At 60.5% G+C, this 115343-nt stretch carries 95 protein-coding genes and 12 pseudogenes (2 of these 107 cut by a window edge); 47 read left to right on the forward strand and 60 right to left on the reverse strand.

Annotation, left to right across the window (positions count from 1 at the left end; genetic code table 11):
- Positions 1-154, reverse strand: partial view of an ABC transporter substrate-binding protein gene (locus P6U28_RS24995; RefSeq protein ID WP_407123115.1) — the start only. The gene continues 806 nt to the left of window position 1, outside the view; 154 of the gene's 960 nt are visible here — the first part of the coding sequence; it begins with the start codon at positions 152-154; the stop codon falls past the left edge of the window.
- A gap of 36 nt (positions 155-190) precedes the next feature.
- Here P6U28_RS24995 and P6U28_RS25000 point away from each other — a divergent pair.
- A pseudogene (locus P6U28_RS25000) lies at positions 191-1376 on the forward strand (IS3 family transposase).
- A 179-nt stretch (positions 1377-1555) separates the two neighbouring features.
- On the opposite strand, the gene P6U28_RS25005 reads toward P6U28_RS25000, so the two are convergent.
- The 5 genes from P6U28_RS25005 to P6U28_RS25025 form a co-directional block, all read right to left on the reverse strand.
- The gene (locus P6U28_RS25005) at positions 1556-1948 is read right to left on the reverse strand and encodes a transposase (RefSeq protein ID WP_244607898.1); all 393 of its coding nucleotides are present in this window, start codon (positions 1946-1948) and stop codon (positions 1556-1558) included.
- A 68-nt stretch (positions 1949-2016) separates the two neighbouring features.
- The gene (gene tnpB, locus P6U28_RS25010; protein WP_122401561.1) at positions 2017-2370 is read right to left on the reverse strand and encodes an IS66 family insertion sequence element accessory protein TnpB; all 354 of its coding nucleotides are present in this window, start codon (positions 2368-2370) and stop codon (positions 2017-2019) included.
- Positions 2367-2795, reverse strand: coding sequence for an IS66-like element accessory protein TnpA (tnpA, locus tag P6U28_RS25015; RefSeq protein WP_122401560.1), 429 nt, complete (start codon positions 2793-2795; stop codon positions 2367-2369). Before tnpA ends, tnpB begins: the two co-directional genes overlap by 4 nt.
- A 381-nt stretch (positions 2796-3176) precedes the next feature.
- Positions 3177-3941: a ferritin-like domain-containing protein gene (locus P6U28_RS25020; protein WP_407123116.1), complete on the reverse strand. Its 765-nt coding sequence runs from the start codon at positions 3939-3941 to the stop codon at positions 3177-3179.
- A gap of 474 nt (positions 3942-4415) precedes the next feature.
- The gene (locus tag P6U28_RS25025) at positions 4416-5969 is read right to left on the reverse strand and encodes a winged helix-turn-helix domain-containing tetratricopeptide repeat protein (protein WP_407120143.1); all 1554 of its coding nucleotides are present in this window, start codon (positions 5967-5969) and stop codon (positions 4416-4418) included.
- A gap of 150 nt (positions 5970-6119) precedes the next feature.
- On the opposite strand from P6U28_RS25025, the gene P6U28_RS25030 reads away from it, so the two are divergent.
- The 3 genes from P6U28_RS25030 to P6U28_RS25040 all read left to right on the forward strand — a co-directional run bounded on the left by P6U28_RS25030 (position 6120) and on the right by P6U28_RS25040 (position 7353).
- Positions 6120-6359 carry a DUF1127 domain-containing protein gene (locus tag P6U28_RS25030; protein ID WP_122401558.1) on the forward strand — a complete coding sequence of 80 codons (240 nt, stop codon included), beginning with the start codon at positions 6120-6122 and terminating at the stop codon, positions 6357-6359.
- 447 nt (positions 6360-6806) lie between these two features.
- Positions 6807-7145, forward strand: a complete 339-nt coding sequence (locus P6U28_RS25035) for a hypothetical protein (RefSeq protein WP_122406450.1) — start codon at positions 6807-6809, stop codon at positions 7143-7145.
- Complete coding sequence (locus tag P6U28_RS25040) at positions 7126-7353, forward strand: hypothetical protein (protein WP_122401583.1); 228 nt, start codon at positions 7126-7128, stop codon at positions 7351-7353. Before P6U28_RS25035 ends, P6U28_RS25040 begins: the two co-directional genes overlap by 20 nt.
- Before the next feature lie 166 nt (positions 7354-7519).
- On the opposite strand, the gene P6U28_RS25045 is transcribed toward P6U28_RS25040, so the two are convergent.
- The 5 genes and pseudogenes from P6U28_RS25045 to P6U28_RS25065 all read right to left on the reverse strand — a co-directional run bounded on the left by P6U28_RS25045 (position 7520) and on the right by P6U28_RS25065 (position 12925).
- Positions 7520-7984 (reverse strand): SgcJ/EcaC family oxidoreductase, encoded by a 465-nt coding sequence (locus P6U28_RS25045; protein ID WP_209295739.1) that lies wholly within the window; start codon positions 7982-7984, stop codon positions 7520-7522.
- 1482 nt (positions 7985-9466) lie between these two features.
- Positions 9467-10227: pseudogene (locus P6U28_RS25050) on the reverse strand (IS5 family transposase).
- A gap of 321 nt (positions 10228-10548) precedes the next feature.
- Entirely contained in the window at positions 10549-10935 is a 387-nt protein-coding gene (locus P6U28_RS25055) for an RNA polymerase sigma factor (RefSeq protein WP_407120144.1), read from the reverse strand.
- A 124-nt stretch (positions 10936-11059) separates the two neighbouring features.
- The gene (locus P6U28_RS25060) at positions 11060-11269 is read right to left on the reverse strand and encodes a DUF2892 domain-containing protein (protein WP_122401578.1); all 210 of its coding nucleotides are present in this window, start codon (positions 11267-11269) and stop codon (positions 11060-11062) included.
- Between the two features lie 216 nt (positions 11270-11485).
- A complete protein-coding gene (locus P6U28_RS25065) occupies positions 11486-12925 on the reverse strand; it encodes an IS1182 family transposase (RefSeq protein ID WP_407120145.1) in 1440 nt (479 codons plus the stop codon).
- A gap of 857 nt (positions 12926-13782) precedes the next feature.
- Between P6U28_RS25065 and P6U28_RS25070 the strand changes: the two are divergent.
- Positions 13783-14304: pseudogene (locus P6U28_RS25070) on the forward strand (MFS transporter); the annotation flags it as partial.
- Between the two features lie 891 nt (positions 14305-15195).
- On the opposite strand, the gene P6U28_RS25075 reads toward P6U28_RS25070, so the two are convergent.
- Together P6U28_RS25075 and P6U28_RS25080 are read right to left on the reverse strand one after the other, a co-directional pair.
- The gene (locus P6U28_RS25075) at positions 15196-16338 is read right to left on the reverse strand and encodes a tetratricopeptide repeat protein (protein WP_407120146.1); all 1143 of its coding nucleotides are present in this window, start codon (positions 16336-16338) and stop codon (positions 15196-15198) included.
- A 98-nt stretch (positions 16339-16436) separates the two neighbouring features.
- Positions 16437-16814, reverse strand: coding sequence for a hypothetical protein (locus P6U28_RS25080; protein WP_122401554.1), 378 nt, complete (start codon positions 16812-16814; stop codon positions 16437-16439).
- A gap of 817 nt (positions 16815-17631) precedes the next feature.
- Between P6U28_RS25080 and P6U28_RS25085 the strand changes: the two genes are divergently transcribed.
- The 3 genes from P6U28_RS25085 (at position 17632) to P6U28_RS25095 (ending at position 20195) form a co-directional block, all read left to right on the forward strand.
- Complete coding sequence (locus tag P6U28_RS25085; RefSeq protein WP_407120147.1) at positions 17632-18156, forward strand: hypothetical protein; 525 nt, start codon at positions 17632-17634, stop codon at positions 18154-18156.
- Between the two features lie 62 nt (positions 18157-18218).
- Entirely contained in the window at positions 18219-18719 is a 501-nt protein-coding gene (locus tag P6U28_RS25090; protein ID WP_407120148.1) for a hypothetical protein, read from the forward strand.
- A 138-nt stretch (positions 18720-18857) separates the two neighbouring features.
- Entirely contained in the window at positions 18858-20195 is a 1338-nt protein-coding gene (locus tag P6U28_RS25095; RefSeq protein ID WP_407120149.1) for a tetratricopeptide repeat protein, read from the forward strand.
- A 354-nt stretch (positions 20196-20549) separates the two neighbouring features.
- On the opposite strand, the gene P6U28_RS25100 is transcribed toward P6U28_RS25095, so the two are convergent.
- The 3 genes from P6U28_RS25100 to P6U28_RS25110 all read right to left on the reverse strand — a co-directional run bounded on the left by P6U28_RS25100 (position 20550) and on the right by P6U28_RS25110 (position 21600).
- The gene (locus P6U28_RS25100) at positions 20550-20738 is read right to left on the reverse strand and encodes a hypothetical protein (protein WP_145986990.1); all 189 of its coding nucleotides are present in this window, start codon (positions 20736-20738) and stop codon (positions 20550-20552) included.
- Positions 20735-21085, reverse strand: coding sequence for a hypothetical protein (locus P6U28_RS25105; protein WP_407120150.1), 351 nt, complete (start codon positions 21083-21085; stop codon positions 20735-20737). Before P6U28_RS25105 ends, P6U28_RS25100 begins: the two co-directional genes overlap by 4 nt.
- A 152-nt stretch (positions 21086-21237) precedes the next feature.
- Positions 21238-21600, reverse strand: a complete 363-nt coding sequence (locus P6U28_RS25110; protein WP_407120151.1) for a hypothetical protein — start codon at positions 21598-21600, stop codon at positions 21238-21240.
- 868 nt (positions 21601-22468) lie between these two features.
- Here P6U28_RS25110 and P6U28_RS25115 point away from each other — a divergent pair.
- From P6U28_RS25115 to P6U28_RS25125, 3 genes are all read left to right on the forward strand, one after another.
- Positions 22469-23311: a helix-turn-helix transcriptional regulator gene (locus P6U28_RS25115; protein WP_407120152.1), complete on the forward strand. Its 843-nt coding sequence runs from the start codon at positions 22469-22471 to the stop codon at positions 23309-23311.
- Between the two features lie 158 nt (positions 23312-23469).
- Positions 23470-23946 carry a hypothetical protein gene (locus P6U28_RS25120; protein WP_407120153.1) on the forward strand — a complete coding sequence of 159 codons (477 nt, stop codon included), beginning with the start codon at positions 23470-23472 and terminating at the stop codon, positions 23944-23946.
- 187 nt (positions 23947-24133) lie between these two features.
- Positions 24134-25234, forward strand: a complete 1101-nt coding sequence (locus P6U28_RS25125) for a hypothetical protein (RefSeq protein WP_407120154.1) — start codon at positions 24134-24136, stop codon at positions 25232-25234.
- Between the two features lie 253 nt (positions 25235-25487).
- Here P6U28_RS25125 and P6U28_RS25130 read toward each other — a convergent pair whose 3' ends face one another.
- The 6 genes and pseudogenes from P6U28_RS25130 to P6U28_RS25155 all read right to left on the reverse strand — a co-directional run bounded on the left by P6U28_RS25130 (position 25488) and on the right by P6U28_RS25155 (position 32438).
- A complete protein-coding gene (locus P6U28_RS25130; RefSeq protein WP_407120155.1) occupies positions 25488-26411 on the reverse strand; it encodes an IS630 family transposase in 924 nt (307 codons plus the stop codon).
- A 399-nt stretch (positions 26412-26810) separates the two neighbouring features.
- Positions 26811-27107, reverse strand: coding sequence for a hypothetical protein (locus P6U28_RS25135; RefSeq protein WP_407120156.1), 297 nt, complete (start codon positions 27105-27107; stop codon positions 26811-26813).
- A 149-nt stretch (positions 27108-27256) separates the two neighbouring features.
- Positions 27257-27832 carry an HD domain-containing protein gene (locus P6U28_RS25140; RefSeq protein ID WP_407120157.1) on the reverse strand — a complete coding sequence of 192 codons (576 nt, stop codon included), beginning with the start codon at positions 27830-27832 and terminating at the stop codon, positions 27257-27259.
- 72 nt (positions 27833-27904) lie between these two features.
- Positions 27905-28888: pseudogene (locus P6U28_RS25145) on the reverse strand (NADP-dependent oxidoreductase).
- Positions 28889-29473: 585 nt separating this feature from the next.
- Positions 29474-30819, reverse strand: a pseudogene (locus tag P6U28_RS25150) (IS5 family transposase).
- Between the two features lie 281 nt (positions 30820-31100).
- Complete coding sequence (locus P6U28_RS25155) at positions 31101-32438, reverse strand: adenylate/guanylate cyclase domain-containing protein (RefSeq protein ID WP_407120158.1); 1338 nt, start codon at positions 32436-32438, stop codon at positions 31101-31103.
- A gap of 1284 nt (positions 32439-33722) precedes the next feature.
- Here P6U28_RS25155 and P6U28_RS25160 point away from each other — a divergent pair.
- Both P6U28_RS25160 and P6U28_RS25165 read left to right on the forward strand, forming a co-directional pair.
- The gene (locus tag P6U28_RS25160; RefSeq protein ID WP_407120159.1) at positions 33723-34478 is read left to right on the forward strand and encodes a response regulator; all 756 of its coding nucleotides are present in this window, start codon (positions 33723-33725) and stop codon (positions 34476-34478) included.
- 1 nt (position 34479) lies between these two features.
- Positions 34480-35847, forward strand: a complete 1368-nt coding sequence (locus P6U28_RS25165; protein ID WP_407120160.1) for an ATP-binding protein — start codon at positions 34480-34482, stop codon at positions 35845-35847.
- Positions 35848-36138: 291 nt separating this feature from the next.
- Here the strand turns inward: P6U28_RS25165 and P6U28_RS25170 are convergent, their stop codons facing one another.
- The 9 genes from P6U28_RS25170 to fliD form a co-directional block, all read right to left on the reverse strand.
- Positions 36139-37050: a flagellin gene (locus tag P6U28_RS25170; RefSeq protein WP_407120161.1), complete on the reverse strand. Its 912-nt coding sequence runs from the start codon at positions 37048-37050 to the stop codon at positions 36139-36141.
- Positions 37051-37063: 13 nt separating this feature from the next.
- The gene (gene flgK, locus P6U28_RS25175) at positions 37064-38836 is read right to left on the reverse strand and encodes a flagellar hook-associated protein FlgK (protein WP_407120162.1); all 1773 of its coding nucleotides are present in this window, start codon (positions 38834-38836) and stop codon (positions 37064-37066) included.
- A gap of 18 nt (positions 38837-38854) precedes the next feature.
- Complete coding sequence (locus P6U28_RS25180; protein WP_407120163.1) at positions 38855-39310, reverse strand: flagellar protein FlgN; 456 nt, start codon at positions 39308-39310, stop codon at positions 38855-38857.
- Positions 39311-39312: 2 nt separating this feature from the next.
- The gene (locus P6U28_RS25185; protein ID WP_407120164.1) at positions 39313-39585 is read right to left on the reverse strand and encodes a hypothetical protein; all 273 of its coding nucleotides are present in this window, start codon (positions 39583-39585) and stop codon (positions 39313-39315) included.
- 3 nt (positions 39586-39588) lie between these two features.
- Positions 39589-40854, reverse strand: a complete 1266-nt coding sequence (gene flgE, locus P6U28_RS25190; RefSeq protein WP_407120165.1) for a flagellar hook protein FlgE — start codon at positions 40852-40854, stop codon at positions 39589-39591.
- A gap of 19 nt (positions 40855-40873) precedes the next feature.
- On the reverse strand, positions 40874-41542 hold the full coding sequence (locus P6U28_RS25195) for a flagellar hook assembly protein FlgD (protein WP_407120166.1): 669 nt from the start codon (positions 41540-41542) through the stop codon (positions 40874-40876).
- A gap of 476 nt (positions 41543-42018) precedes the next feature.
- Positions 42019-42291 carry a hypothetical protein gene (locus P6U28_RS25200; protein WP_407120167.1) on the reverse strand — a complete coding sequence of 91 codons (273 nt, stop codon included), beginning with the start codon at positions 42289-42291 and terminating at the stop codon, positions 42019-42021.
- A 167-nt stretch (positions 42292-42458) separates the two neighbouring features.
- Positions 42459-42887: a flagellar export chaperone FliS gene (fliS, locus tag P6U28_RS25205; RefSeq protein ID WP_407120168.1), complete on the reverse strand. Its 429-nt coding sequence runs from the start codon at positions 42885-42887 to the stop codon at positions 42459-42461.
- Positions 42887-44488, reverse strand: coding sequence for a flagellar filament capping protein FliD (gene fliD / locus P6U28_RS25210; protein ID WP_407123117.1), 1602 nt, complete (start codon positions 44486-44488; stop codon positions 42887-42889). The genes fliS and fliD overlap by 1 nt, the downstream gene beginning before the upstream one ends.
- Here fliD and P6U28_RS25215 point away from each other — a divergent pair.
- Entirely contained in the window at positions 44397-44600 is a 204-nt protein-coding gene (locus P6U28_RS25215) for a hypothetical protein (protein WP_210315788.1), read from the forward strand. The genes fliD and P6U28_RS25215 overlap by 92 nt on opposite strands.
- Positions 44601-44644: 44 nt before the next feature.
- On the opposite strand, the gene P6U28_RS25220 is transcribed toward P6U28_RS25215, so the two are convergent.
- Positions 44645-45469, reverse strand: coding sequence for a flagellin (locus P6U28_RS25220; protein ID WP_407120169.1), 825 nt, complete (start codon positions 45467-45469; stop codon positions 44645-44647).
- Positions 45470-45610: 141 nt separating this feature from the next.
- Positions 45611-46309: an RNA polymerase sigma factor gene (locus tag P6U28_RS25225; protein ID WP_407120170.1), complete on the reverse strand. Its 699-nt coding sequence runs from the start codon at positions 46307-46309 to the stop codon at positions 45611-45613.
- Between the two features lie 756 nt (positions 46310-47065).
- On the opposite strand from P6U28_RS25225, the gene P6U28_RS25230 reads away from it, so the two are divergent.
- The 3 genes from P6U28_RS25230 to P6U28_RS25240 are packed head-to-tail and all read left to right on the forward strand — an operon-like array spanning position 47066 to position 51168.
- Positions 47066-49246, forward strand: a complete 2181-nt coding sequence (locus P6U28_RS25230) for a hypothetical protein (protein WP_407120171.1) — start codon at positions 47066-47068, stop codon at positions 49244-49246.
- Positions 49247-49298: 52 nt separating this feature from the next.
- Positions 49299-50618: a hypothetical protein gene (locus P6U28_RS25235; RefSeq protein ID WP_407120172.1), complete on the forward strand. Its 1320-nt coding sequence runs from the start codon at positions 49299-49301 to the stop codon at positions 50616-50618.
- A 13-nt stretch (positions 50619-50631) separates the two neighbouring features.
- Positions 50632-51168 carry a hypothetical protein gene (locus P6U28_RS25240; protein ID WP_407120173.1) on the forward strand — a complete coding sequence of 179 codons (537 nt, stop codon included), beginning with the start codon at positions 50632-50634 and terminating at the stop codon, positions 51166-51168.
- A 395-nt stretch (positions 51169-51563) separates the two neighbouring features.
- Here the strand turns inward: P6U28_RS25240 and bamA are convergent, their stop codons facing one another.
- A complete protein-coding gene (bamA, locus tag P6U28_RS25245) occupies positions 51564-54077 on the reverse strand; it encodes an outer membrane protein assembly factor BamA (RefSeq protein ID WP_407120174.1) in 2514 nt (837 codons plus the stop codon).
- A gap of 279 nt (positions 54078-54356) precedes the next feature.
- Here bamA and P6U28_RS25250 point away from each other — a divergent pair, with 279 nt between their 5' ends.
- The 13 genes and pseudogenes from P6U28_RS25250 to P6U28_RS25310 all read left to right on the forward strand — a co-directional run.
- Positions 54357-54740 (forward strand): hypothetical protein, encoded by a 384-nt coding sequence (locus P6U28_RS25250; RefSeq protein WP_407120175.1) that lies wholly within the window; start codon positions 54357-54359, stop codon positions 54738-54740.
- A 455-nt stretch (positions 54741-55195) separates the two neighbouring features.
- The gene (locus tag P6U28_RS25255) at positions 55196-56194 is read left to right on the forward strand and encodes an IS110 family transposase (RefSeq protein ID WP_122402735.1); all 999 of its coding nucleotides are present in this window, start codon (positions 55196-55198) and stop codon (positions 56192-56194) included.
- 763 nt (positions 56195-56957) lie between these two features.
- A complete protein-coding gene (locus P6U28_RS25260) occupies positions 56958-58487 on the forward strand; it encodes an efflux transporter outer membrane subunit (protein WP_407120176.1) in 1530 nt (509 codons plus the stop codon).
- A complete protein-coding gene (locus P6U28_RS25265) occupies positions 58484-59716 on the forward strand; it encodes an efflux RND transporter periplasmic adaptor subunit (protein WP_407120177.1) in 1233 nt (410 codons plus the stop codon). The genes P6U28_RS25260 and P6U28_RS25265 overlap by 4 nt, the downstream gene beginning before the upstream one ends.
- 1 nt (position 59717) lies before the next feature.
- Positions 59718-61679, forward strand: a complete 1962-nt coding sequence (locus tag P6U28_RS25270) for a MacB family efflux pump subunit (protein WP_407120178.1) — start codon at positions 59718-59720, stop codon at positions 61677-61679.
- 90 nt (positions 61680-61769) lie between these two features.
- The gene (locus P6U28_RS25275) at positions 61770-62483 is read left to right on the forward strand and encodes a response regulator (RefSeq protein WP_407120179.1); all 714 of its coding nucleotides are present in this window, start codon (positions 61770-61772) and stop codon (positions 62481-62483) included.
- Positions 62480-63796, forward strand: a complete 1317-nt coding sequence (locus tag P6U28_RS25280) for an ATP-binding protein (protein WP_407120180.1) — start codon at positions 62480-62482, stop codon at positions 63794-63796. Before P6U28_RS25275 ends, P6U28_RS25280 begins: the two co-directional genes overlap by 4 nt.
- Before the next feature lie 547 nt (positions 63797-64343).
- Positions 64344-65795 (forward strand): type II and III secretion system protein family protein, encoded by a 1452-nt coding sequence (locus tag P6U28_RS25285; protein WP_407120181.1) that lies wholly within the window; start codon positions 64344-64346, stop codon positions 65793-65795.
- 125 nt (positions 65796-65920) lie between these two features.
- Complete coding sequence (locus P6U28_RS25290) at positions 65921-66313, forward strand: hypothetical protein (RefSeq protein WP_407120182.1); 393 nt, start codon at positions 65921-65923, stop codon at positions 66311-66313.
- A gap of 1498 nt (positions 66314-67811) precedes the next feature.
- Entirely contained in the window at positions 67812-68438 is a 627-nt protein-coding gene (locus P6U28_RS25295) for a hypothetical protein (RefSeq protein WP_407120183.1), read from the forward strand.
- Between the two features lie 309 nt (positions 68439-68747).
- A complete protein-coding gene (locus tag P6U28_RS25300; RefSeq protein ID WP_407120184.1) occupies positions 68748-69782 on the forward strand; it encodes an alpha/beta fold hydrolase in 1035 nt (344 codons plus the stop codon).
- A 399-nt stretch (positions 69783-70181) separates the two neighbouring features.
- Positions 70182-70592: pseudogene (locus P6U28_RS25305) on the forward strand (transposase); the annotation flags it as partial.
- A gap of 610 nt (positions 70593-71202) precedes the next feature.
- A pseudogene (locus P6U28_RS25310) lies at positions 71203-71793 on the forward strand (TCP-1/cpn60 chaperonin family protein); the annotation flags it as partial.
- 101 nt (positions 71794-71894) lie between these two features.
- Here the strand turns inward: P6U28_RS25310 and P6U28_RS25315 are convergent.
- The 4 genes and pseudogenes from P6U28_RS25315 to msrB form a co-directional block, all read right to left on the reverse strand.
- Positions 71895-72083: pseudogene (locus P6U28_RS25315) on the reverse strand (transposase); the annotation flags it as partial.
- A complete protein-coding gene (locus tag P6U28_RS25320) occupies positions 72080-73000 on the reverse strand; it encodes a hypothetical protein (protein ID WP_209296262.1) in 921 nt (306 codons plus the stop codon). The gene P6U28_RS25320 and the pseudogene P6U28_RS25315, both read right to left, overlap by 4 nt.
- Before the next feature lie 13 nt (positions 73001-73013).
- Positions 73014-73526 carry a peptide-methionine (S)-S-oxide reductase MsrA gene (gene msrA / locus P6U28_RS25325; RefSeq protein WP_209296261.1) on the reverse strand — a complete coding sequence of 171 codons (513 nt, stop codon included), beginning with the start codon at positions 73524-73526 and terminating at the stop codon, positions 73014-73016.
- A gap of 8 nt (positions 73527-73534) precedes the next feature.
- Positions 73535-73981: a peptide-methionine (R)-S-oxide reductase MsrB gene (gene msrB, locus P6U28_RS25330; RefSeq protein ID WP_209296260.1), complete on the reverse strand. Its 447-nt coding sequence runs from the start codon at positions 73979-73981 to the stop codon at positions 73535-73537.
- 349 nt (positions 73982-74330) lie between these two features.
- Between msrB and P6U28_RS25335 the strand changes: the two are divergent.
- Positions 74331-74602 (forward strand): annotated as a pseudogene (locus P6U28_RS25335) (hypothetical protein).
- A gap of 69 nt (positions 74603-74671) precedes the next feature.
- Here the strand turns inward: P6U28_RS25335 and P6U28_RS25340 are convergent.
- From P6U28_RS25340 to P6U28_RS25350, 3 genes and pseudogenes are all read right to left on the reverse strand, one after another.
- A pseudogene (locus tag P6U28_RS25340) lies at positions 74672-74863 on the reverse strand (transposase); the annotation flags it as partial.
- A 299-nt stretch (positions 74864-75162) separates the two neighbouring features.
- Positions 75163-76494: a group II intron reverse transcriptase/maturase gene (gene ltrA / locus P6U28_RS25345; RefSeq protein ID WP_164937182.1), complete on the reverse strand. Its 1332-nt coding sequence runs from the start codon at positions 76492-76494 to the stop codon at positions 75163-75165.
- Between the two features lie 596 nt (positions 76495-77090).
- The gene (locus tag P6U28_RS25350) at positions 77091-78497 is read right to left on the reverse strand and encodes an MEDS domain-containing protein (protein WP_407120185.1); all 1407 of its coding nucleotides are present in this window, start codon (positions 78495-78497) and stop codon (positions 77091-77093) included.
- A gap of 392 nt (positions 78498-78889) precedes the next feature.
- Between P6U28_RS25350 and P6U28_RS25355 the strand changes: the two genes are divergently transcribed.
- Positions 78890-79258, forward strand: coding sequence for a tyrosine-type recombinase/integrase (locus tag P6U28_RS25355; RefSeq protein WP_407120186.1), 369 nt, complete (start codon positions 78890-78892; stop codon positions 79256-79258).
- A 43-nt stretch (positions 79259-79301) separates the two neighbouring features.
- On the opposite strand, the gene P6U28_RS25360 is transcribed toward P6U28_RS25355, so the two are convergent.
- The 3 genes from P6U28_RS25360 to P6U28_RS25370 form a co-directional block, all read right to left on the reverse strand.
- Positions 79302-79988 (reverse strand): hypothetical protein, encoded by a 687-nt coding sequence (locus tag P6U28_RS25360; RefSeq protein WP_208738573.1) that lies wholly within the window; start codon positions 79986-79988, stop codon positions 79302-79304.
- Between the two features lie 552 nt (positions 79989-80540).
- Positions 80541-81020, reverse strand: coding sequence for a Crp/Fnr family transcriptional regulator (locus tag P6U28_RS25365; protein ID WP_129146119.1), 480 nt, complete (start codon positions 81018-81020; stop codon positions 80541-80543).
- Between the two features lie 362 nt (positions 81021-81382).
- Positions 81383-81910, reverse strand: coding sequence for a hypothetical protein (locus tag P6U28_RS25370; RefSeq protein ID WP_245163261.1), 528 nt, complete (start codon positions 81908-81910; stop codon positions 81383-81385).
- A gap of 142 nt (positions 81911-82052) precedes the next feature.
- On the opposite strand from P6U28_RS25370, the gene P6U28_RS25375 reads away from it, so the two are divergent.
- The 3 genes from P6U28_RS25375 to P6U28_RS25385 are packed head-to-tail and all read left to right on the forward strand — an operon-like array spanning position 82053 to position 88436.
- Positions 82053-83321, forward strand: coding sequence for an NHLP bacteriocin system secretion protein (locus P6U28_RS25375; protein WP_129146099.1), 1269 nt, complete (start codon positions 82053-82055; stop codon positions 83319-83321).
- Positions 83314-85536, forward strand: a complete 2223-nt coding sequence (locus P6U28_RS25380; RefSeq protein WP_245163260.1) for an NHLP family bacteriocin export ABC transporter peptidase/permease/ATPase subunit — start codon at positions 83314-83316, stop codon at positions 85534-85536. Before P6U28_RS25375 ends, P6U28_RS25380 begins: the two co-directional genes overlap by 8 nt.
- Complete coding sequence (locus tag P6U28_RS25385; protein ID WP_129146100.1) at positions 85533-88436, forward strand: NHLP bacteriocin export ABC transporter permease/ATPase subunit; 2904 nt, start codon at positions 85533-85535, stop codon at positions 88434-88436. The genes P6U28_RS25380 and P6U28_RS25385 overlap by 4 nt, the downstream gene beginning before the upstream one ends.
- 230 nt (positions 88437-88666) lie before the next feature.
- Here P6U28_RS25385 and P6U28_RS25390 read toward each other — a convergent pair whose 3' ends face one another.
- From P6U28_RS25390 to P6U28_RS25410, 5 genes are all read right to left on the reverse strand, one after another.
- The gene (locus tag P6U28_RS25390) at positions 88667-88879 is read right to left on the reverse strand and encodes a hypothetical protein (protein WP_129146101.1); all 213 of its coding nucleotides are present in this window, start codon (positions 88877-88879) and stop codon (positions 88667-88669) included.
- 26 nt (positions 88880-88905) lie between these two features.
- Positions 88906-89118 (reverse strand): hypothetical protein, encoded by a 213-nt coding sequence (locus P6U28_RS25395; RefSeq protein ID WP_129146102.1) that lies wholly within the window; start codon positions 89116-89118, stop codon positions 88906-88908.
- Positions 89119-89144: 26 nt separating this feature from the next.
- Positions 89145-89357 (reverse strand): hypothetical protein, encoded by a 213-nt coding sequence (locus tag P6U28_RS25400; protein ID WP_129146102.1) that lies wholly within the window; start codon positions 89355-89357, stop codon positions 89145-89147.
- A 1674-nt stretch (positions 89358-91031) separates the two neighbouring features.
- Positions 91032-91244, reverse strand: coding sequence for a hypothetical protein (locus P6U28_RS25405; RefSeq protein ID WP_129146105.1), 213 nt, complete (start codon positions 91242-91244; stop codon positions 91032-91034).
- 27 nt (positions 91245-91271) lie between these two features.
- A complete protein-coding gene (locus P6U28_RS25410; RefSeq protein WP_129146106.1) occupies positions 91272-91484 on the reverse strand; it encodes a hypothetical protein in 213 nt (70 codons plus the stop codon).
- Between the two features lie 798 nt (positions 91485-92282).
- On the opposite strand from P6U28_RS25410, the pseudogene P6U28_RS25415 reads away from it, so the two are divergent.
- Positions 92283-92426 (forward strand): annotated as a pseudogene (locus P6U28_RS25415) (IS701 family transposase); the annotation flags it as partial.
- A gap of 84 nt (positions 92427-92510) precedes the next feature.
- Here P6U28_RS25415 and P6U28_RS25420 read toward each other — a convergent pair.
- Both P6U28_RS25420 and P6U28_RS25425 read right to left on the reverse strand, forming a co-directional pair.
- Positions 92511-92726 carry a hypothetical protein gene (locus P6U28_RS25420; protein ID WP_209296633.1) on the reverse strand — a complete coding sequence of 72 codons (216 nt, stop codon included), beginning with the start codon at positions 92724-92726 and terminating at the stop codon, positions 92511-92513.
- Positions 92727-93516: 790 nt separating this feature from the next.
- On the reverse strand, positions 93517-93741 hold the full coding sequence (locus P6U28_RS25425; RefSeq protein WP_129146108.1) for a hypothetical protein: 225 nt from the start codon (positions 93739-93741) through the stop codon (positions 93517-93519).
- Positions 93742-94027: 286 nt separating this feature from the next.
- Here P6U28_RS25425 and P6U28_RS25430 point away from each other — a divergent pair, with 286 nt between their 5' ends.
- A complete protein-coding gene (locus tag P6U28_RS25430) occupies positions 94028-94171 on the forward strand; it encodes a hypothetical protein (protein ID WP_164937249.1) in 144 nt (47 codons plus the stop codon).
- 450 nt (positions 94172-94621) lie between these two features.
- A complete protein-coding gene (locus P6U28_RS25435; protein WP_129146109.1) occupies positions 94622-94855 on the forward strand; it encodes a DUF6894 family protein in 234 nt (77 codons plus the stop codon).
- Positions 94856-95214: 359 nt separating this feature from the next.
- Here P6U28_RS25435 and P6U28_RS25440 read toward each other — a convergent pair whose 3' ends face one another.
- Both P6U28_RS25440 and P6U28_RS25445 read right to left on the reverse strand, forming a co-directional pair.
- The gene (locus tag P6U28_RS25440; protein WP_129146110.1) at positions 95215-95628 is read right to left on the reverse strand and encodes a hypothetical protein; all 414 of its coding nucleotides are present in this window, start codon (positions 95626-95628) and stop codon (positions 95215-95217) included.
- Positions 95629-95648: 20 nt separating this feature from the next.
- The gene (locus P6U28_RS25445; protein WP_129146111.1) at positions 95649-96521 is read right to left on the reverse strand and encodes a formylglycine-generating enzyme family protein; all 873 of its coding nucleotides are present in this window, start codon (positions 96519-96521) and stop codon (positions 95649-95651) included.
- A 260-nt stretch (positions 96522-96781) separates the two neighbouring features.
- Between P6U28_RS25445 and P6U28_RS25450 the strand changes: the two genes are divergently transcribed.
- The 3 genes from P6U28_RS25450 (at position 96782) to P6U28_RS25460 (ending at position 100654) form a co-directional block, all read left to right on the forward strand.
- Complete coding sequence (locus tag P6U28_RS25450; protein ID WP_129146112.1) at positions 96782-97690, forward strand: DUF4399 domain-containing protein; 909 nt, start codon at positions 96782-96784, stop codon at positions 97688-97690.
- Positions 97691-97697: 7 nt separating this feature from the next.
- Positions 97698-98972 carry a caspase family protein gene (locus tag P6U28_RS25455; protein ID WP_129146113.1) on the forward strand — a complete coding sequence of 425 codons (1275 nt, stop codon included), beginning with the start codon at positions 97698-97700 and terminating at the stop codon, positions 98970-98972.
- 1484 nt (positions 98973-100456) lie between these two features.
- Entirely contained in the window at positions 100457-100654 is a 198-nt protein-coding gene (locus P6U28_RS25460) for a hypothetical protein (RefSeq protein WP_129146114.1), read from the forward strand.
- A 162-nt stretch (positions 100655-100816) separates the two neighbouring features.
- On the opposite strand, the gene P6U28_RS25465 is transcribed toward P6U28_RS25460, so the two are convergent.
- Entirely contained in the window at positions 100817-101833 is a 1017-nt protein-coding gene (locus tag P6U28_RS25465; RefSeq protein WP_129146115.1) for a patatin-like phospholipase family protein, read from the reverse strand.
- A 353-nt stretch (positions 101834-102186) separates the two neighbouring features.
- Between P6U28_RS25465 and P6U28_RS25470 the strand changes: the two genes are divergently transcribed.
- Positions 102187-102480, forward strand: a complete 294-nt coding sequence (locus P6U28_RS25470; protein ID WP_129146116.1) for a hypothetical protein — start codon at positions 102187-102189, stop codon at positions 102478-102480.
- Positions 102481-102911: 431 nt separating this feature from the next.
- Here P6U28_RS25470 and P6U28_RS25475 read toward each other — a convergent pair whose 3' ends face one another.
- Entirely contained in the window at positions 102912-103055 is a 144-nt protein-coding gene (locus tag P6U28_RS25475) for a hypothetical protein (RefSeq protein ID WP_164937247.1), read from the reverse strand.
- Positions 103056-103566: 511 nt separating this feature from the next.
- Here P6U28_RS25475 and P6U28_RS25480 point away from each other — a divergent pair.
- Positions 103567-103986, forward strand: coding sequence for a CopG family transcriptional regulator (locus P6U28_RS25480; protein WP_129146117.1), 420 nt, complete (start codon positions 103567-103569; stop codon positions 103984-103986).
- A gap of 4 nt (positions 103987-103990) precedes the next feature.
- Complete coding sequence (locus P6U28_RS25485; RefSeq protein ID WP_129146118.1) at positions 103991-105163, forward strand: PHB depolymerase family esterase; 1173 nt, start codon at positions 103991-103993, stop codon at positions 105161-105163.
- A 93-nt stretch (positions 105164-105256) separates the two neighbouring features.
- Here P6U28_RS25485 and P6U28_RS25490 read toward each other — a convergent pair.
- Both P6U28_RS25490 and P6U28_RS25495 read right to left on the reverse strand, forming a co-directional pair.
- A pseudogene (locus P6U28_RS25490) lies at positions 105257-106471 on the reverse strand (IS701 family transposase).
- Between the two features lie 477 nt (positions 106472-106948).
- The gene (locus tag P6U28_RS25495) at positions 106949-107890 is read right to left on the reverse strand and encodes an alpha/beta fold hydrolase (RefSeq protein WP_129146443.1); all 942 of its coding nucleotides are present in this window, start codon (positions 107888-107890) and stop codon (positions 106949-106951) included.
- Between the two features lie 233 nt (positions 107891-108123).
- Here P6U28_RS25495 and P6U28_RS25500 point away from each other — a divergent pair, with 233 nt between their 5' ends.
- The 3 genes from P6U28_RS25500 to P6U28_RS25510 all read left to right on the forward strand — a co-directional run bounded on the left by P6U28_RS25500 (position 108124) and on the right by P6U28_RS25510 (position 111130).
- Positions 108124-108720, forward strand: a complete 597-nt coding sequence (locus P6U28_RS25500) for a phasin family protein (RefSeq protein WP_129146444.1) — start codon at positions 108124-108126, stop codon at positions 108718-108720.
- A 255-nt stretch (positions 108721-108975) separates the two neighbouring features.
- Positions 108976-109350, forward strand: coding sequence for a hypothetical protein (locus tag P6U28_RS25505; protein WP_129146445.1), 375 nt, complete (start codon positions 108976-108978; stop codon positions 109348-109350).
- A 574-nt stretch (positions 109351-109924) separates the two neighbouring features.
- Positions 109925-111130 (forward strand): integrase core domain-containing protein, encoded by a 1206-nt coding sequence (locus tag P6U28_RS25510; RefSeq protein ID WP_122400437.1) that lies wholly within the window; start codon positions 109925-109927, stop codon positions 111128-111130.
- Positions 111131-111924: 794 nt separating this feature from the next.
- Here P6U28_RS25510 and P6U28_RS25515 read toward each other — a convergent pair.
- From P6U28_RS25515 to P6U28_RS25525, 3 genes are all read right to left on the reverse strand, one after another.
- Positions 111925-112827, reverse strand: coding sequence for a terpene synthase family protein (locus tag P6U28_RS25515; protein ID WP_122401287.1), 903 nt, complete (start codon positions 112825-112827; stop codon positions 111925-111927).
- A 22-nt stretch (positions 112828-112849) separates the two neighbouring features.
- The gene (locus P6U28_RS25520) at positions 112850-114373 is read right to left on the reverse strand and encodes a hypothetical protein (protein ID WP_209296019.1); all 1524 of its coding nucleotides are present in this window, start codon (positions 114371-114373) and stop codon (positions 112850-112852) included.
- A gap of 281 nt (positions 114374-114654) precedes the next feature.
- Positions 114655-115343, reverse strand: the 3' portion of a protein-coding gene (locus tag P6U28_RS25525; protein WP_407123118.1) for a polyprenyl synthetase family protein. The gene runs 310 nt beyond the window's last position; only the last 689 of its 999 coding nucleotides appear in the window; its start codon lies off the right edge, out of view; the stop codon is at positions 114655-114657.

A 115343-nucleotide genomic window follows, 5' to 3' on the forward strand; every position in this document is an offset into this window, starting at 1 on the left:
TAAGGCCAAAGTCGCGCAACCCGCCCTTGAACTCGTCTATTGCACGTTGGTTAAGTGAGCCAACAATTCCGACCTTCGGAATGCTCTTAGATTGAGCTAGCGTGGCAGCCGAATAGGCGGCGAAAACTGACCTGCCCCTGCGTATTTCCTCCAGATGGAGTTAGAGTCCGGCCCGAAGAAGGACGGACAGATGAAGCGAGCACGGTTCACGGAAGAGCAGATTATCGCAGTGTTGAAGGAGCATGAGGCTGGGGCAAAGACGGCCGACCTGGCTCGCAAGCACGGGGTCTCGGAAGCAACGATCTACAATTGGAAGGCCAAATTCGGCGGCATGGACGTTTCAGAGGCGAAGCGGCTGAGGGCGCTGGAGGACGAGAACGCGAAGCTGAAGAAGCTTCTAGCCGAGCAGATGCTCGACGCCGCCGCCCTTCGCGAGCTTCTTTCAAAAAAATGGTAGGGCCCGCCGCCAAGCGCGCTGCGGTCGCGCATCTGCAGGCCGTCATGAGCCTGTCGGAGCGGCGGGCCTGTTCGATTGTCGGAGCGGATCGGAAGATGATCCGCTATCGCTCCAGCCGTCCTCCGGACGCGACTCTCCGTGGCCGGCTGCGTGACCTTGCCAACGAGCGGCGGCGTTTCGGCTACCGCCGGCTGTTCGTGCTGCTGCGGCGGGAGGGTGAGCCATGGGGGATCAACCGGATCTACCGGCTTTATCGGGAAGAAGGGCTCACCGTCCGCAAGCGGCGGGCTCGCCGCAAGGCCGTGGGGACCCGTGCCCCGATCCTAGTCGAGGCGATGCCGAACGCGCGCTGGTCGCTGGATTTCGTCCACGACCAATTCGCCAACGGTCGGCGCTTCCGCATCCTCAACATCGTCGACGACGTCACCAAGGAATGTCTGGGCGCCATTCCGGATACGTCGATCTCAGGACGACGCGTCGCTCGCGAACTGACGGCCGTCGTCCAACGACGCGGCAAGCCAGGAATGATCGTGTCCGACCACGGCACCGAGTTCACCTGCAATGCCATGCTCGCCTGGTGCAGGGACGCAGCTATCGACTGGCACTTCATTGCACCGGGAAAGCCGATGCAGAACGGCTTCTCGAGAGTTTCAACGGCCGGATGCGTGACGAGCTGCTCAACGAGACTCTCTTCTTCGATCTCGACCATGCCCGCGCCAAGATCGCCAATTGGGTTGCCGACTACAATCTTCAGCGGCCTCACTCGTCGCTGAAATACATGACCCCCGCGGCTTATGCCGCCCACCTCACCGCAACGGACGATCGGCTACGCAACCCCGACCAGCTCCGCCGATCGTCCGTTGCTCCAACCGCGCCACTTGGCGTACAAAGCTCCGAGACTCTAACCGCTGCCGGATGAAAATTCAGTGGCAGGTCAAAACACTTAAAACGGTGAGAACCTGACGCCGCCTCATTCAAGCCTCGTTGAACGTGTGACGCGTGCCGTCCGTAGCCAATAAAACTGCGAAGATCGACCGAATACAATGAACCCTTATGTCGCAGTGGGGGGTCAAAAGACGTAAGCGCTTAGCCGTGACCCTATTGAGGCTGGCAAAGTGTGCTCGCAGGCTCGAGGATCCGCTCCACCCGCGGCAAATGGGCAGGCAAGCAGCTTCGATTGCGATGACGGTCCTGATCCGATCCAGCACGCGATCGGCCCCTGATGACCGCCGCAGCCTTCTCCTGTGCCGCGTCCAAGACGCCTTGCGCGATCTCCACGTCTTCGAGCGGTAAATGGTATTGATCTGGCCGCAGCTTCTCGGACTTCGCTCCGAACTTCTCTCGGCGTAGTTCGCCGAGAATGACCTCCAACCGGCGCCGCGCTTCTTCCGACGTGGCCAGCGCCGCTTGATGTTCGCTCAATGCTGCCTGCGTTTGCGCTAAAAGCGCCTTCAGGCGTTCATTCTCGTCGCGAAGCGTCGCGCTGCTCATGCGCCATGTCGAGCATATCTGCGCTGCCGGCGCCATGCCAAACTCGGCACAGAGTCATTCTGCCGCACTTATCCAGCGACCTGTGGACGCCGCGCTTCCTCCGGCCGTACCAACCGCCAATCCAGGCCCTCGAACAGCGCGGCAAACATCGCCGGCGATATCCGCATCACGCCGTCCGCAATCTTTGGCCATACGAACTTGCAGCCCTCAAGGCGCTTGTGCACCAGCACCAAGCCCGTTCGATCCCACACCAAAATCTTGATCCGGTCCGCTCGTTTCGACCGGAACACAAAGGCTGCACCGCTGAACGGATCGAGACCAAGCATCTGCTGCACCTTCGCAGCAAGCCCATCATACCCACAGCGGAAGTCGACGGGCCGCGTCGCGATGTAAATCTTCAGCTCGGCGCCGGGGACAATCATCGTGACGCCCGCACCGCGCGGATCACTCGAGATAGCTGCTCCCCATCTATCGCCGCGTCCGTCCGCACGACGACGTCGCCAATCGCAATCTCGAGCTTGACTGTCGGAACGTGACGCTCCTCAAACGGCCCCTCCACAACCAGCGGCGCGAACCGCGGCTGCGGAGCCTCGCTCGACGGCAATTCGCCGCGCTGTCGGAAGCGTCGTCGCCAATCGTAAATCTGCCAGCGCGTCGCCCCGTGCTTGCGCGCCACCTCCGCCACCTGAGCGCCGGGCAGCAGACTTTCGGCGACGATCCGAGCCCGCTCGGCCTCCGAACGCACGCGACGCCCGGACGGTCCCTCAAGCACCTCAAGCCGGCTGACTGCTCCTGACCCAACTGATGAGCTGTCCAAATGGGCGTCCTTTTTGCCGTCCAATCCCATCCCAAACCTCCGCTCAACCCAGAGGCTTCTTCGCACATCTAATCTAACGTCGAACCGAGGGTGCCGGCTTAGCGCTTACCAAAAGACCAAGAACTCAGGTTGAGCAAATCTGGTCCGCTCTGGCTCAAGGGGGGCGGGCCACCGTCGGACCCGGCGAAACTTCGCAGATGGCCAGGAGCGGAAAAGTGGCAAGTTGGCCGCGTTATCGCCTTCCGATCTTGTAGGATCGAACGAAAGCTCCGCGCGATGCTGTCCCTGAAGACGCTCGCGAACCGCAAGAGGCGCGGAGGCACAAGCTGGCAGCCCTTTACGATCTGGGCGCTCGGACTACCACGAGTTCGGCCGGCCGCCCAGCTCGGCCAGCCTGTTCGCTGTGGCGGCCTAGGTGGACTTGAGCACGCCGTTCATTCCGTTCGGATAGAAGCCGCCTTTACTAACGCCTTGCTGCTCGGTCAAATAGACGATGTGCAGCACCTCCTGAGGTGTGCGGCGGAACGCGATGGCGTCGGGGGTAGACGGCACGACGTTGGCTTTGCCGTTCATCCGGATGCCTTGGTCCTTATCCTCTGGCCCATCCACTTTGTCGCGAGCGTCCGAGATCGCGTTGGCCGCATTCCAGGCCTTTTCGCCCATCAAATAAAGCTGCGAGCGCGCCATGCCCATGTGGTACGCCTCGACCGCAAGAATGCCGGCCGCCGCCTGGACGAACTCCTTGCTCTTGATCAGCGGCGCTGCCCCAGCATAGGCGGTCACGCCCACGTCCTCAAACAGCATGCCACCGAGCAGGACGCTCATATCATCGGCAAACGGGTCGAAGTCGGCAGGGAGGCCGGCTGCCTGCGCAGCTGCCTTGAAGCCCGCATCGAAATCGATGGCCGGGCGCGACACCGCCATCCTGCCCAGTGTCTTGCGATAGAAGCGCACATGGGCAAGCTCGTTCTCCGCCAACTCCTCGATGAATTCGCGGATTTCCGGCTTCTGGAACTTGGCTTCGTGTCCGCCGACGACCCGCGCCGCATCTGGACCGGCATCGCTATCGTCGATGCCTCTTCCCATTGTGGCCCGCAGATAGAACTCAGCTTCCATGTATTCCAGATTTAACGCGAACTGAAAAATATCTTCATCCTTCACTTCGGGAGCATGGATTCCAACGCCTGTAGTCTCCTGTTGCTTCCGCTGTGCTTTGTGCTGTGCATAGGCGGCGGGAAGCAGGACCGCTCAGCCCGAGAACCGATATGCCGGCAACGGATTGCCGTCGGGAAATACGCGACCGCTCTACGTTCATGGCGAACCTCCTTTTCATGGTAATTGTGACGCGCTTTCCGGAGCGGCAAGTCGCAATCCGCTGTCGGCCGCTTGGGGGGCGCTTGATGCATCACAAACGGGACGAGCTTGCGTCCGTTCCTACTTAGCGCAGCTTTCGGGACGATCCGCGATGCGGAGTGGTCCGACCTCAGCAACGGTTTAAAATACGAAGAACTCAGGTTGAGCAAATCTGCTCCGCTCTGGCGCAACGAGCGGACTACCGACCGCCGAGTCGCAACGTCGCCGATGGGCCAACTCCGGACTTATGCGCCGCAGAAGGGCCGCTATTTCGATCACCTCGCGCACATTGGTGTGCTACTCGGGTAGCCCCGCCTTGCGAAAACCCTCAATCATCAGCTTCGCATTTTTTGATAGCTGGCTCCGAGCGATCCACGCCGATATTGTGAAAGTAGGGTCGATTTCGAGCATACGGGTCGCCGCCTCACGGGCCTCAGCGTCGCGCCCGAGATGGGCGAAAGCGGATGCGAGGCAGCGGTATGGTCCTGGATAGGAGGGGTTGTTACGCTGCGCTTTCTTTCCGGCACTGACGGCCTCATCAAAGCGACGAAGCTCAACAAGGGCAAATCCCATCCCGGTGAAGACTGTATATTGTTGCGGGTCTAGTGGGCTCATTCGCACGGCACATTCAAAGCTCCGGATCGCTTCTTCTGGCTGCCCTGCAATCTTGTAGACCCAACCTCTGCAGTTCCATGCACGATATGAATTCGGGTTGAGAGAAACCGCCCGATCAGACATCTCGATCTCAGTCTCACAATCTCCGACCAAAAGTGCCGAGATCAACGCAGCATTTGCTAACGTGTCTGGATTATCATCGTCGAGTCTCAATGCCACGCGCGAAAGCCGAACGGCTTCCTTGCGTTCGAATTGGGGGTCGACGGCATAGCCCCTGACCACATTTTCCGCGTGACAAAGAGCTGCCAGACCAGCGGCAGCAGCAAACTTAGGGTCGCGCTTCAAGACGCGCTGGACTAGCCGGAGCGCCTCAGCCAACCCGTCGCGGGTCGATCGGAAGGCTCGCTGTAGAGCTCGAAGATAAAGATCATACGCGGTGAGGTCTTCCGGTCGCCGCCGCTTCGCCAGTGCAATTTCTGCGTGAAACAATTTTGGCTGAATAGCTGAGACAACAGCGAGCGTGACTTCGTCCTGCAATGCGAAAATATCCGTCATGTCACGCTCGAACTTTTCCGCCCAGATGTGTGCGCTCGTAGCCACTTCAATCAACTGACCGGTGATGCGGACTTTGCCCGACGCCTTGCGCACCGCGCCCTGAAGGACATAGCGGACGCCAAGCCTGCGTCCGACTTCCTTGATGTCGACGGCTTTGCCCTTGAAGGTGAAACTCGAATTGCGAGCGACCACGAACAACGATTTGAACCGCGAAAGAGCGGTCGTGATTTCCTCAACCATCCCGTCCGCGAAATACTCCTGCTCGGGATCGCCAGACATGTTCGCGAACGGCAGCACAGCGATGGAGGGCTTGTCGGGAATTGCAGGAGCGCTCTCGGGTGCATCGCCCGGATTTGGACCCGCAGCTTCTCGCGCCTCCTGCACCTTTCCGACGAAGCGGAAGCCCTTGCGTGGTAGTGTTTTGATGAAGCGCTGTTCCTCGCCGGAATCGCCGATTGCGCCCCGGGCGGCATTCAGGCGGGTTGTCAGCGCCGCGTCGGATACGCTGCGCCCATTCCAAATTGCACTGATGAGGTCGTCTTTACTGACAACGCGTTCCCTGTTGCGAATCAGGTAATCAAGCAGGTCAAAAACTTGCGGTGTGATCGACACAGCATCGTTCCCCCGATGCAGTTCACGCCGTTCGGTGTCGAATGTGTACTCCTCAAAAAGATAGTGCAAGCTGCCATTCCCTCTCGAGATCGCCTCTGTAGCACCTCTGGCGCACGAAGAATAAGCCGCCGGTAAGGGAAATGTAAGCCACCGGTTAAGCGCGCCGGCACATCTTGCGGCAACTTCCGCCTAGTGAACAGTCCAGACAGGACGCCCTCAATGAGCACGATCCATGGGACCACTGAGCTGGGGCCGGCAACAGCAAGGCGGCAGGTCTACAGTCCTCTCGAAGCATACTGGAATGCATTTCAGGAGTGGCGCAAACGCCGGAGATTACTAGCCAACTTGTGCGACCTAAGTGACAGGGAGCTTATGGATATCGGTATTACGCGCGGCGAAATCGACTACGTCGCCTCGCACCGAGATTGCGATCCGCGAGGCATCCTATCCGGTGAATGAATGCCGATATCTGTAACGATGGAAGGTCGTATTGTCACAGCTAGAGGCGTCGTGGCGCAGATGCTCACTTCCGATATGGGTCAAAAGCGCCGTTTTGACCAGCGGTCGGGAGCTTCCGGTTTACCCCCGACTCCTGACATCTCGCTGCCACGCATTAACGGAAGCGATGGGCCAGAACCGGAAGTCTCGCACGTAGCGCAACCCCGTTCTTCTGGGAACACACGCACGATCAGCCGGGCACATCCGCCACTCGAAATGCGTGCGCTCGAAGACGGTTTTCGAGCCCAATCGCATTGACCGAATGCGCTATCGACAGTTGCCGACTGCAGGATCGTCGCCGCCCGACTGCAAAACATCCTGCAGCGCAGCTACGGAACAATATTACATCCGCGAGATCCGCGGAACGAAACGGTTCGTCAGTCTTTCTCTGGCCTTTGGGAGGTGCACGTGACTTCTCAGACCATAGAAGGCGCCTGTGCGTTCGCTTGGCGGAACTACTTGCTGCTTCACAACGGCATCAGCGAGAACGATGCTCGGCGTTCCGCCCTCTATCGCTACGTCGTCAATCTTCGTGATACCGGCGAAGATGATTTCGATCTCTTGCAAATAGCGGCGGTCGCTTACTTGAAAAAACTCGACGAATTGCATGACGACCGATCTGCGAGACTCGCGGTAGATCAAATTTTGGCCGAACGTTTAGAATCACGCATTGCACAACCCGTCACTTCGCTTCAGGCAAGTAACACTAAAAGAAGGAGCGAGCAGCATGGCAGACAAATCCGCTAACTCAGAGTTCGCGCGCGAACCACAAAGACGCATCGCCGCAGCGACAGCAATCGGCATGAATGCCTTGAACCCAATCATGCGCTTTCAGGTCTCAATGCTGAGGATGTGGGCCGATAGTATTGAGAGGTTCGCGGGCAATTACAAAAAGGGGTTGGAAGAAACCGCGACCGCCGTAGAGGAACAGTCAGACAAGGAACGCGCCGCGTAAAGCAACGCGAATGGTCACGTGGAGTCCGGCTCGCTCGGCGTGCGTTGCGCGGCGTGCTCCTGAACAGTCGACTCAGGGTCCGAAGCTGACGACGCGCCGGAAGGCGCGACAGGTCGCCTAAGGCGCCAATAGCTGACTTAGCACCGCCTCGCCAACCTGGACGAACTCACTTCGGGGGCGACGGTAACGCTGAGGAATGGTGATCGACAATTAGCCAGCGATCACCGTCCTTGACGTAGGTGAAGCTGTAGCGTGCGGGTAAGCTTTTCGTCTCGCCGTCCCTAACCCAAGAGAAGGTGTAATAACCGGAATTGATAGCCGTGTTGCCGTAGACGCGGATTAGTTGATCGCCAAACTCAACCTTGATGCCGGGCACAGCTTTGGCCACGCCAACGAAATACTCGCGTACCGCTCCCCGGCCTGAACGTATTTTCGGTGCCGCCGTACCCCAGAGCACGGCATCATCCGAATAGAGCGATGATACTTTTTCGGGATCGGCAAGTCCCTGTCCCCACGCTGAAGTCGCCGTTGCTATCTCCGCGTTCGGTTCGGCCAATGCATTGGAAGCAAACGACAATAGCCCGATGTTCAGTGAGATCGCGGCGCCAGCCATTGCTAAAGATGATCGCATGACACTACCTCTCGTTCGAAAGAAATACCGGTTTCTTGAAAAGGATACATCTACGTCAGTGCGCAAAATTTTAGCATCAAAGCTCCCTGCCTTCACGTCTGTTTCGGGCCACAAGGCGACATTCGAAAGGATGAGGGTCTCTAGCTGATGCGGCGTTACTCGTCGAAAGCTACGCCGATCTGACCGTCCTTTCGCCAAACAATATGGCAGCGCCAAGAAGTGCCATCCGAGACTATCGCGAGCACGAGGCTGTCAGGAAACCAAAGCGGGCCTGGAGATATCGCGCACGATGCAATCAACGGCCGATGAGCCGAATACAATTTTGCCGGCCTTGAGAATGCGACGGCGCTGGGAGGACCGGTCCTGCATATCGTCAGCTACTTGACTTTACTTCTGCAATCGCTCCGCTTCACTTCTGCAATCGCTTCCGCGACGCTCTCCAGCTGCGCCGCCGTTCGGAGATAAGTGCGAGCGATGATGGTCAGTTTTTGGCGACGGGCCGCCGTTACCGCGAGTTCAGCCAGTTGTTCTGCCTCGGCAGCCTTGTCGCGGTATCGCTTTGCTTCAGCAATGCATTGATCCGATCGTTCTGCCGAAGCAAGTTCGCCGGTTATTAGGCATACACGACCCGACCTTCTGAGGTGGTAATTGCGCTGCTAGTAAGTGAGGTCGAAAGCAAGGCTGTGATCTTCGGAGGTGTTACGCAGGCGAACCTGCCGCAGGATCTTAAAAACTCGCGCCGATCGTCTTCTGGAGAGGACATTGCGGCTCCTATGATTTTTTTTGAAATGTTTATTAGTTGATTAGAGAGTTAAGCAGTTCAAACAAGGAATGTAACTATATCCTGTGTCGTATCGGAGACCCGCCGCCGCGGGCATTGAAACCTTGACAAGGTCCGGTGCGGGTCAAAGGCTGCCCTCGGTACCTAGCATGACGTTATTCGGCTTACCTCCCCGAAGCGGCCGTCGTGGCGCTCTGAGCTAAGGTCAGTCACAGGCCAAAAGCTGACCTCCTTCAGTCCGACCGCTTAGCTAGCAACGGCCAACCCGAGCGTTTGGACGGCGTGATAGACGCAGCTGACACAACCATGAGAAATCGTTATGCTGCGTACGTTTGAACCAACCGGACGGGTGATTATCATGAAGTCCATTTTGAAGGTTGCCTTAGCACTTATTCTCTTCGGTTCACCGCTGACGGCGTTCGCACAAACACAGCCGCCGGCGACCAAGTCATCGAATGCTCCAAAGGCGAAGGCCAGAATGCATGACGGCTGTCACAGCCGAGCGGCTCAGATGTCAGGGAAACCCTGCCGTTAGGACCACGTTGGGGCCGCCGACGAGCGGCCCCTTTCCTTTCTACTGCCCGGCGAGGTGTGACCGGGAGCGACGGCCGTCTGTGGCGGCTAGCCCTGACGTGCGTCCGCTCTGCCCCGAAGAGCAGACCCAACGGGCAGTTACAGCGAAGGCAGCCTAGGGTTCAGACTCAATTGATCCAATAGGCGACGATGGCGGCGAGGTGCACGGCAGCCAAGAAGTTCCTGGCAAGTTTGTCGTAGCGAGTTGCGACACGCCTGAAATCCTTGAGCCGGCAGAAACAGCGCTCGATAACATTGCGCCCTTTGTAGGCGCGTTTGCTGAAGGTGTGGAGGGTCACCCTGTTGGATTTGTTTGGAATGACGGGCTTTGCGCCGCGATTGGCGATTTCGGCGCGAAAGCCGTCGCCATCGTAGCCTTTGTCCCCAATGAGGGCAGACATGGGCGGCGCGAGTTTCAAAAGGGCCGGCCCTGCGGCAATATCTGCGTCTTGTCCCGGAGTGAGATGAAATGCGCAAGGTCTGCAATCAGGGTCGCTCAGCGCGTGGATTTTCGTGGTCCGCCCACCGCGCGAGCGTCCGATCGCCTGTTCATGCTCCCCCCTTTTCCACCGCTCGCCGAGCGATGCGCCTTGATCGAGGTGGAGTCGATGGACAAGGTCACGCCATCCTTGCCGCAGCGGGCGAGCGCTTCAAAGATCGCCTGCCAATGTCCGCGCTTAGCCCAGCGATTGAAACGATTGTAGATCGTCGTGTAAGGACCATAGTCGGGCGGGCAATCGCGCCAGCGTGCGCCGCACTGAAGCATGTGAATGATACCGCTGATGATGCGTCGATCGTCATCGCGCGCCGGGCCGGTCTGGTTCGTTGGCAGATGCGGCTCGATCTGAGCCCACTGCTTGTCGTTCAGCCAGAACAGCCCTTTGCGCACCGAAGTCCCCCATCCCGAATCAACTTGGTGCGAAGGAATCAGAGATCGCTAATTAGGTACAGACCCTAGGACCAAAAGCAGAAGTGAACGCGATTACAGCGAGGTCAACGACCGGCGTGCCATCGAAAACAGGCCTATAGACCAGCAGACCGGGCATCCTCGAAAGGCTATCAATGATACTAGCCCCAGAGTGACGGAACCTAATACTGCAGGCCAACCTGCGTCTGTCCCGACCCACACCGCCGTCGAGAGAGCTCCAATTCCGACAAGACCTCGGACAAGGTGCTCGGTGAGTGAACTGCTAGCGAACATTTTCACTCCTCAGCGCATCATATATTCACGCACGAGCGCTCGACCGCGATGCAGTCGAGCCTTCACAGTTTCTCGGGTTAGCTCCAGCGATTGCGCTATTTCGCTAATCGTCATTTCGTCCACATCCCGCAAAATGAGCACCTGCCGGTAATGGCTCGGCAGCGACTGGATCGCGGCAGCTATATCGATGCGAAGTTCTGATTCTGGCCTCTTCGAAAGCTGCATGTCATTTTCCAAGGAAGAGACGTCATCGGGAAGACCGATATGCTGCTTTGCCAATCTCAAGCAGGTTCGATGAACTATCTGAAAAAGCCAGAGAGAAAAGGCTCCGGCACGTCGGAGACGACCAATGCGACGGTACACGATCCATAACGTTTCCTGAACCGCGTCTTCCACATCGCTTGTCGTGCGGCAGGTTCTTCGCGCGTACCGGCTGCGACATTTTGAGCAGCGCCAGAATGGCGTCAGCGTCCCCGCCTATTGCCGCTTTCCATCATGCTCGGCGATGAAAAAGGTGTGCTCATGGTTTGGCGCGCAGCTTTCGACCTGCTACTGCGCATGCCGGGCAGTATCCGAAAACGCCTGTAAGCGCGGTCAGGACCCCGACAGCGGCGATCAGGTATCCAACGGGCATACCTTTAAGACCTAGTAGCCCACAAGCGATCATAATTGCCCCAGCCAAGAGCCGGACCCAAATTTCCCAGCCAGCCACGTTCTTCTTATACAGCATAGCAACCTCCTGCCTTTGTAGCGTCCTTTCTGACGCCCCAGAGACTTAGAGGCTTGGAAAATGAGAAACGGTTCGCGGCTCCGAAAAAATAGTCTAAGTCCGGCTGGGGTCAAAGCCGGCGGTCCCCGGGCTGAGTGAAAACGTCTGCAATGGGTCTTGGTCGTGTAAAAACGACCTTACAAGGCGGTCGGTCTAGAGGCCAAAACTGAGCCGACGTCAGGTCAGGATCGCGTCGATCAGCGGCCTGATCCCAAGGATATTTATTACTCGGGTCAGATTGTAGGCCAAAACCGATAGGGCCATCTCACCGGCTACCTTTGGAAGGGTCTTGGTCAGGAAGTGCGTCGCTCCCATGCGTGCCTTCATCGTGCCGAACGGATGCTCGACAGTCTCGCGACGAAGGCGCATAGCGAGCGGGTTCGCATCGAGCCGCTGCTGCACGGCGTCGAGCAGATCCTCGTGCTCCCATCGCGTGATCCGTCGCTCTGACCCGGGCGTGCACTGGGCCTTGATCGAACAGCTCTTACAGGCGTTGGTCCAGTAGCGCCGCAGCATCTTGGCGGCTTCTTCGTTTGTATAGCGATACGGCAATCGCTCCCCGGCCGGACAACGATAGGCGTCTTCCTCAGGCAAATAGACGAAGTCCTGCTTACCGAAGCGTCCGTCTGACTTGGCACCCGAAGTCATCGGCTTGGGCAGAGTTACCGTGATGCCAGCCTCGTGGCAGGCCAGGATCTCCGGGCTGCTGAAGTAGCCGCGATCGGCGACGGCCTCGAGCGTCTCAGTCTTCAGAACAGCCTTCGCCTGCATAGCCATATTGGCAAGTTGTGCCCGATCTGAACCGCTGTTCGTCACCTCATGCGCGATGATCAGGTGATGGTCGGTGTCGACGGCGACCTGGACATTGTAGCCGACAACGCCGGATCCACGGCCACTGGTTGCCATCGAACGGCTGTCCGGGTCGGTCAGTGAGATTTGCTGATCCGTTGAAGCGAGCATCTGCTTCTCGTAGGCGGCAAGCTTGCCCATCTCCTCCTTCAGCTTCGTCAGCTTCTCGGTAAGCCTCGTCACCTTCCCCGCAAGCGCCTCGCTCGGCTCCTGTCGGTCGGCCGTATCAAGTTGGCTCAGATAGCGCGCGACGCTCTCCTCCAACTGGGCCCGCCGCCGCTCCACCTTCGCGCGCGTGAAGTTCCTGTCCCGGTTGTTCACGGCCTTGAACTTGCTCCCGTCAATGGCGACGCTGGACGTCGTGAGAAGGCCCATCCCGCGGCAGAGCTCGACAAACTGCGCACATACCTTGCGCAGCGCCAGGCCATTGTCCTTGCGAAAGTCCGCAATCGTCTTGTGATCGGGAGCGAGCCGACCCAGCAGCCACATCATCTCGACATTGCGCCCGGCCTCCCGTTCCAGCCGCCGGCTCGACTGCACTCGGTTCAGATAGCCGTAAATGTAAAGCTTAAGGAGAACCGAGGGATGGTACGACGGCCGACCGGTCGCCGCCGGCTCCGCACCCGCAAAGCCCATCTCAGCCAAACTGAGCGCATCGACAAATACGTCGATCACGCGAACTGGGTTACTCTCGTCAATGAAGTCATCGAGGCATTCGGGCAACAGCGTCCGCTGCCCACGATCCGCCTCTTCAACGAAGCGCCTCATCGATTCCCCCAAAAGAATCACAGGGAATCATAACAGCCGCTCTTCGTTTTCACACAGCCAGGGTCACGAGCGGTCTTCCATCCGAGCGAACTCAATGTCGGAGTGGGTGCCAACAGCAGACATGCGCCTCTCTAGGCGGGAGTGCGCAGCTACGTTTTCGTTACCTCTTTAGGATGCCCGTATCGGTGTTCCAGCTGCCGTACGTCTGCATCTGCAGCTGGCGTGTTGTATGCCGGTCGAGATCCGCTCCCGTTCTGATCAGAACCAATCGCGCGCTTCCACGCCTTCTTGCATTTGACGCGTCTGTTCCGCTGAGTGTGGTCCCGCTCAATCTCAATAGCGTTGAGCCAGGCTACTCGCGCCAGCTAAGCTCGTATCTCCTGCAGATGAAGAACCTCCCGAGCCGCCTCCTGAGCTTTGCGCTATTGAGAACGAGGTTGTGCCCAGCAGAATTGTCACCGCGGTCGCTAGAAGCTTCATCCTTTTCCTCCGTCCGGAGCCAGCAGAGCTAGAACTGGCTCGCAATTCCTGTCGCCGGCGTGCGAACCAGGCTCCAAGCAGAAACGCAACAAAGAGCGACCGCAAAGGCGCTTTCACTGTCACCTCTCCTGGTGGTCCACCAACCCCATTTTGCGGATCGCGTGGTTGAATGCCAACTCCCGGACATGGTGCTGTTTCAAACTGGGCAACCCCCTTTAGGAATTTGATCCCATTGCATACGGACGGCGGCAAGGGACACCCCGCACTCCTCCGGGCAAGCTCTGTATTCAGTGGTGTCTTTCAAATTGTTCACGTCGCAGCAGGGATTGTCGAACTGGCGACCGTAGTGAGCCTCGTGATTGCGCGCAGCCGGCAAACTGATGCCGTTCTCCAGCGCCTACACCGTGCATAATCTCGGCATCGACATCGCGCATCTGCCGACGATCTATCTCGTCTCCGGCCTGTTCAGCATCGTCACGGGACCGCTCGTCGGCCGCGCCAGCGATGCGTTCGGAAAATACCCGACCTTCGTGTTCGGCTGCGCCATGACCGTCCTCATGGTGCTGATCTACACCCATCTCGGCCACGTCTCGCTCGCGACCGCGATCCTGGTCAACGTGCTGATGTTCGTCGGCATCTTCTCGCGCATGATCCCGTCGCAGGCGCTGATGTCGGTGATTCCCGAGCCGAGCCAGCGCGGCTCGTTCAGCGCGGTCAGCGCCTCGCTCCAGCAACTCTCCGGCGGCCTCGGCTCGGTGCTCGCCGGCGCGATCATCGCGCAGGGCGCGGACGGCGCGCTGCTCCATTTCCGGATCGGCTACGTCGTCGTGACCACGACGATCGTCACGCTGGTGATGATGTATTTCGTGCAGAAGGCGGTGGCGGAGCGGGTGGTGTGAGGGGGCGAGAGGACCGATCTGGTGCCTTAGGACCCACACGGCAGCGACGCGGTGATCGCCGCCTGCCATCGCCAACGATCTGAGGTAGCTCTATTTTGGGGTCCGAACCCCCAAAATGGTGCCCAGGAAAGGATTGGGGATCGATCCGTCAAACTACAGCAAAAACAGGGACTTACCTCTGTGTCAAGTCTGACGCTTGTACCATTGGACTGTGCTCATGTCGACCTTACTCTGAATGCCATCCCACATGCGCTGCTAGGCAACGAGACTGCGCCCGAGAGAGCTTAGAGGCGTCGGGGCTAGGTCAGAAGGCCCAATTCAACCCTTCGTGAATGGTCTCTCGGCGCCGGATTTTTAAGCGCGGCGGGACACGTCGCCGATAACTTCAGGGGGTCGGGACGGCAGCCCTGAACTTGAGGTTGAATCGCATTTGAAACTGAAACGTCGATTCTCGTTGTGCTTCAAAGCCGGTCTCGTCCCGATTCTCGCGCCCCGCAATTCCTGTCTGCGTGATCGGACGGATGCTCGATTTCGCGACATATTGCGTCGCGTACGAACGGGGTCGAGTCAGGGAAAAAGAATCCCGTGTTTGCTGGACAAAGCATTGCATGACTCGCTTGGGTCAAGACTGAACGATAAAAACAATAGAGCTGATTACGAACGCTACCCCTGCAATCATTGCGATTTTTTTGTACGGAACCGTATGCGGCTGAAAGGCACCAAAATCACACTGACAATTACAATAATCAGCGACAGGAGCCGCACAAAGAAAATGAGAATCGCCCCTCCCCCAGCGGCCACTTTCAACGGAAAGCTTCGCGGAGCATAGTAGCGCATATCAGCTGGTTCGCGCGCCGAACGAAAAGCGCGGGCATTGCCCGCGCTTAGAAACTATTCCGCACCGAGGCGGCGCAAACCGAGCCGACTTGTTTCGAGTTCGGGCTTGAGCGCGACCGCCTTCCGGAAATCGCTGATCGCCTCCTGCTTGCGCCCGAGCGCTTCGTACACATGCGCGCGGGTATCAATGACGTTCGCATCGCTCGACGCGAGCTTGTACGCCTCTTCCGCATACGTAAGCGCTTCGCTGTTGCGACCGGCTTTGAACAGCGACCACGCGAGCTCGTTGAGCATGTATGCGCTGCGGTTGCCCATTTTGATCACCACGGCGAAATCCTTCGACGCCGAAGCGTAGTCTTTGCTGCTCGCATAAAGACGGCCGCGCCAGCTATACGCAGCGATTTCGTCCGGTTGATTTTGTACGAACATGTCCGCATCGCTGAGCGCCGAGGAGATGTCTTTGAGCGCCGCATAGGTTCGCGAGCGGTAGTAATATGCGTTGCGTGCCTGCGGCGAGCCGACGGCGTCGTCGAATTGGCTCAACGCTGCGCGATAGTCGCCGGTCGCGAAGTCGAGCCTGCCGCGGGTGAATGCCATGCGCGCGTCTTTCTCGCCGAGCGACGCAGCCTTCTCGAGATCTTGCCTCGCCTTGTCGTACTGCTGTTCGTCGATGTAGAACGACGCGCGCGAACGCCACATACGGCCATCTTTGGGAGCGAGCGCGACCGATTTGTTGTAATCGATGAGCGCCTGCTCCTTATTGCCCCGCATGTACAGAATGCCGGCGCGATTCGAATACGGCACGCCGTCGTTCGGTGAATACCGGATGGCGTTGTCGTAATCGGAAAACGCCGCGTCGTACCGCTTCGTGCGATGGTATGCGATGCCGCGCCAGTTATAGGCAAAGCCCGAAGTGCGATCGAATTCGATCGCGGTGTCGCAGTCCCGAATGGCTTTGTCGTATTCCTCCTTGTTCACGTAATGCCCGCAGCGATAGCCGAAGGCGATCGCTGTGTTCTTTTCGTTTTGGAAGCCACCCTTGAGAATACGCGTGCATCCCTCGATACCTTCGTCCGGCAACAGCCCTTCCTCGATGCCGTATTTGCAGTCGAACCAGTCGTCCGCATGCACGGGCGTGGAGCCGATGCCTGCAGCGAACAGCGCGCCTGCGGCAATCATTATTCCGACAAAGATCATTCTTCCCTCTCTCGGTCCACCCGGCTGAACGTCATCGCACTTTGGGTGCCGTTTGCAAGACGCTTCGGAAAAGCGCTCCTTGCTTTTCAGATCCTGCTTCAACGCTTGAGGGCCCTTTCCGCGGCCTGGCAATCTGAAGCCTGCTTGTCTTTCATCTGCGCAAGGAATTCCTCGCGCTGCTTTCTGGCAACATCAGAGAGCTCACGCATGTCACAGGCCCTGGATACATTCTCCATGTGGGGCAAATCGAGCTGAACCTGCTCGACGAACATCTTCTGATAGTCACACTGCGCCTGGAAATACGTTGGCGAGCAACATTTCATTGCATCGATCTTCGCCTGGGCCTTCTTCACGGCTCGATCGGAGTTCTGGTTATGAATTCGCTGGGCATTTTTCGCATCGACGCACTCGTCCGCAAACACCGGACTTGCCAAGACCATCGCTGCAACAATCGCGCTTCTGATCATCGAGAACATCCGCTGGCTCCTGCAATCAATCTGCTATGGATTCGGGCAAACCTCGATCGAGCACTAGCGACTCAGCGATTTTCACGCATAACCCAAATGGGCCATACTACTGCCGGCAATACCATCTGAGTTCGAAACTTCTGTCTTAGCCGCGTAGCACGAAAACTTAGGCCGTCGCCGGGTCCGATTAGGGATGCCATGATTCGTACAAGCCCTCGTGAGACGTCGCCAGATCCACAATAACACCCCTGCGAACCCACAGGAGGCCGACACGTGCCAAGTATCTCCTCATTTGCACACGCCGTTGAAAATCACTGAAAATGCGCGCAAATGCTCTATTCAAATCTTGGGCAGGTCCGAGTCCATGGCGTTACGTGGCTGGCGCCTTGCGCTGAGAGCAACAGAAAGAGCGCCCTTGCGCCCTTGTAGCTGGCCGCCTTGCGGCTGCGTTCGCGGCCAAGCATCACGGGTTTTCTGAGCGAGGCGCAGACCATCCATTCCCAGGAGCGCGAGCGCCTTCGAACGAAGATGTCGAAGGTCGTAAAGCTGGAGCGGTCATCCTTCCAGCCACTCGGAACGATCGCCCGATGTTCACCAAGGCGGCTCAACCCAAACTCCTCTCTTGAATGCGAGGGCGAAGAATTCAATAGACCGACCGGTTTTCCCGAGGATGACCCATTTGGGTCATGCCGAAAGCTTCGCGTGCGGCAACAACGTCATTGTTCGAACCGGACCGATTCGGAGTGGGATTGCCCAGCCAGAGACGGTCCGATACGGTTAACCACTGACTGGTGACGCGGCTCATCCCCGTCGAAGGACTCGTAAAATGTTCAGGACTCTCATTGCCTTCGGTATTGGCATGCTCCTGACAGCGCCAGCTCATGCCCAGCAAAATCGCGCAAAGCTCGAAGCACCGGGCAAGGTGTCGTTTGGTTCAAGCTACGAGCAAGCGAGCGGCGTCCTCGGAAAAGACGCGGAGCCCTATGAACTCGATCCGCCGCAGCCGGGCATGAAGGCCCTTTCTTGCGATAAGTGCGCGCCTTTGCCAAACGTAGAGGGCTTCACGATGTACTTCCAGGACAGCCGCGGACTCGTTCGGTTGGAGGCGTTCGCGATCGCCGGCGGTTTCAAAACCGTCGACGAATGCCAGAAGGCCGACAAGGACATGATGCCGAAACTCGTCGAGCTGTACGGCAAACCTGAATCGAACGTGAACGCCAAGGAAGGCCCCGAGAATAAGCGAATTGCCTCGTTCAAGTTCGCCGACGGCGCTCTCATCCAGCACATCAGCAACATTTCCAAGCCTGCGCGACCCTGCACCTATACGGTCGTCTACAAGAAGGCGCCCTAGCGGCCTAACGCTAATGCGCCGTGGTTTCTCAGGCGGAAATGGGCAGTTCTGGAGGGGTACCAATGCGATTTTTAGTGTCGGTGTTGTTCGTTGCGACGAGCCTTGGCCCAGCCTTGGCTGGTGATCTCGGGTTTGCCTTCGATAACTTCGAGCAGCAGTTCAAGAAATCTCAGGACCTCGTCAAGATCGATCTAGGCCTCGAAAAGGAGAAATGCCAGGGCGACGGAAAATCTCGGGCCTGTACCTACAAATCCAAAGCCGGGACGACCGTCATCATCGGGACAAAAGGCAGCCAGGTTGAGGATATAGTCGCGATTTTCGAGAAACCTGGCGCGAAAGCAGGCTATGAGTTTCTTACGGTATCAGCTTGGGCAATCGCCTTTGGGAGTGGCGTCTCGGATCCGAATGACTTCGGAGCTCAGTATGAGGCAGCGACCGACAGCTATGTGAAACAGGCAAACAGCGGCGCCCCTCGGATCGAGGTCACGGCGGGAAACTACAAGTGGACGATGTTTCGGGTGGGTCCGAAAAAAGACGAAATGTTTGTCAAAGCGTTGAATTAGTAGGCCGTGTACCCATAAATCCGGCCGAGGGGCAGCCTTTGACTCAAGCAGCCATTTAGTTTGTGATATATTCAACGATTTGCTCGTCGAGCCTTCCGTTGATTTTCCGGCTGCGACATTCTGGCTAGGAAGACCTTGATGAAAGCTCGGATTTTCATGCAGAAAAGACTTTTTTCGGGATTGATTGCTGCAGCGTTACTCTGGACCGCGACGGAAACATTGGCTGAAGACGGCGCGAAATGGCGCTGCACCGGACAACCCGATATTGCACCGGATATCCAAATTGATGGCTGCACTGCCGCAATCCGCTCAGGCCAATACAGCGGCAAGAATCTCGCGTGGGCCTACTTCAACCGCGGCAATGCCTATCAAACCAAAGAGGATTACGACCGCGCCATTGCAGACTACGACCAAGCCATCGCGCTTGCGCCGGACGCGGAAGGTCCCTTTGCCAATCGCGGCATCGTTCATCGAAAGAAGCAGGAATACGACCAAGCCATCGCTGACCTCACTCGAGCCATCGCGCTTGGAGGAAAGGATGGACTCGTCTACTTCAACCGCGCCGAAGCCTACAATGGTACAGGCGATCACGACCGCGCCATCGCAGACCTGGACCGAGCGATCGCTCTCGAGCCAAAAAGTGCTGGCAATTACGTCGGCCGTGGAGTCGCCTATTACAACAAGAAAGATTACGATCGAGCTATTGCCGACTTCAATCGGGCAATCGCTATGGATCCGAAATTTGGCGGCGCCTACTACTTTCGCGCGTCTGCGTTCAATGCCAAAAAAGACTTCGATAGCGCCATCGCTGACTATAGTCAGGTCATCGTCCTGCATCCGAAAAGCACTGACGCTTACAGCGAACGTGGCGATGTCTATTTCGGCAAAGGGGATTATGACCGCGCCATCGCCGATTACGGTCAAGCGATCGGTCTCGACCCGAAGACTGCGAACGTCTACGCCAACCGCAGCAGCGCCTATCGCAAAATGAACGAGCATGGCCTGGCCATGGCTGATCTTAATCAGGCCATCGCCCTCGATCCGAAACCGGCTTACCTCAAGGCGCGCGGCGTTTTTCAGTTCGAGCTAGGTGATTTCAAGGCAAGCGCCACCGATCTACTGCGCGTTCTGGAAACCAACGATAGTGCCTACGTGATGTTGTTCCGCTACCTTGCGCGCGCTCGCGCAGGAGAAGCGGCTGCATCCGAACTGGAAGGCAACGCCCGGCGCTTGAACGATAAGTCATGGCCGTTCCCAGTCATTGAATTGCTGGCGGGCAAAAGATCACCAGAGGCCACGCTGGCGGCTGCTACCAAACAGGAAGAGACCTGCGAAGCAAATTTCTACATTGGCGAGTCCTATATCTTGAGTGCAAAGAAGGAACTTGCACAAAAAGCACTGCGAGCCGCTGCCGACACCTGTCCTAAGAGTTTCGTCGAATTTAATGTCGCCCTTGCGGAGCTGAAGCGGTTTTAGCGGTTCTTCTCCGTATCGTAACTTGAGTCCAACAAATGTTAAAACTCCCTGAGTACGATCAGTACCTCCGGCCGAACTCGCTAGGTCTGCTTCTGATGCTGTGGACGGCTTCTGCAGGGGCACGAGAGTGGCGAGGAGTGGGTGCGTCTTGAGGTTCCCCACGATTCGGAGGAGCCTCGCGGATCACAGCGTTGTCGAAGGGCCTGACCACATAGCCGAACGCGGGCGAGCCCCGCACGGATCACAGCCAACTCTTCCGAGATCAGCGTTTGAGGGTACAGGATCATCATCCACATAACCGCGACAAGAATGCGTACCTCTCCGTGACATCGTTGATGATGTCGTCTGCCGGACTCAATCCCCTGGAGAGCCGGATGGGAGCAGTCCAGGAAAGAACTCGAAGGCACCGACCGCCATGGCGCCCCAGGCAACAACGAAAAAGCCGGTGTGAGCGGACGCAGCGCTCGGCAATACAGGTACGAAGATGCCGATCAGCAGCACGGTGCCTCCTCTGGCCACATTGGATGAAACTGTCTGCTTCATTTTCCCCCTCCCCACGTTACAGAATCAGAGACTGTCCGAAGCGAAAACGGCGGCGGCCGTTCACATCGCTGTTGGCGCTCCCGCTTCATCCCGAAGCTGTCGGCGCAGAGACAGCCGAAAGCGCCTGTTGATGCGTACAGGCTCGCGGTGACACTCGAGACTTCCGTTTTCACGGCGGTGACCAGTTCGCGCCGAGAGACCCGAACGATGACAGTACAAAACAGGTCCTCAGTTCGCCGCTCGCCTTGCGCGCTCTGGATCTCGGTTGCAGCACGCAAGTGCCATTCATAGGTCTTCGCGCCGTGGGCAAGCATCTTGAAGCCGTCCGGCAGACCGAATTCCTGCATCACTCTCTGGATGTGCATCCCGACGAGCGGACTTCGTGAGGCGCCGACACTCGATGCGCAAGGAACAAGCGCCAGTACACCGGCAAGCACTAAAGCAGCGCGGCTCGATTTGCGTGCGGCTGGGCTTGCGGGCGAAGATATCATTTAAGCTCTCACGAGCAGCCCCAACTGAGCGCATCGAGTGACATCAGTCGCAGGTTGACGGAGGGAACGGAACGGCCGACGAGATATCGGCTTGCAATCTTCCGCAAACCGCTCGCGACTTCCCCGAGAGCGCAGTCATCGGCATCCCGTGCCGCGCACAGCGTGTTGACGAAGGCTCGCTCGAAATCATCTCGCGCGAAATCAATCGCGGCGCGCAGGAGAAAGCGGGACGCGCGCCGGGAGAAATGCGGCCCCTCCCGTAGCGCTGCGTACCTCTCGGTCTGAACGAACAGGCGGTCGCGATCGTCTCCGTCGGAGATGTCGGGAGCGACGTAGCCGCAGGTCGGACATTCCTGCAGCCAGACGCTCATGTTGAACCGCTCCATACCGGGAGGGGGCTGATCGATATCCCGGGAGCCGATCTCGTTGGTGCTCAGAAGGACCGATTGCTCCGAGGTCTGCCCGCAGCAGAAACACCGCACGTTGCTTTTGCGGTCGTTTGTCATGGAGCGACCGAGCGCAGGATGACCACAGCCCGGCGGCCTCGGCCCAGGCGCAGCCAGATCACGACAGGAGGAAATTCGAGCCACATGCCATCAAACGACAAAATTCGGACCAGCGACCGCTACCGAACTAGCTTGCGGCCGATGCGGCTGCATGACCCAAACGGGTCAGTCAGCTGGACCGTGCTCCGGAACGTCATGCCTGCGGTTTCGGCGTGCCGACTGCTGCCCCCCGATCACCCATTGCGGTCTGTGGCGGTTCTATAATACCATAAGCTCTACGCCAGCGTTTAAAGGTATTCCGTAGAATTCCGGACCGGCCTTGCACTTTGCCTTGCTCTCGCGAGAATTTCCAAGCTGCCGTTCATACCTTTGGAGGAGGGTGTGAGTCGGCTGACACAGGTCAATTTTGGCCTGCCTGTGCGGGACTGCCGCCACGAAACGGCGGGCGCAGGTTGACGCGGAAGGGGGACCGCTCTTGGGGACAAATGGAGTTGATAACGATCGGTTGTCGAAAGTCATCGATCGACTAGGGGAAGCCGCCATCGATCCCGCCGCGTGGCCCGCCATCATGGACGACATCTGCAGAGCGGTCGGCGCATCAGCGGCCATCCTTCTCCAGAGCGACGTTCGAACGCCAGACGTCCCACGGACGCCATCGATCGATGAGGCCCTTCAGCTGTACTTCAAGCATGATTGGCACCTAAGAGATCCGAGAGCCGCTGGATTTCCGCAAATGATGTCCGGCGAGATCGTCACCGACCACGACGTGCTGACGCCGGAGCAGATCCGTTCCGATCCCATGTATAATGAGGTACTGTATCCGTTCGGGTTTCAATGGTTCGCGGGTGTCGGCTTTTGGGCCGAGTCCGCCGCCTGGGCGCTGACCCTGCAGCGAACGGGTCGCGAGGGTTCTTTCGAGGCGCGTGACAAACGCTTGCTGGCGCGGCTTGCACCGCGACTGACGGAAACGGCTACCCTTGCCACTGCAGTGGGCCGCGTGGCGCTCACGTCCATGACCAACGTGCTGAACCAGGTTCAGCAGCCTGCACTCGTTCTCAACCGCCGGGGAATGGTGCTGAGCACGAACGCGGCGGCGGATGCCGGATTTGACGACGAGATCCGGATCAGCAACCGGCGGCTGGTTGTGCGCGACAAGAGCGCGCTCGCAAAACTTGATCAGCTGGTCGACCTGATCCGGTCTACACCCGACAGCATCGCGTCACCTGCTGTCCCCATTCCGGTTCGGCGGACCGCAAAGCCTCCCGTCGTCATCCGCGTGTTGCCCATCGATGGCGCGGCCCGCAACGTATTTCTGGGGGCACGCGCGATGCTGACGCTCTCTAACTTGCTGCCGCGCCCGGCCCCGGACCCCGGCCTCATCGCCCAAGCGTTGGATCTGACACCGGCGGAATCCCGATTGGCCGCGCTGCTTGCAAGCGGGATGTCAATCGACAGCGTCGCCGAGCGGCTGCGCGTTTCACGCGAGACCGCGCGCAACCACCTGAAGTCGGCGTTCTCGAAGACCGGCACCCACCGGCAATCGGAGCTGATCAGCCTCGTTTCACAGCTGATCTGACTCTGGAAGGCTCGAACCGGGTGCATGCGACCAAATCGAGCTCCGGCTGACCCATTTGGGTCATGCCTGGGAGCTCGCCGGCAACGCAGATTCTCCATGTCAAACTTGCTGATGTCCCGGCCATGTCACGATCTCGCAGAGCGCTTTTGATCTTCCTGATGACGGCTTCGCTGCTGATGGCCTGCCCCGGGTTGAGCCTCGCCGGATCATGGAAGTTCGAATTCGACGCGCGAGACGATCCTTCCCTAACCTATTCGCAAGATGGCAAGATCATCTTCCTCCTCAGCTGCGGTCACGCCTTTGCGTTGCACGCGAAATATCCGGGAACGCCGAAGACCTCCGGCAGCGCATCCATCGAGATTAGCAATGCCAGCACGCGCATGACATTGCGCGGCGAGTTCGAAGAGCCCACCGCGGACAATCAAACCACCTTCGTCCAGTGGGACCTCGGTTTTGCAAGGCAAGATCCTGAGCTCTATGGCAATCGCTGGGACAAGGTGATGTTGCGCCTGCTCGACCTGATAGCAAAGGCAGATCCGCTGACGATCGCGAGCAGACAGCAGCGCTATGGAATCCCGCGGGTCGACGTTCCCGGGTGGCGTCACCCGATCGAAATGTGCGGCAGGGATCAATGAGATGCGCCGAACATCATCCCCGCCCCCTTTGTTGCGCTTTCCAACCCGAAACCGGACCGATGAAGAAATCGCTATTCTCCAGGGCGTTGCTTGCACTCGCTGCAGCCCCCGTCTTCTGCATCGCATCACCGAACACCGACCTCGGCTCACACCGAGCACCAGGCAAAATATCTAGAAAGGATCCGTCATGCAAAATGCTTCATTCCGGCTGCTCCTGTTAGCCGCGGTGATTTTCAATCCCGTTGCCTCGAATGCGGCAGACCGGTGCAGGCAAATAGCGGATCAGCTCGACGCAGAGCTCGAGGCAACGCTCAACCGAAATGCCCGTGAACGCGCAGCTATCGCAGATCTGAAGCGGCCCTATGACGGTTTAGCGAAAAAGCTTAAAGACAAGGAAATTACGGGTGCGGAATACAGTGCTGAATCGGAAAAATGGTCTAAGGCGGAAACATGCATGAATGCCGAGAATGGCATGAAAGAAGCCCAAGCCCATTACATCAGGCAACTAAAATACATCGAGGCGAAATGCGATAAGGGACCGATCTCGGACAACGCTTATGACCTTCGTTCTGAAATAAAGCGGCGGGACAACAAATGCAGCGTAGCCGATATTCAAACTCTCGCAAGCATGAAGACGCAGGTGAACGAAATCATGGCCGATAAAGCCGCAAAGGAAGAACCAGAAACTCCGGCCGTGAAGCAGGTCGACGCCAGCCTCAAACAAAGCGAATTTTGCAATGGAATCCGGGCAGCAAGCACACAAGCCTCTACGTTCTTCAAATCGATCATCGGCGAAAAGAAGAGCATCACGGAAGAGGGATTTGGTTTTCCGGGCACCAAAATGCGGGAGCTTCTGCAAAGGGACGTATACACGACTCCGATCGTTCCAGATTTGGATTTTCTTTCGAGCAAACCGTCCTGTGATGTAACGATAGGCTTCAATCCCGTGCTCGTCCAACGGGTGCCACCCACCTATGGCTGCACTTGGAGCTATGAGAAGATTTCCAGAAGGGATCTGGAGCAAAAAGCGGACCGGCTGTTCAATGTTGTCCGTGGATGTTTCGCCGAGGTCTCAGAGGCGCCTGTGCAAGTATACAGGCATTCGTTCATTGCAGAAAAATCAGCGCAGGTGGAAGGTGGGGCGTATTTTGGAGAGGGAAAGCCGTCAAACATTTCCATCCAAATCAGGAAGTACACCCCGGCAGCAGATTTGGCTTGCGCCATGTATCTGAGCTCCAAGAAAGAGGCTGATAGAGAGGTGTGCATGGAGAAGCACATTCGAAATTAGCGGCTTCCCCATCTCAACCTATTCTCAAAGCAGATCAAGCTCCATGAACAAATTATGTGCTACTCGGCGAGCCGTTACGGGGTGACCGCAACCACAATCGTGATCGCCCTGCTCGGCGTTGGCATCTGCCACGCCGGCTGTCCGAATGACTACGTCAGGCTGGACAGCCGCGCCGAGCAGGCAACGGCCGCTTTCAACAGCGCCCATGCATCGAGCCGCTGTGCTAGAGCGAGAGGGCTAGAGCGAGTTGCGATCAAAGCGAATTGTACCCGCAATGACGGATGTAGTTGGCGCATTCTTCGGGGGTAAAGAGGCTCAGAGAGCGGCCAATGAGATCCCAGAGTGCGTCGACGGTTCGTGCCTGGGCTTGTCGCAACAGTTCTTTGAGTTTGGCGAAGGCCATCTCGATTGGATTGAGATCGGGGCTGTAGGGCGGAAGGAACAGCAGGCGCGCACCGGCACCGGCGATGAGACGCGCGGCCGCTTCATTCTTGTGGCTCGACAAATTGTCGAGGATCACCGTGTCGCCTTCGCGTAGCGCGGGGACGAGGATTTGCTCGACATAGGCGAAGAAGCACTCGGCATTGATCGGCCCGTCGAGCACAAACGGCGCGATCAGCCCCTCGCAGGTCAGGCCGGCAAGGAACGTCGTCGTCTTCCAATGTCCGTGCGGCGCATGGCCCAAGGCGCGTGTGCCGACATTGGCCCAGGCGTAACGACGCGTCATCGCCGTCGTCGTCCAGGTCTCGTCGAGGAAGATGAGCCGACCGCCAAGGCTGGTTTGCGCGCACCGCCACGCTTGTCGGCGCTCAACGACGTCGGGACGATCCTGTTCGCTGGCGTGCACGGTTTTTTTGAAGCTGATGCCCTCACCGGCAAAGAAGCGCGACAGCATCGATTTGTCAGCTTCGACGCCATGCCTGCGAAGCAGTCGCTCGGCGATCGCATCGAGCGTCAGATCGTTCTCTTTGCGCCGAAGTTCCAAGAGCCAGTCCCGATGCGGCCGGTCACCGCCGGTCGGCAAAGCCGCCGTGCGCTGCGTTTCTTCGAACGCCTTCACCCAGCGGATCGCGCTTGCGATCCCGATCCGGAATACCCGGGCCGCCTCGTTCCGCGAAAGACCATCCTCAACGACGGCCTTGATCACCCGAATGCGAAGAGCCTCTCCGTGCGCCATCCCTGCCGGCCTCCTTCCGGCCTCAAGGATGAATCACGGTTCGCTCCCTTTGGGAATCCCTGCGATTCAACTCGACCGTCCGTGCCGAGCAGATGCTGTACCGGTTCGTCGAAGAGTACCAGGTCCAGTGCGTGCTGGATCCGGAGATCGTCGATGGTCAGCTGCGGCGATTAAATAAAGCCCAAGCGGCTCAGGCCATTTCGTGTCGCGAGGGGAGATAAAGCCGCCTGCCGCGTTAGTTCGTTGTACCCCCACAGCGATGCAGGGAGGGGACCGGCTTTCCGTTGGCAACAAAACGGCCGTCGCGAACGGTGTATGCTTCTCCATCGGCTGAACGATTGTAGTCGCTATGAATGTTGCCGCTCGCTTCCATTTCAATAGCATTTTCCCTAAGCTGCTTTAGCTTGGTAAGATAGATCTGTACGACAAGGCGCTGCCGATCGTCAACGTGCGCTTCGACCACGACGTTGATGTCGTCTGGATCATCGTCTCGCCGATTGATGAATTGGCCGTCCTTTTTTCCTCGTAGATGATAACGCGCCCTCGGCCCTTTTCCACGTCGCATTCGCCGATGCCCCAGCGGCCGAGTATGCCCCACTTTTTCGCGACGTCGACAGGTGAAGCTTGCGTGGCTTGAATCAATAACAGGCTCATGGCCAGTGCGAACATCGAAGCCGATGAGATCCGGCAGCTCATCAATCGTTATCTCTGTTCCAAGACAAGCTTAGACTGTTGCGTCGCTGTTTGTGATACGTCTCCACGTCAGCAAACGTTCGCGTCTGGATTGTTTGCGAATTGCTTGCGAGATCCGTGTCGATCGCAGCACGAGCAGCACATGGACCGTTCTATAAAGTTCCGCCTTTTCGAACAATCTTCAAATGGCGCGCGATCGCCTTGAGCAAGTCCGGGTCGGCCTCGCCCCTGTCCGGCTTCGACTCGCGGGCGAGCGCCTGCGCAATCGTATACCGGCCGCTGTCCCTCGCTTCGATCCTGCGACGGTGAAAGGCCACGATGTCGGTGAAAGGATGCTCGAGCTCTTCCGCCATCAGCTCGGCGATCAGCGCCGCGGCGGCGTCCCAGCTCGCCGCCCGTCGCAGCACGTCGAGCAGCAGCAGGCGGGTGTCGAGCGATATGAGGGGACCTTCGCCGAGGTGACCGGCGGCTCTGAGCCGCACGAAGCGCTCGTCTGGGCTCGAGAATTTCTTGATCAGGCCGAGATCGTGAAAGGCCGCGGCGACATAAAGGAGCTCACGGTCGAAGCGCAGATTCCTCTGACGACCCTGTTCAGCAGCGAACAGGTAGACGCGGATCGAGTGACTAAACAGCAGATCGGTGGAATGTTCGCGCAGGATGTCTGTCGCCTCTTTGGCAAGCAAGGAATCGGGAATGACGAGAGCCTGGGCGAGATTTGGGGTTGTCATTGTTTCTTCCTTTCAAGTTAGTTTGGGCTTGGCTGCGCGTTGCGCGCGAACGCAAGGACGAAATGATGCTGATCAACTCGCTCCGACGTCGAGCACGATCTTTCCTTTCGGCTGAGGCCGCACGCGCTCCAGCATCAAATGCGCCTCGCGCGCATCGGCGAGGGGTAAGACTGCCCCCACCTTTGTCCGTAGTTTTCCACCATCGACCAGGCGAGCGATCTCCCTGAGATACTGGTCCGTGACGTTGACCAGAAAGAAGCTGGCGTCGACACCATAGCGCAGCTAGATCCTGATCCGGACGGGACACTGCGGAGACCAGCTTGCCACCGCGACGAAGGACCTGAAACGAGCGGGTTTGGGTTTCGCCGCCGACCAGATCAATAACGGCGTCCGCATCGCGTACTACCTCTTCAAAGCGCTGGGTCCGGTAATCAATGACGGTGTTTGCGCCGAGGTTGCGCACGGCGGAAACATCGTCCGTCGATACGGTTGCGATGGTTTGCAGGCCCGCGTGACGGCCCAGTTGAATGGCATGAGATCCGACATTGCCCGCTGCTCCGTGAATGACCACCGTTTGACCTGCTTTGAGCTGGGCCTGGTCGAACAACGCCTGCCATGCGGTGATGGCAACGACAGAAACGGAGGCGGCTTCAACGTAGGTTAGCGAGGTTGGCTTAGTCGAAACCATCCCTGCGGAAGCGACAGCGTATTGGGCGTAGGCCCCGACAACCTGCGGGTTCGTAACACCGTACACCTGATCTCCCACAGCAAACTCGGCAACGTCAGGGCCCACGGCGACGATTTCACCGGAAAGATCTGAGCCCAAAGTGAGAGGAAGCGGTTGCGGCAAAGCGCTCTTGCCAGCCCTGATCCAGCCATCCCATGGTCCGACCCCAGCGGCTCTGACTTTGACCCCTCGCCAGCGCCTGGCTCGGGCCGTGGAACGGGCTCGAACTTCATGATCTCTGGTGGCCCGAACTCGCGAACGCGCCAAGCCACCATTGTCGAAAGAGTTCGCTCTTCAGTAGCGTCACGAACGATGCTGCTCGGAATCATCTGAAACTCCCGGTGCTTAGCTGGCCATGTCCGTATGTGGCCACGGAGCGCTGCTTTAAACAACAAGCCCGATCCTACGGATCAGGACAGCTGCACGTCGTTTCTTGACAAGATCAGCGCGAGCGGGCACGTCTTATCGGGTGCTATCGAATCGCACCTGACGAAGCGACTTGCAGAACCCAACTCTTAGAAGGTCAGGATCTCTAGGCCCTGTCAGGCTTTCTGTGCCGCGGAGATCTGCCGCAACTACCGTTGTGAGCAGTTGCTGGCCGCGTCGACATAGTAGGGGGCGGGCCGAAACGAGAGTCGTGGGTACGTGCCACGCCGGCACGTGGCGGCTGGGCTATCTCGATCCTGGAGGAAGCTGGCGCCATCCGGAATGCGAGGAGCACGGCTGCATGCAGGACCGCCGCGATCCGCATGCGGGCGACCGCGCCCGCCACATCGCTCGGCGACATTTGCCGCCGGACATCCCGCCAGCCCATGGCGGAGGTGCAGCCCGGAGGGTCCAGCAGAGGCCGACTAGGTCCGGAGGATTCCGGGGGCCCCTCGTCCAACGCGCAAAGCGCCTTAAGGAGTCGTCCGTTAAGAAGCCGATTGCAGCGGTGAGCGGTCGCTGATGGCTGCGATGAGGGTGGCCAGGAAGAGGCACCAAAGAACCCTCAGCCAGGCGAGGATGCGGCGGAAGTTGTGACCGACGGCAGAGAGGATGACGTTGGCGGCATCGCCGGCGCGGCCTTTGAGGTAGCAGCGGCCGAGGTGACCATCGGCCTTCAGGTGTCCGATGACGGGTTCGATGGCGGAGCGGCGGCGCAGCTCGCGCTTGATGATACCGAAGACGCCGCGCTTCTGGCCGGAGATGAAGACACGGCGCGGGTTCTGCGCGTCATGGCCGCGGTATCCCTTGTCGACATAGGCCCGCTCGATCGGACAGCCGGTGAGTGTCTCGGTGCGGTCGATGACGTCCCGCAGGGTGTGACCGTCGTACGGGTTATCGGGTAGCGCCCTGGCGTGCAGCACGAACAGGCCGCCGGGAGCACGGCGGTTGTTGGTGACGATGGAGGCTTTGACACCGAACTCGTAAGGCGCGGCTGCTTTGCCCTTGCCGATGCACTCGACCTCCGGAGCATGGAAGGAATACAGCTTCCAGCCGCGCTGGCGCTGCTGCTGCGAGCGGATCTGCGCGGCCCGGCTGAGCGGCAGGGCGAAGGCGTTCTCGAGCACGGCCTGAGCTTCGATCTTGCGGCGGATATCGCGGATGATCCGGCCCAACCGGCTGCGCAGGATGCGCAACTGCCGCTGATGCCGTTTGAATTGCTTGGCATGGGCGTAGCGGGAAGCCATCATGGCCGCGGTCTTGGCAATGCGAAGATAGGACTGCCGCAGCCTGATCCCGTGCTTCCTCGCCAGACGGTTGAGCCCCTTGATCGCCGCGTGCAGCAGCTTGGCATCGGTCGGGAAGGTGATGGCCTTTGGCTGCACCGTGGTATCGACTGTGACCCGCTTGAGGTCTTGGCCGCGTAACGCGCCGGCCTCGTGCGCCACCCGCAGGCTCTCGGCCAGCAGCAGTTCCAGCTTGTCGCCGAGCCGCTTGCGCCAGTGGCTCAGGTCCGAGCGCTCGTGCGGGAAGGCGTGCTGGAAGAACTCTTCGCCGGTGAAGTACTGGAAATATGGGTCGTGGACCCAGCGCTCGCAGACCCCTCATCGGACAGGCCGTAAATGTGCTTGAGCAGCAGCAGCCCGATCACGAAGCGGGTCGCGATGCCGGGCCGGCCGTTCTCGCTGTAGAGCGGCGCGATCTCGCCGTCGATCCAGTCCCAATCGACCTTGCCAGCGAGCTGAACCAGCTCGTGCTTCATGTTGATGATCTGGTCCAGCCTGGCCCGGAACAGATCGCCCGATCCCGTCGTCCTGTGCTTCTTCGGTCGCATCGCCACCTCCGATGCGGCCACCGAATCATGTCTGGCGATTCGACGGAATCCTGAAAATGAAATTGCAAGGTTCCGATGCCCGAAGCATCAAAACCCTGCAATCCTAAAACACCCCGCAACCACAAATGCGATTCCAGCTCAATCGCTTAGCCGCTCTTCACGGATGACTAAGGATCTCGTCGACGGCGACCGGGGCCTTCAGCCCTTCCGGCGCCCGCAGCGACGGGCGCGGTTTTTTGGCGCCGAATAGGGATGCTTAATCCTTCGACGCCAACCCAGAACTAGCCGGCGGCAGCGAACAGATCCCACTTACCCGGCAGCCCCTTGAGCTCATACGAACCGCGTTGGCTGAACCGCAGTCCCGCACCCGCGACGAGATCGGTCACGACGCGCGAGACCAGAACCTCGTCGGGTCCGGATTGCGACATGACGCGGGCGGCGGCGTGGACCGCGATGCCGCCGATGTCGCTCCCCCGCATTTCGATCTCTCCAGTATGCAGACCGGCCCGCACCGGCAGACCTATCTGCCGGGCAGCATTGCTGAACGTCAAAGCGCAGCGGATCGCGCGGCCCGGCCCGTCGAAGGTCGCGAGCACCCCATCGCCGGTGGTCTTGACCAGGTTGCCCCGGTGACGCTCGATGAGCTGACGAGCGAGCGCATCGTGTTGGTCCAGCCTGTTCTTCCATCGTTGGTCGCCGATCTCGGCGGCTTGCCTCGTCGAGTCGACGATATCCGTGAACATGACAGTGGCGAGGATACGCTCAAGATCGGCGTCGCCTGCTTCGCGATGCCCCGTCACGAACTCCTCGATGTCGCCGACCACCGTCTCGGTGTCGCCAGTCCAGAACGCGTGATCTCCCGCCGGATATTCGATGTACTTCGCGCCCGGGATTCCCGCCGCCATCCGACGACCAAGGGCGACCGGTACCTGCGCGTCGGTCGCTCGATGCAGCACCAGCGTGGGCGTCCGGACACACGGTAGAATGCCGGTCACGTCTATCTGGCGGTTCGAGATGATGTAGGACCTGATGGCGCCCGGGCTGCTCGCCAGCTTCTCGAACTTCGCGATGCGCGCGACAGCCTCCGGATTTGAGGCGTCGCTCGCGAAGACGTTGCCCAGAAAGGCTCCGCTACCCCACCGCTTGACAAGGTTCGCCAGCCTTTCTTCGGCGGCCGACGGGGTCAGATTCGGCGGAAAAAGGTCGGCCACGCGGGCAAGGCCACCGAAAAGAACCAGGTGAGACACACGCTCCGGATAGGTGCTCGCGAACAGAACGCTCATGGAGGCGCCCTCGGAAAATCCGACCAGCGCGGCTCGCCGAGATCCGACCGCGTCCATCACCGCGCGCACGTCGTCAATGCGCTCGTCGAGAGAAGGCACGTCGGCCAGCCTGTCGGAGAGGCCCTGTCCTCTCTTGTCGAAAGTGATGACCCTGGAGAACTTGGCCATCCTGCGGAGAAACTTCGTGTAGCCCGGCAGCTCATGTTGATAGTCGATATGCGAGATGATGCCGGGGACCAGGACTACGTCAACCGGCCCGCTACCCATCACCTGATAGGCGATGCTGAAATCGCCGCTCTGCGTATATTGCGTCTCGGGCAATGCTAGTTCAGCCATGGCCAGCCCCGCTGCTCCGGTCTCGGGAACTATCGAGCATATCGCATTGAAGATCAACGCAGCCGTCGAATGTCGTGGCGCGATCAAGAGAGAGGATGGTCAAAGGGCCGATGGCGGGGACCCCGCGTTCTAGGAATCGGGCCGGAATCCCGCGCTGGTTTGTACGGGATTTGTACGCTCGGTTTGGGCCCAACAAAAAGGCCTCGCCGACGGCGCGCACAAGGCCTTGATCCTACTGGATAATCCTTTGGTAGCGGGGGAGCGCTACCGCCTTTCCCCACACCAACCAAACCTACGATATCTCATCCAATCTTACGCATAGGGCAGTTCGTGACCCTGGGGTAAGCGCAGTTTTATGCTCCTCCAGGGGAATGTTGAAAGATCTCGGGCTACCGGTCGGGTGAAAGCGGCCTTTGTCGTGAAAAATCGTAAGCGAGCGCATTTTGATGCCGCTATCGTATGGTAGGGCGCGCTGTCTCTGGTCAGAATTTCACGCGGGTCGGATTGCAGGTTCAAATCCCGGAGGCGCAACCACCACTACCGACATTCGGTTCAAGTTGCGATCTGACTGAGGGATGCCCTGCCTCCCGAACGCAGTGAACATCTTCTAAGTGATTGATTTTTTTGTTGTCGTGGACATTTCCGTCCCGTTTTGTTCACGGTCGTTTCACCCAATTCATTGCGATTTCGTTGCGGCGTTTCGAGACGAGAACGAAGGCTGCCGGTGGGTTCGCTACCGCCCTCTCCCTTACGGCCGTCCTGACGTAAGCATCGGAAATTTCGACAGCCGAGCTAATTAAGAGACAGCCGCGGGGTGAGAAGAATCAATGGCTTGCTGGTCGTACCACCGGCCTTATCCGGCCGAAGACCGGCATTCGTCGCACGATCCTAGTGCTTCGTTGCACTGCTCTCCTCCTTCATTACTTGCCGTAATGCCGTGGCCTCCTCGACGTCGACGATGATCGCGTCCCCACCTTCGGCCACGTCTTTCGTTGAGGGGGCGGCGCCGCTTGGACCACGCATTTGCGTTGTTGCGGTAGGCCCATATCCAACCCGGCGGCAACCGACAAAGTTGTCACGACCGTCGCCTTGGGGCGGCTCTGCGACGCCGACGTAATCATCACGGGTTCGAAAGGTGTGGATCACGGCACGGTATAGTTAGCCCTCTCAACCAGTCCTTGCCGCTCCACGGCCCGGCATTGCCGGACTGTCGAGATCGCGTCCAGAAACAATCTGAAACAAAAATCTTCGCCATTTGGCCCGAATCTTGGACAAACAAGTCGCATGGCCATTCCCAATCCCAACATCCTTGTCGTCGAGGACGACCGCGAAACCCGGACGTTGATTGCGAAATACCTGCGCAACAACGCCTGCAACGTCACGGCCGTGAGCGACGGGCGCGAGATGTCGCGCGCCATGGCCGACCACCGCGTCGATCTCATCATCCTCGATGTCATGCTGCCCGGCGAAGACGGGCTCAGCCTCTGCCGGAAGGTGCGTTCGGAAGCGCAGACGCCGATCATCATGCTGACAGCGCGCGGCGAGGACGTCGACCGCATCGTCGGCCTCGAGATGGGCGCGGACGACTATCTGCCCAAACCCTTCAACCCGCGCGAGCTGCTCGCCCGCATCAACGCAGTGCTTCGCCGCCAGGCCGCCGCGCAAGCGGCGAGCGCGGTCCAAGGCGCGAGCACGCTTGCCTTCGAAGGCTGGCGCATCGATCTGCGCCTGCGCGAATTGCGTAATCCGGATGGCGCGCGCGTCGCGGTGACCAGCGCCGAGTTCGATCTCCTGCGCACGTTCTGCGAGCGGCCCGGCCGCGTGCTGTCGCGCGACAGCCTGCTCGACCTTACGCAGGGGCGCAACGCCGGCTCGTTCGAACGCTCCATCGACGTGCTGGTCAGCCGAATCCGACGCAAGATCGAGCCAAATCCGCAAGATCCCACCATCATCAAGACGGTGCGCTCCGGTGGTTATCTGTTCACGCCCAGAATCGAAGCGGTGGGCGCGCAGGCGGCCGCGGCGGCCTTGAGCGGCTGACATGCGGCTTTTGGGATTTTTTCATCTCAGAAGCATCAGCGGTCAGATCGCCGCGCTCGTAGTGGTTTCGATCCTCGCGCTGCATCTCATCATTACCGCAGGATTTCTGATCACGCGGCCAGACCGCGCGACGGCGCCGCCCGACAGCGAGCATGAGTTCGTCACTGCTGCGCGCCTCTTGTCCGCGGCAAGCGCCAGCGAACGGCCACGCCTTCTCGCCGACATCGCACGCGCCTTTCCGGAGCTACGGATCGAGCAGATCGCGCCCGGCTCCGCCGCAGCCGTCGGTGGCGTCGAAGCTCCGCACCTGCACGGCATGCACCGCCATCTTGGTGAGGGTTACATGGTCGTTCCACTCGCCCCGGACGGCGGCTCGCCGCGGATCGGCATCCAGCTGCCCGACGGCACGATCATCGCAGGCCACGTCGCACGAGGACGGCCGCCCTGGTTCTGGGGCAATCCCTGGATATCGACCCTGCTGTCTGCCGTGATCAGCGTGACGCTGCTCGGCGTTTGGGCCGCGCATGCGCTGGCGGCGCCGCTATCCTCGTTTGCCAAGGCCGCCGAGGATTTCAGTCTCGATCGGGCGGCCGAGCCGCTGCCCGGGCGTGGACCCGAGGAAATTCGCTCTGTCGCGCGGGCGCTCAACCGCATGCAGGAACGGATCGCGCGGCTGATGTCGGATCGCACGCGGATGCTGGCCGCGATCAGCCACGATCTGCGTACGCCAATCACGCGGCTGCGCCTGCGCGCCGAGTTCATCGAGGACGAGGGTAACCGCAAGCGCATGCTGATCGACCTCGACCAGATGCGCTCAATGCTCGAATCGGTGCTGTCGCTCTTGCGCGACGACCGCAAGATCGAGGCCGTGACGCTAGTCGATATCGCGAGCACGCTCCAGCTCGTCGCCGACCAGTTCGACGACATGGGACATGTCGTGCATTATGACGGGCCAGCTTCCGCGAGCGTCGTCGTACGGGCCGACGATTTGCATCGCGGCGTCACCAACCTCGTCGAGAACGCGGTGCGATTCGGCGCAGAGGTGAAGATCCGTCTCAAGATATCGGACACGAGACTCGTCATCGATGTCGAGGACGACGGTCCCGGCATTTCGGATGCACGCAAGCAGGAGATGCTTGAGCCGTTCGTGCGCGGCGACGATGCGCGCACCATGGACGACTCCACCGGCTTCGGGCTCGGCCTGTCGATCGCACGTGCGATCGCGATCGCCCATGGCGGCGAACTGTCACTGCATGATCGCGAGCCAAAAGGCTTGATCGTTCGGATGCAAATGCCGGTGAAGCAGCGGTCCGTGGCAGCGCCAGTGTGCGATCGACCAGTTCTCGATCGAGAGAGCCTTCTTTCTTGATTGGCCTCCAGCCCGAGCGGGACGGCTTCCACTTTTCGCTTAGATTCTCATTTGCTCATTGAGCATTGGATCTGACTCCCCTGGAAGGGCGTCCGCACGATCCGGTCGAGCCACGGCGCTTCCCTTGGTTACCGAACGACCCCCGGGATTGGATCGAAACCGAGTTCGGCGTTGACACGGCGCTCTGGGAGGCGCGGGTGGAGCACGGCAAATGATCGGGGATGGCCCAGGCGGGCCGGGGGGCAAGGCTCCCGCTCCCCGTTCAGAACGAGGCTTCCACAAGGCCTTGTTTCACTTCAGATAACTTGCAAGATTCAGGCTCAATATCTTCCCGAGAGCAGAATAGGACGCGGTGAGCTGCGACTCGTATGTCGAGATCTCCGCCGTAACGGCGGCGACGTCGACATTGGTGAGGTCGCTCGACAACGTTTCGGCATAGCTCTTGTAATCGGTCTGGTGGGCGCTCGCCGTCTCGATCGAGGACGCCGCGCTGGAAAGCTTGGCCTGCACGGCCGCCGTCTCGTCGAGCGCCGTGCTGGCGAGATCCAGCGCGCTGGAGATGTCCGCGGATGACAGCGAGGTGCTGTTGGCGACGAACTTCAGCACGCGCATCACCTCCTCGAACGCCGAATTGTCCGCGGTGACGCCGTAAGACACGGTGTCATTGGCGGCAACCCGCACCGAGGCGATCTCGCTGTCGCCGTTGTAGTAACTGGTGTCCGCCATGGTCATCGAACCGGTGCCGGACGCAAAGCTCGTGAGATCGACCGGGGCCATGTCCGTCTTGCCGCCAGCGAAGACGTACTGGCCGTCATATTGCGTGTTCATCAGCGAGCCCATCTGCTCCAGCATCTGCTGAGCGGAGCTGATCACCGAATTCACCTCGGTCGAGCTTCCGGTCGAGGCGGCGGTGAGCTGGGAGCGAAGTTGACTAATGATGTCGGTCATCGAACCGACCGCCGAATACATCACCTGCACCTTGCTGTCGGCGAGCGTCGCGGCATCGATATAGGATTGCGCGCGCGTCACCGAAACTTGGAGGTTGACGACATGCTGGGCGTTCGAGCCGTAGCCGCCGAGATCGCTCGAGATGATGCCCGACGATTCCTGAACCTGCTTCTCGGCCATGACCGCCTGCACGCGCAGCGCGTCGGAGATCATCTTGCTCGACTGCGCGAAGGTCGCGACCCGCATCGAAACCACGGCCCGTCTCCTCTTACGTCGATTGCACGGCGGAGAGCAGCGCCGAGTACATGGAGTTGATGGCCTGGATCAGCTCGGACGCTGCCGAATATTTGTTCTGGAGCGTGCTGAGTTTCGCCGATTCCTCGTCGAGGTTGACGCCCGACTGCGACGACAATGATTCGGCGTAGGTCGACTGCGCGGTCTCCTTGGCCGTGTAGTTGGTGGAGGCCTGAGACGACTTGCTCGCGACGTCGGACACGACGGCCGAGGCGTAATCGGCGAGGGAGCCGTTGGTGGCGGCGAGCCCGCCGTTGGAGGAAAATGTCCGGGACTCCGTCAAGGCATCGTAGAAGGCATTGACGATCGTGGCAGATCCCGAGGACAGCACCGTGCTGCCGACCGTCGGGCTCGACGAGGAGTCCAGCGTCGCAAGCTGAAGCTCGTTGGTTCCGGACAGGATCTTGCTGTTGACCGCGATATCCGACGCGCTCGTTCCCGTCACCAGATCGTTGAGACCGAAATACTCCGAAAATCCCTCGCCTGAGCTTCCCACCGAGTTCGTCATCTCGTTGATGGCGACGCCCTTGCCGGAGCCGGTCGCGGTGATCGAGAGATGGCCGTCGGAATCGACAGATGCGGAAAGCCCGGAGATGCCGTTGAGCGCGGTGACGAGATCGCCGACCGTGGAATAGGACGAGAGGTCGAGATCACCGTAGGACACCAGATTACCGCTCTGGTCGGTGGCGGCGATGCGCACCGTGCCGGTGGCAGAGAGCGCCGTGCCGCTGGTGACGGCAGACGTACCGGTCAAGCTGGTCGGCGCCGGCACCGAGGAGGCGCTGTTCGAGACGCCGTTCATGGCCGAGGCGAGCTGCTGGGCGAGTTGGTCGAGCTGGGACTGCGCGTCCGGCAGGGTCTTGTCGCGCAACGTAACGAGCGCGCCGATGTCGCCGCCTGATATCTGGGAGGTGATATCGACGCCGTTCACCGTGATCGGGCTGAATCCGCTCGACGAGCCGGCCGTATACGTCGTCGACGCCGTCACTTTGGCCGCGGCAGTATAGCTGATCGCGTGCGCGGAACTGTCGACCAGCGCCTGGCCGGACGCGGTGTAGATCTGGAGATCGCCGTTCGACGCCGTGAAATAGCTGATGTTCATCTTGGAGGCGACGTCCTGGAGCGCGGTGTTGCGCTGATCCTCCAGGTCCGCGGTCGATTGACCGGCCGCCGCAGTCTGCTTGATCGCGGCGTTGAGATCCGCGATCCGCTCCAGATCCGCATTGACGTCGTCGATCGAGGACGAGATGTCCTGGTCGGCGTCGCCGCGGAGCTTCTGGATCCCGCTCGATGTCTCCCGCAACTGGCTCACGACGTCATCGAGTGCGCTGACGACGCTAGATTGCAGCGAGGCGCTGCTCGGCGTGCTCGCCAGCGACGACAATGCCGATTCCAGCGCGGCGATGCTGTTGGCGAGCGAGGTTCCCGTGGAGCTCCTATCGGTGCTGCTGGTCGAGCCATAGAGCTTTTCGAGCGAGGTCAGATACGTGTTGGTCGTATCGGCCGATCCGAGCTCGGATGTCGCGGAGATCAGCGACTTCAGCAGTAGCTTGTCGACCGTCGAGGTGATACCCGCCACCGTGACACCGGTACCGACGCCGTTGGTGACGCTGCTCGACTGGTTTGCGGTCTTTGTGGTGTAGCCCGTCGTGTCGGCGTTCGAGATGTTCGACGACGTCACGCTGATCTGCACGGACGTGGCCGACAGTCCGCTGAAGGCGATCGATCGTGCGATATTCAGTGACACGGCGGCCCCCTTGAATCGTCATGCGCTGCGGCTGGTGCCGCTGGAGACGGCGCGCGCGGCGACCCGGCCGGAGGCGCCATAGGGCGACACTGCCGCGATCTGCTCGCGGATCGCCTGCATGACAGCCTCGATCCTGCGGCTGCTCGCCTCGATCGCGGCGCGCAGGCGCACCAGATTCTCGTCCATCGCCGCGCGCAACTTCAGGATCCGCTCCATGAGCTGCTCGCGCAGGATCCGATCCGGTACGTTCAGGCTGGTCGTGCCCGCCGCGCACTCGGCAACTGTCCGTTCGAACATCTCCGCCAGGCGGTTCTTCTCGTCGACCTGTTTCAGGCGCGAGGCCGGCAGGCCCTTGGCGAGCTCCGCATTCTCCTCGGCGACCAGCGCGGTCAGAGCATCGATGAGTGCGATCAGCGACTTGATCCGCGTATCGCCGTTTGCGGCGCTCGTTCCCGTGGCTTTGGCTGCTGTCATGGTCATCGCCTTCTTCTAGTTATTCCGTTTGCGCGGCCGGCCTGCGCGTTACGCAGATAAGCGCCGATCGCGGTCTTCCTAACGGTTGCTTGCCTCATCTCGCACTCGACCTCCGCGCATTCGCGCAGCAGGCCACGGCGCGCCGTCTCGACATCGTCGATCAACGCGAGCAACTGCCTGCGGTCGTCGCCCTTGGCCGTCGCGGCCCGCGCCACCAGTCGTTGCAGCCGGCGCAGCAGCGCCTCTCCGGCCACGCTCGCTTTTTCGCCGGGCATCGCTCACCTCATCGCCGAGATCAGGGTGTCGTACATATTGTTGACGGTGGAGATGACCTGGGACGCCGCCGAATAGGCCTGCTGCGCCGAGATCATGCTCGAGAACTGGCTGGCGGTGTCGGTGGTCGAGGACTCCAGCTCGCCGCCGAAGATGGTGCCCGCGCCGTTCTCGCCGGAGGCCTGCAACACGGCATTGCCCGACGTCACGGTCGCCGAATAGATCCCGTCGCTGGAGGCGGCGAGCCCGTTTGGAGCGGCGAAGGTCGCCACCGCGATCTTGTAGATCGCGATGGTCTGGCCGTTGGAATAAGTGGCGTTGACCACGCCGTTATTGCCGATCGCGATGCTGGACAGCTTGCCATAGGACAGGCCATCGGAATCGATACTGGTGACGTTGACGGACGGCGTGGTCTCGCCGGAGGCATATTGCGTGAGGCCGTCAGTCTTGCCGGCAGTGCCGAGATCCAAGGTGACGGTGCTGTCGGTAGCGCCATCAGCCCAGCCTGAGATCGAGACGGTCGCCGGGTCCGGGCTGGTACTGGCGAGCGAGCCGTCGCTGTTGAAAGTGATGTCGACCGTGCCGGAAGCCGTGCCCGTCGCGGTCGTGGTATCCGAGGTCGAGGTCGGGTTGGCGAAGCTCGCACTCCAGGTGTTGGTCCCAGTTTTACTCCAGGTGATCTGCATCGAATTCGCGGCACCAAGCGAATCGTAGACCGTCATCGAGCTGGTATAGGTGTCGCCCGTCGCTGCGTCCGACGGCAGGTTCGCCGCGATCGTGGTCTTGATGGTGGCGCTGCCGCTGGTCGAGGCGACCTGGGTGTTGATCGCTTCGAGGTTGCTCGCCGATTCACTGCCGACGAAGTTGCCGTCGGCGTCGGTGCGCCAACCCTCGAGGTAATAGCCGTTGTTCTGGAGATAGCCGGCATTGTCGGTGGTGAAAGCACCGTTGCGGGTGTAGGCGACGGTGCCGCCCGACTTGGCGTCGGTCACGACAAAGAAGCCCGAGCCCTGAATCCCGACGTCGGTGGCGTTAGAGGTCGCAGCCAGTAGGCCCTGCTGGGTGATGTTCGCGCGGCCTGAGACGGTGACGCCTCCCGAGGCGTAGGAGGTCGCGTTGCTCGAGGCCGTCACGAGTGCATCGAACATCCCGGACGTCGTCTTGTAGGCGGTTGTGTCGGAATTGGCGATGTTGTCGCTGATCATCGACAGGGACTGGCTCTGCGCACTGAGCGCCGAGATCGCCGAGGATAATGCGCCGCTGAGACTCATGATAGAACTCCGAAATTGATCAGGATGTGACGCCGAGGATGTTGGCGGCGCTGACCGCGACGCCGTTCACCGTGAGCGAGGGCGTGGACGTCGAGGTGTCGATGCCGGTCACCGTGCCGGTGACGGTCGTGTAATTGAGGACCGAGTTGCCGGCGGTGTCCGTCGCCGTCACCGAGATGCTGTACTTGCCACCGTCGGAGAGCTGATTGCCGCTAGAGTCCTTGCCGTCCCAGGTGAAGCTGTTGGAGCCGGAGTTGCCGGTGCCGGTGCCGGTGTAGACGACGTTGCCGGAGGAATCGGAGATGCTGATCGAGACGTCCGAAGCCGTCGACGACAGCGAGTAGCCATAGGTCGCCGAACCGTTGCTCAAGGTCGCCGTATCGGACTTCGCCTCGACAGTGTGGCCGATGTAGTTCACCGAGTTCAGCGTCACCAGGCTCGAGAACGAACTCGCGAGCGACGACAAGGTCGAGTTGATCGACTGCTGCGAGGTGAAATTGGCGTAGGAGGTGAGCTGATTGACGAGGTCGGTGGTTGAGGTCGCATCCAGCGGATTCTGGTTCTGCAGCTCGCTGACCAGAATGCTCAGGAAATCGCTGGATGTCAGAGTCGAGTTGGACGACGTGCTCGACGACGACGAGGTCGTGGTGGTCGCAGTCGTTGCAGAACTCACGGCGGAAACGGTCATCGGAGACTCCGGCCTTCTCTTGCTGCCCGCGACCAGTGTCGGCTCGCGGCGCTTGAAATCTGTGTGCTGATGAAACGGGTGGGAGTGCGGATTCAGGCGGCGATTCACGCGTGCGGAAATCGCTTTCGACACGGCAGAATCTGCCGTGTGTGGGCGGGAGTTAGAGGAGCGACGAGGCCGAGATAAGTCGTTGCGGCGACGGAGCTGTGCTCGCTTGCTTGGGTTGCGGCAAAGCCATCGCTCACGATGAGCGTGGAGGCCACCGATGCTTCCACAGCGTCGTGGCCGGCTTGTCCCGGCCATCACGCCTCGCCGCGCAGCACGACGACCGTGGATGCCGGGACAAACCCGGGTATGAGGACGTCTAAAGCGCGAGGAAACTCGGATGAACTATCGTTTGAGCATGATCCTTTCGGAAAGCCGCTGCACGCTTTTCCGGATCATGCTCTGGCAGTCGATGTGACAGAAAGAGCCGCTCAGCTCCCCGCCGTCTCGCCTTCGGTGCGCGGCTCGGCGGCGTCATCTTTCATTCTCGCGGCCGCAGCGACAATGCGGTCGGCGAGGCCTGCTGGCGCGCGTACTGGCGGTGCCGCGAGCGCGCGGCGCAGGGCGCGCGTCTCTTCCAGCAGGGCTTGCGCGGCGGACGATCGCGCCAGCAGCTCCTGGGCGGGCAAACGCCGATCATCGGGCCAGAGCGAGAGATCCTCGCCCAGCCGGTCGATCAGTTCCTCAAATTCAGTGACGTCCATCGCCCGCCGATCCCGCCTCGGTCAGGTCCGTCATAAAGCATTGCAGGCGCCGCGGAAACCCGATTTCAGCGGACTGACGCGCCAAAACCGCCCGCAGCACTACGGGAGGCGACCGGAACGGAGGCCCGGACGATTGCCGGCACTCCGCCGCCGGCGAGCCGGAGCCTTCAGCCCGTGCGGGCCGAATCGGCGGGCCTGGCCTTGCTGCTCCGCAACGTGGCATCGACGAATTCCCACGCCTCCCTCAGCTCGGTCAGCCCGGCAATGATCCGCTGAAAACTCTCGCGGGCCTGCGGCCGGCCGTAAGCCTTGAGGCTCGCCAGGATCAAAGCATTGTAGGTCTGGAACATTCGTTCCGCCACCGCCCCGCCTTTGGCGAAGTCGAGATTGTGGCTCAGCCCACGCAAGATCGCGGTCGCCTTCATCAGGTGCTCGTGCGCCTCCTCAAAGCGCCGTTCCTCCTGAGCGTTCAGCGACTTCTGGAGCAAGGTGATCGTGCCGCCCAGCAGCATCGAGACCGCCTTGAGCGGCGGCACGCTCGTTGCCGTCCCCCGATAGGCCTGATTGGCCATGTACGCCGTCGGATTGTTCATCATTAGTTACTCGAGCTGGAATTGAGCAGGGCCTTGAGATAATTGAGCGTGCTGTTGGCGCTCTCGATCGCCGCCTGGTATTTCGCATATTGTGTCTCAAGCTGCGACTTCAGCGTCGACGCCGCGCTGTTGATGTCCTCGACCCTCTGCTGGAGCTCATCGTCGCGGGTCGTCAGACTGGTAATCTGTGTTTGCAGCGCGCCGGTCGACGACGAGTAGTCCTTCGCGATGTGATAAAGCTGCGTTGCAATGCCCGAGGTCGACGTCACCGCGATCGATTGCGAGGTCGAGGCGCTATAGGTGAAGGCCATGCCGGCGTAGATCGAGCCGGAAGCGCCGATGATCGTGGTGCCGCTGACCGTGAACAGCGAGGAGTCGCCGCCGACCGAGGCCGACGTGAGTTTGCCGTCGGCATCGACCGCCAGATCCAGGGTGAAGGATTGCGGCGACGTTCCGGTGTTGACGACGCTGAGCTGGCTCGACGACGTAGTGGTCTGCGCCGACAGCAGCTTGGTAACGCCGCTCAGGTTCGTGCTCAGGATATCGGACAGCGTGCCGGTATCCAGCTCGAGTTCATTGCTCTCGTTGAAGGACAGGCCGAGATCGGCCATCGTCATGCCGCCCACGGTCGTGTTCAGGGCATTCTGGAGCGCATCCATGATGTTGCGCATGGTTCCGTCGCCGAACAGCACCGCGCTCGAGTCCGCAGTGCCGTCGGTCGTGGTGGCCTGCTGGGCAATCACCTCGTCGCGAAAGGCGTTGTAGTTGGTGACGAACGTCTCCAGCGTCGATTGGATCTGGCTCGTGTCGGTCTCGATACTGATGTTCAGCGTCGCGCCGTCCGGCGTCTCCTGGAGCAGGCTGAAGGTGACGCCGCTCAGGACGTCCGAGATGTCGTTGGTGTTCCGGGTCATCGCGATGCCGTCGAGCGTGAACTCGGCAGCGTGCGCCTCCTGGAGCACGTCGGTAAAGCTTCCCGAACCGTCGGTCACACCGAGCTCGTTCAGGATATTGTCGCCGGACGCGCTCGAATACGTGATGTCGGCGGCATCCTCCGTGCCCGTCAGTACCATTTGGAACGAAGTGCTGGAGACCTGCACGATCGAGGCTTGGACGTTGGTCGTCGAGGTCTGGGCATTGATGGCATCGACGACATCCTGAAGCGACATCGTGCTGGTGATGGTGATGTCGGACGTGCTGCCGCCCTCCAGACCGATGGAAAACACGCCGGAGTAACCGAGTTCGTCGGTCTGACTCGATTGCGAGGCGCCGGAAACCTTTTGTGCCGTGGCCAGCTGACTGATCGTGAGCGTGTGGTCGCCCATCGCGGCCCCGCTCTTGAGTGTCATGGAGAGCGCCGACGAGGCGCTCACGTCGCCGGTGGAACTGATGCTCGCCGCGCGCGTCGCGAATGCGCTGGTGGACAACGAGTTGACGACCGCCGTCGAAAGCGAGGCCAAGCCCGAATACAACGTCTTCAGGTCGCTCTGGAGCGTCTGATAGGCCGAGATCTTGGCTTCATTGTTCGTAATCGTGGTCGTGATCGTGTCCGCCTGCGCAGTCTTCGCGTCCACGGCAGATTGGATCAGCGCCGTCCAATCGATGCTGCTCGAATTGGTGGTCCCACTCGTCGTGACCGATACGCCCGACGAGGTCGTCGTACTTGTGCTGCTGGTGCTCGAACTGACGCTGGCCACTTTGCTCGGTCGTCCCTGACAGAGAGAGCCGGGCCGGCATCATGCCGGCCCGGCAGTTGGCTATCATTTCAGGAGGCTGAGGAGGTACTGCGGCATCTGATTGGCGGCGGCCAGCGCCGACACGGCAGCCTGGGTCTTCACCTCGGCCGAGGACAGCTTGGACTGCTCGGACGCAATATCGACGTCCTTGATCGCGGAGTTCGCCGACTGGAGATTCTGCGTCTGGGTCGAGATCGAATCAGACGAGAAGTTGAACCGCGATTCCTGTGCGCCGATCGAGGCGCGCGCAGCGGAGACGGTGTCGATCGCGGTATCGAGGGCGTCGAGCGCCGATGTCGCACCGGACTGGGTGCTGACGTCGAGCGTCGAGACGGCGAGCGAGGATGCCGTCAGGCTGCTGAGCTTGATGGTGATGGTGTCGGAGCCGTCCGAACCGACCAGTACGGACACGCCGGACGAGAACACGCTGGATCCATCTAGCAGGCTCTGGCTGGAGTAGCGGGTGCCAGTCGCGATCGAGTCGATTTCGGAGTTGAGCTGTGAGAATTCCGATTGGATATAAGCACGGCTGGAGTCGGTCGTGGTACCTGAGGCAGATTCGGAGGCCAGCGACTTCATGCGCGCGAGGATGTCGGAAATGTTCGAGGCGCCGCCGTCGGCGGTCTGCAGGATCGCGGTGGCCTGCGACGCGTTGGTCGCCGCCTGCTGCAGCGTGGTGACGTCCGAGGAGATGCGCGTGGAGATCGCAAGGCCCGCGGCATCGTCGGACGCCGAGGTGATGCGCGAGCCGCTCGACAGCTTCGAGAGCGAGCTGCTCTCCTGCGCGGAGTTGATGTTGAGATAGCGGACCGCGGCGTTAGCGGCGGTATTGGTGTTGATTGCGGGCATTGGAAGCTCCTGTGCTGATGGACATGGCGTGCCGCATCGTTGAAGACGATTGACGACGCAGACCCCAGCCCCGTCCGTTCGCTCAAACGTCGGAGTGCAGGAAGATCAGGCGCGGAAACTTCTGTGAGCCGAATTTTATGGTTAGCGGTCGGTAAACGCAGTGCGGATGTCGCGTTCGTGCTTGCGCAGAAGCTGGCGGAGCTGCTGGCGTCCGCGCTTGAGCAGCGACTCGACGGCTGCGACCGTCGTATCCATGACCTGGGCGATCTCGCCGTTGCTCATGTTCTCGTGGTACGACAGGATCACCGCGATGCGCTGCTGCTCGGGCAGGCGCTGCATCGCGAGCTCCAGGATGCCGTTCAGCTCATTGCGCTCGATCACGCTTGCGGCATCGGGCTGGCCGTCGGCGACCTCGGGCACGGTGTCGACGTTCTCGGTCCGCGGCCTGCGGCGCAGATCGATGCAGCGGTTGGAGATGACACGGTAGAGCCAGGTCGAGAACTTGGCGCGGCCGTGCTGCCAGCGTCCGCGATGACTCCAGATCTTGAGCATGGTGTCCTGCACCACGTCCTCGGCGTCCGCCGCGTTGCCCACGATGCGGAGCGCGATCGCGTAGGCGCGATCGATGTGACGCTCGACTAACGCGCGGAAAGCGACTTCGTCGCCAGCCGCGAGCCTGTCGAGAAGCTCGCTATCCTCGTCAAAGACGATCTCGGCGGCAACCGGTGCGCTCTCCGGCACGAGCGGCACCGACGGCATCACCGGCACGATCGCATCAACGGGCACCGTCGTCGTGATCTCGGCCTCGGCGGGAGCCCAGACATCAGCAGCGTAATTCATCCCGCAACCTCCAACCCGCAATGCCGGGGGCGCACATGCCACACGGCTTCCAAGCGTTGAACGCGGCGCCAAAATAATCCAGGCGAACAATTTTTGTTATTTTTCAAGATGTTATCCGGTATGTTTTGCCGAGCATCGGGCAATAATTGCCGACCGCGCGATCCTCTCGCGCTTGAAACCTGCAATCATCACATCGTCTCGCGCCATGGCGGATCATTCATCCTGAGCAGATGTAGCGGTGAGAAAACGCTGACATTACGCGGCACTAGGTGATCGAACGCGACGCGCGCGTGGCGCATCAAGAAGCGATTGTTTCCGAGTGTGAATGAACGCGAGACGACTTTCGCACCCGGAAATTTTTTCCGAATCACCATTTCCGAACCTAGCGATTTTTTTGAATCTGTCAGTCGCGACGAATGCGTTTTTAAATCGCGCGTGACCTTTTTTCGCGCTTGCGGCGCCTGACTCCACACATGCGTACGTTAATCGTGTGGGTGGACGGGGAGTTACAGCATGAGGATCGCAACGGCCGGCGCAGAGCGCCGCGCGCAAATTGTTTCTGCTTGGTCGTTCGATGTTTTCGATACATTTCTACTACGCGCGTGTGCGACGCCGGATGGTGTATTTGAAAGGACTTACGAGCTATCGGGCATTTCAACAACTTGTCCGAATGTTTCCACGAATTTCGTTCAGCACCGTATCCAGGCCGAATCGCGTGCACGCCGGACCGCGAAGGAGAAGCGCGGCGAATGCGAAGTGCGCATTGACGAGATCTATTCCTATTTTCCGTTCAGGTTGTTCGGCCTTTCACGAAGCGATCTGAATGACCTGGTCGAATCCGAGTTCGCCGCCGAGGTCGAGCTCTGCCGCGCCAACCCCGACATGATCAGGCAATATCTAGACATGAAGCGTGCCGGCCATCGTGTCGGATTCATTTCGGACACCTATTGGGACACCGGCCGGCTGGCGCGCCTGCTGCGCGCTTGCCATCCCGGGCTGGTCTGGGACTTCCTCTATGCGTCCTGCGACCATGGCAGCGGCAAGAGCGACGCCTTGTTCGCCATCTATATATCCGAGCAAGGCATCGACGCAGGCGCCTCCTTCCATGTCGGCGACAATGAGAGGGCCGACATCAAGGGGGCGAAGCGCCACGGCATCCAGCCCCGCTATTACCCCCAGGCGACGGCGCAGCTCGCCTCGAAATTTCAGCGCGAGACGGCATTGTTCGAGCTATTGTGCACGGGCGCACCATCACGGCTCGATCATGCCGCGCAAACGCTGCGGCGCATGGTCGCCGCGCGCAGCGCCGAGAGGGGTCAAGCCTTCCATCTCGGGCTGACCGTGCTCGGCCCGGTGATGACTGCGTTCGACGCATTCGTGACGCGTCGCTGCGTAGAGATTGCAGGTCCCGGCCGGCAGGTCGCGCTCGGCTTTCTCGGCCGTGATGGGTCTCTGTCGCACCGGATCCGGGAGGAACTGCACGGCCCGACATCCGCCTACCTCGAGATCAACCGTCGCGTCAGCCTGATCGCCTCGGCCGACACGATGCAGCCGCTGGTCGAGTTACTCAGCAAGGTGTTCAAGATCGACGCGCCGGCCTTCCGCGACATGGTGAAGATCATGCCGCCGAAGGTGGCGGCCTTCTTCGCCGCCTTTCCCAGTGGCATCGCGTCCGGCGAGGAGCTCGCCGCGGCGCTTCCCGGGCTGATCGATCCGGCCGAGATCGTCGCGCTCGCCGCGGGCTTGCGCGCCCGGCTGCTCGCCTATCTCCGCCACACCATCCCCGGCTTCGACGACTGCACCGATCTCGTGCTGGCCGATCTCGGCTATTCCGGCAGCGTGCAGAAGGCGCTGCGTCGCATCTTCGACCTCGAAGGCATCGGGATCCGTCTCCACGGCGCGTATCTGATGTCGCTCGACGACGGCTTCGACGACCTCGCCGAGGAGGACAGCGCCGAAGGATTCATCTCCGACCTCGTGGTCACCCCTCACGTCAAGCGCATGCTGATCCGCAACGTCGCGCTGTTGGAGCAGATCTGCTGCTCCGCCGACGGCTCGGTGCGCGACTATGACGGCAACCAGGTGCTTCGCGAGATCAATCCACGGCCAGCGGACCAGATCGCGCTCGCCGCCGAGATCCAGGCCGGGGTCCTCGCCTTTGCCGAGAGTGCTGAAGACGTCGCGCTGGACTTCTGCCTTGAGCCCTATGCCGATCCGGCTGTCGCCGCGCGCTGGTGCGTTGCCACACTGACCCGCCTGTTGCTGCTGCCGGATCACGACGAGCTAACATTGCTCGGCGGATTGAAGCACGACGTCAATCTCGGCACGCATGCGCTGGCACCGATGATCGACGGCGATTTCATCCGTCGACAGATCACCGCGCGCGGCCTCTCCGCCGCCTGCACGGCCCTAGCGCCACCGATGTGGCTGGCGGGCAGCTTTGCGCAGCTATCGCCATCCCACGCCTATTTCTATGCGCTGTTCGGCGCCAACCGCCTGCCGGCCGACGTCTTCGAGGAGAGGCCCTGCGGCCAGGTCCAGGTCGGCCTGTTTCGCGGAAATGGCGAAGCGACGTTGGAGACGGTGACGGTTCACCACAACGGCCTCGGCGAGCTGCGCCTGCGCATTCCCCTGTCGCGGAGCATGGCGGTGACCATAATCGCACTGCCGCTGGCGACATTCGCGCCCGATGGCCTTCTTCACGGCGTGACGGTGCAGCAGGGCGACGACGCTCGCGACGCAGCCGAGAGCCAGGACGTTACCGGCCTTGCGGAGGACGGCCTGATCTTCGCCGGTCTGCAGCGGACCGGTAGCCATTATCGCACCGAGACCGAGGACGGCTGCCTCCTGATCCCGGTCGCCCCGATGACGCAGGACATTGCGGTCTACTCCGTGGCGATTACGCCGCTCCGATCCGGCCCCAAAAAGTGCGCCTGATCGCGCTGTCCGGACCGTTGAAGTCCAAGGGGTTGGCACGAGGGGCACGGAATTGACGGACGAGACGCACGCGGATCTTGATCGGCTACTGCGATCCGGCGGCATCCGGCTCGGAGAGGTCCAGCACGGCCGTCTGGCCTGGCTGGTCAGCCGGTACGGTGCACCGACGCTCGATGGCTTCAGCGAGGGGCGGCGCAACGGCGTCATCATCCTTAGGGAGCCGCCAAGCGGCGCGACGGCCGAGCTGTTCTATCGCTCACTAACGCCCGGCTGCGCCGTCGTCATTCCCAGAAGCGAGAACCCCGGCTTCGACTTCCTGAAGTCCAAGCTGACCGAGTTCGGCACTGTCGGCCCCTGCGGCGTGGACGGCCCGCACGAAATGTGGTGGGGCGGCATCGGCTGGTCGAAATTCCTCACCGCCGCCGATTCATCCACTGATCGCCCGCGGATCGTCTCCTGCTACCCGCGCGGCGGCAACGCAACCGCTGCCTTCGCGCTCCGGCATTCGCTCGAGCGGTTTGACCTCGCCTGCCACATCGAGCCGATCGACACCCAGCTCAGGGACCGCATCCTCTGCTTCGAGAAGACTGAGTTCATGATACGGATGTGGACTAAATATCGCGAGCCGCTGCTGTTCGTCGAAGCCGGCGCCGTGGTGCGCGAGGCGCCGCTGCTGCCGTCCTTCCTCGGCTGCGACGTGGCCTTGCACAAGTGGAATCGCTGGGAGATGTCGGCACGCACGCTCTATCTCGGCCGCACCAAGGCGGCGGAGATGATGCTGCGCGCTTGGCAGCAACTCGCCGCGTCCTATCCCGCGATCTGGGAGGGCTATCTGCTCGACCAGGCCTGGAGCCTGACATCCTCGCAAACGCCTCTCGACACCGCCTGGCTGCCACGCTCCTACCACGCGCTGAAGGGCGACCTCGGTGCGATGCGTGCCACGATCCTGCACGACCCGCAAACGACGACGCTGGAGCTCGGTCCCGATCCCGGCTTCGCGAGCATGGTGCGTGTCGCCCGTCGCGCCGGCCGCACCGGCGCCCACGACGCCTTCATGGTGATGACCTCGAAAGCCGAGACCGGCAACAGCATCGCCGTGATCCTGCGCAACGTCTCGGCCAGCGATGCCTGCGCGGTGGCCGCGACCGTGGAGGCCGTGACTGGCGCCTATGCCGCCGATTGCGGCGGGTACAGCCGGCTCGAGCTGTCGCTCTGCGCCTGGCAGGACGACGTCGGTGCCGCGCGCGAGGCCGCCGCGCAGGCGCGCTGCCGCATCCTGGAGATTGCGCCGGGACAGCACATCGCCAACGACTTCTTCGCTGCCCACGCCTCCGACAAAGCGCTCATGACCGCTCGCCACCTCCTCCCCTGACGGACACCTCACGATGCTCAAGACCATCATCCTGCTCACCGACACCGTGCAACAACAGCAGCCGCTGGCCAATCTGCTCCGCGAGCACAATCGCGACCTCTCCTTTTGCTCGGCGCTCCGCGCATCGGATCTCAGCGCGATCGAGCCTGACGTGCTGAACGAAGCACGGCTGATATCCTTTGCGGCCGATGTCGCAGTTCCCGAGAAGCTCCTGCTCCAGCTCGGCTATGGCGCCTACAAGTTCTACGCCGCGCCGGTGCAATATCCGGGCTTGCCATCGGCGCCCGACGAGAGCGACGACGATCCACGCTGCTATTCCGTGATCGCGCAATCGATGATGATCTGGCCGGATTTCAAGAAGGTGGTCGGCCTGGAGACCGTGACGATTCCTGACGGCACCCCTGCTACCGAGCGCGAGCGTATGGTGTTCTCTCGCCTTGCGTACCTGTTCTGGCAGATGTCGGGCATGATCGCCAGCGATGCCACCGATCTCCCCGGCATCATCGAGTCCATCGAAAGCCGGCGTCCGACGTTCGCGATGATGAACTAAGGGCGCGCCAGCGCGGTGCGAGGCTGAGTGGAGCGCCAGGCGGTGCTCCGGCGCCGCGACCGCGATCGTCCGGCGCGCACACGGCAAGGCGGCAGTCGCGCAGCTCCGCATGCCCAATTCTCCGACACTGGCATCGACATCGATGCTGGCGCACCGCCTGCTCATGTGAGCGTGGCGTTCGATGGGGCGATCGGCAAGACCCTCCGCATTACCTGGCCCTAGATCCTCCACGATGACCATCCAGTGGAGGCGGTCATGGCTTGGACTGCCGTCGAACTCTGCCACGCCCAAATGGGCGCGCTTCGCTTTCGCAGGATCTCGTTGGCCTGCCAATGCTTGCGGCTCTCTCCTAGATTGACGTGATCCTCTCTCGACAGGCAGCGGCGGGCGTCCAACTAGAACGAAGTGCCACCCCCAAACCTGAACTCCTGAACCGTGTCGTATTTGCCCTTCGTCAGCGGCACGGCGTAGTCGAAGCGCAGCGGCCCGAACGGTGAGGCCCAGATCAGGCCGACGCCGACGGACGATCGCACCGTACTGCCGTCGTCATATTGCAGTCCGCAGGTTGGGCACGCCTTGGTGTTGACTTCGCCGGTGGCCGACCATGAGGTCGGACCCTGGTAGCCCCAGAGCGATCCGGCATCGGCGTAGACTGCGCCCTTCAGGCCGACCTCTTTGGGCAGGAACCAGAACGGCATCTGCAGCTCCATCGACGCGCCCCAATATTTGGTGCCGCCGAGCGCATCGCCGTTAGAACCGTAGTTATAGTAGGTGATGTCGCGCGGCCCGATGCCGTTGGAGGCAAAGCCTCGCACCAGGTTCGGGCCCATCTGGAAGTGATCCAGCATGCGCAGGTCCTGGTTGCCGAGCTTGCTGAGCAGGCCGCCCTGGAGATGGATCACGCTGACGATTTCGGAGACGAGCGGTGTGTAGTATTTGGTGTCCAGCGCAGTCTTCAGATAGGTTACATCGCCGCCGACCCCCGCAAAATCCTGCCGGAAGTCGACCAGCAGCCCGTCCGTCGGATTCTTGGTATTGTCGAGCGTGTTGAAGTTCAACGTGTAGCCGAGCGCCGAGGTCCAGGTCGCGCCGTCCGCCAGTTCCTTCCGGACTGGCAGGCTCGACTCGCCGTCGCCGTAGCAGCCGTAGCCATAGACGCCCGAGCTCGTGGAATTGGTCGGATCCACGCCGCCCAGGACGTTCTGGATGTAGGCCGGCGTAGGATTGTAGGCCAGCGAGGAGTTGGACGCGTTGTTGTTGCAGTTGTTGTAGGCGCTAGCGAGTGTGATGCTCTGCTGATAGAGCGAATAGCGCAGCTGGAGCGAGAGGTCTTCACGCAAGGCCAGTCCGATCCGGGGAGAGAAGCCGAGCGTGGTCACACCATAGCTCGTATAGCTGTTCGACTTCTGCTGCTTCCAATACGTGTCGATACCGAGCGCCATCCGGTAGTCGAGCAGATAGGGCTCTACAAAGGACAGCGATATTCCGCGCGAGTATTGGCCGTAGCTCACCGAAGCCTTGCCGTAGAGACCGCGGCCGAGCAGGTTGCGCTCTGAAATCGAGACTTCGGCCAGCGCGCCGTCGCTGGTGGAATAGCCGCCGGAGATCGAGAAGTCGCCGGTCGATTTCTCTTCCATGTCGACGACAAGGACCACGCGATCGCTGGAGGAGCCCGGCTCGGTGACGATCTTGACGCTCTTGAAGTAATCGAGGTTCTTCAGCCGGCGTTCGGCACGGTCGACCAACGCACGGTTGTAGGCATCGCCTTCCGAGAGGTCGAATTCGCGGCGGATCACGTAGTCGCGGGTGCGGGTGTTGCCGCGCAGGGTGATGCGCTCGATATAGGTCCGCGGGCCTTCGTCGATATTGAACACGACGGAGACGGTGCGCGCCTCGAAATTGCGGTCACCGCCGGGACGGACCACGGCAAAGGCATAGCCGCGGCGCGAGGCCTCGATTTGCATCTCTTCAGTCGACTTCTCGACCAATTCGACATTGTAGAGCGACCCGGCGCTGACGCGCGAATAGGTGCGGAGCGAGCCTGTGTCGAAATTGGCAATGCTGGAGTGGAAGTCGACGGACCCGATGCGATATTGCGCGCCTTCCTCGATCTTGAAGCTGACGAGAAAGCCCTTCTTCTCCGGATCGTATTCGGTGAGCGCGGCCACGACCTGGACGTCGGCAAAGCCGTTCTTGAGATAGAAGCGGCGGATCAGGTCGCGATCGGCCTCGACGCGATCGGGATCATAGACGTCGTTGTTGCCCAGAAAGCTGAGCAGATTGCTCTCACGGGTCTTGATGACGTCGCGCAATCGCGAGGCCGAGAAGGCGCTGTTGCCGATGAACTCGACGGACTTGACCGGTGTCTTGGCGCCCTCCTCGACCGTGAAAACGAGATCGACGCGGTTGTTCGGCTGCTCGATGATTTCGGGCGTGACGCGCACGTCGTACCGACCCGAACGCCGGTAGATCTCGGCGATGCGCCGCGTGTCGGATTGCACCAGCGCCCGCGAGAAGGTCCCGCGCGGCTTGGACTGGATCTCTGCCGAGAGCTGCTCGTCCTTGATCTTCTTGTTGCCCTCGAAGGCGACACGGCCGATCACGGCATTTTCCACCACCGCGACCAGGAGACGGCCGCCGGACTGACCGATCTTCACGTCCTGGAACAGGCCCGTCCCGATCAACGCCTTGAGTCCGTCATCGACGGCGGCTTGATCGAGGCGGCCGCCCGGTCCGGGCCTGAAATAGGAGCGGATCGTCTCGGCCTCGACGCGGCGATTGCCCTCCACCACGATCGTCTCCACCCCCTGCGCGGCCGCCGGCTGCGGCATCAGCACGACGGGAATTGAACTCGCAATCGATACACCACTCATCGCGACCGCGATCAGCAAGACCCGCAACACCGACATTCCACACCTCAAGAGCACCTCCTGCTCTGAAACGAGACGGCTGTGGCCGCGATGTGGCTTTGAGATTGCTGGATTGTTTCCAGTCGTTGAGATTGATGCGCGGATCAGCCGCGTGAGCGCGTCCATCATGACGACCGCGCGAGCCTCCAGCGGCGAATGACCGGGCATGCAGGTGGCCGATCTGGAACCCCATCAGGCGCGCGCAGCAACATCGCGCAACGCCTGAATTCTTTACAGCCTCCGAAGTCGGTGCGAGAGGCGACGGCATCGAGAACTCGCATGGGGCATTTGCCGATGAACACGCTTGTCGTAACCAGGACGATGTTGGTCGTCCTCCTCTCCTCGACCCTCACCGTCCACGCCGCGACGACTCGCAAACGCGACCAACGACCAGCATCGCACGATGTCGTCTACGAGTATGGTCCGCACGGCCCCAACCGCTCATACCAGTCCGGCCCGCATACGCGCGTCTACGTCAGCAAGCGCTCGTGGCTCGATGGCGGGACCGAAGTGCTTCCGGGGGAGCGCAAATTCACCGATTACGCCTTGCCACCCGGCGCATCGTTCGCGCGCGGAAGCGGCAACCGGTCGCTCGATCGTCAGCCCCTGAATCCGGATTCGGACCTGGGCGGATTTACGCAGCGAATCCCGATCTCCTGGTGATTGGAGACCTTCCCGTCCCCTACTCGCCACAACGCTTGTCAGTTCGCACTGACCAGACACACCTTCGCATCCTCGCGGCGCATTTCGCCCGAGCCTTGCTTGGTCTCGCCGCCCTCATGGCAAGGGGGCGCAGGGAAGAACGGGTGCCGACTGGCACCCGCGGTCCGGTGCGCGAAAGGTAGCGCAAAAGAACCGCACAGCAGCATACAGGTGTAGCCAAACACTCGGCCTTCCCTGCGCGATGGTCGGACGGCTTATGGCGCGCTCTTGTGTCCAGAAAATCTGCCAGAATGTGCGAACGGGCGGTTCTCGCAAAACCGCCCGTCGCTGGATCTGAGCCCGTTCGTGCTCAAAGGCCTTGAGCCTGTCGGGGAGCGAGGGACAGATCCGGTGGTCTTCCTCAACCCGAACAGTTGCATGGGCTTCGAGCCCGAACCGAGCAAGGAAGGGAGTAGATGATGGCACAAAACGACGTCCTTGTCGCTGGCATCGACGTGGCCAAGGACAAGGTGGATGTGTGCATTCGCTCATTGTCACAACGGCAGACGTTCGCGAGCAGCCCAGAAGGTCGGCGAGCGCTGATCCGCTGGCTTCGCAAGCACAAGGTCGGCAAAGCCGCCATGGAGGCTTCCGGTGGTTATGAGCGGGAGTGGGCCAAGGTGCTACGCCAGGATGGTATCGAAGGCTTGGTGGTGGATCCAAAGCGGGTGCGCAACTTCGCCAAATCGGCTGGACAGCTCGCCAAGAACGATCCGATCGATGCGGAGATGATTGCCTGGTTCGCCGAGACCTTCATTGAGGCAAGGGGGCAAGCCTACGATGCGGCACGCGAGAAGCTGGCGCAGATCGTGAGTGCGCGCCAGGCTCTGATTGACGTGCAGACGAGCTTGCGAAACAGGACGGAGCATTCCACTCCTGACGTCGTGCAGAAGATGCAAAATCGCCTGCTGAAGCGGCTCGCCGCCGAAATTGCCAAGCTGGAAGCAGCGATCGCAGCCCTGATCAAGACCACACCGCGTTTTGCCGAACTCGCCGAGATCATCGAGAGCGTACCAGGTCTTGCCGGGGGCACATCCGCCGGACTGATCGGGGCGATGCCGGAACTCGGCCAGATAGGCAACAAAGTGGCCGCGGCCCTGCTGGGTGCTGCGCCTTATGACGACGACAGCGGCAAACGTCGGGGCGTCCGTCATATCCAGGGCGGACGCCGCAAGGTCCGCAACGTCTTCTACATGGCGTCCATGGGAGCCGCGACCCGGCATAACCCCGTGCTCAAGGCCTTTTACGATCGCCTGATCGCCAAAGGCAAGGAGCCGAAGGTTGCGCTCACCGCCTGCATGCGCAAGCTGATCGTGATCCTGAACGTCATGATCGCACGCGGCGAGAAATGGGACGCCGGCCGGTACGAAGTGAGCAACTCCGCTCGGCTTCCGCCGAGCGCTTGCACGCCCTGAAGACCGGCGAGCGGACGGGGTCAAGGCCGGAAGCCGCCGGAGGCGGTGGCGCGCCAGCGCCAGCCTTGAGGCCGGCCGATCGCCGGGCTACTTCAACACAGTTGCTCCCCGCAGCCGAGTTCGTTCTGGCCTCCCTCGCGCTCACGGAATTCACCGGCGCCCGCGCCGGTTGACGCGAGATGCCGCCTCCGCAAGCGATTGACCGTAACAACGACGGCCAGGACCACACGGTTTTGCCGTACGCACGGCCCGCCATTTCGCCCGCAGTATTCCCGACTCCGTCGACGAAGCCGGAAACTTACAGACGAGACGAACCTAGCAGCGCCGTTCGTCCGCGCGCGGCCACGAGCTCACTGGGGACTACCCTCCCTGCCCGCACCTCTCGCTTCCGACGCTGCCGCGTCCACCGCAAGCCCGGCTCGCGATCAAGACGACGACGGGATCGCCCCTCAAGTTGAACTCGGATGGGCGACACATACGTTATTTCCGAATTTCGGTAACGCGGAATATTTTCGCGCTAAAGGGTTGACGCGGCGCGAAACAGGTCGATGTTGTCCCTGACGGCCGCCCCACGCCGGCGCTGAGATGCCGCGCAACATCTGTTTACATTCAGCAACATTCGGGCTGCCGAAAGGCCACGATCTCTAGGCTAGTGGTTCCGGCCTCGTCCTGCCCTCCGAGAGCCGTAAGCGCCGCTGTTTCCGGGGCGAGGCCAAGGATCTCAGCCGATTTGATGCCGTCACACTTGCCCGTCGCAATCCCCGTGCCTTCCCCAAATGAGAATAGTCATCCGACGCCCAAAGCACTGCGCGCCGCCCTGTCGCGCGCCGGATCGGCTTGCGTCGCGGTGATGTTGGTTGCCGCATTGGCTGGCTGCGCCGTCGGGCCGGATTATGCCGGGCTGCCCGGGCTGGCCATGCCGTCGCACTGGAGCGCACAACCAACTTCCCGGCGTCAGTCCGGCACGCTCGATCGCTGGTGGATGCGCCTGCGCGATCCCCTGCTCAACCAGCTGATCGAACAGGCCGTCGAAGCCAACCCCAGTGTTGCCAAAGCCAAGGCGGTCGTGCGCGAGGCGCGCGCAACGGTTCAGCAGACCGGCGCAGGCCTGTTTCCCTCCGTCAGCGGCTCGGCCTCGGTGACCAACAACAAGACCAGCGCGGGCTCCGCCTCGGCCGTCGTCGACACAGCACCCTACACGCTGCACCAGGCGAGCTTCGATTCGAGCTGGGAGCTCGACCTGTTCGGCGGCACGCAACGGAGCATCGAGGCAGCGGTGCGTGGGCAGCAATCGGCAGAGGAGGATCTGCGCGACAGCCTCGTCACGCTGATCGGCGACGTTGCCGCCTATTACGTGGAGGCGCGCGGCTACCAGGCGCGGATCGCGCTGGCGCAGCGAACATCGGTCTCGCAGCGCGACACCGAAAAGCTCACCCGCAGCAAATACGAGGCCGGCAGCGGCAACGCCGTCGATCTCGCCAAGGCGACCGCACAAGCCGCGAGCACGGAGGCGAACGTTCCAACCTACCAGGCGGCGCTTGCGGCCGACATTCACCGGCTCGGCATCTTGCTCGGACAGCCGCCCGACGGCGTCGCTTTGCTGATGGCACAGTCCGCGCCCGTGCCCGCACCGCGCATGCCGTTGCCCACGGGCCTGCCCGCCGATCTCCTCAAGAGTCGCCCCGACGTCGCCAGCGCCGAGCGCAAGCTGGCGCAGGCAACCGCCAAGATCGGCGCGGCTGAAGCGGACCGCTATCCTGCGGTGTCGCTCACCGGCTCGGTCGGCACCTCTGCCCTGGGTGCCGGCGATCTCGCAAAATATTCCAGCGTGAGCTGGTCGGTGGGCCCCTCGGTCACAGTGCCGGTCTTTGATGCGGGCAAGCGCCTAGCGACAGTCAGGATTGCCGAAGCACAACGCGACCAGGCGTTCGCGACGTTCCATTCGACCCTGCTCACCGCGCTCGAAGATGTCGAGAATGCGCTGGTGTCGCTGTCGCAGGAGCGCAATCGCGCGTCCAAGCTGGCCGAGGCAGCGAAGAACTATCGCGAGGCCGCCCGGCTCTCGCGGTCGCTGTTCGAGACCGGTAGCGCGAGCTTCATCGACGTGCTGGACGCCGAACGCTCGCTCTATTCGGCTGAGGATTCGCTGATCCAGAGCAAGGTATCCGCCGCCAAGGACTACATTTCCCTCGCGAAGGCCCTCGGTGGCGGCTGGTCCGATCCGGTCGACATATCGACGCCGATCATCGTGGACACCAATACAGGACCACACTTCCGGGAGACGGTGAGGTGACTGATATCATCACCGCCGAGCGCGTGAAGATTGCCGCCGCGGTGGTTGCCGTCGTGGCAACCGGGATGGTGGCCGCCATGCGCTTTCCGGCGACGTCGAGCAAGGCACAGTCCTATATCACTGCACCGGTCACCGTCAGCGATCTGCGCGAGGAGGTGCTCGCCAGCGGCACGCTCAAGCCGGCACGCCTGACTGCCGTCGGCGCGCAGGTGTCGGGCCGGATCACCGCGCTCAATGTCCGCGTCGGCGACACGGTCAAGGCCGGCGACGTCATCGCCCAGATCGACCCCATCACCAAGCAGAACGATCTGCGCAGTTCGGAAGCTTCGCTCAAGAACTACCGCGCTCAGAAACTCGAGAAGGAAGCCGCGTTGGTACTGGCGGAAGCCAACCTCGCGCGACAGCAGGCGACCCTGGCGCAGCGTGCCACCTCGCGCAGCGACTTCGACAGTGCGGATTCGACGGTGCGGCAGACCCGCGCCCAGATTGCCGCGCTCGAAGCTCTGATCGTGGGAGCCGAAGCCAGCGTCGAGACGGCGCGAGTGAATCTCGACTATACCAGGATCACCGCGCCTATCGACGGCACGGTGCTCGCCACCGTGGTCCAGGAGGGACAGACGGTCAACGCGGTGCAGTCCGCTCCGACCATCGTCGTGCTCGGCCAACTCGAGACCATGACGGTGCGGGCAGAGATCTCCGAGGCCGACATCGTCAAGGTCAGACCGGGCCAGGCGCTCTATTTCACCATCCTCGGCGACCAGGACCATCGCTACGAGGCCAGGCTGGAGCAGATCGAGCCGGCTCCCGAGTCGATCAAGAGCGACGCCAGCTTCTCCTCGACCACCACATCGAGTTCGAGCACGAGTTCGAGTTCGTCGAGCTCCACCAGCACCGCCATCTACTACATCGGTGTTTTCAACGTCCCCAACAAGGATCTTTCGCTGCGGACCTACATGACCGCCGAGGTGCACATCATCACCGGTGACGCCAAGCGCGTGAAGGTCATCCCCGCGCTCGCGCTGATGCGCAAATCCGACGGCCGCAGCACCGTCCGCGTTCTCGATGCGTCGGGTGACGTGCGCGAGCGCGAGGTCAAGACCGGCCTCAATGACCGCACGACGGTCGAGATCAGGTCCGGCCTCGACGAGGGCGACCGGGTCGTCACCGGAGAAGCCAGCGAGCAGACCGCATCGAGCGGCATGCCCGGCGGCTCGCCGGGAGGGCCCTGAGATGGCCGATCCGATCATCGCCCTCGAGAACGTCAGGCGGGAATTTGCGGCCGGTGACACGCGCGTGCTTGCGCTCGACGATTTGTCGTTGAACATCCAGCCCGGCGAGATGGTGGCGATCATCGGCTCGTCCGGATCGGGCAAATCGACGCTGCTCAACATCCTTGGCTGCCTCGACCGCCCGACCTCGGGCACATATCATGTCGCCGGCAAGAACGTCTCCGAACTCGACGCAGACGAACTGGCGGCGCTGCGGCGCGAGCATTTCGGCTTCATTTTCCAGCGCTATCATTTGCTCGGCGACCTGTCCGCCGCCGAGAATGTCGAGATCCCGGCGGTCTATGCCGGAATGAAGACCCGGGAGCGCCGCACGCGCGCAGAGCGGCTGCTCGCAAGACTCGGTGTGGACGACCGGCGCGGCCACCGCCCGAACCAGCTGTCGGGCGGCCAGCAGCAGCGCGTCTCGATCGCACGCGCGCTGATCAACGGCGCCGAAGTCATCCTGGCGGACGAGCCGACCGGCGCGCTCGACCGGCGCAGCGGCGAGGAGGTCCTTAAGATCCTGAAGGAGCTGCACGGCGAGGGACGGACGATCATCATCGTTACCCACGATGCCGATGTCGCCACGCGGGCCGAGCGCACCATCGAACTGCGCGACGGCAGGATCGTTTCCGATCGGCGCACCGAGACCGCAGGCGCATCGGTCCCGGCTGTTGCGGCGTCTCGGGCTTCACGGGACAGCGGCGCCGGCTGGCCCGGCGCGTTGCGGCGCCTGCGGGAAGCCTCGCGGATGGCGTTGGTGGCGATGGCCGCGCACTGGCTGCGCGCCTTCCTGACTATGCTCGGAATCATCATCGGCATCGCCGCAGTGTCCTCCGTGGTTGCGCTCGGCAACGCCTCACAGCGCAAGGTGCTGTCGGACATTTCGAGTCTCGGCACCAACACGATCGAGGTGTTTCCGGGCAAGGATTTTGGCGACGCGCGCGCCGGCAAGATCAAGACGCTCGTACTCGGCGATGCCCGCGCGCTCGGCCAGCAGAGTTTCATTGCCGGAGTCACACCGACGGTCTCGACCAGCACGACGGTGCGCTACCGCGGCAACGAATCGAACGTGCTGGTTAACGGCGTCGGCGAGAGCTATTTCCAGGTCAAGGGCGCCAAACTGGCGAAAGGCCGCCTGTTCGACTCCGCCGCGGTGCGCAACATCGAGCGGCAAGCCGTCATCGACGACAACACCCGCAAGACCTTCTTCGCCAACGACCAGAACTCGGGGATCGGCCGCGTCATCTGGCTCGGCAAGGTGCCCTGCCGCATCGTCGGCGTCATCGCCCAGCAGCAGGGCGGCTTCGGCTCGAACCAGAATCTGTCGGTCTACCTGCCCTACACCACCGTGCAGGCCCAGTTCACGGGCGATCGTTCACTACGCAGCATCCTGCTGCGGATCAGCGACGAGATCTCGACCACGCTGGCGCAGGACGCGGTCACCACGCTGCTGACGCAGCGGCACAACACCAAGGATTTCGTCATCCTCAATACCGACGATATCCGCCGCACCATCACCAGCACGACGCAAACCCTCGCCTTCCTCGTGGCGGCGATCGCGGTGATTTCGCTGGTCGTCGGCGGCATCGGCGTGATGAACATCATGCTGGTGTCTGTCTCGGAGCGAATCAGCGAGATCGGCGCGCGCATGGCGGTCGGCGCCCGGCGCAGCGACATCCTCCAGCAATTCCTGGTCGAGGCGACCCTGATCTCGTCGATCGGCGGCATCGCCGGCATTCTCATTGCAGTCCTGCTCGGCGTCGCCATCAACATCGCGGCGCCGGGATTCCAGGTCACCTATTCGATGTTCTCGATCGGTGCGGCGTTCCTGACCTCGACCGGGATCGGGGTCGCCTTCGGCTTCTTCCCCGCCCGCCGCGCCGCCTTCCTCGACCCCGTAGTGGCATTAAGCCGTGACTGACCGTAGGATTGCACCATGACCGTAGTTCTTCGGACGAGACAATCGTCCGCAAATCGATCAACGATCGGCAACCCCGATGCGATCTCAAACATGACCAGCGACACGCAGAGCATTCTGATCGTCGAGGATGACCGGCAGACCCGCGACCTCATCGCGCGTTATCTGCGCGAGCATTCGTTCGCGGTCCACCTGGTCACGAACGGCAGGGAGATGGACCGGCATCTGTCGCAAAGCCGGGTGGACTTGATCGTGCTCGACCTGATGCTGCCGGGCGAGGACGGTCTGAGCCTCTGCCGCCGCGTGCGCATGGAATCCACGACGCCGATCATCATGCTCACCGCGAAGGGCGAGGATCTCGACCGGATCCTCGGTCTCGAGATGGGGGCGGACGATTATCTGCCGAAACCGTTCAACCCGCGCGAGCTTCTCGCCAGGATCAATGCCGTGCTGCGCCGCCAGGCGAGCGGCCGTGCCGCCGGAGGCGCGGCGACACGCCTGAAGTTCCTGGGCTGGATCATCGATCTTCGTTTGCGGGAGTTGCGCGATCCCGAGGGCGCGCAGGTGCCGCTGACCAGCGCCGAGTTCGATCTGCTGCAAGCTTTCTGCGAACGGGCCGGCCGCGTCCTCACCCGTGACAATCTCCTGAGCATGACGCGCGGCCGGCCCGGCGGCAGCTTTGGCCGCAGCATCGACGTGCTGGTCAGCCGGCTCCGCCGCAAGCTCGATCGCACCCAAGACACGTCCGTGATCAAGACCGTCCGCACCGGCGGCTACATCTTCACGCCGGTGGTGGAGGAAGCATGAGCCGCGCCGCCGACACCGTCGGGCTGTTCAGCTTCAGGCGGATCAGCGGCCAGATCGCGGCCCTTGTGCTGGTGTCGCTGATCCTGATCCACGTCCTGATCGCCGGATATTTTCTGCTCAACCGGCCGAACGTTCTGACGGACAGGCCCGTGGAGCAGCTTGAGCTGATCGCGAGGATCATCGCCAATACGCCGCAGGGAGAGCGGGATCTCGTTCTTGAAAACGTCAGCCGAACCTTTCCGGCGCTGAAGCTGCAGTTAAAGAAGGATGCTTCCGCCTCCACGGCTCCATTGCCAGAGCGGACGCGCCTGCCCACCCCATCCGCTATCGAAGGCCCGGTCGATCTCATTCGTGGTTCCACACCGGAAGACAATCGCCTCTGGTTCTATTTGGCAAATGGCGACGTGCTCGAGGCGACGATCGGGACATTCAAGATGCCTGCCTTCGTCAGCGGCCTCTGGACGAGCACGCTCCTGTTCCTGGTGGCAAGCGTGACGCTGCTCGGCGTCTGGGCAGGACGCGCACTCAGTTTGCCCTTGTCGGCCTTCGCGCGCGCGGCGGAGGACTTCAGCCTGGATCGCTCGTCCGCGCCGTTGCCTGAAAACGGCCCGGAGGAAATCAGATCCGCGGCGAGAGCGCTAAACCGGATGCGCGAACGCGTTACCGCACTGATGAACGACAGAAGTCGAATGCTGGCCGCCATCAGCCACGATCTGCGCACCCCGATTACGCGCCTGCGGCTACGCTCGGAATACATCGAGGATCCAGCACAGCGCACCCAAACCGTACGCGACCTCGATCAGATGCAGTCGATGCTCGAGTCGGTGCTCTCGCTGCTGCGCAGTGAAAGCGCTGCCAGACCGACACTGGTCGACGTTGCCGCGCTGCTCCAGATGGTTTGCGACCAGTTTTCGGATAGCGGCCACGCGGTGCACTATCTTGGTCCGGACAGAGCCGCATTCATCGTCCGGCCGGACGAAATCAATCGCGCGGTCACAAACCTGGTCGAAAACGCCACGCGCTTCGGAACCGAAGTCCGCGTCGAGCTCTTGATCGCCGGAGACCAGATTATCATCGACGTCGTCGACGACGGCCCTGGAATACCCAATGAGAAGAAGGCGGCGATGCTGGAACCCTTCGTGCGAGGAGAAGAAGCCCGCACCATGGACGAAACGGCGGGATTTGGCCTCGGCCTCTCGATCACGCAGGCGATCGTGACCGCGCATGGCGGAACGCTGCTGCTGCTCGACAACGAACCGAGGGGTCTTCGCGTCCGCCTGCTGCTTTCCAATGCGGGCCTTAGCCACGAGTGAAGCAGAAGTGGCCCCCTCTTTCAACTAGCACGACCTCAAACTTCAACTTGGCGGCGAGTGGCGGCGTCAGGTTTAGAGAAGCTCATGATCGTTTCCTCATCGCCCTGCGCCCGGACGCGCGATTTGGCCAGAACGCCGGGCAAAGGCTCTTGCGGGCATCAACCCTGATTCACCGAACGGCTCGACACGCAGCACGCAATCGACGCTCTCCTCGACCAAGTTGACCGCCCCGAGCGCAAGCCGGCCTTCCGACGCTTTCAACGCGGAAACTATGGCAACAGGCGAAGCCTGGCTATGTTGCGTATTGGTACGGAAGCTGATGCGTCAAGCAAAGCCACGCTGGCATTACGAGCCATCGGTTTGATGCCTGCCGCCGGGGGAATGTTGGCGTTCTTTTTCCTCGTATGTCGCTGATTTCAATTTTGTTTCAGTTGAGTTGGAGGCGCCTGACCGCCTGACCTGCAGCGTTCAATCCGCGTTGGTCGTCACGTGCTCCTGCGAGGAACCCGTGACGCCCTCCGAGGATGAGATGTCAAGGATAATCGTTATGCAGGGCGACATCAGACCATCGTTGCGTGCTTCCAGGCACTGGCTTCCAGTTCTCCTCGTTCTGGCGGTTGTTGCCTTTGGACCGTCGTCGGGAGCGAACGCAGCGGACCGCAGATCCGCGAGACAAGGAGACCCGATCGGCCAGTTCGATGCGCGGTTTGTCCCCCTCGGCATAGGTAAATCGATCGTGATCGACCTTCCACGTGATGTAAAGGACGTGCTGGTCGCGGATCCCAAGATAGCAAACGTGGTGCTGCGATCGACACAGCGCGCCTACATCATCGGCGCCGCTGTTGGGCAAACCAACGTCGTGTTCTTTGATACTGTCGGCCAGTCGATCGTCGCCTACGACATCGCCGTCAAGCGCGACCTGAACGGTGTTCGTGCCGCATTGAAGCAGGCGCTTCCCACCGCCAAAATCCAGATCGACGGCGTCGGCGATGGCGTAATCCTGACCGGCACCGTCGCCACACCCCTCGAAGCCCAGCAGGCCAACGATATTGCTACGCGCCTCACGGGAGCGGCCGACAAGGTCGTCAACTCGATCGCGGTTCGGGGCCGCGATCAGGTCATGTTGAAGGTGACGGTCGCCGAGATTTCACGCGAGATCGTAAAGCAGCTTGGCGTGGATCTCAGCACGAGCCTCAGCTCAGGCACATCGATTGTGAGCCTGACGAATTCGAATCCATTCACAGCCTACGGCAAGAATCTTGTCGATGGCAACAGCGTGGCTCTGTCAGCCGGTGGAACGACGGCCACGTTGAGGGCAATGGAGAAGGCGGGTGTCGTACGCACGCTGGCGGAACCTACGCTGACGGCGATATCGGGAGAGGCCGCCACCTTTGTTTCCGGTGGGGAGTTTCCTGTTCCCGCGGGGTATTCTTGCGACCCCACAACCCATGTGTGCACGACCCAAATCAGCTTCAAGAAGTTCGGAATGTCGTTGAGCTTCACGCCGGTCGTGCTGGCTGAAGGCCGCATCAGCTTGCACTTGATGACCGAGGTGTCGGATCTCTCGAACGAGAATTCGATCACCTTGTCCCAGGCGGTGAGCGACAACACGACCAACTCTCTGACGGTTCCCTCCATCAAGACGCGTCGAGCCGAGAGCACGCTCGAGATCCCGTCGGGCGGGTCCATGGCAATCGCCGGCCTGATTCAGGACCAGACAAAGCGAGCCGTGAATGGATTGCCCGGGCTGATGCAGGTGCCGCTGCTGGGCGCGCTCTTCAGGAGTCAGGACTTCGTCAACAACCAGACCGAGCTCGTCGTCCTCGTGACGACTTACCTCGTTCGCGCCGTAAGTCCGAGAGAACTGTCGCGGCCGGATGACGGCTTTGTCGGGCCGAGCGACCCGCAAGCCACTCTCATCGGCAACATCAATCGCCTTTATGGCCGAACAGGATCAACAGGAGCCCGTCGCGGTGATATCGGCTTCATCACCGATTGATGCATTCCCGCCGCGCGCCGGCAACGTTCAGGTAATCTCTGCAACGCCCATAAACATGCTCGCCGATATCCCGCCGTTGTTCGGGCACAGGATGCACCGAGGCTTCACGGATCTGGATTGGCGAAATGCTCTTTGAATTCTTGGTCTTGCGCATGGGCTTTGGTGCGGCCTGCCTCGCCCTCGCCGAAATCAGCCCCGTACGAATGAGAACGCTGCTAATCATTCTCGGCGTCTGGGTGCTGATCAATGTCCTCTTCGTCGTGTTGATGATCTCGCCGCGCAAGCCGCAGAGCGCAGAAGTCGCGAACAGGTCGAGCGAGACTGCGCCCATCGCGGCCGGGATGAACTATGGCCCAAAGGGCATTTCGTTACGCCATGTCGTCATCGCAATCGCGCTTGGCACGTTCTTCTCGTTAACGCCGCCACTGCTCGAAGCTTACGATGCGATCAAGGGGTTCGTCGGCAAGCGCCTGCCTGGGTCGAACAAGAACGCGGATGGTTCCGACCGGAACGCCTAGGCTGGCGAGGTGGGATGCAGGTCATTTTGTTGGACGACGGTTTGGCCAAACCTCTGACTTAACGACGGTCTCTTCTAGCCATAGACATCGACCACGAACTGGACAGCGAAAAAGCGCCGCAGGCCCAACAAGCGCAGTCACCAAAGAGGAATTTCAGACCGCTCTCGTGGATCATGCCTGCTCCAGCATGGCAACTGCCAAGCGCCCGCTTCGTCCAAAGGATAACATGCAGATGGGTGAATAGCGGCTGACAGATTATCCTGGAGTTTACGACCGGATCGAATTGCGGTGTGCATTCGATTGCACGACGTTTCACAGCTCAATTGCGAACGTTGTCACGTAAACCGGCGGTCCGGCTGCCGCGTCCTGCTATTTGCGCGTTTGGTTTCTCCAGACGAAGTGAGCGTAGTATATGGTTGCCGCGGCGACGATCACCCCAACCACGCTCAGTACGATTATCTGTTCTATCTGCATTAGGCACGCATCGGGAATGGGCTGCCGCTTGGCGCGAACCGCATAGCGAGTGCCAGAAGTTCTGCCCGACTTCAGCTCCACTGGGGCTGAACAATGGCGCTTTGGGATCCCGACCACTCCGTCCGGAAAGGTCCTGGTCGGTGGACAAAACCTCTGGCGCGTTAGTGGGTATCACGCAATCGAGTTTCTGAGTGCGGAAATCGGTTGCTGAATATAGCTCGCTCTCGGCTCTCGGCGGCCTTCCGCTCCTTCAGAGTTTTCAGGGCCACTTTGAACCACTCATAGAGTTCACAGCGTGCTCCGGCTCCGAAGGCAAAGGTCACACATTCGAATTGTGTCGGCTGCGTCAGTTTCTCCTCGTTTGGCAGTTCAATATGCGCGCCTGGGCGGAAACCCATGTCCTATCTCATTCGAACGAGTAAGCAGACGCAATAAAGTCGTGTGCGGGGCCGGCCGCGGTGTGGCTTGGTAACTGCCGACGGCATCGTCCGACGGCTCACCGCCAATCCAGACCGGCTTACGCCGAGCAACTATACCCACATCTCAGGATTTCCCATGACGACAATGACGTAGTGACGTGTCGACACTGATCAGGGCCGCATTTTATCGCGCTTGAAGGCGGCCCTTGCTCGCTGCGGCGGCGCGAAGGCCGGGGTACCTTTGGAGGAGGGTGTGAGTCGGCTGGCACACAGGCCATTTTGGCCTGCCTGTGCCAACTGCCGCCATAAAACGGCAATTGCAGGTTTACGCGGAAGGGGGACCGCTCTTGGGGACAAATGGAGTTGATAACGATCGGTTGTCGAACGTCATCGATCGACTAGGGGAAGCCGCCATCGATCCCGCCGCTTGGCCCGCCATCATGGACGACATCTGCAGAGCGGTCGGCGCATCAGCGGCCATCCTTCTCCAGAGCGACGTTCGAACGCCAGACGTCCCACGGACGCAATCGATCGATGAGGCCCTTCAGCTGTACTTCAAGCATGATTGGCACCTAAGAGATCCGAGAGCCGCTGGATTCCCGCAAATGATGTCCGGCGAGATCGTCACCGACCACGACGTGCTGACGCCGGAGCAGATCCGTTCCGATCCCATGTATAATGAGGTACTGTATCCGTTCGGGTTTCAATGGTTCGCGGGTGTCGGCTTTTGGGCCGAGTCCGCCGCCTGGGCGCTGACCCTGCAGCGAACGGGTCGCGTGGGTTCTTTCGAGGCGCGTGACAAACGCTTGCTGGCGCGGCTCGCACCGCGACTGACGGAAACGGCTACCCTTGCCACTGCAGTGGGCCGCGTGGCGCTCACGTCCATGACCAACGTGCTGAACCAGGTTCAGCAGCCTGCACTCGTTCTCAACCGCCGGGGAATGGTGCTGAGCACGAACGCGGCGGCCGATGCCGGATTCGACGACGACATCCGGATCAGCAACCGGCGGCTGATGGTGCGCGACAAGAGCGCGCTCGCGAAACTTGATCAGCTGGTCGACCTGATCCGGTCGACACCCGACAGCCACGCGTTACCTGCTGCACCCATACAGAGTGTTCGTGGTAGACAGCAGCCGGCGAGTGATCTGCACCGCGAAGCTCGACTGCATCGGCGAGCAGGCTGCGAGATGTCGAGCCGAGCAAATGTGTGGCGAGCACGAGTTGAGCTTTAGGCGGGGGATCGTCGCGTCGCTATTTTTCGCGGGACAACATCGAAGGAGAAGCGAACCGACCGCTCATCCTGAGTAGAAGACCCGTCAGGCGACCCAACCGTCCTCTAGGATCGAACGGATTGACTGATTCCGAGAAGATTGTCTTCGCTGTCGGGAAACCAAGCGCCTCGCTCACCGATAACCTTACTGGCGTAAGTCCCGGCAATCTCGGCGATCCAGGTCAATGGTCTTTAGACCGGGCAGATCATATTCCTCGACGTTGGAACTCCGTGCTGCGACAGCCATTGCCCCGCACTGGATGATCCGGTCATGGTGCGCAGCAGTTGGAACGCGATGTTTCTGATGGGCGATGTCTTAAGACAGTCGCTCGGAACCCTGCTGGATAATGCAGGGTATGCGCCGCAAGAGATGACTTGGTATCGCGTGCAGCACCCGGATCTTCAATTACGCCGCTACTTTTCGAATTCTGCGGCAACTAATCCCGTTTTGATTGTGCCTGCGCCCATCAAGCGGCCGTACATCTTCGATCTATTACCACAGGTCAGCGTGATACGGCGGCTCGCCGATGCTGGGTTTGCCGTCTACCTGCACGAATGGCCGGAGGAACAGGCTGCGGACTGGAACCTCGAGACGAGCATAGCTCTGCTGCTTGCGGCGATCGAGAAGCTCTCAAGGGATCACCAACGAGCGCCAGTGGTCATTGGCCATTCGCTTGGCGGGACTCTGGCTGCCATCGCGGCTGCACTTGTACGGCGGCGCGTCGGCAAACTCGTCCTGGTTCAGGCCCCCCTCGCGTTCGGCCAATGCACCGGAGCCTTGCGACCGATCGCGATCGATGCGCAGTTTGAGGTTTTGAGCCGTCGTATTGCGGGTAGTCTGCTGGACTGTGCGAGCGTTGCCGCGGCTCCAGAGGAGTTTTTCGTCGGGCGCTATTGCGATGCTTGGGCCAGCTTGTCCGATTTGGAAGCGCTCGCGCTCCACGGCCGCGTCATTCGCTGGACCCTCGATGAGTTCGCCCCATCGCGCCAACTACTCCAAGACGTGATCGAGTTGCTCTATCGTGAAGACCGGTTCGCACGCAACGACCTGCACCTGCTCGACCGTACTGCCCGCTGCGACGCCCTTGCTGAACTGCCAGTGGCGGCGATCGTCGATCATACGAGTCGTGTCGTCCCGCCCTCGTCCACGCTGCAACAATTGAGCAGCCCAAGGGTATTTGTCTATGAGCCGGAGATCGGAGTGGCGTTGCAGCACGTTGGTGCTCTCGTCGGCCGCCGAGCGCATCGAGAGATCTGGCCGCACGTGATCGAGTGGTTGCGCCAGGGGGGCAATCACAAAACTTGAAATCCCTTCGTGCCAGTGAGCATCTTTCCTCGACCAGCGTTTCTCGCGCGGCCCCCCTACGAGTAAGGCATGGCAATGGGCCAGCTCAATAGCCATAGAAGCAAGCGCCGAGCTAGCCACTATCTTTTTCGAGTAAGCTTCCAGCTTTTCTAATGCGGTGTGCGCTTCTCCGGATCTTGATCAGACCGGCGACCCTTGGCGCACTCCTGCTTCACGACAAGGCTGAGACCCAGCGCCTTGGCGACGGGCAAACCGACCCTTGTCATCGGCGACACCGCCGAACAGGCTGTTGCGAGATGGTAGTGTGCGGGAGGTTCTGCAAAAGCTGAGAGGCTGAAGCGGTCATGGTAAGTCCGGTGATTGCGAAGATCACCGCTCGTAGAGGAGCTTGGACCCGCCATGACCGTGACGAAGATTAGGACGGATGTCTCTGCAGTCAAAGAGTTGTTGAGGTCGGACAAGGAGTTCCTGAAGCCGCTGATCCAGGGTGCGGTGCAGGACATTCTCGAAGCCGAGATGACGGAGACGCTGGGTGCGGAGAAAGGGGAGCGCAGCGAGGGGCGGCTTGGCTATCGCTCCGGCTACTATTCCCGCTCGCTGATCACCCGGGTCGGCAAGATCGAGCCGAAGGTGCCGCAGGACAGGCAGGGACGGTTCTCGACCGAGCTGTTCGAGCGCTACCAGCGCTCGGAGAAGGCGCTGGTAGCGGCCTTGGCCGAGATGTACGTGCAAGGCGTCTCGACCCGGAAGGTGAAGCAGGTCACCGAGGAGCTGGTGGGGCTTGCCGGCACGCGGGACGGTATCGAGGCCGCCGGCGATCTGTTTCGCGCGTTTGGTCTGCGCTGCGTCATTGCTACAGCCCACGACGATCAGCAGACCCGCAACAGGGCCGCGCCCTATGCGCCGCTCGGCTGGCTTGCCAAGCCCTACACGATGGCGTCTTTGGTGGGGCTTGTGCGCGAGGTGCTTTCGACACAGGACTAGCAACGGCCAAGCGATCCCTGGAGGACCGGAGCCAGGAGTTTCCTGAGCGCGTGGCTCTCAAAAGGCTTCTGAAAACGTGCGACAGCCGCCAAGCTCGATCTCAATGATGCCAGCCCTGCGATGCTCAGGCGTTGAAGAGGCCGGTTGCGAGGGGTTCATCGCTACCGGAGTCGGCGCCGAGGCGATCTCGACCGGAACAAGCGCCGGCGTGATCTCACCGCTCAGCTGACCCTGGCGTGCCTGCCGGCGCCAAACCGTGAACAAATTGGGATGAACATCATGTCGGCACGCAACTCAATAACACTTGCCGCAGGCGCCAATCTTCCCGATCCGATGTCACGGTTGCCAGACAAGCCCACGGCCGATGTCGTTACGTTCGAGTGCATGGAGCACGTGATCTTGAGGTCGCGCAGGTAAGCGTTTGGGAGAGACCATCATGACCGCAAAGGAGGTACGATTCTCGACAGAGGCCCGAGACAAAATGCTGCGTGGCGTCGACATTCTGGCCAATGCCGTCAAGGTGACGCTAGGCCCGAAGGGTCGCAACGTTGTGCTTGAAAAGAGCTTCGGTGCGCCTCGCATTACCAAGGACGGCGTAACAGTTGCGAAGAAATAGAGCTCGAGGACAAGTTCGAGAACATGGGAGCACAGATGGTCCGCGAGGTTGCCTCAAGGACCTCCGACCAGGCCGGCGATGGCACAACCACTGCTACCGTTCTGGCACATGCAATTGTCCGTGAAGGCGCCAAGGCAGTCTTAGCGGGCATGAATCCCATGGACCTTAAGTGTGGTATTGATCTCGCGGTCGACGCGGTCGTCGATGAACTAAAAAAGAATACGAAGAAGCTTACGTCAAACGACGAAATCGCGCAGGTCGCGACGATTTCCGCCAATGGTGACAAGCAAATTCGGACGCTTCCTGGCCGATGCAATGAAGAAAGTCGGCAACGAGGGGGTGATCACGGTGGAGGAAGCCAAGTCACTCGAGACCGAGCTGGAGGTCGTCGAAGGCATGCAATTCGACCGCTCGGCTTGCAATATTGGCTCTGACGCATTTTTGGTGCAGCTCCGATTATTCTCACGACTGGAACTATGTGCATCTCAATGTGCCGCTGCCTTTTAGCTGCGGAGGCGTTCCGCCATCGGCTGAACGCTCTTACGATCGCCGGGACCGATCAATCCCGCAACATACAGAGGACACATCCGCTGCCGGGTCTTATGACCCAGTCGGTCCAAGAACGGCATCAGCCAGCGTTCGAGTTCGTCTTCCCATCCCAGCATGGTCAGCCCTCCAAGAGCCGACCACCCATGAATCATTGAAAAATTGATTCGGGAATCCTATAAAACGCGCCAAAATCAACAATCTGCCAAAGTAGTGCTAGTACGCCGTCTCCTACCGCGAAACCGTTCAGGAAAGTATCGCGGCTCCGGTTGAGGAAGGCGATATAGAATGGTCCCGCGCCGCCGGCATTGGCGAAGGAGGCCTCGCCGAGTGCGCCGTCGTCGCGCACCGGGAATATCACGAGCCCGTCTGGATCGGGGGCGTTCGCCACGACCAGATTTGGCGACCCGTCCGGATTGACGGCTGGACGAGCGTCGAAAAGAATATCGACCAGCAGGAACCGGCCGTCGGGCGACAGGACAGCTTGTGTCGCCACCCGATCGGTCTTTGTTGCGGTATTTACTGAAGCCCGCTCCGGGCGCAGCTTCAGCTTGCCGTCCTCGGCAACCGTGTATGACCGGAGGTGGTTGGGGCCGAAGGCATGGAGCACGTATAGAGTTCGACTTTGGGAGCGGTAGGCGAGCGACTTCGCCGTTCCGCCGCGCCCTATTACGGGCTCGCCAGTCGGTTGTCGATCGATCAGTGTCAGCTTGCCGTCTGGACTCTCCCGGAAGCTCGTCACGCTGTTGTCGCCGCCGTTCGTCGTGAACAGCAGAGTGTTGGATTCGGCCAGGATCACGCTGCCAGCGCCCTCGAATGCGTTGGGCGCACTCTTTTGGCCGCTGATCGGCTTGAAGACGCCAGACCCAGCGCCCCCGGTAGGGATACTCTCGAGTAGTTTGAGTTGCCCATCGGCGTTGCGACCGAAGTGCATGATGCGGTTCTGGGTTTCATTGGTCTGCACGTAGACATGACCTACAAGCTCAGAAGCGCGTGCTTCTATTCCGAGAGTCCCGAACAGAAGCAGCACGAGAGGTATAAGGAAGAGCTTCGACGATCGCGGACGGGTCATATAGTTAATCTCCTTAGGCCCGAATTCTGACCGGCAACTTCCACTGGGGCCGGACGAAATGGCAGGTGTAGCCGTTCGGATGCCGTTCCAGGTAATCCTGGTGCTCGGGCTCGGCCTCCCAGAAATCGCCGGCGTGTGAAAGCTCGGTCACAACCTTGCCCGGCCATAGCCCTGACGCCTCGATGTCGGCGATGGTGTCCTTGGCGATGCGGCGCTGCTCCTCGCTCGTGTAAAAAATCGCCGACCTGTAGCTTGTGCCTCGGTCGTTTCCCTGCCGGTTGAGCGTCGTCGGATCGTGGATCTGGAAGAAAAACTCGAGCAGGTCGCGGAAGCTCGTCTGACTCGAGTCGAACGTGATCTCGATCGCTTCCGCGTGCGTGCCATGGTTGCGATATGTGGCGTTCTTGACGTCGCCGCCCGAGTAGCCGACCCGCGTCGAGACGACGCCGGGTAGGCGCCGCACCAGCTGCTGCATTCCCCAGAAGCAACCTCCTGCCAGGATCGCGCGTTCTGTAGTCGCTGCCATCGTCAGACCTACTGCTTTGAGAACAGCTTTGAGTACTTGCCGTATCCTTCGCTCTCCAATTGGTCGCGGTGGATGAACCTCAAGGAGGCCGAATTCATGCAGTACCTCAACCCGCCCTTGTCGCGCGGCCCATCCGGGAAGACGTGGCCAAGATGGCTGTCGCCGTGCTTGGAGCGAACCTCGGTCCGTGTCATGCCGTGCGAGCTGTCAACGTTCTCGACGACATTTGCGGCCTCGAGAGGCCGCGTGAAACTCGGCCATCCCGTCCCGCTGTCGAACTTGTCGAAGGACGCAAAGAGCGGCTCGCCGGAAACCACGTCGACGTAGAGACCGGGCTCCTTGTTGTCCCAGTATTCGTTGGCGAAGGGGCGCTCGGTCCCGTCAGTCTGCGTGACGCGGTACTGCTCGGGAGTCAACTTCGAGACCGCTTCGGGGTTTTTCCTGTAGGTCGGCATTCGCCGTACTCCGTTTTGTTCTGCATTGAAGACCCACTCACAGAAGTCTGCGACAATCGTCTCGGCCTTTCCTTTGGCGCAATCGATACGGGGTCGATCAAAGTCTCATTGACGTCGAAAATCAGCGTGGAGAACCTTTCCACCGTTCGATTGACCTTTCGCGGACTCGAGTTGCTGATGGGTCATTGACTTCGGCAACTCCCGTCAATGCTGTGACGACCCACGGCAAACCGCCAATTCCTTTCTGGAATGCGTTCGATAAATTCCTCGACTACGTCGTCGTGACCCGTGCTAACCGCCCGGAACGAGCAGGCGGGCGGAAGGATTCGTCCCGGCAGGAGTGATCTCTATGCTGATGACGAAGGAGAGATGGCCGGCAATACGGACCCTGCGCAGCTGGGCCATTTTGGCGCTGAGAGACGCCGGTGCCATCCGCCAAATGCGAGGAGCACGCTTGGATGCAGGACCGGGCCGCCCCCTCACGTCCGAGACCGCGCATTCCAGATCGCCCGTGAGGCGCCGCCGCCGCGCGTCTCGCCGGCCGCCGCCGCAGCCGCAGCCGCAATTACTGAGGTCTTAGACTCGATCGGGGACACCTGCCACGATTGTCCACCGGACTAGCCTTGATCTAAAGGAGCCTCAGCTTCGTGTCGCTGGACCGCATAGCGCCCGCTACTTGCCCGGAGCGACTAGGAAGCGGTTGTAGCATGTGGTGTACGGACCAAACATCTCGGGCAGATCACGCGATGGTGCTCCAGAGCGCAAGACCCAGAAGATGCCATTGAGGACACGACGGTCGTTAGCCCGAGGAACGCCACGCGGCTTGTTCGGCAGCATGGGCTTGATTGCAATCCATTCATAATCGGCGAGTTCGTAGCGCATGGTTCGAGCCTCCAGTTTGGAAGCTTAAATTATAGGAGTCTCGCCAGACGCAACGCTTCCAGGCAGGCCCCGGTTGGACGCTTACGGGGTAGAAGCGGACATCAGCCAGCCGACAATCTCCGCTGAAACCATCGAAAATGGTGGAGTCGAGATGTGGCGCGGTGGCTTTAGGCTGCACATATCTGTTGCCGCCCCTTTCGTCTGGCGGTGCCTTAGTGGTGTAGCCGTGACTCCGTTTCCACATCCCGCTCGTCGAACCGGACAGGCAGATCTTCCGCATCCGGCTCTCGGACAAGGCCTCACGCCTTCGCCCACGGCACGTCGCGCCCAAGTGCGGTGAGACGTACGAGCCCGAAGTGCCCGTAAAGGTGCGAGAGTGGATAGGTCCCGCCCTTGCGTCGCCTGACCTTGTGTTTGATGCGCAACCACCGGCGCAACCGCACAGCGGTGTAGTTGTCGATCGCCCGATACGCCTTGGTGACGGTGCCTACATTGAAGTAGTTCGCCCATCCGCGCAGCGTGCGGTTCAACTTCGCCACCAACTCTGTGGTGTCTTGCCACGTCCCCGTTCGGTCCGTCAGCGCATGGATTTGCTCAACCATACGCTTGATGCTTTTCTTCGATGGCCGGTACCCCAGGCGCGCCTGGCCGGTTCTCGCTGAGTACATCCGTCCGAACGAGTATCCCAGGAAGTCGAACTCCTCTTCCGGCACCTTGCAGATTCGTGTCTTGTCCTCGTTGACCGTCAGCTTCAGCTTGCCCATGATCTCGTGCAGTCGCGACAAGGCCTCTTCGGCTTTGCCCCGCCGGCATAGGATCACGAGATCGTCGGCATAGGTCACGATGCGAGTGCCGAGGCTTCGCTCGAGACCGAGCATCTTCCATCCCAGCACAAACCGGCGCATGTACAGGTTAGCCAGCAGTGGCGAGATGGGTGAACCTTGCGGGATGCCGCGCCGGTTGTCCCGGGCTTCGGTCGTGCGTGTCTTCCTTCCTTGATCGTCGGTTTCTTCCACAGGGCATTCCAGCCACATCTTGATCAGATGCAGCACGCGCCGATCCACGATCCGGCGCGCCACCGACTTGAGAAGTTCGGCATGCGGAATGCTCCCGAAGTAGTCCGCGAGGTCGGCGTCGACGACTTCCGGGTGACCACGGAACAGCAGCCCTTCCACCTCGACCACCGCCTGTTGAGCATTTCGCCTAGGACGGTACGCGTACTGTTCGGGTGGAAGGTCGGCTTCGAAGATCGGTTCCAGCACCAGCATCGCTGCCGTCATGCAGACCCGATCGCGCAAGGTTGAGATGCCCAATGGCCTGAGTTTGCCATTGGCCTTCGGGATGTACACTCTTCTGATAGGGTCCGGTCGATACGTCTCCTGCCTGAGCGCAAGCGCCAGTTCGCCAAGCCACCGCTGCACCCCATACGCTTCAATGTCCGCGAAGTCCTGACCATCCACCCCCGGTGCGCCCTTGTTGGAGCGGCATTGGGCATAGGCATGGGCCAAGATGTCTTCCCGGCTGATCTTGTCGTACAGGGCATAAAAGCGGTAGCCGGCTTCTGCCTTCGCTTTCGCGTGCAACGCCGTCTGCAGTTTCTGAACACTCTTCGGAGTTGATAGGTTGCCCAATCCCCAGGTCCCTCACTACGTCTTGCGTTCGTCTTGAACTGAGGTCCCTTCCCTCCCCCGGCGTTACCCGGCTTCAGCGGTATTACGAACCTCTCCGCATCCCCACGGCGCCCGGCCTGTCCCTCGCGGGCGTCCGGTTGATCATCCCTGACCACGTCGTAGGGCCTCCCGTGTTGCGTACGCTTTCCTTGTGTACATGCTGTCGCCACTACCCCGGCGCAGCGGCTGGGCGTACTACTTCGCTCAATCCCCCAGCCGTATCAGCCTTCCCCGAAAGGGTCGTCGGGTCGGCCTGCGCATCGTCCTTTTCGAGGCTTGCTCGGCGTTCACTCGCGTTACGGCCTGCACACTCGCGCTGTCACCAATTCGTGACACGCTAATCGAAGGCTTCAGCCACTTCGTTACCTCCATGACTGCTCCGATTGCTTCCGGCTGGAGCGTTTGCCGGGTGGGACTTGCACCCACTGGAAAGCGCCGCCTTTTCACGGCGCACACCCATTACGGAACTTCAGGCAACAATTCCCTCCGGAACGGCGGGGACTACCGTTCACGACGTGGGGGGCTGCGAAGACGAGTGCAATTTTGCGTTTACAGTCTCACGCCATTGGCAGGGTAAATTGAAGGGCTGTACCCGGGCCGGCCGAACGAGAGGCCCATATTCGTCCCCCATGAGCTTCGACGATCGATCGGCAGATCGATAATCCCATGCCCATGCCACCGGGCTTGGTGGTGTAGAATGCGTCGAACAGGCGGTCAAAACTCTCCGGCTTCAGTCCCGGGCCCGAATCCCGCACGGCGACGAGCACCCCGCCCGACGCATCTTTTCCGGTGCTGATTAGCAACTCTCGCGCCCCTTCACTGACCTCGCTCATCGCTTCGACGGCGTTGATGATCAAGTTGAGGATCACTTGTTGCAGTTGGACTCGATCTCCTTGAATGAGCGGCAAGCCCTCCGCGAGTTGTGTCTGCACCGAGACGCCGTTCTTTAAAATTTCGCCCCGGGTCAAGGCAATGACCTCAAGGATTGCTCCGTTGATCTCCAAGGTATCCTTCAGTGGGGGCGCCTTCTTGATTAGGGCACGGATCCGGCCTATGACGTCGGTGGCTCGGTTGCCTGCCTTGACGGTGTTGCCGAGCGCCTCCCGGGCCCGCTCCAGATTTGGCGGCTGGGCATTTAGCCAGCGCAAGGCAGCTCCGGCATTGGTAACTGTCGCCGCGATTGGCTGCATGACTTCATGGGCAATCGAGGCCGACAGCTCTCCCATCGTTGCGACGCGATTGACGTGCGCGAGCTGCGTCTGCGCCTCACGCAACGCTTCCGACGCTAACATCAGCTGGTTGGTCCGTTCTACGACACGTTGTTCGAGTTCCTCATTGAGCCCCTTGATTTCGGCCTTGGCTCGCTTGAGCGCGGCGGTTTCGACAATGTCCCAATTCCCGTGTCGCCTTGCGAGGACAAACTGGTGTGTACGCACCACATCCAGGATTTCATGAGCTCCGCACGTCGCAAGCGGGTACGTGCACAGCAGGGCGAGGCTCTGATTGCCGATAACCTCGTTGAGACCATCTTCATAGTCGCAAAAGTGTCGCCAGAAGTCCTTCTTTGATAGCCAGGTGGTATCCGCGCTCGCTCTCATGCCGGCGTACCCTTTCGCCGATACGCGAGCAAACTTCTCATACAAAGCGTCTGTCACTCTCTTGCCATCAAACGTCCCGCCCTGGAGAAACCAATCGCTTGCCGACCCAATTTCCATCCTGGAGTCCGCCAGGTGGCGACCCAGGTCAGGCACCGCGGCTTTCAAAGCAGCTGTGGCTTCTTCGATCGTAAAAGGCGCGGCAACAACCCACAGGCAGTACTCCTCCCTTCCCAAACCCGACTTGAAGAATTCGATCAATGTGTCGAGGAGATCCTCTCTCGTCTCATAAAAGAGGCAAAAGTGGGCACCCCAGGCCACCATGTCGCCAACGACGTCGATACCGGCCTTCCGCATCTCTGTTGTCATTGGGGGCACCTCCAATTTCCAACGTTCTTGTTGCGCAGAACCAAAGTTCTACTGCGGCCGCAGCAGCAGTAGCGATTGGCGTTTTGATCATAATGGTGCTCTAGGTCCGAGCGGCCGAGAAGATAAACGGACTTCTTACTAAGAATTTCCTCCTCGGGATCGATAGCTGCCAAAAAAGATTTTTTTGCTGCGGCACGTCAGTGATGCTGACAGCTTATCCATCGTCTGAGACGCATCGTGGACTTTGCCAGGGCGCATTCTCGTCGGCTAAGGTCGTGGGTTGCTCATCGCCGCATCCACCAATGATCGATTAAGGACCGCGGCCGGATCAGTATCAATCCGTGCGAGCGGGGCGGCAGGCTTTATGAGAGTGGTGACCGACTAGAAAAGGTATGGGGCGAGAACGCTATCCAACAAATGATCGAGACCGCGTCTGGTCCGATGCAATGATGTTGGCGCTCTGGACCGGTCAACGCGAGGGTGATCTTCTGAAGCTGAAATGGTCCGATTACGACGGCCAATACATTCGCCTAGTCCAATCCAAAACCATCCGCCACGGCAAGAGGAGCAAAGCCAAGCGCGTCACTATTCCAGTCAGCAGACCGCTCAAGACGTATCTCGACTCAAGCAAGAAGCGAGGCATCTACATCTTGATGAACACCCGCGATCAGCCTTGGACCGAAGACGGATTCCGCTCGTCCTGGGGCAAAGCCTTTGACACCGCCGGCATCAACGAGGATCTAAAGTGTTGCGTCGCGTGATCAAAGCACCGGGCAAGCGCCCGATTTGCATTCGAAGGGCCCATCAAACGTAAAACTTGAACGGCAACTTCGGTTCGCCAGTTTGTGGCGCGCCGAGGATCACATCGCCCACAGCATCTGCAAACCGTATGGTAACCGGTAGCCTGTCGTTGTGGAGACAGGAATTGAAGTTGATCTTTGTTAAACCCATGACGTCCGAAAGCACCTGCTCAAGGGGGCAGGTTCCTTTTTGCACCCGGACAATCAGTGGATTGGGTGTCTCGGGTCCAATGTAGGTGTCGAGACGCGGCACGTATCCAGAAGTCCATAGGAACGCTTCGTTGTCTTGATAGACCAACGCTGTCCCTCGCAGCACAGGATATTTTGCCGGGCGGAACAGCTTTAGGCTATCGCGTCCGTCAGCTATCTGCACCCCAACGACGCTCGTCTCCGGCGGAGCGCTCGCCAAGAAGCCTCTCCATTCTTCATCCTGGAAAGATGACTTAGCATGGATGAACAGTTGCGTTGGTGCTTTGCCTTCGTGCTTGTCTCGATATTCACGAATAACGACTTCCAGAAGCGCTTTAGCGGCTGGCGCATCCAAATGAAATTGCTTCGAATCTGCTCGGAACCACGGCCCCAATGCCCCGCGGAAGACGACGCCTTCGCCACTAGCCAAAAACATTTGTGCCGCGCAGCACGCGAAACCATCATCACCGGTAGGGTCAAGCCTCTTATAAGCCAGGCCCACGTAGCAAACGCCCGGGCGGACGTTCGCAAGCTGCCACTGACCTGCCCCTGCGTATTTCCTCCAGATGGAGTTAGAGTCCGGCCCGAAGAAGGACGGACAGATGAAGCGAGCAAGGTTCACGGAAGAGCAGATTATCGCACTTGGCGTTGCCGGTGACAGGCGAAAATCATTCCGCGACGTGAAGCACTACAAGCGTCGCAAGTGCTGGCTCAGGTGACGCGGAGCGTTCGGCTCCGCTCGTCGGGAATGCATGTAACCCAGCGTCGGCCAACAGCCTCAAGGAAAGGATTTCGTGGCCACGAAGTGTGAACTGGGCCAGGTGCAGCCGCTGACCGCTTGTCGGAATGGCTGTCCCGAGGGTACCCAAGCCATTGAAAAGCTTGGTGGGCGCACCAGGGCTCGAACCTGGGCCCCGCTGATTAAGAGACGTATGATTTCCGAGTAAAATCAATGGCTATTCCGACAATGGCGTCTTGAAACCTGCATTGACCCCCAAGGTTTTGTCCTTGTCGGAATGGCCCGCTTCTCGGCGAAGAGCAGGTCGTCACTTCGTCACTGACTCGCGTGAAGCATCTGCAACTCCGCGATGCGATTGTCGGCGCGACGAAGCCGCCGACAAAGCTCGCGGTTGACGTTCTGCATCACCATCACATACGCGTAGATATCGGCCTTGTAGTACGCGTAAAGTTGTCGAGCCGTGAGCTCGTACAGCAGAGTTTGGCTCTGCGCGACGATGGTCGCTGACCGGTTCTGCATTTCGATAAGCGTCATTTCGCCAAAAAAGTCGCCAGGCCCGAGGCTCGCCATGCGAATTATGCGCCCCGAGCGCCCGATCTTGCTCACCAGGAGCTCGCCGGACTGAACAACGAACATTGAGCGGCCCGGCTCTCCTTCCGCCACGACAGTGTCACCGACGTCGAAGCTGCGCTCGACCAGCATTGAGACCAAGAGATCGCAACTCGCGTCTGAGAGACCACCGAAGAACGGTGTGGCAAGCAAAAACGCTTTCAGATCGGGCGAGCTGACAGCCATTGACAAAATATACTCCCGCGACCAGCGGTGGCAAGCCGCCGAGACGTCGACGCTGCTGCCGCAGGCAGCAGGACGAGCGCGGTGATCCAACCTCGGGAACTTGTCATGATCGGGCATTTGCATCGCAAAGATCTGTCGGGTCACCGCCCTCACCCAGCAACTTCGGGCCGATCGAAAGACAGTCAGGGCCTACATCGCCGGAAGCTTGCCGCCCAGTTTACAAAAAGCACCAAGGTGTTCTCGAGGTGCTCGGCTACTTACTGGTCGACCTGGGCGCGCTTTTCTCCGATCTGCAAGTGGTCCTTCGCGCTCATCTCCGCACGTCGAGATCGCCTACCGCGCGGGCGCTTCCTTCCCCCCGGTCAAAGGCGAGCTCGAATGGAAGCCAATATGCCTGTCGTCGTGTCGATGACGGTTACGGCCTGCTCAATCTTGCCTTGCCCCAACGGATATTTGGAACACCGCTCGGAGATCTGAACTAATCGTTTTCTTTCGCCGGTCAGGATCGTGCTGCTCTTGTCGACGGCAAACTTGACGATGTCCCGCATCGGACTCTTGTCGCCGAAGTCGGTCAGATCCTTCTCCATGGTGATCAGATACTCGTAGCTTGCGAGTTCGTCGGAGATTTGCAGAAGTTCCCGGACAGTCGAGTTGACACACTCGGCGTCGCCGCTGGAAACATCAGGGCGCTTCGCGGTTGCGACAAGGTCGTTCATGAGGTTGGCAAAGAGTGGCTTAAGGCTCTCCGCCTGCCGGAAATCGCTCTCGGACAGGACGCCCGCACCGCACACACCGGGTAAGACCAAGGCAAGCCCCAAGCCGGCGGCCAGCATCTTTCGACGCGCTCGCGCTGGGAACGAAAACAACGTGGTGCCCATCAGCCCGTGCATTTCAGCCGCTCTCCCTGCTCGCCCCTTATTGTTGGACGGTCGATCTTGTGCAAAGATCAGCCATCGTCGACTTCAGTTCACACTTGCTTTGCGTGCAGACATGTCGGCGTCTGAACCGCTCCCAAAGCCGGAGCATAAGAGCATGACCGACCGGCCGCAACGGGCGTTTCGCGCCGCGGCCCTTGACCGGGCTGCGTCTCCCGAGCAGCTCGATCATCTCGTTGTTATCACCAAGCCCGCTGACTGGATTCTGACCCTCGTGCTCTGCATTGCGCTCGGGGCGGCCGTGCTGTGGGGCATCTTCGGGCGCGTGCCCACTCGCGTCTCAGGCGAAGGTATCCTCATTGGCAGTGGCGGTAAGGTCGTCGACGCTGTATCCGCCGCTGCCGGACGGCTGCAGTCGGTCGCAGTTTCGGTCGGCGATCACGTCAAGAAGGACCAACCCATCGCTCAGATCGTTCAGACCGAGATCCAGCAAAAGCACAACGCAGCTACCGAGGTCTTTCATGAACGCGAGCGGGAGCACGCCGATCGGGTATCGAAAGCTGCAAGCGAGCTCGCCGCCAAGAGCCAGAACTTTGCAAAGCTTGAAATCGCCCTGCAACAGGTGATCAAGGCAACGAGCCAACGTATCGAGTATCTCACCGTCGACGTCAAAAACCTGGAGGATTTGCTGGCTAAGGGATACACGACGCGGCGCAATCTGGAAGAGCGACGTCAGGAGCTGACCGATGCGCAACAGCGCCGTACTGACGCCCAGAACGAAATCTTAAAGCTGCGGTCGCAGAAGACGGATCTGGAAACGGAGCGCGGGCGCGAAATTCAGCAGTCCGAGTTTGCGCTCAACGAGGCCCGGCGGCAAATGAATGCCGCCGCCGAACAGCTGAGCCAGAACACCCAGGTGATCAGCCCGATGGACGGGCGGGTTTTGGAAGTGAAGATTTCGTCCGGTTCGGTGCTAGCCGTCGGTACACCGGTTATTGCGATCGAAAGCGAAGGCACCAAGCTCCAAGCCGTCGTCTATGTTTCTGCCGAACGGGGCAAACAGATCAAGCCTGGCATGCAGGTGCAACTGGAGCCGAGCACGGTGAAGCGCGAGGAATTTGGTATGATGCTAGGCCAGGTGGTCAGCATCTCTGATTTCCCGATGACGCCGCAAGGCATGGGTGCGCTGCTGCATAACGAAAGCCTGGTTTCACGCTTCTCGCGCGACGGTGCGCCTTACGCCGCGATGGTTGCACTCGATGAAGATACCTCCACTGCAACCGGATATAGATGGGCCGTTGGCGAGGGGCCGAACATTCATCTCACCAGCGGAACGTTGGCGCGGGCCGAGATCACAACACGCCGCCGGCGCCCGATCGATCTGGTGATACCCCTGCTCAAGCACCTCACGGGAATTGATGGATAAGCCCTCTCCAAACCAGCCAACCAGCGAGCGCGGCCGACCAAAATCTTACGTCAGCCGCATGGCGAGCTGGTTGCCGCAGCAACGCATCCGGCGGACACCCATCCTACTGCAGATGGAAGCCGTCGAATGCGGAGCGGCAGCGCTCGGCATTATCCTCGGCTATCACGGCGCGTGGATCCCGTTGGAGCAGCTTCGTATCGCATGCGGCGTATCGCGCGACGGCAGCAAGGCGAGCAACATCATCAGGGCGGCGCGCCGATACGGGCTGGCGGCGAAGGGCTACAGCGTCGAACCTCCGGCGCTCGCCGAGATTCCAACCCCGTGCATCATTCACTGGAATTTCAACCATTTCGTAGTCCTGGAAGGAATTGACAAGAAGCACGCCTATATAAACGACCCCGCGAGCGGACGTCGGCGGATCGATCTGGTCGAGCTTGACCTCGCCTTCACCGGGGTCGTTCTGGTGTTTGAACGGGACGAAAGGTTCGAGAAAGTTGGCAGCAAACCGAAGGGAATAAACCTGCTCATACGGGAGCTGCGCCACTCAAAGCAGGCGGTGGCCCTGCTAGTTGTGGTCAGCATCGCCGCGGTCCTGCCCAATATTGTTGCCGCGGGATTCTCAAAAATCTTTGTCGATGAAATTTTAATTCAGCACACGCCCAACTGGCTTGTGCCGCTCCTGATCGGCATGGCGCTGACGGCGACCCTGCGGGCCGTCCTGACGATCATACGTCAATCGCTGCTATTGCGGCTGCAGACCAAGCTCGCAGTCGTGATGACCAGCCGTTTTCTCTGGCGCCTCATGATGCTGCCGCTGGAATTCTTCACCCAACGCCACGCGGGCGACATTGCGGGTCGTATTGCAGCCAACGAACAGATCGCCCGTCTGCTTTCAAGCGGCATTGCAGCTAATGCGCTCAGCCTGATGTCGGTGGTCTTGTTCGCCGCAGCCATGGCCGTCTACGACGTCAGCCTGACCGCTCTTTGCGTCGCAATCTCTTTGATAAATGTTCTTCTCCTGCGGCTTGTCGCTTCACGCCGCCAGGAACTGAGCTATCGGCTGGCGCTCGATCAGGGAAAGCTGCTCGGAGCAACCGTGAGCATGGTGCGGACTATCGAAACCATCAAAGCAAGTGGGTTGGAAGACGACGCCTTCGGCCGGTGGGCCGGTCTTCAAGCTAAAAACCTCAACGCCGAACAGAGGATCGGCGCCTCCGCCATCATATTGGACATGGTCCCGACCTTGCTCACGGGTCTCATGATCGCAGCGATTCTTGGTGTCGGAGGCTTGCGGGTCATTCAGGGCTCCCTGACACTGGGAAGCCTCGTAGCCTTCCAATCTCTAGCACTGAGTTTCTCCGAGCCTTTCGTCAACCTCGTGAATTATTTCGGTGGACTGCAAACCATCAAGGGAGCACTCGAACGGCTCGAGGATGTCTACCGATACCCGCTAGCGCCGCAACCACCGACACATTCGAGTGCCCTGCCGCCGAAGCTTACCGGCCGGCTCGAACTTCACAACATCAGCTTCGGCTATTCGGTGCTCGAACCGCCGCTTTTGGCCGATCTTTCGCTGGTGATACCTGCCGGTTCACGCGTGGCACTCGTTGGCATGTCGGGCAGCGGAAAATCAACCCTCGGCAAACTCATCTGCGGACTGTACAAACCCTGGTCGGGCGAGATTCGTTTTGATGGATGTAGGCTGACGGATATCCCTGCGGACATTTTTGCGAACTCCGTCGCCTATGTCGACCAGGACGTCTTTCTGTTCGAGGGAACGGCGCGAGACAATTTGACGCTCTGGGATTCGACAACCGATGAGCGTCACCTCCTGACGGCGGCCAAGGACGCGCTGATTCATCAAGACCTTGCGACGAGACCAGGCAATTATGACTGCCACGTAAACGAGGGCGGCACGAACTTCAGCGGCGGTCAGCGTCAGCGCATCGAAATCGCCCGAGCTCTGGTTTGTAATCCCTCGATCCTTGTCTTGGATGAAGCGACGGCTGCACTTGACCCGATTACGGAAAAATCCATCGACGACAACCTGCGGCGCCGGGGCTGCAGCTGTATCATCATCGCCCACCGCTTGAGCACGATACGCGATTGCGACGAAATCGTCGTGCTTGAACGCGGTCGCATCGTTGAGCGTGGCACGCATGAAGAGCTTCTTGCGCTTCAGGCCTCCTATGCCAAACTGGTGGCGCGCGAATGACGGATCGATTTGTCAGCGAGAATTTCGTTGGGCAACAACGCGAGGCCCCGATCGGTCTGCCGCACCGGACTTCGCTCGATGCGCGTCGCCCAATGCTTCTCAGCGACCATGAACACGTTCTTCAAGTGGCAGCTGGTCACGTCGATTTGTTTGCAGTTCGGCCGACAGGCACGCGCCAGCATTTGTTTCGTGTCGAAAACGGCGGATGCATTCTGGACCTGCACAATGCCTGCGAAACCTCGGGCAGCCGACTGCAAATCATCGCTGTCGGCCCGCCTGGGAATGCAGTTTTGGAGGTGCCGCGCAGCGCAGCGTCATTTGGCTCTGTGTCTAGCTGGATCGCCCAATTGGCGGCGTTCATGGTCCGCTCGGCGGCAAACGAAGCCATCTCCGAGTTGCTGAGCGGCGAGGCGATTGAACTGCACCCAGGCGATCGACGTCGTGGTCCGATGCGGGACCTCGTGTGGGCACACCTCGACACCGGGACCGCAAAGGTCATGGACCTCGGCTCGAGCTTCGCTCCCGGGCAGCCTCCCTTCCCTTTGACCGCCGGGATGTGGGTGGAAGCTGGCGAGCATGGGTGCAAATTGCGTCTCGACCCGAACCCGCCAGATACCCTGGTTCTCTGGCCCGCCATTGACCGATTGCAGATTGCATTCATTTCCCATCTTGAGCGCAGCCTGGCAGAGGGCCTCATTCGAGAGCGGGAACGCCTGGTCCGCCGCGACGAACTCACTGTGTCGCAAACGCTCGACTCGTTTGAGCGGCTCGCCGATGTCGTGGTCAAGAAAGCCGATCGCGCGCAATCCGAATGGGATCCGGCAGACCCGCTGCTTTGCAGTTGCCGGGTTGTCGGAGAAGAACTGGGAATACCGGTTGCACTTTCGCAGCGCGCTCAACCCACAAGACAGGCCTTCAGCGACATTCTGGAGATCGCTCGCACAGCCCAGTTGCGGATCCGCCGTGTGCTTCTGCGCGATGTCTGGTGGACGACCGATGCTGGACCGCTCCTCGGTTGGCACGGAGCCGAACGCAGTCCAGTGGCTCTGGTGCGCAAGCGGGTGAACACTTACACGATGTTCGACCCAAAGAGTGGAACTCGCCGCTTCGTCGATCGCTCCGTTGCCGGTGAGCTCAAGCCAGAGGCCATCACCTTCTATCCGGCGTTGCCGTCCCGCCCGCTCCAATATCGCGATTTGCTTGCCTTCGCGATGCGAGGCGTCTCCGACAGCATCGCGCGCATCGCGTTGGCCGTTATGGTAATCGGCCTACTGTCGCTGATGCCGCCACTGATCACCAATGTCTTGGTGAATTCGGTTATCCCGCGAACCGAGATCGACCAACTCGTTGTTTGTGCGCTTGCGCTGACGGTCACCGCTGTGGCGATCGCCAGCCTACAGGTGATGCAAGGACGGGTCACGTTAAGGCTCGAAGGTCTGCTCGACTACAAGCTTCAGGCCGCGCTGATCGACCGACTGCTCCGCCTACCAACCTCCCTGTTTCGCGAATATACCAGCGGCGATTTGGTCGATCGCGCCATGGGCATCGACGCCACGCGCCGGATCTTCACCGGACGTGTGCTGGGCGGCTTTACGGCCTCGTTCTTTTGTCTCTTCAGCATTGGGCTGATGCTCTACTATGACCTCCGACTGGGCAGCATTGCACTGCTGCTCACTATGGTTAGAGCGGCTGCAATTCTAGCCGCGAGCGCCGTGCGACTCTATTACGAAACCAAGCATTTCAACCTGCAAGGCAAGGCCAGCGGCTTTGTCCTGCAATTGATTGCAGGAGTAGGCAAGCTTCGCGTGGCCGGCGCAACATCGCGCGCGCTGGCGCGCTGGTCGCAACAATTTGCCGTACAGAGGCGGTATTTCATCGCATCGCAGCAAGCGGCCAACGCGCTGAGCACCTTTGACACCGCTTTTCCGATGCTGGCGACGTTGACCATCTTTGCGCTTGCCTCCTACACAAACAGTCATATCCTACTCGACCTCGGCGCATTTCTCGGCTTTCTGGCAGCCTTCGGACAGACAACGGCCGCGATCGGCAGTTGGGCCTCGAGCGTCAGCGAGTCCCTGGTGGCCATTCCTCACCTCAGCCGCCTGAAGCCCGTGATTTCCACTCCTGCCGAGATCTCCGAAGAACGCCGATCGCCCGGGGAACTCTCCGGGGAGATTGAACTTTCCGGCATCGTCTTCCGCTATATGAAGGGCGGGCCGAAGGTCCTGGATGACGTCAGCCTAAGCATTGCGACGGGTGACTACGTCGCGATCGTCGGTCCCTCGGGCAGCGGGAAATCGTCGCTCTTTCGTTTGCTGCTCGGTTTTGAGCGGGCGGAAGCCGGCACGGTGTTTTACGATGGCAAGGCCCTCAACACGCTCGACATCAGCGCCGTGCGCCGGCAGCTTGGCGTAGTGCTGCAAGATACCAAGCTCGCAACCGGAAGCCTTTACGACAACATTTGCGGCGGCGTTGATTTGCCGCTGGAGAAGGCCTGGGAAGCCGCCCGCCTGGCCGCGCTGGATGCCGACATCGCGCAGATGCCGATGGGCATGCATACGCTGGTTGCGGAAGGCGTGACTACGCTATCAGGCGGTCAGCGGCAGCGACTATTGATCGCCCGCGCTCTTGCGCGCTCACCACGGATTCTTCTGTTTGATGAGGCAACCAGCGCACTCGACAACCAAACCCAAAGCATCGTCGGCACCTCGCTGGAACGCTTGAGCATTACGAGGATTGTGATTGCGCATCGCCTCAGCACCGTGCGCAATGCGGATCGTATTGTCATGCTTTTGCGCGGCAAGGTGGTGCAAGCGGGAAGCTACGCGGAGCTCATGAACGAGCCGGGGCCGTTTGCGGATTTTGCCAAGCGGCAGTTGCTCGAATCGGCTCAACGCTAGCCTAACGGCGGCGGAGACGATAATCCGGACGCATCGCTGGGCCGGGTCATTCCCTGTGGATGAGGATCTCTCGGCCGGTGGACACGAGTACGCTCGTTGGGCATCGACACCGTGTCGCGACCTCTTCCCGCAGTTCATTGCGCGAGGATGCTTGTGTCCATGAGAGTTCTCGATTGAAATGAGTCCCGCACACCCCGGAAGCAACCAAGGAGTGTGCGGGTATTAGTGACTTAGCCGATCGAGCTGGTATTCCCCTGCGCGAGCAGCTGGGTGACGGCAGCCGCACCACCGGCACCGAAGACGCTGGAGCCGCCCTGAGCCACACCGACCTGCGTGGCAGAGTTCGTCTGCGCAACGATGTTGTTGGACAGATTGCTCAGGTCGAAGAACCCGCCAGCCACGGCGTCGAGTTCCATGTCGATCAGTTCACACGCTTCAATCATGACTTCCCTCCTCTGGTATCTGTGACTTAGCCGATCGAACTGGTGTTCGACTGAGCGAGCAGCTGCGTGACGGCAGCGGCACCACCGGCACCGAAGACGCTGGAGCCGCCCTGAGCCACACCGACCTGCGTCGCAGTGTTCGCCTGCGCGACGATGTTGTTGGACAGATTGCTCAGGTCGAAGAACCCGCCAGACACGGCGTCGAGTTCCATGTCGATCAGTTCACACGCTTCAATCATGACTTCCCTCCTCTGGTATCTGTGACTTAGCCGATCGAACTGGTGTTCGACTGCGCGAGCAGCTGCGTGACGGCAGCGGCACCACCGGCGCCGAAGACGCTGGAGCCGCCCTGAGCCACACCGACCTGCGTCGCAGTGTTCGCCTGCGCGACGATGTTGTTGGACAGATTGCTCAGGTCGAAGAACCCTCCAGACACGGCGTCGAGTTCCATATCGATCAGTTCACACGCTTCAATCATGACTTCCCTCTTGTTGCTGTGATAGACATCTGGCTCAAAGCAAACCAGCGCCTCACTGCCCGTGTTCTTACCGGAGGATTGTTTTTCTATCTGTGAGAAGAATCACGCACGACCCACAGTTCGCAGTCTGCCTTGGCTTGAGATGCTTCTTGCTATCCGACCATGGAGCTGCGGAAATGGACTACTCGGTCATCGTGCTCTGACTAGCCGCTGGACTTAGCTTGTTAGTCCGCAACAGCTTCGGTTCGCGATTGGCTTCGCAACCCGGCACCACGCGTCCCGGAGTTAGGCCAATCATGCGGTGGAAGAGTCGCGTGACGTTTGATTGCTGAAGCTGCACTCCTCCGACACATCTGTGAGCGGTAGTGGGCTATCACGCAGCTTTGAATGGCGCGTTGGGCTGCTCCACGAATCGCCTGGTGCAGCGTCGCTCCCAGCGAGCACCGGAAGCCGCGGCGAGAAATAACACCACTCATAGGCCGCCTCCCGCACCAGCTCTTTAGACGACACACCACCGAAGTTGACGAGACGAATTTGCCTTGAGTGTCGTACCTGCCATGGCGCGACCATCCGAACCAGTCTCGACACTGGCCGCATGCCTTCATGGGTCTGAGCGATTCACCCCGACGTGAGCCTGACGCACTCGAGAAGCCACCCCTCAGCTAAATCGGGGCATGCCTGAAGGCGGACAGCACCAAACTCCCGAGGTTGGCAATGCTGATTGCGTTATCGCCTTCTCACCCTCAACATTCAGGGCGGCGCATCGGCGATCGCGTCGAGCGCTGCCCGCGGCAGATAGAGTCTTCTTTCAGAACGGAGAGAATTCTCACACGGGCGGTCGCCGGCCATTACCTGGCTATTCGCGACGCGGAAGCCTAAAGCGATGAGTAAAGCAGCTTCCTGCTGAATCGAGCCACTCATGTCCTACCAGCAGCGATCAATCGGATAGGTACAGCGTATTCATGTTCTTCCCGCCGCCGTTGCAGCGCGAGTCCGCGGGCTTCTATGCCGCGCCTCCAGGCCAAGCGTAGTCAGGCTTGGATTCCCAGGCACCCTACCAGCCGAGTACTCACCCGAGTGGCCTTGGGTTATGAAAACTGTCGCGACTTGACGCGTCGGCCCCAACATTCTTCCACAGGATGGCTATGAATCGCCCGTTTTGTCACGTGCGCCACTCGCGTTCAGCACTGGCGGCCGATCGCGTGATTGTTTTGGCCGCACCATCATGCGAAGCTTTCTCCGCTCGTCGCTCGTAGTCGTCGGCGAGAGCCTTGAGCTGGGCGGCAATCGTTCGGTCAGTCATGGTTTTGACAGCGCGGAGCAAGCTCTGTGCTATTTGTCGGTATTCCCTGCCTCGTTGTGAAATCTGGGAAGCCATTAAGCCCTCGCTCGGATCTCTGGCGCCTGGTCTAAAGTGAGAAGCCAGCATAGCCAGTTTCCATCACTCGCCTGGCGAACTCTGTAGCGATTGACGCACTTCTTGGAGCATAAAGGGGTGCGCCACCAATAGTGGCGGACGAGTCCAAACTTGCGGTCACAAACCGCGCATCGTGTGGCTCTGCCAGATCCACCGCTCTCGTTATCAGGGCCGCTTGTGTCCATGAGAGTTCTCGATTGAAATGAGTACCCGCACACCCCCGGAAGCAACCAAGGGAGTGTGCGGGTATTGGTGACTTAGCCTATCGAGCTGGTATTCCCCTGCGCGAGCAGCTGGGTGACGGCAGCGGCACCACCCGCACCGAAGACACTGGAGCCGCCCTGAGCCACGCCAACCTGCGTCGCAGAGTTCGCCTGCGCGACGATGTTGTTGGACAAATTGCTCAGGTCGAAGATCCCTCCAGACACGGCGTCGAGTTCCATATCGATCAGTTCGTACGCTTTAATCATGACGTTCCCTCCTCAGTTATGTTTGACTTAGCCGATTGAGCTGGTGTTCGCCTGGGCAAGCAGCTGCGTGACGGCAGCGGCACCACCGGCACCGAAGACGCTGGAGCCGCCCTGAGCGACACCAACCTGCGTCGCAGTGTTCGCCTGCGCGACGATGTTGTTAGACAAATTGCTAAAATCGAAGAACCCACCAGACACCGCGTCGAGTTCCAGATCGATCAGCTCACACGCTTCCATCATGACTTCCCTCCTCAGGGGTTGCTGTGAACGGCATCTGGCTCAAAGCAAACCAGCGCCTCACTGCTCGTGTTCTTACCGGAGGGTTGTTTTTCTATCTGTGAGAAGAATCACGCACGACTCACAGTGGCCACCGCCGCTGTACTTGCTCGGTTGTGACTGCCGGCGCGGGACATCGATCTATAGAGATCGTTATCCTCTCAGACTGACGTGGACAATTTCTGCGAACCTATCGGACAGGACGAGTCATGTCGTATCGTACATAGCTATCGACGTCGTCAGCTTCGGCGGTCAGGCAATCTGACTTGATACGAACCTGCCCGCAGCGACTGATTGTACGTCCCGCCGTACGGTGTGCCAGCACTCAACTCTGCGAACGCGGTTTGGCGGATCCGATCTTTACTGAGATCTACCGGGTCGCGAGCAGTCGTCCCGCTCTCCGCGCTGTCACAGCTGTCTTGCTCGTTCCGCGCTGCGGCCCAATAGAGGGTTCAATCAAGTTGCTAACAACCGATTCCTTGGGTGTTCACACCCACGGAAAGGTTTTTGGAGAAAGAATGTACGACGATAGCGCGCCGATCTGATCGAACGCCGTGCAGATGTCGACTCGCGAAGCGCTGCCGCGCGGCAACCGCGTGGCCTTAGGACATCAAGGCGGACATTGACTCCGGTGCCAAGCCACCGGTTCTATGAGTTCATGGCCCGACGATACCTTGGCAGATTGTTGGTTGGCGTTCGCAAACGATCTCCGAACCGATTTCTCAATGGTTCATTGGGTGGTCGGCTCTTGGAGGGCTGACCATGTCGGCGTGGAGAGACAAGCTCGAATGCTGGCTAAAGCCATTTCCCGGATCAGCAGGTCATAAGACCTGGCAGGGGATGTGTCGAATTAAGTTGCGGGATTGACCGGCCCTGGTGGCTAAAGGCGTTCAACCGATGGAGGAACACTTTGCAGCGGGCACTGTACAATGATTTAAGTTGTACCCCCACACTCCCGGGAGCAGCCGGGAGTGTGCGGGCATTCAAGACTTAGCCGATCGAGCTGACGTTCGCCTGAGCGAGCAGCTGTGTGAGGTTTGCGTTGCCGCCATTGCCGAAGACGCTGAAGCCGCCGACGGCAACACCGACCTGCGTAGCAATCTGCGGCTGTACGACGATATTGCCGGACAAGTTGCTCACGTCGAATAGCCCTCCACCAGATACGGATTCGAGTTCCATATCGACCAGTTCACGCACTTCATTCATGAATCCCTCCTCAGGGTTGCGGGGTGAACAACATCCAGCTCAAAGCAAGCCAGTGCCTCACTATGCGTGTTGATACTGAAGGATGGTTTTTCTATCTGTGACAGAAATCACGGCTCGCCCCGCGGCAGTCAGCTTTGGCTACGATATGGCCCGCCGGACCCACGCTGTTTGCTCCCACGGCGGTTCCGATTCATATGGCCTGGACTCTCGCATGTCTCAAGCGAATCTGGCTGTCTCAGGCACGACGCGTAAGGATCTAGCGCCGAGCCAAACGCCCATTTTGCGCAACAAGCTGATCGAGCGCGAGTGAGACGGCCGCGAGCTCGCCATAGGGCGAAGCGTTCCACGACATTCCGGGTTCGGTAGAGGTATGGGAAAAAACCAGCCTGGCCTCGCGATTGCTGTTCGGCCGGACGTTGGGCCTAGCCGCCACACCTGATTGCGAGGTCTTTGATCTAAATCGGCGTTGCAGCCACGGTCGACAACAAATGTTGACCCAGCCCTGAGGTGAGACAGCAGCTTCCCGACAAGCTGATCCTCTTGGGCGCTACTGCGAACTGGATCGGCAACTACCGCATGAACCCTGTGCGCGCTTGGGCGGTGACGCGATCGGAATAGACACGAACTGGCGCCTCGCAGAATGAGAAACAGGTACGCTCGTCGGGCATCGACACCGTGTCGATACTCTTCGAGCGCCCTGAGTCACGGCGACCGTATCCATGAGAGTTCTCGATTGAATTCGTAACCGAACACCATCGGGAGCGGGCAAGCAGTGTTCGGGATCCGCCATTTAGTGGATAGCGCTGAAGTTCAGCTGACCGAGCTGCTGCGTGACACTGGCGTTATTGCCGATAGCCACGCCAATCTGCACGGCAATGTTTTGCTCTATGACGATATTGCCGAATTGGCCGATATTGCCGATGTTACCGAAGCTGAAGAGCCCGTGATGTCCATGATGATGCCCGTGATGCCCGCCGCTCACGGTGTCGAGTTCAGTATCGATCAGTTCACGCATTCCACTCATGTTCCCTCCTCAGGGTTTGCAATGAACAACATGTGGCTCGAACCATACGGGAGGTTGACTTTTCGATCTGTGACGGAAATCACGCGGCGGCCACGGCAACGCGCCCATGGGCATCGCGAAGGTAGCCAAGCAAATGGCCGCTGCGTGACTCAGGGGAGGCGGAGGAGGCAATTCTCTCGATGTGAGCGGCGTCACGGAAGAAGCGGGTCGATCTCTTCATGCTCCGGTTCACGGCTGTATTGATTGGGCCCCAAACGAGAGGCAGCGAGGAACACCGATGAACCTGAACCAGTTATTTAGTTCTATCCTCTTCGCCATCGGAGCGCTGTGCTTTGTGGCGTTTATGACCACCCTGAAGCCCCCGCTTTATCACTCAGAGTTGGCGGTGGGTTCGATCTATGGCCGCGGGGTAACGACCTAGACTAGCCGATCAATAAAGAATGCTCGTACGGCCCTCTGTGGGTCAATGGCGGGGCAATTCGGTCCCGCCACCATTCTAGACAGACCTCCCAGCCTCCTCGCTGCATCGCGTTTGCAAGCACTGCAAGATGATGCCGCGCTCCGTTGCAATCTCTGCCGGCATGCGCCCGCTTCCAGCGACGCCGCCCGAGCCAAACCCGACGTACGATCGACGGCTGCCGCGGAGGTTTCGGCCGCTGACAGAGCGGGCACGGCTGACACCAGCCATTGGCCTAACGCCGACGTTGGATCCATACCTTGCCGGTTGATATGTGGCGTGCCCGACCACGGCCCGCGGGGCCACCAAACCGCGCAATGTGCGGGTGATCACGGACAATCTGCTCTGCGGCCTAGTATGACTCCGACATGCAGGGTCGGGCTTGCTGACCCAAATATTGGAAAGGAGGCGTACATGACTCAGGTCTATTTCCATTGCTCGAACACCAAGGGCGTACTGATGGATCGTCGCGGTACGTTCGTATCCGACCTAATCGAAGCGTGTGAGGAGGCTACTCGCAGGGTGCGCTCTCTGGTCGCAGCTGCCAACCTGGAAGATTGGCGTCAGTGGGCTCTGCATGTCAGCGATGAGGCCGGCGACGAGATTTTCGTTCTGCCGTTCGCATTCGTGCTCGGCAATCCGCACTGAGAGAGTGCTATGCTGCCAGAGCTACAATCATTGATACTTCTTCGTCAGGGGGTGAATGCGGTCACGACGGCAACCATCCGGTGTGCCTTCGCCGGAGCGATATTCGCCCAAAGGCACTTCCGTCACAGCCCGGACACGATCTCTAGAACAGCCTGCGGCTCCAACGGCACAATTGGGAAAGACCACGTAAAGCTCTTGCCTCGCGGAATCGTGCACTCCTCTCCAATGGAGTTTGCGGATGAGGCGGAGCGGCCAAGCCAGTCGCGCCCGCAGCGTGTGTTGGCGCGGTCGCCGGTATCATAGTGGTCGCAGACAGTCGCGCAGCGAGCAGCAGCACTTAGGATAGGAATCGTTGCGCTCTAAAGTCGCGTACGATCAGCCGCCTCGATCTCAACCGCTTTGCCGATCAGGAGATTGATCGGAACGTCTTGTCCACTGCCGCAGGTCAGCTGCCCCGAACCTGATGATCCGGATGCGACAATGCGGCATCGATCCTCGTCCATGATCAATACGCCTTCCAGCCGCCTGGAGGACACTTTCAGCTGCAAACGAGCCTGCTTTTGCTCTACGCCATTGACGCTGCACAGGCCGACGTGGCGCAGCGTGATCGTCCCTGAATATTCAGTACCTGGACTCGTAACCGTTTTCCCGAGATTACCCGTTATTTCCCATTCGTGCAGATAGCCGATTTGCCCGCTGGCAGAGTAGGACTGCGCCCGAGCGGCAGGGGCTGCAGCAAACAACACCAGTATTGCTCCGACGATCGCGCGCATCGTTTCCGTCCGCCGCATGATTACGGCAACTCCCGCAGAACGCGAAATCCGTTGGCATAGTAGCGCACGTCAACGTCGTAGCGAAATCGCGCCGAAGATCGGACGTCGCTGGCCTTGCTGAGGAAGTTGCCGCCGCGCAGCACCCGCAGGCGGCAGTCGCCCGACGTCCAGGGCAACGCGTCCTTGGGCGCATTGCGATAGGAATCATTCCAGCAATCCTCGACCCATTCCGCAGCATTGCCAGAAGTGTCGTAGAGCCCAAATCCATTTGGCCGAAAGGAGCCCGTTGGCACGACCTGCTGCTTGATTGGACTTCCGCACCCGTCGCACTGCGCATGACCCGCGCCGGCCTCTTTGCCCCACCAGAATGCCGTTCTGGTCCCCGCGCGCGCGGCATACTCCCACTCCGCTTCGCTGGGCAGACGGTATTTCTGTCCGGTCTTCTGCGACAGCCAGGCGACGTACAGCTTGGTATCTTCCCAGCTGACGTTGATGACTGGACGGTCACCGCGACCCCAGCCGTGATCCTCGGGACGCACTTTGCAGGCGCCAGCATCGGCACACGAGTCCCACTCCGCGAACGTCACCTCGCGGCGCCCGATCGCGAAGGGCTTGCGAATGCTGATCAGGTGCTCAGGCTTCTCATAGGGCGTGTCATTGGATCCCATCACAAAGTCTGCCGGAGGCACAACCACGAGCTCAGGGCAATTATCGCAATCGCGAAACAACTCTCCAGGATCCAGACTGGCGCCCTGTTGTTGAGCCACTCTGGTGTCAGATGGCGCGGATGATTGGTCGCCAGACGGGCCGCTGCTTAGCCCTCGCTGGGCAATTGCCGTAGTACTTGCAAATAGTGCTGTGAGAAAAATCACAGACAAGACGGCGGATTTCATCTTGTGATCTCCGGTCGGCTCGAACGATCAGGAGTATGCACACGTCACATTCTATGCCGCATAGCATGCTTCATTCGGCTGCGACCGGCAAGGCGACAGTCGCCCCGCTCGATTGTGGTTTACATTGGCGAGCAAAGGGATATCGTTTCAGCCCCGTTCTGTTTGCCGGTGGGACGGGCCCATTATCGATAGTTGCAGCTATTTCAGATTCCCGCGGCTCTTGCGGTCCAGATTGTGGTCTATCCATTGGGAAGATTGCGATGATGCAACGTTTGCTCATAGCGGTTCTGGTTCCATTTATCGGCGGCTTGATGCACTGGCACGCCGCACAGGCTCAAGCCCAGACGGGCGGCCCAACGCCCTCGCCGCCCGGGGCGGCCGTCTATTTCATTGGCTTGAAGGACGGCGATACGGTGCCAACCAAGACCACTCTACACTTTGGCCTGCACGGCATGGGCGTTGCCCCGGCAGGTTCGGACCGCGCCAACAGTGGTCACCATCATTTGATCGTCGACTCGCCAACGCCCGCGCTGAATGCTGAAATTCCTAACGACTTCCAGCACCTCCATTTCGGGGCTGGACAGACCGAGGCAGAGATTTCGCTGACCCCCGGTGAGCACACTTTGCAGCTGGTGTTCGCCGACAAGAATCACGTCCCGCATTCGCCGCCGGTGGTCTCCGAGCGGATCAAGGTCAGGGTAGCTGACCAAACCGGCGCCGCGGTGGCGCAAGCACCCCCTGCGGTGGGTGGACGTCGTTCCGCGCCGAAGGACGCGAAGGTCTATTTCATCTATCCAAAGAACGGCTCCTATATTTCTCCGAACCCGGTTATCCGCTTCGGTTTGTTGAACATGGGCGTGGCGCCGGCGGGCTTCGACAAACCCAACACCGGACATCATCATTTGCTCGTGGATGCCGAGTTGCCTCCACTCGACCAACCAATCCCAAACGATTTCAACCACCTGCACTTCGGCGCTGGCCAGACTGAAGCGAAGATCACGCTCCCGATCGGCCAGCACAAGCTGCGCCTTCTGTTCGCCGACTATGCCCACGTGCCGCACGATCCAGCGGTGTTCTCCGATGTCATCAACGTCACCGTGACGGAGAACGGCCAGCCGCCGAAAAAGCGCAAGTACCGCCATCGTCCTTGGCGGAGTTACGGATATTGATGCAACGATGAAACCGCGCCGCCTCTTGATCTACATCCTCTGCCTCGTCATCAGCGCGATGTTCGCCGATGGGGCCGCAGCGGAGCGTCGGGTCGCGCTTGTGGTCGGAATCTCCTCCTATACGAACGCACCGCCGCTGCCCAACACCGGCAACGACTCCAAAGCGATCGCAGCGCTGTTCAAGTCTATCGGTTTCGACGTCGTCATTGCACGCAACGATCTCGGTGTCGTCGACTTCAAGCGTACTGTGCGCGAGTTCCTCATTACTGCAGAGAATGCCGATGTGGCAGTGGTCTATTACGCCGGCCACGGCATCGAGATCGGCGGCGTGAATTATCTGATACCGATGGATGCCAAGCTGAGCCACGACTACGACGTCGACGACGAGGCTATCGCGCTCGATCGCATCATCTGGGCGCTGCAACCGGTACGCCGCCTGCGTTTGATACTGCTCGACGCATGCCGCGACAACCCGTTTGCGGCCAAGTTGCGGTCCGCAAGCCGCTCGCCGACAAGAGGCGGTCTCGCAAAGCTTGATGAAATCAGCGCCGACACCCTGGTGGCTTTCGCGGCGAAGGCAGGCTCGATATCCTATGACGGCGACGGCGTGAACAGCCCCTATGCAACTGCGCTGCTCCGGCACCTTGCCGCGCCCGGTGTCGACATTCGGATCGCGCTTGGCCGCGTGCGCGATGAGGTCATCACCATGACCGGTGGACGGCAGGAGCCGTTCATCTATGGTTCGCTCGGCGGCGCCACTATCGCCCTGGTGCCGCAGTTTGTTACAACAAATGCACCGCCGGTACCGCCGCCCGCTCCGCCGGTCAATCCAGCGCCGCCAAGCGCGCCGCCGGCGGTAAAGGCGGAACTTCCCAGGCAGCCGCCTCCCGCGCAGCCGCCCTCCGAAATTACGGACCCCTGTGTCCGCGACGAAGCGAGGCTGGCACGTCTGCGCGCCACCCCTGTGCCGAACGAGATCATCAACTTCCAACGCGAGGTCGTTTGCACGCGGCTGCGTCCACAGATACAGCGTCTATTTGAGAGTATTGTTAGCACTGGCGCTCTGCCTTCTGATGGAAATGCGGCGCCCCAAGCGGCTGCGAAGCAGCAGGTACGGAATGAGGATGTCCGCTCCGAAGATACCTGCACCCGCGACATGGCGCGGTTGCAGCGCCTGCGCGCTGAACCTACACTTCAGGCGATCACCAATTTCGAGAGGGAATTGAGTTGCGAACGGCTCCGGTCGCAGCTCCGCCGATTGCGCGAGAGCGTCGCTCCTTGATCTCGCCTGGACACTTCACTGTGTGTCGGGACATTTCACGATTGAAGCTCGACACAACAATAGCCATCCGACCGTGACCGGATCGGAACGCTCGCCAGACGCGCTCTAACGAGTGAGCCGAGTGGTTCCACGCGAAGGCACCTGCCAATCCTCAAGTACCGGACAGCATCCGCTCGAGTGCGTCGCTTTGAGATCAGCTGCGTTCGAAGACTTTGGCACCAGGGTAAATTCGCCGGGCGTACGTAACGACCCGCTCCCGGTCCTGAGTCTCAAGGAAAGGTGTTCGGAGCTGGCATGACCCGACGACGAGGTGCCACAGGCCATTAAGTCTTTGAATCACGACGTTCATAGTGTGTTCCCTCGAAGAGCCGCAAACAACTGATAGACGCGACAATCCTACAAGTCGTGGGTCAGGGCCGTGATCATGGTCACATGTTGCAAAAAGCCGCGTGCTTGTTCGCTGCCTTGAGGCGCGATAGCTAAGTCCCAGCGAAAGCCGCTCAGCCGTTGATCGCTGGCGAGCGTTCGAATCCGCTAAAAGATGTACGCGTCGATTTGTGCAGCATAAGCGCTGAGAGTGCCGGCCAAGAGCACCGACCTCATCGCCGTCCTGGTCCTACAAGTCACGAGCCAATTCACTCCTCGAAGTTCCAGTGACGCGCATCACGGTCATTGACCTTGGGATCGGCTATCCCGGGCGTGAGTTGGAAAGCACGCTGCTGAGCCAACCGTCACCATCCATTGAACCTCGGAGGTTAAATGACTCGGATTAGGATTTCCCATAGCTGGCGAACCATTCGCGGCGCCCGTATCCGTATCGTCCACCGGCGTAAGGTTGCGCTTGAGTCGGTTGCAAGCATTCTCCGATCTGCATATCAGGGGATGGCTACGTTCGGCGACGAAAGGCCCACCACAGAGGTGAAGGTGTCGCCGGCATCGTGACGCCATCCTGCTAGCGGGGGCGACGGCAGTTAGGCCGCCTCGGTAGGGCGGCCTCTTTTGTTTCCGTTTGCCGCAGCATTCGGCGGTGGCAGCCGTGAGCAATGCTTCTTTCGATGAGACCGGCGCCCCTTCCCATTCGACGGGCCTTGTTCGCGAGGACGATTGCTCGCCCATATCTGTCTCCAGTGCTGCCCTAACCAGCCCCTTTCGTTGTTGCCTTCGTCGCGACGATCCCCGCAGGACACGAGGGAAGACCAGTTGAACTTCGTCGATTCTATTTCAACAGATCAGGAGACCGCTCGCGATCGTCAGGTAAACTTGCCACAAGACGCCAACAGCCTCGAGCCTGCGGCTCCGATGTCCAGTGTTCTCCACCGGGTCAGCGGGCTATGACCAGTGATAGACCCCACGCGGGCGGCTGCGCGTCTTTGCTGATTGGCACCCTCCGCATCGGTCGCCTCCGCCACGGGCCTTCCACGGCGTCATAGGCTTTGCGTGTACAGAAATCTTGGGAACAGAATGTTCAAACACAGGAGGCCGGAATGAGTTTTCCTTTAGTGGGCTGGGATATTATCGGATGGGATAGCCTCACGCCACAGGGCATTCGGCTAGGCATCGCGACCATCCTTGCGCTGCTAGCGGTGGGCCGCCCCGGACCGTCGATCTTTGAGCTTTTTGCTGGCCTAATCTGCATCCTGGGTGCCGGCCTCATGGTGGCACAGGCGGTCTCGCTTGGTTGACTCGCAGGTCTGCTCGGGACACCCACCGGAATGACGTCACGAATCTTATCAGCGAGCGTTGGTGGTTGCGCCTCCACGATCAAGAACATGGGAGCGTTGTCATGGAGAACCAAATTCCTGGTGACAATTTGGGGTTGCTTGTATTGCCGCACTCTAAACGCGCTACAAGTATCTGCCGTGAATGTCGATGGTCGAACGCACACCGATATGGCAATAATTTGCGGCTAACCACTCCTCAGCGCAGGTACGGCCCACGTCGCGCAGATAGGTGAGAAACTCCCAGTCTGCATTAAACTTGGAGGCGACGCCCAGGTCTTTCATGAACGATTCCGCCTCTATGGCATGAATCAGCATCGTCTTTATCTCGTCGCGCAGCGCGCCTCTGCTGACGAGCTTGTTGGCGAAGGCAATTGCTCGCATCTCGCGCATCAGCGACGAATTGAAGCTAATTTCGTTCAATCGATTTAGTATGTCGCTCGCCGTGCGAGGAATTTCCCCACGCACAATTGGATTGATGTGAATAACAATGACGTCTGTGGATTGGCAACCATAGATCAACGGGAAGATTGCTGGGTTGCCCATGTAGCCGCCATCCCAATAGGCTTCGCCATCGATTTCAATAGCCTGAAAGAGCTGCGGAAGGCACCCGGAAGCGAGAACGGCCGAGACGGTGAGTTCATGGTTCTCAAAGATCTTCACCTTTCCAGTGCGGACGTTTGTCGCACAAAGGAACAGCTTGACGACATTCTCCCTGCGCAGCCGGTCGAAATCGATGGTCTTCTCGAGCACGTCACGCAACGGGTTGTAGTTCAACGGGTTAAACTGATAAGGTGACATCAGTCGTGTCATCATGTCGAAGAACATGAAGGCCGGCGATCCCTCGATCGAACGATTTTGCGACAGACGATCGAAAATGGACGGCTGCAGCGGTCCCCAGGCCGCAGCTTCGCTGATGCGGCGCCAATACTCGGCGAGAGAGAGTTTTGCGCCTTCGCGGCCGCCTATCGTCAGACCGTACGCCATGACCGTGCCGTTCATGGCGCCAGCGCTGGTAGCGCAGATCCCCTCAAACGACATCCGCTCATCTTCAAGCAGGCGATCCAAAACGCCCCAGGTGAAGGCGCCATGCGCACCGCCACCCTGTAAAGCGAGGTTGACCGTCTTGCTTGCCATACCCATCGGCGCTTACCGACCACGTCGTGCGCCACCGCCGCGGCGCCTAGCAGCGTAATGAACTCGCGGCAGTTTCACTGTGCGGTCCCTCCACTTCTTGCGAGTGAGGATATCACACGGCGATACGGCAGGAGACGGCCCGGCGCGAGATTTCGGGCCGGGCTATGACCGCTGTGGGTCTTGGTCGTGTAAAAACGGCCTTACAAGGCCATCGGTCTGAAGGCCCAAACTCAGCCGACGTCAGGCCAGAATCGCGGCGATCACCGGCCTGATCCCAAGACTGGCTCGTCGGCACTTTCAAGGGACATCAGGAATGGAGAGAGATCGATCATAAGACGCAGCGCCTCAACGAGCAGGGCTTGGCACTCTTTGCCGATCGTGAGCTGAAAGACGGGACGCGCGCGGACTCGAAGCAGATACCGCAATTTAGCAAAGGCTTTGTCGATGCAATCTACGCCAAGCTGTTGGTGGTGGAAGACAAGGATGAAGACGGCAACATCGTCAAGCGCGAACGCCGCCGGTTTGCGAACGCGGCGATGACCGCTTGCAGGCGCGCTTGGTTTGTTGGCCAGCGTGCGCAGGAAAAGCTTGTGCCGGCTATCAATCCATTCTCCCGGATGGGCCTGAAGGCGCCCAACCAGCCTGCGCGGTAGACGCCACGGCCACGTGGGACGAACCGGTCGCGTTTCGCGTCGCCGCAAAGAAACTCGGATATAGTTCAGTGGCTACAGCCGCACTGGTCGCCGGGGAATGGTTGCAAAGAGAAGAGCACGTCTTCGGCGCCTTTGAGATTGCGCACTATCGGCCCAAGGAGCGGCCGAATGGCGTAAAGATCGTACATGCAAAAAACGGCGAAGAGGCTTGGTGGCCGCTATTCGATGAAACGGGCGAGCCACTCTCCCCTGAACTGATGGCGGAGCTCGATGAGGTTAAGAGGACGATGGTCTCGGGCCGGTTTTCCGGCGAGATTGCACACCGCAGGGCATCCACTCCCCTGCCCTGGATCACCGAACGTAAGGATCTGCGCTACCTGCGAAGTGTCGTTAAGGACATCATTGTCGAAGCCGGCATCCGAATTGAACTCTCATTCACGTCTTTCCGTCACGGGGGCTTCACGGACGTTCTGCGCGCTCGGCGCGGGCGAGACATCCGGTTTGGCTGTCTGGGCAAATGCGGCCGAAGCCGACATGGCCAGGGCGAACACGAGAGCGCTCGCGATGGACCCCATTTGAATCTCCACTACTGCAGCCGAACTTGCGTTTGCGCCGTGTGTTCCTAACTGCCGCGGTCAGTGTACCCGTCGCATCGATCGATACGAAGGCCGCTACGTCCTGGTCCGCACAGGTTCGAACAATCATCAAATCATGCTGCGCGGCATATACCGCGACTTTTGGCATGACCTTCCCGAACCTCTCCGTTTCTAGTGGCTTGCCTCCCCTCACGTTCGCCTTCTATCTGCCATGGGCGCAAAGAAGCGAGAGGCCGCAGGACCGCGCCGATCCGCACGCGCGCGAGCGGCCCTCGACATCGCACGTCGGGATCCGCCGCCGGGCATCTCCCCTGCCGAGACCGTAGCCGAGATCCGCGATGTCGTCGGGCCGCCCGCAGACGCGTAAGCCACGCAAAAGCGCTCTCCCAGGTATCCCGGCCCGTATGCCGCAATCGCGTGTGTCCCTCTTGACCCCTGAAATTTACCATCCATATACCATCCAATTGGATGGCGATAGGAAGGTGATGCGATGCCGAGCAACGTTTACGAAATGCGACCAAAGCCTCCCGATACGGAAAAAATCACGATCAACCTTGGTTTTATCGATCTCGGTCAGGTCGATTTGATGGTGCAGGAAGGCTTCTACTCGAACCGCACGGATTTCATCCGCACCGCGATCCGCAACCAGCTCGAACGCCATGCCGACGTGGTCAAGCAGTCCACGGCGCGAAAGAGCCTGGACCTCGGCTTGCGAAACTACAGCCGCGAGGATCTCGAGGCGGCGCGGAGGGCGGGCGAGATGCTGCACATCAATGTTCTGGGTCTCGCCACCATCGCGCAGGACGTCACGCCCGAGCTTGCCCGCGCGACGATTGCATCGGTCTCTGTGCTGGGCGCCCTGCATGCCAGTCCGGCGGTCAAGTCCGCACTTGCCGACAGGACGAGGTAAGGTCATGTTGAACCACGACATCATTCGCGAAGCCACACGCCTCACACGCTCGGGCCAACTCGTCGAGGCCACCGCGCTGCTTCAGCGCATGCTTCGGGGCGAGAAAGAGCGGGGCACTACCGCACCGACGACCGGCCACCCCGCCCCTGCTGCAGGAATAGAACCGCCGACCATCGAGGCCAAGGCGAACGCCGCCGAGACGAGGCGTCCGCGTCCGGCGGCCCAGCCGGCAGTGGATATCGCCAAAAACCTTCACGGGCTCGGACTGGGAGGAGCCCTGAGGCGTGCGCCGCCTTCCATGGCGGACATCGTGCCGGACGGCGCCAGGTTCCTCGAAGGCGTCTACGCAAATGCTGCGGGAAGCCGCGCCTACCGGCTCTTCATCCCGAGCGGCTATCATGGCCAGGCCATTCCGCTGGTGATCATGCTCCACGGCTGCACGCAGTCGCCGGAGGATTTCGCCGCCGGCACGCGGATGAACTTCATCGCCGAAGAACAGACCTGCTTCGTCGCCTATCCCGCGCAGCGGGCGGAAGCGAACCAGGCGAAATGCTGGAATTGGTTTCGTCCAGCCGACCAGCAACGCGGCGCAGGCGAGCCCTCGCTCATCGCCGGCATCACCCGCCAGATCATGTGCGACCATTCGGTCGATCCGGAACGCGTCTACGTCGCCGGACTGTCCGCCGGGGCCGCGGCCGCGGCCGTCATGGGATCGACCTACGGCGATTTGTACGCGGCGATCGGCATTCATTCCGGATTGGCCTGCGGAGCAGCCAGCGACCTTCCCTCGGCGCTGATGGCCATGAAGCAAGGCGGCGGACCTGAGGCAATGCCGAGCGGCGGCCCGCCCGTGCCGACAATCGTCTTTCACGGCGATCGCGACACCACGGTGCATTCCAAGAATGGCGCTCGGATCGTCCGACAGTCGCTCGGCGGATTCCGCACGAAGGCCAAAGTGCATCGCGGTCGGGTACCTGGAGGGCATGCCTACACTCGCACGATCCACACCGACGCCGGCGGGCGCGGAATCCTCGAACACTGGGAAATCCACGGAGCCGGACACGCATGGTCGGGAGGTAGCCCCGCCGGATCCTACACCGATCCGGACGGACCGGACGCGACGAGGGAGATGCTGCGTTTTTTTCTTGAACACTCGCTGCAGCAGCGACGAAACTAGCACTACTTTGGCAGATTCTGTTTTCGCCGCTGTTTTTCACGGATTTGCCTTCGGCAATATGGGCAATGCTGAGACGGCGGCCGAAGGATGAGATCAACGATGGCGTGACGTACGGCTGGCATGGTTGGCTGAGGCGGAGGCCCGTAGATTCTTTTTCCGCCCCGCGTATGCGAGGCGACGATGTTGCAGGAAGGCGTAGGCAATCATTGTCATCAGGGCGTGGCGATGAAGACCTTGCCATGATCGCCCTTCGAAGTGATCAAGTCCAAGTTCCTCCTTCAACTGCTGATGCGCCTGCTCACAAATCCACCGTGCCTTGATGGTGGCGGCCAGCGTGCGCAGATCCGTCGCCGCCGGAAGATTGGCCAGATAGTATTTCTTCTCCCCGGACGCACGTTGCTCGCCAATGAGCCAGGCTTCGTCGCCTGGGAGATGCTGCTGACCTTTATCCCATATCCGCTGCGGAGGGCCGTCGGCGGTCCGGACACGGACCGCAGCAAATTGGGCTTTAAGCCGACCTTTCGTCCCGCTACGCCAACTCACGGTTTTCCATTTGGCGCCGGCCAGCATTTGCTCGGCCGCAATTGATAAGATATCGGGCACGTGGTGCTTTCGTGGTTTCCCGCGGGCTTTGGTAATCGGCCAAATGAAACACATCGACCGGATACACTTTCAGGTGCCGCGGGATTCCGACAGCCCAGACCAGCCCGCGCTCTGTTAGCCCTTGTCGAAACGGTGCGCTGAGGCCGTATCCTGCATCCGCCAGCACATATCCAAAGCGCACGTTGGCTGCTATCGCGCGGTCAATCTCGGCCAAAGCAATCTCCGGCTTGGACCGTGGCGTTCGATGTTCGACTGGCACGCGAGCGCGCTTCAAACGAGATCGTCGCTTGTCCAACTGTCAGGCAGAAAGAGACGTAACGCGACCATCACGGGTACTTCGCCGCGCGCAAGCGTCAAAGACACCAGTGTTTGGCAATTTGCCGTTTTACCGAGAGCCGAGGCGTATTGAGCCGCAACACCGACCGAGCGCTCACCCTTCTTGGGAAGTGAGGTGTCATCAATAACCAGCACCGCATCCCTGCCGCCGACAAGTCGGTCCGCCTGGTTGAGCAACTCTGTCTCCAGCGGCGTCGCGTCCCAGACACCGTCCGCAATGAAATGGTGCAACTGGTCGTAGGTGCTGGTGGCAAGGCGTTCCGCCATCGGCTGAACGCTCTTACGATCGCCGGGACCGATCAATCCCGCAACATACAGAGGACACATCCGCTGCCGGGTCTTATGACCCAGTCGGTCCAAGAACGGCATCAGCCAGCGTTCGAGTTCGTCTTCCTATCCCGGCATGGTCAGCCCTCCAAGAGCCGACCACCCATGAATCATTGAAAAATTGATTCGGGAATCCTATAAAACGCGCCAAAATCAACAATCTGCCAAAGTAGTGCTAGGCCGCGTAGTCATAATTCCGGCACGAGCTGTTTCACCTCCGAGGGCTGCGGACCGGTAAGGGTCTTGGCTGTGTGAAAACGCCAACACGGTCAATCGCGATAGGTTATTCGTCTAAGACTGCTTTAGTCGCTCAACGCGCAAGCAGATTAAACTTCGAGGTGGTGCGGGGAAATATCATTCTTCGCCGGAGACGTATCGCGGTCGGGCCTCGCGCAGACCTGCGTGAAGTCGCAACGTGCTGGCGCAGTGTCGGGCGCGGGCGGGTTGTTCGATTACTCTGAGGATCCAAGTGAGTTCAGACGGGATGAGCCGGAGGATAGGCCGGCTAGACAAGCCCTCCTAATATTTCGTCATTGAATTGATGGCCTCGGCAATGGCAGCGGGTTCTGCGTGCGTGACCATATGTCCGGCATTCGGAATTAGGTGAAGATCGGACCGAGGCAGCGCTTGATGTAAATCTCGAGCTTGTTTCTGTTCGATCACCTGGTCCTCTGCTCCATGGAATATTTTTACGCGGGGACCCATAGTCGAATAGTGAGCTTGGAACTGTGTTGCAGTTGGAATGAGGAGTGCGCTTTCCTGCGCAGCCGCCCTCAATTGTGTGGGCCTGAGAACGAGAGACGCTGGAAATTCATTCTTAAATGTCGACGGGACGGATCGGGGCGCGAAAATCTTGCGGAGGGCTCCGGGCAACATGGCCCACGAGATGATCGGCGCGACGGTGTAGCTGACCAAGTCGCCCAAGACCGGTATGGCCGGACCTGACATCAACCACACATCCAATCGGAAGGTCGGGAAGTAGTAGCCGGACGCAAGTACAAGACCGCGGATCGGATAATCCTTCCGCATGCCGAGAGCGATAGCGACCAAGGCGCCCCAAGAATGGCCCAGCACCACGGGATCGCGGATCCCGAGTTGCTCGAGCCCCTTCACCAGCAGAGCTGCTTGAGCAGCTGCGCTCCATACTCGGAGCCGCGGCCGCTGACTGTAGCCAAAGCCCGGGCGGTCGAAGCATACCACGCGATTGCTGCGGGCAAGAAGATCGACCAGCCCACCGATTATGAAGTCCTGGATCATGGATCCATTGCCATGAAGCAGCAAGACGCAAGGAGCCGCGGGATCGCCCCGATCGATATAGTGGAGTACCACGCCGTCGCACTCGAGAAACTTGCCGATAGGCGGATTCCTTCGCTCGGCCAGCTTGGAGAAGCCGATGTTGCCGATGACGAGAAGCGCCAACAACAGGGTCGCGATGAGCAGTACGGTTTCAGCGGTGGTCATGACTGAGCCTTGCGCTAGGACCAACAACATCTGGCCCGGAGCGCGAGCAGACGAGCCAGATCAAGCAATAATTGGAAGTTGAAGTGCTCGTTCCTGCGCGCAATCGCGGAGGATTGATTAAAAGATCGCTCGGCCCGGAACGGTCCAGAATTGCTCACGTTTGCTCGCCAAGGATCGCATGTGACGCAGCGCAAAGCGATCCGCCTCACGAACAAGAACGATGGAGCAACGAAATGACCAATCCACGCCCAGAGGAAAAACCCACCCAAAGCCCTGAGGACACAATCCGCCGCGCCGGCGAGAGGACCGCGGAGCAGACCAGACGGATCGGCTTGGCCACCGCCGAGGCTGGGGAGGAGGTGGCGCAAGCCAGCGGCCATCTCTTGCGGCAAAATACCGAGATGTTGCAAAACGCCTGGCGCTTCGGACTCGACATGGCGGCGGCCATGATGGGCCGCTCGACTGATCAGCTGGGTCGCACGTTCGGTTTGAGCGGCAATGAGGCGCAGCAGGCAGCGGAACGCTCGGTCCGCAATGCCGAAGCAATCATGTATTCTACGACCGCAGTCGCGAAAGGAATGAACGGTGCGTCGCGCGAGTACTTCGATTTCATGCGACAGCAGATCGAGAGGAACATGGATCGCATGAATGAACTCTGGAGTTGCCGCACTCCTCACGATTTGGCCGCTGTGCAAACCGATCTGATGCGTGACACGATCAAGAGTGCGTTGGATACCCACCGCCGGATGGCCGACTTGTCTCTGAAGGTGGCGGACGATGCCGGAAATCATATAACTCAGAGCATCGAACGCATGCGGCAGGCTGCCTAAGGGCGGCTGGTACAATCATGCCACCGGCGCGGCGGACCCTCAGCCTCGCCTGTGCCTGTCCTGGCTCGCGAAAATTCCGGCTTCGCTTCCACAATAATCCACAGTCAGCTCAAGACACTGCTCGAGCATCGATAGGCGAAGAGCCACTTCTTTTTGTTCAAGTTGACCCCCGAGCAGCTGCGGATCGCGCTCGCAGGACAGCAGAACGGTGAGCCCCAGAGGCGGATCGCCGCTGCGTTCAACGTGAGTGCGTCCATGATCTCGGAAGCGCAGCGCGCTCGAGCGGTCGATCAGCGCAAGCGCGCATTAGCGGAATGGCTGGATGCGCAGACCGCTCGCGACAGCAATGGCGACGAGACAGCATGGCACGTGAAGCCTTGCCCCACCCTAATGTTCGTCAACGGCGCCGGCGAACTCGACCAAAAGCATGACCAGGACCTACGCGATACCTGCGTCATGCTTCTCGATCGGGCTGGCTGCGACTTGCTGACGATCTGCGACATCACAGGGCATTCATACCGAAGCGCGCAGACCATCGTGAAGCACTATCGCGCCCGCAATGCGGCTCTCGCCGATTCCGGCATCGACAGGCTTGAATTGCAGGTGCGGACGGAAGGCATGAAGAGCTGAACGCAGACCGATAGGTCTCATTTGGCTGCGCGTTTCAGCGGTGGATGGCCTTCGGCCCTAATTATCCGACTCGTCGCACGGCGTGCGACGTACGACCATTAAAAGCGTCGCACGAGACCCGGCTTGTTCTGTCGCGAAATTAAAAAAAGCCCTTGCGGGCCAATCTCTTAAGGGTGGTGGGCGCACCAGGGCTCGAACCTGGGACCCGCTGATTAGGAGTCAGCTGGTCTTGTCCGCATCAGATCGAACTCGGCGTGGCAGCAAATCGCGAAGTTGGCCGATACGGCGAATCCTTGGAATCCTTGAAAGAGAAGGGATTAAGTGAAGTAACCGATCTTCACTTGGTCGCGCGCTTCCCTTCAGAAGATTTGCTTCTCAGCAAGGATTCGTTTTCCGGTGAAAAAACAAGAGCTGCGCTGCTACCGTTTTGCTACGGGGAGGTTTCGCGCATTGCGCTGCGGCCTTCAACCCAGCTAACCTGCTGATAAGACGGGTGAGCGGCCCGAGACATAGGTGACAGAACGTACCGGGCACATGGGTTACACTTTCCGCTTTTGTTCTGCGGGAGGTGTGGATGCCGTGGAAAGCGAGTTCGGTAATGGAGGAGCGCCTTCGCTTTGTCGCCCGCCTGTTGGACGGGGAAGCCATGACGGATGTCTGCCGGGAGTTCGGCATCTCCCGTAAGACCGGCTACAAGATTTTCGATCGCTACAAGGAACATGGCCTGGAGGCGCTGAGCGACCGCTCCAGGCGGCCGGTTCGCTACGCCAATCAACTGCCGGCCCAGATCGAGACGCTGATTGTCCAGCTCAAGGCCGAGAAGCCGCATTGGGGGGCCCGCAAGATCCGCGAACTCCTGGTGCGACGGCTCGACGGCGATGTCCGGGTGCCGGCCAAAAGCACCATTCATGCGGTGCTCGATCGCCACGGCCTGGTCAGGCGGGGCGGCGGGCCGCGCCATCGCGCGCGCGGCACGTCGCTATCGCAAGGGACTGCCCCGAACGATGTCTGGTGCGCCGACTTCAAAGGCGAGTTCAAGCTTGGCAACAGCCATTACTGCTTCCCGCTGACCGTCAGCGATCATGCCGCGCGCTTCCTGCTGCTGTGCGAGGCGCTCGACTCCACGCGCGAGGAGCCTGCCATGACCGCCTTCGAGCGCCTGTTCCGCGAGCGCGGCCTGCCGCTTGCCATTCGGTCCGACAATGGCGTGCCGTTTGCCAGTCCCAATGCCTTGTTCAATCTTTCCAAGCTCTCGGTATGGTGGCTCCGCCTCGGTATCGCCATCGAGCGCATCAAGCCAGGTCATCCGCAACAAAATGGCCGGCACGAGCGCATGCACCTCACCCTCAAGAAGGAGGCCACCAGGCCGCCTGGCTTCAACAGCCTGCAACAGCAGGAGCGCTTCGATGCCTTCGTGCACGAGTTCAATACCGAGCGCCCCCACGAGGCGCTCGGCATGAAGTGCCCTGCCGAGGTCTACACGGCCTCAGCGCGGGCCTATGCCGGCCTGCCGGAGTTGAGCTATCCCTTCCACGACCGCGACGTCGTCGTCACTGCCTGCGGCCGCCTCTGCCTGCATCGCAAGAGGATCAACATCTCAACCGTCCTGGCTGGCCAGAAGCTCGGCATCAAGGAGGTCGACGAGGGCATCTGGCTCGTCAGCTTCATGCATTACGATCTCGGCTATTTCGATCTCGAACAGAAGACCTTGCAACCTCTCGACAACCCGTTCGGTCCGAGGCCCATCACCGATGTCCCCGCCACGACCACGGCGCCCTGACGGAGACGCGCTCTTGTGCATTCTTGGCATGGAAGGCCACTTGCTTGGCTCCGCTGTCGCGGTCAACCCCCGAAGCCCGAAGGGGCGCGGCACGCGCGGGGTTGACGGCGATAGCGCGAGCCGAGCAAAAATAGCCGTGCCATGAATGCGTCACGCTGAAATGCAGCAGATTGCAGGCCATCTCAATTTGAAGCGAACTTGGAGCAGATGACTTTGAAACCCCGCGACAACCCGATCGGCACGAGGTTGTCACCCATCTCTTAGGTACGTTTCGTTACCCATGTCTCCGGGCCGGACAGGTAATTCATGGTAGCGGGGGAGCGCTACCGCCTTTCCCCACACCAACCAAACCTACGATATCTTATCCCGTCCTTCGCATGAGGCAGTCCGCTAGATCCGCGCTAAGCTCTTATGAATGCATTTGGTGGCGTACTTGGAAACGTGACGAACCTCTGTATCTGACTAAAGCGGCAGAATTCGGGAAAAATCGAACAGTGGCTCATGTTCGTCGACACCTTCGTACAGCCGGCCACAATTGCCGAGACCACTCCGCTGGCTGCGCAGTTTCTATTCGGAAAGCACTGGGCGCCTCCCAGCCTTGACTGACCGTTGCCCTCCGAAGGCAAAGGTCACACGTCCAAATCGTTTCGCCGATCCAGCACCATGTCCAGATAGTCGTCCTTGCGCCGGCTCAGAGCGGTGTTGCTCATGCTCGCTCCGTCCGTCGCCCCGGGCGACGGCGTTGCGTCGGACCGAACCGCGGCAGCGCGCGCACGCCGCCGCCTCCCGCGCGTTCAGGCCGGCGAACGCTGGCCTCGCCCCGCAGAGTCGCTGCGGTAGCGGCTGGCCGAGGTCTGGTAGTACCGCGCGCAGATGGCCGCCATGGCCTCGATCAACGATCCCCAGGGCGCCGGAAAGCGTTCTTCCGCCATCACCCGGTGCAGCATGCGCGTATAGCCGGCCAGTTCGTCGCTGAGGAACTCCACCACAGGCATAGCTGGATAGCGCTGCAGCAGCAGGATCGCCGCGTTGTCGGCCTCGCCAGCTGACGTGTCCTTGTCGCGTCCATGCAGATCGTTCTGCAGGCGCCCTATTGCGGAGATGAGCCGCAGGACCTGGCGAAACGCCGGACGCGCGCGCAAGGTCGCCATGTCCAGCCCCCACAGCAACGACAGGCAACAGAACACGTTGGCGTAGGCTATCGAATCGATGCCGTTATGCAGGTACTCGGCGTAGGACCAGCGTTCCGGCCCTGCCGCCTGCGCGTGTCCGGCGCGGAGCGCCGCGCAGTAGCGCCTGGTATCGGCGAGAAGCTGAGCATAGTCGCGATGATCGTAGGCTAGCGCGGCCAGCGAAGCGCGCAGCACAGCGCAGCCCTCGAATCCGGGGAGCGCGCACGGCTCGCCCTGCCCCAGCGCCTGCTCCACCGCGGCGAGCTGCTCCGGCACGATCAGGCCAAGGTCGTTGCAATCGTCGAGCCAGAACAGCAGCGCCAGTTCGCGATAGAACGCCAAGATCAGTGTTTCGTCGTGCGGATCGCGACCGGTGCGGACGCTTATGTCGCGCAGGCTCGGGCGGATACGCTGCAGAATGTACTGGCCGCCGTTCACCGCTTCTACGGCATGCTCGTCGGCGAACCCGGTCAGGGTACGCCCCCACTCCAGCACCTGATGCAGCGCGCGTTCTGCCTGGATCATGGCGTCGCTCCTACTCTCTCGGTCAGGACGGGCCGCCCCAACGAAGCGCCAGCCACAAGCCGGCGAGTTCGGCCACGCGCACGACCCGAGTGGGGCAATACAGTTCCTTGCCGATCCACAATGGCGTTTTCGGCAATGCATGCGCCGCATGGCGGGCGAGCATCCACTCTAGCGCACGCGCCACCACCTGTGCGATGCGCCGGCGCCCTGGGGTTTTTTCTCTCTCGTCCATCACGCGTAATGCGAACAACGCATAGGCGGTTTCCTCGAATGTGGACGCGCGACCGGCGCCCCAGCCGCCGTCGCCGCGCTGCGCCCGCAGCAGTGCCGCCAGCGCGCGCTCGTCCCGCCACTCGGGCTTGCCTTGCGCCAGCGCAGCGACCGCATGCGCGGTGGGATACAGCCACGAAACGTGCCATTTTTCGTTGTCCCAGAGACCGTGCGGGTTGCGACTGGCCTCGACGTAGGCGCTGGTGCCGGCGGCGGGCTTTCCCAGCAGTCGCAACGCATGCAGGGCGTGGATGTTGGTCGACAGCGAGGCATTGCGCTCGCCGGGGAAGGTGACGAACAGCTCGCCGGTTTCAAAATGGCGCAATGCATCGACCGCCGCGTCGCGGCCTGCAATGTGCAGGACGCACAACGCAATGGCGGTGTCGTCCGCATCAGCTGCGAAATGCAAGGCGGGGCCTAGACCGCGCACGCTCAGGCGGGCGTCGAGCTGTGCGACAATCACGCGGACCGGCTCGGCGAGCCCGGGATGCGCGAACAGTCCGGCCAGATGCAGGGTGTACAGCGACCAGCATGGCTCGAAAACATTGATCGGCCAGACGTTGGGAACGACGCCTTCGACGCCGCTGCGCGTCGCCCGCGATGCCATCCGGAGATACGCATCGGCGCGCCCGGCCTGCGGCGTGCTTCCCCGCGTCATGGCGTGCGCAAGCCACGCGGCAGTGGCCGCAGGACTGATGCCGATGCTGCCATCGTCATCCGGGCATGCGGTCGTCGGCGACGTCCCCCAGGCCTCCCAGGAGTGTAGCAACGGATGGCCGCTCGGCAACATCGCCGCCGCCGCCAGCTTGTCCAGGCACGCTTGCCGCAACGGCAACAGCGCTGGATGGCGCGGAAACGCTACGGTACCCAGCAAGGATGCGGCCTCACCGCAAAGCTGCGGCAGGATCAGCTCCGCGCCGATCGGCGCGTCTTCCGGCACCGCATGCGCGTAGGGATCGGGCTGGCGCTGGAGGAACCGGGTTGCCGCCTGGACTGCATCGGCAGCACCGGGAAGAGGATCGGCACGCTGCAATGCCAGTAACGCTGCCCAGGTGGACGCATGGCGGAACAGCGGGAAGTCCGCGCTTCCCCATCCGCCGTCGGCCTGTTGTTGCGCGATGAGCCACGCGTACGCGTCCTGCCGACCGGTGACGTTGCCGTGGAAGCGCAGCGCCCGCGCCGTGTCGTAGACAGACGGGCCGACGCTGCCACCATCGCTCACTTCGCTCAGCAGGACGCGCAATTCGGAAAGGATCTGTTCGGACAGCACGTTCACGCTGGATGTCCCTTATGCACACCAGTGAAAAGAACCGGGATCGGGCAGACGACGCGGATGTCGCGGCGTCGCATAGGCAGCGCCGGACGGCCGCCCTGCTCCGGCGCGGCGACGGTCCCCGATGCTGGCGCCGGTCCGGCGCGTAGGCTTGCGCGCAGGCCGCCGCGTACGCCGCGGCGGGCAACCGCTGCGATCTGGACCGCGATTTGAACAAAGTGCAGCATGGACCTCTGTCGCCGGTCGATCGCTGCGGCACGGGGGGCGTCTCCACGCGGGCGCGCTCATGCGCATGACGCGTGCTTGGATAGATACGCGTTGGCGCGCTGTAGGAGTTGTGCCAACCGTTCAGCACGCGACCCCAGCGGCGCGATCGCCTCCCCGGCATCGCGCAACAGATCCAGCGCGAAGTGGCGTGCTGCCGGCAGGCCCATGATCGACGCGCAGGTCGGCTTCTGCGCCGCCGCGTCCTTACCGGGGGTCTTGCCCAGCGTCGCGATATCCGCTGTCACGTCGAGAATGTCGTCGATCACCTGCAATGCCAGGCCGAAACAGGCGCTGTAGTGATCGAGCGCACAGTACAGCGCAGCGTGCGCGGCATTCTCTGCGACAGCGCATAGCGCGCCCATGCGAACGGACGCGCGCACTAGCGCTCCGCTCTTCATCTGGTGCATCGCCAAGATCCTGTCCAGCTCGACGTGCTTTCCAACCAGCGACAGGTCCCTGGCCTGCCCGCCTGCGGCACCCTCGGCTGACACCGCCTGCGCCAGTTCGCGCACAAGCGCGATACGGCTCTCGCCCGGCGCGCCGAGGCTCGCCAGGGTCAGGAAGGCGTGCGCCTGCAGCGCATCGCCGACCAGGATCGCAGTAGCTTCGCCGAACTTGACGTGCACGGTCGGAAGGCCGCGGCGAAGCACGTCGTCGTCCATCGCGGGCAGATCGTCGTGGACCAAGGTACAGGCGTGCATCATCT

This window comes from Bradyrhizobium sp. STM 3561 (genome assembly GCF_045571455.1).
GTDB lineage: Bacteria > Pseudomonadota > Alphaproteobacteria > Rhizobiales > Xanthobacteraceae > Bradyrhizobium > Bradyrhizobium vignae.

Bases quoted from the DNA above. Each gene is read 5' to 3' on its own strand.
- P6U28_RS25005 (WP_244607898.1), bottom strand. From the start codon at position 1,948: ATGAGCAGCGCGACGCTTCGCGACGAGAATGAACGCCTGAAGGCGCTT.
- tnpB (WP_122401561.1), bottom strand. From the start codon at position 2,370: ATGATTGTCCCCGGCGCCGAGCTGAAGATTTACATCGCGACGCGGCCC.
- tnpA (WP_122401560.1), bottom strand. From the start codon at position 2,795: ATGGGATTGGACGGCAAAAAGGACGCCCATTTGGACAGCTCATCAGTT.
- P6U28_RS25030 (WP_122401558.1), top strand. From the start codon at position 6,120: ATGAGCACGATCCATGGGACCACTGAGCTGGGGCCGGCAACAGCAAGG.
- P6U28_RS25040 (WP_122401583.1), top strand. From the start codon at position 7,126: ATGGCAGACAAATCCGCTAACTCAGAGTTCGCGCGCGAACCACAAAGA.
- P6U28_RS25045 (WP_209295739.1), bottom strand. From the start codon at position 7,984: ATGCGATCATCTTTAGCAATGGCTGGCGCCGCGATCTCACTGAACATC.
- P6U28_RS25060 (WP_122401578.1), bottom strand. From the start codon at position 11,269: ATGCTGTATAAGAAGAACGTGGCTGGCTGGGAAATTTGGGTCCGGCTC.
- P6U28_RS25065 (WP_407120145.1), bottom strand. From the start codon at position 12,925: ATGAGGCGCTTCGTTGAAGAGGCGGATCGTGGGCAGCGGACGCTGTTG.
- P6U28_RS25075 (WP_407120146.1), bottom strand. From the start codon at position 16,338: ATGATCTTTGTCGGAATAATGATTGCCGCAGGCGCGCTGTTCGCTGCA.
- P6U28_RS25080 (WP_122401554.1), bottom strand. From the start codon at position 16,814: ATGTTCTCGATGATCAGAAGCGCGATTGTTGCAGCGATGGTCTTGGCA.
- P6U28_RS25085 (WP_407120147.1), top strand. From the start codon at position 17,632: ATGTTCAGGACTCTCATTGCCTTCGGTATTGGCATGCTCCTGACAGCG.
- P6U28_RS25090 (WP_407120148.1), top strand. From the start codon at position 18,219: ATGCGATTTTTAGTGTCGGTGTTGTTCGTTGCGACGAGCCTTGGCCCA.
- P6U28_RS25095 (WP_407120149.1), top strand. From the start codon at position 18,858: ATGAAAGCTCGGATTTTCATGCAGAAAAGACTTTTTTCGGGATTGATT.
- P6U28_RS25100 (WP_145986990.1), bottom strand. From the start codon at position 20,738: ATGAAGCAGACAGTTTCATCCAATGTGGCCAGAGGAGGCACCGTGCTG.
- P6U28_RS25105 (WP_407120150.1), bottom strand. From the start codon at position 21,085: ATGCAGGAATTCGGTCTGCCGGACGGCTTCAAGATGCTTGCCCACGGC.
- P6U28_RS25110 (WP_407120151.1), bottom strand. From the start codon at position 21,600: ATGAGCGTCTGGCTGCAGGAATGTCCGACCTGCGGCTACGTCGCTCCC.
- P6U28_RS25115 (WP_407120152.1), top strand. From the start codon at position 22,469: ATGATGTCCGGCGAGATCGTCACCGACCACGACGTGCTGACGCCGGAG.
- P6U28_RS25120 (WP_407120153.1), top strand. From the start codon at position 23,470: ATGACGGCTTCGCTGCTGATGGCCTGCCCCGGGTTGAGCCTCGCCGGA.
- P6U28_RS25125 (WP_407120154.1), top strand. From the start codon at position 24,134: ATGCAAAATGCTTCATTCCGGCTGCTCCTGTTAGCCGCGGTGATTTTC.
- P6U28_RS25130 (WP_407120155.1), bottom strand. From the start codon at position 26,411: ATGGCGCACGGAGAGGCTCTTCGCATTCGGGTGATCAAGGCCGTCGTT.
- P6U28_RS25135 (WP_407120156.1), bottom strand. From the start codon at position 27,107: ATGAGCTGCCGGATCTCATCGGCTTCGATGTTCGCACTGGCCATGAGC.
- P6U28_RS25140 (WP_407120157.1), bottom strand. From the start codon at position 27,832: ATGACAACCCCAAATCTCGCCCAGGCTCTCGTCATTCCCGATTCCTTG.
- P6U28_RS25155 (WP_407120158.1), bottom strand. From the start codon at position 32,438: ATGGCTGAACTAGCATTGCCCGAGACGCAATATACGCAGAGCGGCGAT.
- P6U28_RS25160 (WP_407120159.1), top strand. From the start codon at position 33,723: ATGGCCATTCCCAATCCCAACATCCTTGTCGTCGAGGACGACCGCGAA.
- P6U28_RS25165 (WP_407120160.1), top strand. From the start codon at position 34,480: ATGCGGCTTTTGGGATTTTTTCATCTCAGAAGCATCAGCGGTCAGATC.
- P6U28_RS25180 (WP_407120163.1), bottom strand. From the start codon at position 39,310: ATGACAGCAGCCAAAGCCACGGGAACGAGCGCCGCAAACGGCGATACG.
- P6U28_RS25185 (WP_407120164.1), bottom strand. From the start codon at position 39,585: ATGCCCGGCGAAAAAGCGAGCGTGGCCGGAGAGGCGCTGCTGCGCCGG.
- flgE (WP_407120165.1), bottom strand. From the start codon at position 40,854: ATGAGTCTCAGCGGCGCATTATCCTCGGCGATCTCGGCGCTCAGTGCG.
- P6U28_RS25195 (WP_407120166.1), bottom strand. From the start codon at position 41,542: ATGACCGTTTCCGCCGTGAGTTCTGCAACGACTGCGACCACCACGACC.
- P6U28_RS25200 (WP_407120167.1), bottom strand. From the start codon at position 42,291: ATGGACGTCACTGAATTTGAGGAACTGATCGACCGGCTGGGCGAGGAT.
- fliS (WP_407120168.1), bottom strand. From the start codon at position 42,887: ATGATGAACAATCCGACGGCGTACATGGCCAATCAGGCCTATCGGGGG.
- P6U28_RS25220 (WP_407120169.1), bottom strand. From the start codon at position 45,469: ATGCCCGCAATCAACACCAATACCGCCGCTAACGCCGCGGTCCGCTAT.
- P6U28_RS25225 (WP_407120170.1), bottom strand. From the start codon at position 46,309: ATGAATTACGCTGCTGATGTCTGGGCTCCCGCCGAGGCCGAGATCACG.
- P6U28_RS25240 (WP_407120173.1), top strand. From the start codon at position 50,632: ATGCTCAAGACCATCATCCTGCTCACCGACACCGTGCAACAACAGCAG.
- bamA (WP_407120174.1), bottom strand. From the start codon at position 54,077: ATGTCGGTGTTGCGGGTCTTGCTGATCGCGGTCGCGATGAGTGGTGTA.
- P6U28_RS25250 (WP_407120175.1), top strand. From the start codon at position 54,357: ATGGGGCATTTGCCGATGAACACGCTTGTCGTAACCAGGACGATGTTG.
- P6U28_RS25255 (WP_122402735.1), top strand. From the start codon at position 55,196: ATGATGGCACAAAACGACGTCCTTGTCGCTGGCATCGACGTGGCCAAG.
- P6U28_RS25270 (WP_407120178.1), top strand. From the start codon at position 59,718: ATGGCCGATCCGATCATCGCCCTCGAGAACGTCAGGCGGGAATTTGCG.
- P6U28_RS25275 (WP_407120179.1), top strand. From the start codon at position 61,770: ATGACCAGCGACACGCAGAGCATTCTGATCGTCGAGGATGACCGGCAG.
- P6U28_RS25280 (WP_407120180.1), top strand. From the start codon at position 62,480: ATGAGCCGCGCCGCCGACACCGTCGGGCTGTTCAGCTTCAGGCGGATC.
- P6U28_RS25285 (WP_407120181.1), top strand. From the start codon at position 64,344: ATGCAGGGCGACATCAGACCATCGTTGCGTGCTTCCAGGCACTGGCTT.
- P6U28_RS25290 (WP_407120182.1), top strand. From the start codon at position 65,921: ATGCTCTTTGAATTCTTGGTCTTGCGCATGGGCTTTGGTGCGGCCTGC.
- P6U28_RS25295 (WP_407120183.1), top strand. From the start codon at position 67,812: ATGATGTCCGGCGAGATCGTCACCGACCACGACGTGCTGACGCCGGAG.
- P6U28_RS25300 (WP_407120184.1), top strand. From the start codon at position 68,748: ATGGTGCGCAGCAGTTGGAACGCGATGTTTCTGATGGGCGATGTCTTA.
- P6U28_RS25320 (WP_209296262.1), bottom strand. From the start codon at position 73,000: ATGACCCGTCCGCGATCGTCGAAGCTCTTCCTTATACCTCTCGTGCTG.
- msrA (WP_209296261.1), bottom strand. From the start codon at position 73,526: ATGGCAGCGACTACAGAACGCGCGATCCTGGCAGGAGGTTGCTTCTGG.
- msrB (WP_209296260.1), bottom strand. From the start codon at position 73,981: ATGCCGACCTACAGGAAAAACCCCGAAGCGGTCTCGAAGTTGACTCCC.
- P6U28_RS25350 (WP_407120185.1), bottom strand. From the start codon at position 78,497: ATGACAACAGAGATGCGGAAGGCCGGTATCGACGTCGTTGGCGACATG.
- P6U28_RS25355 (WP_407120186.1), top strand. From the start codon at position 78,890: ATGGGGCGAGAACGCTATCCAACAAATGATCGAGACCGCGTCTGGTCC.
- P6U28_RS25365 (WP_129146119.1), bottom strand. From the start codon at position 81,020: ATGGCTGTCAGCTCGCCCGATCTGAAAGCGTTTTTGCTTGCCACACCG.
- P6U28_RS25370 (WP_245163261.1), bottom strand. From the start codon at position 81,910: ATGCACGGGCTGATGGGCACCACGTTGTTTTCGTTCCCAGCGCGAGCG.
- P6U28_RS25375 (WP_129146099.1), top strand. From the start codon at position 82,053: ATGACCGACCGGCCGCAACGGGCGTTTCGCGCCGCGGCCCTTGACCGG.
- P6U28_RS25380 (WP_245163260.1), top strand. From the start codon at position 83,314: ATGGATAAGCCCTCTCCAAACCAGCCAACCAGCGAGCGCGGCCGACCA.
- P6U28_RS25385 (WP_129146100.1), top strand. From the start codon at position 85,533: ATGACGGATCGATTTGTCAGCGAGAATTTCGTTGGGCAACAACGCGAG.
- P6U28_RS25390 (WP_129146101.1), bottom strand. From the start codon at position 88,879: ATGATTGAAGCGTGTGAACTGATCGACATGGAACTCGACGCCGTGGCT.
- P6U28_RS25395 (WP_129146102.1), bottom strand. From the start codon at position 89,118: ATGATTGAAGCGTGTGAACTGATCGACATGGAACTCGACGCCGTGTCT.
- P6U28_RS25400 (WP_129146102.1), bottom strand. From the start codon at position 89,357: ATGATTGAAGCGTGTGAACTGATCGATATGGAACTCGACGCCGTGTCT.
- P6U28_RS25405 (WP_129146105.1), bottom strand. From the start codon at position 91,244: ATGATTAAAGCGTACGAACTGATCGATATGGAACTCGACGCCGTGTCT.
- P6U28_RS25410 (WP_129146106.1), bottom strand. From the start codon at position 91,484: ATGATGGAAGCGTGTGAGCTGATCGATCTGGAACTCGACGCGGTGTCT.
- P6U28_RS25420 (WP_209296633.1), bottom strand. From the start codon at position 92,726: ATGAATGAAGTGCGTGAACTGGTCGATATGGAACTCGAATCCGTATCT.
- P6U28_RS25425 (WP_129146108.1), bottom strand. From the start codon at position 93,741: ATGCGTGAACTGATCGATACTGAACTCGACACCGTGAGCGGCGGGCAT.
- P6U28_RS25430 (WP_164937249.1), top strand. From the start codon at position 94,028: ATGAACCTGAACCAGTTATTTAGTTCTATCCTCTTCGCCATCGGAGCG.
- P6U28_RS25435 (WP_129146109.1), top strand. From the start codon at position 94,622: ATGACTCAGGTCTATTTCCATTGCTCGAACACCAAGGGCGTACTGATG.
- P6U28_RS25440 (WP_129146110.1), bottom strand. From the start codon at position 95,628: ATGCGCGCGATCGTCGGAGCAATACTGGTGTTGTTTGCTGCAGCCCCT.
- P6U28_RS25445 (WP_129146111.1), bottom strand. From the start codon at position 96,521: ATGAAATCCGCCGTCTTGTCTGTGATTTTTCTCACAGCACTATTTGCA.
- P6U28_RS25450 (WP_129146112.1), top strand. From the start codon at position 96,782: ATGATGCAACGTTTGCTCATAGCGGTTCTGGTTCCATTTATCGGCGGC.
- P6U28_RS25455 (WP_129146113.1), top strand. From the start codon at position 97,698: ATGAAACCGCGCCGCCTCTTGATCTACATCCTCTGCCTCGTCATCAGC.
- P6U28_RS25460 (WP_129146114.1), top strand. From the start codon at position 100,457: ATGAGTTTTCCTTTAGTGGGCTGGGATATTATCGGATGGGATAGCCTC.
- P6U28_RS25465 (WP_129146115.1), bottom strand. From the start codon at position 101,833: ATGGGTATGGCAAGCAAGACGGTCAACCTCGCTTTACAGGGTGGCGGT.
- P6U28_RS25475 (WP_164937247.1), bottom strand. From the start codon at position 103,055: ATGGGGTCCATCGCGAGCGCTCTCGTGTTCGCCCTGGCCATGTCGGCT.
- P6U28_RS25480 (WP_129146117.1), top strand. From the start codon at position 103,567: ATGCCGAGCAACGTTTACGAAATGCGACCAAAGCCTCCCGATACGGAA.
- P6U28_RS25485 (WP_129146118.1), top strand. From the start codon at position 103,991: ATGTTGAACCACGACATCATTCGCGAAGCCACACGCCTCACACGCTCG.
- P6U28_RS25495 (WP_129146443.1), bottom strand. From the start codon at position 107,890: ATGACCACCGCTGAAACCGTACTGCTCATCGCGACCCTGTTGTTGGCG.
- P6U28_RS25500 (WP_129146444.1), top strand. From the start codon at position 108,124: ATGACCAATCCACGCCCAGAGGAAAAACCCACCCAAAGCCCTGAGGAC.
- P6U28_RS25505 (WP_129146445.1), top strand. From the start codon at position 108,976: ATGATCTCGGAAGCGCAGCGCGCTCGAGCGGTCGATCAGCGCAAGCGC.
- P6U28_RS25510 (WP_122400437.1), top strand. From the start codon at position 109,925: ATGCCGTGGAAAGCGAGTTCGGTAATGGAGGAGCGCCTTCGCTTTGTC.
- P6U28_RS25515 (WP_122401287.1), bottom strand. From the start codon at position 112,827: ATGATCCAGGCAGAACGCGCGCTGCATCAGGTGCTGGAGTGGGGGCGT.